Here is an 81,453-nt window from a genome sequence, read left to right on the forward strand (position 1 = left end):
GCGACCTTCTCGTCGCACGAAATTCCCGCTCAGGGGAACTAGGGCAAAGCTGCTCGACCCGTTACGCACTCCTCCTCCCCGCGTGACCCGTCGGCAGCTTTGTTTCCTGTTGCGCACCAGGTTTTTCGTATGGCCGATGGGTATATACGGCCAAATCGACGCACCGCTGTTCAAAATACCCACCACGAGGGTAAGCTGCGCCACATTCTGATCCGCCATCTGTTACCGCGTCCGCGCGCAGCCATTGGCGGCAAGCATAGGGGGAGCCCAAATCCATGACTTACACAGCAGCCGAAGACCGTTACGAGCGCATGGCCTACCGGCATTGCGGGGCCTCTGGCCTGAAACTTCCGGCGGTTTCGCTGGGGCTATGGCACAACTTTGGCGATGACACGCCGCATGAAATCAAGCGCGACATCTGCAAAACGGCCTTTGATCACGGCATCACCCACTTTGATCTGGCCAATAACTACGGGCCGCGCCCCGGTGCGGCCGAGCAGGCCTTTGGTGAGATTTTGCGGACCGATTTTGCCGCGTACCGCGATGAACTGGTGATATCCTCCAAGGCTGGCTACCGCATGTGGCCCGGCCCTTATGGCGAGATGGGCAGCCGCAAATACCTGATAAGTTCCTGCGATGCTTCGCTGAAACGGCTTGGGCTGGATTACGTTGATATCTTCTATTCCCACCGGTTTGACCCTGACACGCCGCTTGAGGAAACCATGGGCGCGCTGGACCATATCGTGCGCTCCGGGCGGGCGCATTATGTTGGGATTTCGTCCTATAATTCTCAGCGAACCCGCGAGGCGGCGGCGATCCTCAAGGAGCTTGGCACGCCCTGCCTGATCCACCAGCCGAGTTACAACATGTTCAACCGCTGGGTTGAAACCGATGGTTTGAAGGACACGCTGCAAGAGCTGGGCATTGGCTCCATCGTTTTCACGCCGCTGGCGCAGGGTCTGCTGACGAACAAGTACCTTAAGGGTATTCCCGAGGGCAGCCGCGCGACACAAGGCAAATCCTTGCGCGATGATATGCTCTCGGATCGGGTGATCGCGAACATACGTAAGCTGGCGGAAATCGCAGACGCTCGGGGCCAGACGCTGGCGCAGATGGCCATTGCCTGGGTGCTGCGCGGCGGTGGGATTACGTCGGCACTGATGGGGGCCTCAAAGCCAAGCCAAGTGGTGGACTGCGCGGGAGCGATCAACAACCTGGAGTTTACGGCTGATGAACTGGCCGCGATCGACCGCTACGCAACCGACGAGCACATCAACCTCTGGGCAAAATCCTCGGAAACTGATGAAAGCTGACGCCTGACGCCCCTAGCCCTTGTCGCGCATGGCGGCGGCAAGGGCGGCGCCGAGCGCATTGTTCCCTGAGTCCGCCTTTTGTGGCTGCGTTTTGGCTCCGCCCTTGGGGCCACCGCCGCGAGAGTGCGATTTGGGGCGCTCGCCCTGTGCCTTGCGTTGTCCGGCATCGCGGGATTCGGCGCTGCCGTCTTTCTTCATGGAAAGGCCAATGCGCTTGCGGGGCACATCAATTTCCATCACCCGCACCTTCACCACATCGCCCGCTTTCACAATGTCATGCGGGTCTTTCACGAAGCGGTCGGCGATTTGGCTGATGTGCACCAAGCCGTCCTGGTGCACGCCGATATCAACGAAAGCGCCAAAGGCGGCGACGTTGGTAACCGTGCCCTCCAGCATCATTCCGGGGCGCAGATCGGTTATTTCCTCAACCCCATCGGCAAAGCTGGCCGTCACAAAGGAAGGGCGCGGATCACGGGCGGGTTTTTCAAGCTCGGCAAGGATGTCACGCACGGTGGGCAGGCCGAAGGACTCGGTGACGAACTGCTCGGCACGCACCCCCTTCAGGGCGGCCCCATCGCCCATGAGCGCGCGAATGTCGCGCCCGCAGGCGGCGACGATCTGGCGGGCCACGCCGTAAGCCTCGGGATGAACAGATGAAGCATCAAGCGGCTCTTTGCCATCGCGGATGCGCAGGAAACCCGCGCATTGCTCAAAGGCCACTGGCCCCAGCCCGGAGACCTTTTTGATCGCGGCGCGGCTGTCGAACGCACCATTGGAATCGCGGTGTTCAACGATGGATTGCGCGAGGGAGGGGCCAAGGCCGGCGACATGAGCCAGCAGCGGGGCGGAGGCGGTGTTGAGATCGACGCCGACAGCGTTCACCGCGTCTTCGACCACAGCTTCAAGCGTGGTGGCAAGGCGGCGCTGGTCAACATCGTGCTGGTATTGCCCGACACCAATGCTTTGCGGTTCGATCTTCACCAGTTCGGCGAGCGGGTCTTGCAGCCGCCGCGCGATGGAGATGGCACCGCGCAAAGACACATCAAGCCCCGGAAATTCCTTGGCCGCCAGTTCTGAGGCCGAATAGACCGAGGCCCCGGCCTCGGAGACAACAACCTTGGTGGGGCGCTTTGCCGTGGCTGGCAGGTGCTTCAGCACATCGCCCACCAAGCGCTCGGTCTCACGGCTGGCGGTGCCATTGCCGATGGCCACAAGATCAACCCCGTGGCGGGTGATCAACTCTATCAGTTTGGCCTCGGAGCCGCGCAGATCATTCCGGGGCTGGAACGGGTAGATCGTGGCGGTATCAAGCAGCTTGCCGGTGGCGTCGATGACGGCAGCCTTCACCCCGGTGCGGATGCCCGGATCAAGGCCCAATGTGGGGCGGTTGCCTGCCGGAGCGGCGAGGAGCAAATCCTTGAGGTTACGAGCAAAAACCGTGATCGCCTCTTCGTGGGAACGGCGGCGCAGCTCACCCATGAGATCGAGGTACATGGTGAGAGACAGCTTGATCCGCCACGTCCATGCGGCTGCGGCTTTGAGCCAAGCGTCGCCCTTGCCTTCGCGCAGATTGCCTATTTCAGCCGCAACCATCGCGGCGGCCCGCGCTGCGCCCTCCTCTGGCTCGGGGGCGATATTGAGCGAAACGATCTCTTCCTTTTGCGCCCGCAAGAGCGCCAGCGCCCGGTGCGCCGGGATGGCGGACCACTTCTCGGAGTGGTCAAAATAGTCGGAAAACTTGGCCCCGGCCTGCTCTTTGCCCTCGATGACCTTGGCGGTGATCAAAGCCTCGCGCTGCATGAACTCGCGCAGCCGCCCGATCAGCCCGGCACTTTCGGCCAGACCCTCGGCCAGAATATCACGCGCGCCGTTTAGCGCGTCTTTCACCGTGGGCACGGCCTCGCCCAGATACTCCGTTGCCATCGCCTCGGGGTCGGCATTGCGATTGGCGAGGATGGCTTTTAGCAGCGGCTCCAGCCCGTTTTCGCGGGCGATCATCGCCTTGGTGCGCCGCTTTGGTTTGTAGGGCAGGTAAATGTCTTCGAGGGTGGCCTTGGTTTCGGCGGTGGTGATCGCCTTTTCAAGCTCCGGGGTCAGCTTGTCTTGATCGCGGATCGAATTGAGGATCGCCTCGCGCCGCGATTCCAGTTCGCGCAGGTATGACAGCCTGTCAGAAAGGGTGCGAAGCTGGGTGTCATCAAGGCCGCCGGTCACTTCCTTGCGGTAGCGAGCCACGAAGGGCACGGTCGCGCCACCGTCCAACAGGTCCACTGCGGCTGTCACCTGCGCGGGGCTGGCGGCGATGTCGGTGGCGATGGTGCGGGCGATGCGGGCGCTGGTGCTCAAGGGGGCCTCCTCAGGGATGTTGGAGACCTGTGATAGCCGCCCCCCGCCGAACCGCCAAGCGGGTTTTGCCGGGCGGGCGCGTTTGGGCGGATGACTTCAGGAGTCGGTTCCCGCCAGCAGGCTGGTGTTGCCGCCCGCTGCGGTTACGTCAACGCAGAGGTGGCGCTCGTGCAGCACATGCGCGGCGTCGGGCATGGTGGTGACGAGCGGCAGGATTGGCCCATCGCGGCGAGCCAAGGCGCGGGCATAGGCGCGCCCTTCATCATCGCCACCCCACCAGAGCGCTGCGCCGAAGGGTGGCAGGTGTTCCAGCGCCTCGGGAGCAAGCGCGCCTGCCGCGATGGCCTGCCCGCCAAGTGCGGTGACGGCCTGCATCTGGGCAGCAACATCGGGTCCGAGGCAGAGCAGCGGCGGGCGGCTGAGTGTGGTGAGGCGATTGAGCTCGCCGGTTGGGCCGGGCAGATCGATGCGAGAAGTAACGACGGGCGGTTTGGCTTGGGTGAGGGCCATGCGCACGGCGGCTTCGTCAACCGATTGGGTGGCGCTCGCTGGGGAGCCCGCCCGGGGCTTGGAGAAACGGGTGATATAGTGCGGGCCGCCTGCTTTTGGGCCGGTGCCGGAAAGGCCTTCGCCGCCAAAGGGTTGCGAGCCGACGATCGCGCCGATCTGGTTGCGATTGGCGTAAATATTGCCTGCTTCCACCTCTTCAGCGATGCGCTGCACCCGGTCATCAATGCGGCTGTGAAGGCCAAAAGTGAGCCCGTAGCCGGTTGCGTTTACGGCGGCAATTACCTCACCGAGCGCCTCGGCTTTGAAGGTTGCAACATGCAGCACAGGGCCAAAAACCTCTTGCTCCAGGTCAGCGATCCCCGCGATCTTGATCAGGACGGGCGGCACGAAATACCCTTCCCTGGGGGCCGCGACCTGATGCAGCACACGCCCCTCGGCCGCAGCGGTGGCCACATGGGCGCTTATCCCGCTTTGCGCCTGGGCCGTGATGACCGGGCCAACATCGGTGGCGATTTGCCATGGGTCGCCCAAGGCCAGCTCGTCCATTGCGCCCTTGAGCATGCGGATCACCCCATCGGCCACGTCTTCCTGCACATAAAGGCAACGCAGAGCAGAGCAGCGTTGCCCTGCCGATTGGAAGGCGGAGGCCACGATGTCGCGCACCGCCTGTTCGGGCAGCGCCGTGCTGTCGACGATCATCGCATTCAGCCCGCCGGTTTCGGCGATGAGCGGCGTACCGGGCGCGAGGTGTTGGGCCATCTCGGCCTGGATCGTCCGCGCGGTGGCGGTGGACCCGGTGAAGGCGACGCCGTTCACCTTGGGGTCGCCGGTGAGGGCAGCGCCGATCTGGCCCCCCTCGCCCGGCAGAAGCTGAAGTGCTGTGGCAGGCACCCCGGCAGCGAGCAGGTGGCGCACCGCCCAATCGGCAATGGCCGGGGTTGTCTCAGCCGGTTTGGCCAGCACCCCATTGCCCGCCGCCGAGGCTGCCGCGATTTGCCCGGTGAAGATTGCCAAAGGAAAGTTCCACGGCGAGATACAGGTGAAGATGCCGCGTGGTTCGAGCGCTGTCCGCTCGGCTTCGTCGGCGTAGTAACGCAGGAAATCAACGGCCTCGCGCAGTTCGGCCACGGCATCGGCGAGCGTTTTTCCGGCCTCGGTGGCGAGCAGCGCGAAGAGACGCCCGTAGTCAGCCTCGTAACGATCAGCAGCGCGGCGCAGCGTGTTGGCGCGATCGCCCACCGGGGCTGACCATGGACGCGCGGCTTCAAGCGCGGTTTTGACATCGGCGGCGCTGGATGCGGCGACTTCCCCGATCAGCGCTCCGGTCGCAGGGTTGTGCACTTTTTCCACCGTTGAGCCCGTGACCACCCCAGCGAGCACTGGGCCGACGCGCCATTGCTCAGGCGGCACCCGCGCCTCAGCGATGCGCCGCAGCATAGTGACATCCTGCAAATCAAAGCCTTGGGAATTTTTACGCCCCGCATAGAGCTTTGGCCCAGTGCGTAATTGTGAAGGCCCTGCGGATTCCAGCGCTGCAAATGGGCAAGCGGCGACCACTTCTGGGGGCACGGACTCATCGACGATCTGATTGACGAAAGACGAGTTTGCGCCGTTTTCAAGCAGCCGGCGCACTAGGTACGCCAGCAAATCGCGGTGAGCGCCAACGGGCGCGTAGATGCGGCAGCGGGTGCCGTGGGCCGCCTTGATCATATCGTGCAGCGCCTCGCCCATGCCGTGCAGGCGCTGGAACTCATAAGCACCGCACGGGACGGATTTCGCCATGTGCAGAACGGCGGCGACGGTGTGGGCATTATGAGTGGCAAATTGCGGATAGATCCAATCGGTCATTGCAAGCAATCGGCGGGCCAGCGCGATGTAGCTGACATCGCTGGCGGGTTTGCGGGTGAACACCGGAAAATCAACCAGCCCTTCGACTTGGGCGCGCTTGATTTCACTGTCCCAGTAAGCGCCCTTCACGAGCCGCAGCATGATGCGTTGGCCGCGACGTTTGGCCAGAGTTTGAATGCCGTCAATCACCTCGCCCGCGCGCCGTCCGTAGGCCTGCACAACCACGCCAAAGCCATCCCACCCGGCGAGAGAGGGATCATCGAGCGCGGCCTCCATTACGGCGAGCGAGAGGCCCAGGCGATCCGCCTCTTCGGCGTCAACGTTGAGCCCCATTCCGGCCTCTGCGGCGCGGCGGCATAACCGGGAGAGCACAGGCACCAGCTCGGCCATGACACGCTCGGTCTTGGCGACTTCATAGCGCGGGTGAAGGGCTGATAACTTTACCGAAATGCCGGGGTTTTCGGCCACATCGGCGCTGTTGCATCCGCTGGCAATTGCACCGATGGCGGCCTCGTAGCTGGCGGCGTAGCGCGCGGCATCTGGCGCTGTCATCGCGGCCTCACCAAGCATATCGTAGCTATAGGTGAAGCCCTCGGTTTCCTTGTTCCTTGCGGCCCGCTCCATGGCCTCCTGAATAGTTTGGCCAAGCACAAACTGGCGACCCATCTCGCGCATCGAGCGGCTGACGGCGGTGCGGATCACTGGCTCGCCCAGCCGCCGCACCAGCCTTTTGAGCGTGCCCGCGACGCCGGTGGCTTCTGGCGCCAGGACCTTGCCGGTGAGCAAAAGGCCCCAAGTAGAGGCATTCACGAGGGGAGAGGCGGAATGGCCAAGGTGGGCGGACCAGTTGGAGGGGGCGATTTTGTCCTCGATCAGTGCGTCCATCGTGGTGGCGTCAGGCACTCGCAGCAGCGCCTCGGCAAGGCACATCAGCGCAACGCCCTCTTCTGTAGAAAGGCCGTATTCACCCAGGAACACATCCATCAAGCTTGGCCGGGCCTCGGTGCGGATACGGCGCACGAGGTCGGCAGCTGTCGCCACGATTTGTGACCGGTCATCGCCCGTAAGCGCTGCCTCGGCCTGCAACGCAGCCAGCAGTTCTGCCTCATCGCGCCGCTTTCCGGCATCCCATTTTGGATCAAGGTTGATCATTTGGCGCGCTCCTGCCTGCCCTTTTGTCAGATTACCCCGGGTGCCTTAGGCCTTTCTCCTGTGCTTGCGTTCGTGCTAGGCGTTAATCCCAAGATAGGCACCAATTATGGGCGTAATCACTTGATGGAACTTGACCGTATAGATCACGCGATTCTTGCCACACTGGCAACGGATGGGCGGGTTTCCATGGTAGATCTGGGGCGGCGCGTTGGACTTTCAAAAACCCCGGTGACGGCGCGGGTGAAACGGCTTGAGACCCTTGGTGTCATCACCGGTTACACTGCGCATTTTTCGGCCGCCAAGCTGGGCCTTGATCATGTTGCCTTTATGGAGGTGCGGCTCACCGATACCCGTGAAGCTGCGTTGCAAGCCTTTAACGCCGCCATCCGCAACATTCCGGAGGTGGAAGAGTGCCATATGATCGCGGGTGGGTTTGACTACTTGGTGAAGGTTCGCACGCGGGACATTTCGGACTATCGGCGCGTGCTGTCTGAGAGCATCTCGCAGTTGCCTCATATTGCCTCCACCTCCACCTTCGTCAGCATGGAGAGCGTACGCGACCGGGGGGCTGCGCCCGTCACCTGAGAAGCCGTTTAACCTTCAGGCCTAACTAAATGAGGCCAGAGCCTAAGGTGGTCGTAGGTCAGGCAGATGAACGACCGGCTGATCCAAGATCTAGTCGCGATGCCTCCGAAGCAGAGCTGCAAAATCCCTGGCGTCCTTGGAAAATTTCGCGGCCGGAAAACTCACGAGCATGCAGCCATGTTCCGGGCAACCCCTTATAGGCGAGAATTTCCACTGAAGGCAGCGCGGAACACGCCAAGACTCCTCCGCTGACAGCTTCTCGTTCCGAAGGCACTCCGGACAGACACGGATGCGAGTGCGATGAAAGCTCTCTAGAGACGCGAATTGCTCCCGCAGACGAAAATGGCCCCTGCCGAGATGACTGAGGGGCACCCGCGCCAATGCAGCTTCATCGCACCCCGCAAGCTGGGCAAATTACTCTATGGTGGCCTTTTCACCACGAAAGAGCGGATTGACCGAAAACGGAGTGTCGCCGCAGAATCTCTGCAAGGAGTTGGCGCAGTTCGTGGGCGCAAGTCGCGACAGCAGGGAGGATGCCGGTTTAAACGCGCCATGCGGGACCGTTAGCGGCAACAATAAAAAGTTCGTTCCAGGAATAGCAGGTAGGCTTTTAGGAAACCGAAGCTTCCAAGATCAGACAAAGGTTGAATTGGCTTGATCTTACGATCAGCCGCTCAACTGAGCAACGCTACTCTGTTTTCTTGAAGTTCTGCCGACTGGGTCAGCTAAGTGACACAAAAGTCGATTTAGCTTGGAATCTAACAAAAGTTGTCGAATGCCGCGCATTTCCGACTCTTGGCGGCAAATTTTCTGAATCTTGTCAGTGGGCCATGCCAAGCAATTCCGACCCAAATGCCAAGCATTTCCGACCCAACCGGACCTTCGGCAGCACGGCGTGAGAAGGTTCGCTATTTACAGGGAAGCGAGCGTGGTTCCCGAGCGGTCTGCGATCACGTCTTCTAACGCTTCCGGCCCACTCCTGCCGTTCATCAAAGACGCCTTTGCTGCGGTGCAGCCTCACCAGACCAGCCCTTCGTCCACAGCGCAGCATTTTCGGACGGTTGAAGTTGGCAGTACCGACCAAGCCGCCGATAGAACTTTCGTGGCTTTGCTCATTCTGTTCGCCAAAAAGGTGCTGGACGCATTGGGAGCGAAACGAATAGAAGCTCTTCATTAGTAATAAACACATTCCGCAACCAGACTTGGGCAATGATATTTGAGCGAGAATAACTTTAGTCCTGAGCAAGAAGTCCGATTGATGGACTTTGTCGGACAAGACAAAGTCAGGGAATGCATTTGCAGTATCGTCTCGAAGCGCGAAAGACTGCGAGAACTCCGTTTCGCGGGGCGCGAGGTTTCCACCCGAGAAAACCTCGAAGAAGAGTTTAGCGGACTTCTCCGCGAAATCGACGATCTGGTCGGCGAAGTGCAAAGCACTATGGAGCAGGATAATCTTGACTTGTGGGCAGGGCAAAAAAACTTCCCAGCCGTTCATGATGATAGCTGGTCATTGGGAGCAGAAGAAATGTGCGGGCCACTCATACCCTTCCTGCGGGGAAACCTTGAGCCTGTGCAACGTGTCGCCGTTGCTCCCGACCTACCCAAAAACGTTTTCGCCCTCTTCCTGACTATCCCTGGCCTAAAGGAATTTCTTAAAAGGGAAATCCACGGACACTGGGGGTATCACTATCACTACCTTGATGCAAAGGAGCGTCGGTCAGACACGCTTCTGACCTTCAACCGACAGCTCAAAATACTACCAAGCGGCCAGCAGGTTAAGGTCGTCACTTGGGAAAGGCATAGCGAGAAGAGCCACTTCGCAGCGCACGCGGCGACTTGGGGTGCCAAGAAAAGAAAAAGCGTCCACGACGCCTGTGTTGGCGACAGCGTCAAACGAAACCTGAACGACTTCAAGAAGCCAGCCAAAGAGGCAGAAGCGCTTTGGCCTGTCTGACATTGCCAAAACCATGCAATGGCCAGAACGGCCCATTGCGATGTTTGAGAGGTCCTAAGGTTGCCAGGAATATAGCGGTTAACTCTTACCAAGAGAATGACGACCGGCAGTCTGTTTCAACATTGAATACACAACATATGGTTGCCGACCTGCCGTTCGCGGTGCAGAATAAGATTGACGACCCATTGAGCGCGGCTTGGGCGAATGCGTGAAAATAGTTCCAGCCAGCCCAAGTTGGCTTGTCCTTTGGGCAAGACGCATCTTTGTACAAGAGTTACGATTTATGAAAAAGATTGATTTACACATTCACACGAAATCCAGCGGCCAAGATCGGGATTTTTCGTTTAGCAAGGAAGTTCTGCAAAAATATGTGAGTGAAGCCGATCTGAGCTGCATAGCTGTAACAAATCACAACCTTTTTGCCAGGAATCAATTCGAAGAAATCAAATCCGCCTTGGAAATACTCGTTCTTCCAGGAATTGAGATTGATGTTGAAAAGTGTCACATGCTCGTCTTGGCGGACGGTCGAGATTTGGATGATTTTTCTCAAAGATGTGAGGAGGTTGAACGAAGGTGGCAAGCGAGTGGGGTACCTCTAGAGTATGCAGGTTTCAATGAAATTTTCGGAGATCTCCGAAAGTACATCCTTATACCTCACTATTTGAAAGAGCCAAAAATTAGCGTTGAGTCCCTGGAAAAATTTGAGGGGCACATCCACTGCGGTGAAGTCAGCAGCCCTAAGAAATTTATCGCGTGCCGCAATGACCCCGAGATGCTCACGCCAGTTTTTTTTAGTGACTGTCGGGTAAGTGATGACCTGACTATCCTGCCAACCAAACATACGTATGTCGATTGTGAAGACTTATCATTCGGTACTCTGCGGCACGTTTTGAAAGATAGGGACAAAGTATCTATCTCCAGGGAGGGAGGAAGTAGCCATTTTCAGATTTTCCCCGATGGGCAAAAGCTCTCAACTGGACTCAATGTAATATTAGGCGATCGATCGTCCGGAAAATCTCATACCCTTCAAAAGATCTGTGATTGGTTCGGTGCGGAAAACACAAGGTACATCCGCCAGTTTGACTTAGTCTCACGAAATGAGGCGGAGGACGAGAAGAATTTCAAAGATTTCCTGAGTGAGAAAACCAGTCTGTTTGCGCGAGATTATCTGGCTGACCTGCAGGATGCTGTAACGCACATGCTTGATATCGACCTTCAAGCAGATATGCTCACTATGGAGCAATACATTTCATCGTTGCTCAATTATGCACGCGAGACGAGTCGGCATGATGCTTTTTCAAAGGCCAATATATACAATGAAGAGCCGTTTTTACGGAAAGACTTAAAAGGTCTACAAAGCCTCATTTCGTCAACTAAACAGCTTGTGAGCAATGTGGAGTATAGAGTTGTTATTGATAAGCATGTAGATCTGGATGCGCTCAAAGCTTTGTACGTGGAGCTCATGAGAATTTACTGCGATCATCAGGAGTTAAACGTCAAAAAGGATTGGGTGAACACTGCAGTTCATGACATCAAAGAAAAACTTCAACGAAAGTCATCAGCACCCAGTGTGGCCGACGTCGATCTCCTCCAGATTGCAAAGAACACAAGGGCAGTTGAAAGGTTTGAAACCCTGGTAAAGGCTGCGCGGAAACCCAAGACTGCACTTCGGAAGAAGAAGGGAAGTTTCGAAATTGTTGCACAAGTAGGACCATTCAAGGGGAGCGGAGAGCTAAAAAACCTATCAAGATCGAGTAGAGCCTTCAGCGCCGCGTTTTAAAAGTATGACAAGCCGTATGAATACCTTCAAGAGCTCCGGAAAATTGGAGCTCCAGTCGAAGCTTCCGATTTTAGCAAGTATCTGACTAAGGTCGAATACAAAATCCTCAATAAGGATGGAATGGAAGCATCAGGAGGAGAGCGATCGGAGTTTTTCTTACTTGACAGGATCCAAGGCGCAAGCTCTGCAGACGTACTTCTCATCGATGAACCAGAATCGTCCTTTGATAACCACTTCCTGAAGGAGGAAGTGAATGAAATAATCAAGGAGATATCGAGAAGGATGCCGGTGGTTGTTGTCACTCACAATAACACAGTCGGCGTTTCAATTCGGCCAGATTTCATTCTTTACACGCAAAAAGAGGTTTCAAATTCGGAGATTAAATGGCGAATTTTTTCCGGCTCACCAACAATTAAAAGGTTGGTGTCCATGGACGGATTGGAAATTCCGACGAGAGACGTACTCCTTGGGAACTTGGAGGCTGGAGTTATGACCTATGAGGAGCGGAGCGCGGCTTATGAAGATCTTAAGGATTGATGGGGGATGCGGATATTTTTTGGCGAACTCCTCAAGTGAATGGCGAAAAATAGACGAAATTGACAAAGGCGAGTTGTTACATCTTCTTAACCGATTTCTGGAAGAAGATGTTGAGATGGACGCTCCTGACGGAGTTAATCTTCAGAATGAGGTTCATAAGATTGTTTATTCACACATTTTTCAAAAACTATCGGCGCTGACAGAAAGTAAATCCTCTTTCAAGGATGATAGCGAAAGGCTCTATTTCGATGAAATAAACAAGTACTCGTCAGTATGATGGGAGGCTAAATTTCGTCATGGTATTCTGAGGTAAACAAGAGCCTCTTGGGTAAATTGTCGCACTCCCAAAACGTTACATACTTAATCGAAGCTGCATTGGACTTTGAATTTCATTTTCAATGCCAATTGTTTCGCCCTCGGTCGTTTTGGCTTGGATAAATGTCCGCTTTGGACGTGGACAGGGTTGCGTTCGCCCTTGCAGCGAACGGCAACTCTCCGCCCATTCTGCGGAACGACACGACCGGCCCGTTGCGGACATTGGCCAGAGAAGCGAGATGTTGCGGTCGCAACCCGCATTCCCGACATCCGCTGCAACCGCGAAAATTGATGCAAGTCGAACTTACAGTCTGTGGAGAGGCCGTGTGTACAGGCCGAGACTACTAGCGTGGTTTACGACAGCCCTCCCCGATAGTTGCGCAGAAAAATCAACGGGAGAAACTAATTACGCTATTATTTCTCTTTTTATCCATGATGGGCGACATCAGGTAGAGCAAAAGGCTTGCATGAACAATTGGTTGAATGGCAACGTAGATCAATCCAATTTGATATGGCGCTTTTTATGAAGATAATTAATGACACCATACAACTCAGCGCCACAGACCTTGTTGGTCATCTCAATTGCGGCCACCTAACAGCACTTGATGTGCAGGTTGCGACGGGTGCGATAAAGAGGCCTGAGAACTACGATCCTCTGCTCGAGATCCTCCGTGAAAGAGGCCAAAGGCATGAAGACGCATATATTCAACATCTTCGAGATGCGGGTCATCAACTGACCAAAATCGAAGGCGTTGATATCACTGACTCTACTGTTGATGCGACCCTCGAAGCCATGCGCAATGGTTCAGAAATTATTATTCAAGCGGCACTCCGACATGGACGATGGAGTGGCCGAGCGGATGTTCTACGGCGAGTGGAGGGCCCGAGTGATGTGGGGGATTTTTCCTATGAGATCATCGACACCAAACTGGCACGAGAAACAAAAGGCCGCACAGTCCTTCAGCTTTGCCTTTATGCTGATCTTCTCGCCAATGCGCAGGGGCGTCCGCCTGAAAAGGTTTTTGTCGTCGCGCCGTGGTCTGACTATCAGCCGCAGGAGTTTCGGTTTGCGGACTATGCTGCGCATTTCAGGCGTGTGAAGGCGGCTGCAGAAAATGCTCTGGAGTTGCCAGAAGACCAAATCGAATATCCTGACCCAAAAAGTCACTGCGATGTGTGTCGATGGGAACAGCAGTGTGACAACAGGCGACGTGCCGATGATCATCTCTGCTTGGTGGCGGGCATATCAAAAAACCAAATCTCCGAGCTCCAAGCCAATGGCTTCGGTACGGCAAAGACGTTGGCAGACATGCCAAGCCCAGTGCCTTTCCAACCTCAACGAGGTGCACCGGCATCATTTGAGAGAGTGCGTGCGCAAGCTGCAATCCAGGTGTTTGCGCGAGAGACAGGTGAGCGGAAGTTTGAGTTTTTGGATGTAGTTTCCGAATTCGGGTTTGCTGCACTGCCCAAACCCTCGACTGGAGACGTCTTCTTTGACATTGAAAGTGATCAGTTTGTTGGCGAGCAAGGGTTAGAATATCTGCTCGGCTACAGCTACTTTGATGATGCCGGTGCTGAGCAATACGAACAAGATTGGGCATTTGATCGCGTGAGCGAGAAAGCTTGCTTTGAACGCTTTGTTGATTTTGTGACAGCGCGGCGCGCGGATCACCCAGACATGCACATCTATCACTTTGGCGGCTATGAAGCCGGGGCTCTGAAACGTCTAATGGGACGCTACGCAACGCGTGAAGATGAAGTGGATAATCTTCTCCGAGGCAAGGTTCTGGTCGATATTTTGACAGTCACAAAACACGCTATTCGTGCCAGCGTTGAAAGCTATTCACTTAAGAAACTTGAGCCATTCTGTGGATATGAACGCAAGGTTTCATTGCGAGATGCCAACATGGCACTGACGAGAGTGACCGCAGGCTTAGAGCTCGACGACATTCCATCCATTGAAGTGGACACAAAGGCGGTCGTCGCGGCTTACAATGCTGATGATTGCTTTGCGACGAAGAGCCTGCGTGATTGGCTCGAAGACTTAAGAGTAACAAGAGTGGCAGAGGGCACAGAAATCCCGCGTCCTGAGCCTGGGCAAGATGGCCCAAGCGAAGAGCTTAGCGAACAGCAACAGCGCGTTCTGGCTCTGATTGAACAGCTTACCAATGACATCCCCGTTGATCCTGAAGAGCGCTCATCAGAACAACAAGCGCGCTGGATATTGGCTTATGTTCTTGATTGGCATCGCCGTGAAAACAAAGCTGTGTGGTGGGAAAAATTCCGACTTCAAGCATTGAGCGGTATCGAACTTCTGGAAGAAAAGGCGGGCATTGGTCGCCTGCAATTGATCGATGTTGTTGAGACATCCAAAACCGGAATTCCCACACATCGCTATAAATTTGACGCGCAGGATACAGACGTCAGAGGCGGCGAAGGCCTGCATAATGTTGGTGGCGATAAAGTTGGTACAGCTGTGGCTGTATCGTCAGAAAATCAAACAGTCGATATCAAGAAGTCAAAAGCGACTGCCGCTGTTCATCCCGAAGCCGTTTTCGCGCACAAGTTCATCGATCCTAAGGAACAAGCGGCCTCGCTGTTTCGCCTGGGTGAATACGTCGCCGAAAACGGCATCGAAGGTGATGGCCTTTATAAAAGCGCGCGCGAATTATTGCTTCGCGCACCGATGGATATTGGTGGCCAACCCTTCCAAGCAGATGGTGAAGGAACCCTTGATGCGGCATTGCGTGTCGCAAGGGAAATGAATGGCGGTGTGCTACCCATTCAGGGACCTCCAGGGACAGGAAAATCTTTCACTGGCGCTCAGATGGTCTGCGAGCTTGTGCGGCAAGGTAAGAAGGTTAGGATAACGGCAAACAGCCACAAAGTGATCCGCAACCTGATTGATAAAGTGATTGAAGCTGCGCCAACAATGGGCGTCGATCTGACCTGCATTCAAAAGCCCGAGCAGGGTAATCAGGAGGCCGACGGACCGAACCTCATCTTCGCAAAAATCAATGATGATGTTTTAGGCAAGCTTGCTAACGGTGAAGCCCAGGTCGCTGGTGCAACCCACTTCTTCTGGGCAAGAGAAGATGCTTTTGAAGCCGTTGATGTGCTTGTTGTTGATGAAGCTGGTCAGATGTCTCTTGCTAATGTTTTGGCCGTTTCCCAAGCGGCACAAACTGTGATCATGCTAGGTGATCCACAGCAACTCGAACAGCCAACGCAAGGGACGCATCCAGATGGAACAGGCGTTTCAGCACTGGATCACTTGCTTGGGGGTCGTCAAACAATCGAGCCGAGCCAAGGCCTTTTCCTTGGAACGACCTATCGCCTACACCCAGAGATTTGCGCGTTTAATTCCGAACTTTTCTACGAAAGCAAACTGCATGCAGTTGAAGGGTGCGAGCAGCAACTCGTTGAAACGGAGAGCGCTGCATCGGGTGCTGGAATGCGCTTCTTACCGGTAGCACATAGCGGCAACACCAGCTCGTCCATTGAAGAGGCCGACATAGTCAAATCCTTGGTGGAAGATATTTTAAACCAAGGCGCAGCATGGACGGATCGGGATGGGGTGACCAAGCCGGTCACACTTGAGGATATTCTGATCATTGCGCCATACAACGCGCAAGTGATTGAAATTCAGAAGTGTCTGCCGACTGCACGTGTTGGAACCGTTGATAAATTCCAAGGTCAGGAAGCACCAATTGCGATCTATTCGATGACAACTTCAAGTCATGCGGAGGCGCCAAGAGGCATGGAATTTCTTTACAGCGGTAATCGCTTCAACGTGGCGATTTCTCGGGCTCAGTGTTTGGCCATTTTGGTCGCGTCGCCTCAGGTTTTTGAGGCTGACTGTCAGACACCGCACCAAATGCAGTTGATCAATGCATTTTGCCGATATCTTGAGGTGTGTGAGAATATCGAGGCTTGAAGCTTTCACAAACTGCAACAACGCGTTGGCATCAGACCAAAGTATGCAGCAGCCCATTTACGCATGCTTCCCGCCATGAATTTAGAACGATACGACCTGCCCATTGAGCATGCCGTGCAACGTTTAAGTTTTCCAAGGCAATTGAGACTTTCCACATTTGCAGGCAATGGCTTTCTCACCGGGAACATCAACATCTTCGAAACCATCGACGAGGTGCAGCAGATTGCCACTGAGTGGCTCTGGTCTTACAACCATGAACGCCCCAACACGGGCAACGGCGGGATGCCCCCCGCCCAGAAACTGAGAATGGCCGCGTAAATTCTACGACCAAGCCCCCGCAAAAATGGGGGGATTACCCCCCCAATATGCCTCTCCGAAAGCCTATGATTGACAGCACGGTGGGTTTGCCGGAAGTTTCGCCACACGGCGCTGTCACATTTGGGCAAAAGCGTTTGTTTCGGTGGCAGGAAAGGGCAGATCCATGGCTGATATCGCAATCGATACGATCCAGACAGAATTATTCGACGAGGCCATCGCATCGCCGCAACTGCTTGCCGATGTCGCTCAGTTGGAAGGTTATATTTCCGAAACCTATTCAAATCGCTCTTTCGTCGAGTTGCTCCAGAACGCCGACGATGCCGGGGCAAAACGGTTTCACGTTAGGCTTCTGGAGGACGGTATTGTTTGCGCCAACGATGGTCGTTTATTCACCGAGGCCGACCTCCGCAGTATTTGCCGATCCGGATCGTCAACCAAGACTCGCGGTCAAACGATCGGCTATCGAGGAATCGGGTTCAAATCGGTCGCCGCCCTGTCCGAGCGGGTTCAGATCCGCAGCGGCGCCATAGCGGTAATCTTTGATCGGGACCGTACGTCGCGGCTAACCGGGCTGGATCGCGAAAAAGTTCCGTTGATTCGGATTCCGCACCACGCAACTCCGGCTGACGTGGTCAAATCGCTGGATATCGCCCTTGATGGCATGCAGACGATCTTTGTTTTCGAGAGGATCGACATGCAGCGTGCTCTCGGCGATCTGCAATCCATTGGTGATGATTGTCTTCTATTCCTGCGCAATATCGAGGACGTGACGCTGGACATACTTGGTCAGAAACGTTCATTTCGCTGCCGACGCTTGACCCGGAACGGGGTACATACACTCGAGATCGACACTCAGGGTGAAACCCGCCAGTGGGAAGTCTACCCGGGGAGTGGCGTCGAATTCGCTTTCTCCAAATCTGGCAGGCAATGCGTGCCGTTACGCAATGAGGAAGCACTGGTTCATGCCTTCCTGCCGTCGACTGAGATCACGGGTCTCGGCATCCGGGTCAACGGCGATTTCAGCACTGATCCGTCGCGCACGCGGATCGTGCTCGACGACAGGACGCTGCGTCTCATCGACGAGGCGGCGGCGAAGGCGCTCGAAATGATGCAACGAGGCCTCACTGGCGATGCCCATAAGGATCTAATGTCCTGTCTTGCGTTGAACGTAGACGCCGCTGCCATCGCCTTTATGAAACCATGCTTTGGCACCGAACTCATCAAGGCGTTGCGAGCACGTGCCGACGGATGCTTCGACCAAGTGGCTCTGCGTCCGACCTGGCTGAATGCAACTGATTTCCGGAAGACTGCCGAAGCGGCGGGACTCGAGGTGCTGCCGAAACAGATCACCGACGAGGAGGACGAGGCCCTCCACCAGACGATGAAGATGCTTGGGGCAAAGCCCGCGGACGATAACCGCCTGATCGAGGTTCTTGACCCGGTCCGACTATCTGAACAAGGTCGTAAAGACGTCATCGACCACGCACGCAAGCTGCAAAGCCTCGGTGCGCCTCAGGCAGATAAACTCTTGTCCCTAAAGGGGTTCGCCGCAAGTGAGGACGGGCATGCCGTGTCTTTGCGAGAGGCTATCCGGTCGGAGAACCGCGCGCGCCCAGCGGCGGAGTTCCAGTCCGACCCGTTAGTTTTTGCCCAAGTCGACGACGTTCTTTTCCATCCGGCCTGGCAGAGCGAAGCACGGCGCGAGAACACGATCTCGGTTTCGCGCTGGCGAAAGGGCGAGAACGTAGTCGCCGAAATATTCCGAAGCCAAGGGTACGAAGTCGAGGATTGCAGTCGGCAGAACCTTGGCTATGATCTGCTGGCTAAAAATCAAGAAGGCGATTATTTCATAGAGGTCAAGACCATCAATCGCGCGGGCGAGCCGTTCATCATGACCTCGAATGAAGAGGCCGTGGCACGTGAAAAAGGTAACCGTTACCTTGTCGCGCTGCAGCGCGAGCTGAATGACTGCGTCGAACTTGCGGTCATACGCGACCCCGCAAACAGTCTCCAGCTCGATCGGCAATGGGTCTGGGAATGTTCGACCTACGACTACAGGCCGCGTAGGTTTCCGACTAAGTGATTTTCGGGATTATCTTCAGCTCAACCGGAAAAGCTTTCGCGTAGACCGTCTCGGAAAGAGTTTCGATGCCAAAAAAGTTATCTGCCTCCAAATAAGCCGAAACGGATCCGCAAAGCTGGCGGTTTGCATTGTAGCAATTGATATTGATCTCGACATCAGCCGAAATGGAACTTCCGCCCGCTGCGGTGATTTCAGCCATAACGCTGACCTTATACTCGCCTTCCGAATCCGGCTCATCATCAACGGTCACCATCAAACCACCGATTTCTATTCCAGCTCTCTCTTCGAGCATTTCGAAGCGTTGCACGCAGTGAGTGACTTCCTTGAAGGGCATTATCGGATCTCCAGATACACTTGAAAAAATAGTACCCTGAGTTAACTTAGTACAGCGGCAATTTAGCTTATGGTACCAAATTAAACAGATACTCGCCGGGGCCTCGACGGCCGCTTTATCGGAAACGGACTTACAGCTCGCAGGCGCGGCGAACTTCTGCTTTCCGCCGCTTTTGTGCCAGCGCCTGGTCCGAAGCTCGAAGGCGGTGGACGGGCTGGGAGCGGTCAACGACTGTTCACTTCATGGACCGCATTTTTGGGCCGAGGTTACATATCTACCGCTGTGCCCGACCGAGAGATCCGTTTTCCTCGCCATTCGGGCGTATGTAGAGAACACCGAAACGGCCTCTCGCCACTACTCCCAACCTTCATCCAAGAAGCGTTTCATATCGAAATCTGGATCTCGTGACCCCATGCGTTCAACCTGCTCCTGAAGCGAACGCACACGATTGCGCAGGTCTTCGTTAGCCTTCAAACGGTCGAGTTCGCGAAGCAACACCGTCCTTAGGTGGTCATTGTACACATCAGAAGACACATCCACCTCGGCCATCCGCGACAGCAGGGACTTCAAGCGCTCGACTTCATCATCCATTACTGATGCTCCTTGCGACAACCTCATACTCCGCAACTTGCGATCGCTCTTAGGCGCGAACGTGTCGGCCACGGCAGGTGACTGTCGGAACCCCTTCCCTATCCAGCCGCCGTGCCAAATGTATCGGAGCAACCCGCGCCGACATGGCAAGCTGTCCAAGCGTGAGGAAACGCGTCTCAAATTCCAGAATGCTGGATTGGGTTATCAGAGAATGAAGATGATTGGTATCTGCGTTGAGGCGTTTCGCGTGACCAAGGTAGCCCGCATCTCGAAGCGCCCGGATGGCGCCGACCCCAATTTTCAGGTAGGCTGCGGCTTCTAGCGGCGTGAGGTCTCGCGTGGCGTTCGGCGTATCGCGCGCACCAACGTCCACATCTTGCGGCACATGGATCGCCTGAAGTCCTATCGCGTCTGCCCCCCGGACAAAACCGCCGACCTTGCCCTCCTGCCAGAGAGTGATCAGACGAACCAGTCCGATGCGCTGATGTCGGCAATGGTCGCGAAGCGGAAGGAAGGCCCCGGCATCGGGCAGTTCAGGCAAGGTAGCCGCTTCTGCCAAAAGCCGGTCCACATCCTCAGCGAGGACATAGCGCAGCGCGGTTCCAAACCGGATCGAGCGCAATATCCCTTTTTCAATCAGCCCCTTCACCTGCGTCGGGTGCACATTCAACGCTATTGCCGTGGATTTGAGATTTCGCAACCCGTTCCAGAATTCGATCGCTCTGGATAGCTGCTCAGGCGTTGTTTCCGTCAGCGCTGCGGACGGTGCCTCAGAGAGATTATCGACGTGACGGATCAGTCGTTTAAGAAACCCCACACTGAGTCCCGACTGTTCACGTGCGGTTTCAAACGACATGCGTTTAACGGCTGGCACCGGCCTGCCCAACACGCGTTTCTTAGGTTTCATCGTGTAGTTCCGGACTGCAAACGCATGGATGCTATCGACGATGGACTGGACCTCCGCTTCACCATGCGCGGCTCTTAGCCAGACATAAAATGCCCCCAGATCTGTCGAGAAATAAGAACGCCGAGCGCCGGATCTGGATTTCAGCCCTTCCATGCAAGCCGTCAGCCCGTCCGGCCCATCGGAGAGAAGCGTAGCCCCTCGACGCAGAGCTCACGTTCAAGATCCGGATCGACATTCGCAGGACTTGGAAGGGATGATCCGCAGATAGCGCCACCAAGGCTCAAGCAAGCGCCGTGCAGTTGACTGAGCTCCAGCTCGCCTAGCCAATCCGCCTGCGGACCATGGTTGATCCTCCTCCTCACGTAAGCCTCGAATACGGTAGGAGCATATATCGGGCTCGCATCTGCAGCCTTTTTCACAACGTCGCTGTACCGGGAGATCTGGGCGACGACGTCGTAGGTTTCGTGCGAAGTTGCAGCACGAGGGAGCTCAACAAGAGGCGCCTTGTGATGCTCGCAGCCGTGCAAACACATGACGCTCCATTCCAGAAGCTGGTGTGCACCATGACGCCCCTCCCCTTCTAGCGCCTCTTCGATACATGCCGGACATACCCGTGTTGCAGTGCGTCGAAAGACGCCGGTACTGCTGCGGGCTTGCCCGACTCGGTAGCGTCCGATCCCGATTTTTTCAGGGTTCCATCGTGTCAAATTCGCTCGATCGAGCCCAGCAACATCGGCAAGCCCGGACAACTGGTCTGGATATACCGAGCGGAGGAACGGCCATCTCAGCCCCAAATCCGAGCATAGGTTCCGGGGAGAGATCGCGTTTCTCGCCGCGATCCGCGAAACGATGCTTGCAGGGGTCTCACCCGCAAAGGGCGTAACGGTCAACCCGAGTTGTCGTTCGTACATTTCAACGTCACGCATCTTCGCCCCCGTCGCCAAAGCACTGCCTCGGGTTAATCCGGATGAAATCCTCAGCAAGAAACGGGTTGAGTCCCGGCATGGCCGCAGTCCGCATGAAGTAGACCTCCGCGAAATGGCGCTTGGAAAGCTCTGCTCCCAAGCCGTCAGCGCGAAGCGCGCGCGTCAGCGCTTCGACGGTGAGCTGCGCCAAAAGTCCAAATTCGTAGTCTGCCGCGTGCATCAGCCGCGACGCGAATTCAGTTGTTCTCACATCTTCATCGCACTGCACCTTTGCCCTGTCACAGTAGCGCGCTACGAGGCCTAAGACCTGATCCTGCCCCGCGTACGGCGAAAGGCGCTCAATTTCGATCGGATACACACGGCGAGCCAGCTGGTCATCCTGATTGATGATCGTTTTGAGGCCGGGCATTCCGGTGAGTAACAGGCCGACCGGCCACTGACTGTTCTCCATCAGGGATTTAAGCGTGTTGACGATTACCTGCCGCTCCTTGTCGGTTTGGTGCTGGGCCAAATCCTGCGCCTCATCCATGTGCATGAAGAGAGTTTTCCGCAACTTGAACTGCTGCTTTACGAGGCCCCAGATAACAGCCGCTGACCGATCGCGAACGAGCGGGTACCCTGCCGCATGGAGGGCCGCCGTCGCAACAAACTTCATCGTGGCCGGCGAAGGCACTTTGAACCCAACCATCTCGTTGATCCCATCTGGATCATCACACACCAATCGATTGTGGTAGCGACGCCTTAGCTCCAGGACCGCCGTTGTTTTACCGGCCCCTGAGCGCCCAACGAGGACGATGCCCCTGAGGTCGGAGACTATGCCCTCTTCGAGATCTGCGCGCCGTTGTTCGAGTAGTTGGTCAAAATAAGTATCAAGACGTTCGTAGGCCAGCGTCGGGACATAGGCGGACCGTATGTCTTGAATGATCTGGCGGACTTCAGGGTTATTCTTGTTCATCTTCATCGCTGAATCTCCATTCAGGTTGGGGGTCGACAGTAAGAGGGGTTTGGGTTGAGGCATCGCTGACGTAAGGCGCACCCTCGCTGGCTGGTGCCTTGGACGCTGTAATGTCGGAAATAGTGCCTGTGAGGCTTGCCGTTCCTATGGACGGATGCACCTCGACCACTTCGTCTGGAACAGCGCCGAAACTCAGGCCGAAGAAGCTCTCGTGCTCCGCCCGTCGAATATCTTTCGCGCAAACGGTCAGAGGGCCGATCTGACGCCATGCGCGTTGGTGATCGTCGATCTGTTTAATACGCTCGAGTGCCGCATCGACGATCTCGATATGGAGGCGTGCCGCGGCCTTTTTTGATCGGCGCAGATCCCGGATAGTCGCTTCCCACACAGAAAGAGAGACACCGCGCGCATTCTGTAGGCCTGCAGGAATCGTATGCCATGCATCGTCAAACCAGGCAGACAGACATCCCATATCCTCAGGGTCTATGCGTAGATCGATCTGTTGCGCACCGCGACGCTGGAAAAAGGCTGCAAGATTGCGACTGGTGTAGGCAATGCCGCAGACCAGTACGCCGTGCCGACCAAGCTGACGTTTCAGAGGAATACCAAGGAAATGGCGCAGGACATGGGCTGATTTGGCAGGGCTATATCCGTAAAGCCCTATCAACCGGTCCCAAGTATCTGCGGGCGTAGCATACTCTAAACCGCGATGCGGGCGGTGATGGTAAGCGTCGACGACGAAGCGGACCATGAGTTCCACAATGCTGTCAGCAGTATGTACCACATACTGATCAGCTGGATAGTCGCCGCGCTCTTGCGGGTTGCCAAACGTTCGACCCGTCAGAAAAGGCATGAGCATCGTGCCCAAAGTTCGGAAGACGCGCTCGATGCGCGACCGCAACTTCGGCACGCCTGCTGGCAGGACTTCATATCCGATCCCGAGGTCCGATAGGGTGGCTTTGAAGTCTGGGTTGACGAAGGAAGACCCGTTATCCACGACCACGTTGAAGATGTGACCGTGCTGACTCCAGGCCTTCTTGCACCCGAGCTGTCTTGAAATCTCGCTCTTGTTTCGCATGGCCAACCACAGGGTTGCCAATGCCGTCTCGACATTGGGCGCCTTTGCGACCTTGATTGCCAGGATCACACGTGTTGCAGCATCGATAGCTACGCACATCCAGAAGCGCCCGGTTCGAAGTTCGTCAAACTTAGGATCGCTCACATCGATACCCGCGTCTTCCAAGAACGTGAGGAGATCGATCTGCCACTCGTCCATTTCGATTCGCTGCATCGGAGCTTCGATTTCGAGCCCCTGACCATAGGGCCCGAACTTGTTCTTTGCTTTTGCGACCCCCTCACGCGCTGCACAGGTTTCGAACTGGTGCAACTCCGCTATGCGACGGTAAACGGTTCTCTTGGACACCTCACGCTCTGGAAGCTGATCATTCAGCGCGAGCGACTTGTTCAACTCGCGAATTTCCCGTTTTGCCTCATCCGCGACGCGAGGAACGTAGACTCGGTTTGGGTGTAAAAATGTCTTGATCGCCGTCTGCAGGATATTCTCGACTTGAGACGAGACCCGCTTGGCGTTGGCGCCGTTGAATCGGCTTCTTTTTACGAAACACATGGGATCATGTGTTTTCTGCCACTCCCGCACCCAGGCCATAAGGGCTGTCCGGCCCGGATGCTTCATGGCGAGGAGCTTTCCAAGCTCTGACCCATCCTGGCCAAGGCGTATCTGCTCCAGAATCTTAGCCTCGACGCGCTTGCCCAACTCAGGGAGAAATGCGACGCAGGGGTCGTTGGAACGGCTTACTTCACCATCTGCTTCCGCGTCGAGAAAGCACTCAACGTAAAGCTGCTTGCGGAAAATCTGAGCCTTCTCGGCGGCGCTCATCCGGCTGACGAGCGCGCTGCCAGCCAAGGCTCGACGAGCAGCATGGCATTAGAAAAATACCCGTATTCAACGGACGCCTTGCTCTCATCAATCATGCGTTTGACATCAGCGTGGCTGAAACAGAGGAGTTCCGAGCTGCCGTCCAAGGGACGCAGCTCCAACGTGCTATCCGAGACGGCGCTGACGACATGTACTGTGCCACCTGCGATCACTGCATCCGATTTGCTGACGCGAAGTCTTACTGCCATCACCGGGCCTCCGGCATCGACAGCATGCTGGCTTCAGTCACCGGAAGTGAAAGGTCCGTCAGGACGATCCCATCGAAGATCGCCTTGAAGCCTGAACGGAAGGCCCGCCCCTGCAGGCCGGCCGCGGCCACGACCTGCCCGAGTGACGTTTCACAGTTCATGCCTCGAAGTATTTGCTGAACTGCCGCGTCTGCTTCTGCATCCTCGCCCTGCCGGAACATGTGAAGCAATTCTGCATTGCGCACTTCCGCCGCAGAGAAGCTACTGTCCGTGACAAGTAGCGCATCGTCCGCGAACTGCTTGGGGGTCTGCGTCTTGATCAACGCGAACTCTCGGTCGAACCCATTTCGCTCGACCAACCCATCTGGTTTGACGGCGATCGCTATCCTTTTCCCATCTTCCAACGTGACTAGAAAATCGAAGGTATGAAACGTGGGTTTCCCTCCCTCGTTTCGATAGGTGATCTGCGGCGGCTGATCCCAGATATTGACGACGGCGATCTGCGACAGCAGCACCAAGAGGCACTTTCGCTCAAGGTCGCTTTCAAAGATGAGCTGCCGCCAGGCCGCACTGGCACGTAGTTGTGCGATCACGAACCCGCGTCCGCTCGCCCGCGATCGTGCCGGAAACATCCGCGTCGCGCGGGTTCGCTCCGGCGGGACATAAGGTCCCCCGAAATCATCATCATACATTGGCTTTTTTGCCCTGCACCGAAGGCATGCCTCTCGGTGCAACGGGTTCCTCTTTCATTGAGACAAGAGGCCCCTGCCCACAGAATCCACTGCACGCTTGACCGGAGCCGAAAGTTGGGTCATGAATGAGGTGTATCGGGCTTCAACTTGATACACCTAAAGGGCCTCTGGAGCTGTAACTCCGAGGCCTTTTGCTTTTCTAGGTCATGATTGCTCCTTCCTCTTGGAAGTCGGGAAACAAATCCTCCGGCGATGTGCCCACGGCCAAAGCCAGTGCTTTTTCAATGCGCTGAGATCGGCACATCCGCTTACCGACCAATGTCAGCGCGGAGTCGCTGACCCCAAGATCGCGCGAGATCTGCGCCAGTGAGGTTCCCCGCATCCTGAGTTCCGCTTTCAGACGCTCATGGGCGTCCAGATCTGCTTTTGTCGGGGTGCGCATTGGGGCGATCTCCAGGTTGTGTGAGTGCAGATGAGCCAAATTCACACCCCAGCTAAGGAACTCCCGCCGAAGCAGTCAACCTCGCAAACCACTGTCACAAAACAAAAACCATCCGGACCGATTGGTCCGCGCGGACCAATCGGTCCACCTACCTTGATTTCTTGACCGCTAAAGCGCTTTCTCAGCTAAGGTTCCTGAGTCGCCTTTTTGAGGCTCATCCATTGGATCAAGGGATTTGGCCAGTTCGGACAAACATTACGAATCGATTGCTCGGCAGATAGGTGCAACCAATCTGTTGGCGCTTCGTATGTCTTCAGGGATGAGCCAGTCACATTTCGCGACGGTCATCGGTTTGTCAGACCGCGCACTGCGTCGCTACGAGCGTGGAGAGCGTGAGCTTCCTCTAACGACACGGCTCGCGATCATCCAAGCGTTCAAGATCGATCCGTTGGCGAGCGATCAGTTAACCGCAGAGCTTGTGGGCTTGAAGCCGCGGACCTCTCGCCCGGTACGACGTGGCGGAAGACAAGGGATGAAGGTGTCTGGAGAACGCTGCGAAGAGAAAGTCAGGGCCGCAGGAAGCGAAACTATTCACCGCTCGGACAGCTTTTTTTAAGGATCCGCGACGATGTCTATTTCTGCGCGACAATTTACTTCATGATGCAGAACATCGCCTTGGCCTTCGATCTCCCCTTCGGATTCGAAGTTCATGGCGTCGACTGGATGTTTTTAGGCTCCTTCGGGGTGATCTTGCTCCTGCTCCCATCCGTCGTTGCAGAGTTGCCCATACTAAAGGCGTCACAATACCTCCTCAGGAATACGAAGGAGCGCTTAACCATGTAGTGCAACGGCATGCATAACGCAGAAGGGGCGTATTGTGTTGAAAAACTCTGATTCAGCGCGTTGGCTCTAAATTTGGCAGAACAAAGTTCTGATTTACTAAAATTTTGACAGCGTCAGTGGGAGAAATCAGGTTTCGAGGGAACGATTTCCCACTTTTTACGAAATTTGCAGATGCAGCAAAGAGTTTTTCGACAGAATCGGCTGTGATCGGCGATCTACTGTGCCTGGTACCAAGGTCCGCTGTGGGCCGAAAGGGTCATTTTTCGGTTGTTAGATAGGCATCTACATCCTCACGCCAGTAGATCCGGCTTAGATCATGAGGCATCGCCAACAGGGCCACATTGGTATTTCTAAGCTTCATCGAAAGTGAGCCTTGTGGGCGCTGCACGACTTCCGCGAACTCGCCCAAGGAAATAAAGGTCTCTCGGAAACGCGTCAGACTGTCAGCGGTAACAACAGTCGCCCCTCGGCGGTAGAGCTCTGAGGTATCCACCCCGCACAACATTCCATGTTGGATCAAATATCCTACTGTTTTGGCCGTCACTCTTAACTGTCCGGCGGCGTCACCGATGGAAAAGCGGCTCTCCCGTGCGAGATCGGTTTCGTCCATAATAGATGTTCCGGATTTTCTACCTTCAGATGAACACTTTGCGTTTCGAAAGGACTTCTTCTCGCGCTCGTAGGCGTCGAGCATTCTTTGGGTAACAAAACTCATCGGTACGATACTGCCGTCAGCGTCACGCGTTGCGAGACCTCGATAAATCAGGTCTTCAGCATTGCGCTTGGCGACCCCTTTTAGTGAGATTGACTTCTGTGGGTTCGACGAAGCCTTGCCCTCCGAAGGCACGCCCAGCACCAGCACCCCTTTTCTGACGGAAAAATTGTTGAAAACGTGTCGCCGCACAACGTCACGCAGGGGCTCGAATTCATCGCCGAGGCTCCGGCTCTTCAGCCACGCCATCCAAGGGCCAAAGAGTCGACCAAAGAACCTGCCGTCCGCGCCGTCCTCATGAGCCATGGCGGCAAGACAGTCGGTAAGGGCTACAGGACCATCTTTCAGTATGTCGTAGCCCAAGGCACCATAGGTCATCCAATCTCGCTCACTGTGCCCCGCCAGCGCAGCATCTGGCCCCTTTGCGATACGCAGCCCCAGCACTTCACATGCCCGTGACGCCACGTTGAGTTCGAGGCGGTCGATCCATCGGTCGCCCCGCCCGCTCAGGATGCGGTTCGTGAGATATGCCTCGAAAGGACTAGGAGTCGCCTTGAGCACCGGCTGATCCAAAATCCAACCGTGGTGTTTTCGCAGCTGCGCCGCGAAATCTCTGGCGTCCTTGTTGTATTTCTCAACTGGAAGGCATGCGAGCATGCTGCCGTGTTCCGGGCAGCTCCTGATTGACGAAAATTTCCACTGGAGGCGACGCGGCACACGCCACGACTCCGCTGCTGATGGCATTTCGGACCGTATACACTCCGGGCAGACGCGGATGCGCGTGCGTTGAAAGCTCTGAAGGGAGGCAAATTCTTCTCTCAGGCGAAAATGCCCCTTGCCGAGATGGCGGATAGAAACCCGCTCCAACGCGCCCACATCACACCCTGCAAGCTGGGCCAATTGTTCTATGGCTACCTTCTCACCACGAAAGAGCGGGCCGATCGGAAAGGCAATGTCCCCGCAGAACCTCTGCATCGATATTGCGCCGTTCCTGGCCGCAAGCCGCGACAGCAAGGAAGTAGCCGGCTCGCACGCGGCATGTGCCACCGTCAGCGGCAACTGCGGGAAATTCGTTCCGGGAGTGGCAGGTAGGCTTTTGACCAAGCGAGGCTTCCGAGATCAGACAAAGGCTGGATTGGCCGGATCTTACGATCACCAGCTCAACTGAGAAACGCTGCTATGATTTCAGGAAATTCCGCCGACTTGGGTCAGTTACCTGTCACAAAAGTCGGTTTTGCTTGGCATCTGGCAAAAGTTAAAATGGCGCGCTGGGGAGGATTCGAACCCCCGACCCCTTGATTCGTAGTCAAGTACTCTATCCAACTGAGCTACCAGCGCGTGGAGCCGTGACTTACCCCCCCCTCTAAGGCATTGCAAGGGGGAAGAGCAGGAAATCTGGTGCCTTTGGGTAGGCTATTCTGCTGCCGCTTCCGATGTGAGAGGGAGTGAAGCATCACTTTCCACTACTTCCCGTGGAAGCATGATGGCAAAAGTGGTGCCTTCCGGGCCGGTTGAGCGCAGATCGAGCGTACCTCCATGGCCGCGTATCAGCTCAGCAGAGATCGCCAGGCCCAACCCAGACCCGCCCTTCCGGAAACCGCCTTGAAACGGCTGAAAGAGATGTTCCTGTGCTTTTGGAGGCAATCCGGGGCCGGTATCAGTCACGGTCACTTCCCAACCGTCATCATCTTCACGGCCGGCGATGCAAATCTCGCCTGGCTCGCCAGTTGCAACAATCGCCTGCCGAGCGTTTCTCACAAGATTTGAGAGCACGCGGAACAGTTGCTCCGAATCCGCCCGCAGGGTCAAACCCGCCGGGATATCCTCAGCATAGGAAATATCGTGATCGCCCGCGGCAAGGCGTTCGCTGTCAATCACATCTCCAACCAGCGGTGCCAGCGGGAAGCGGCTGAGGCTGGGACGCGGCTCTTCGGCGCGCCCGAAAGTCAGGGTGCTTTCACACAGGTTCACCGCGCGGCTGATCGAGTTGATGAGCTTGGGCGCAGCGCGTTTTACCGCCGGATCCTCACTCATTTCCATCCGGTCCGCAAAGAGCTGCGCTGTGGTCAGTATGTTCCGCAAATCATGGCTGATTTTCGCAACAGCGCCGCCTAATTGAGCAAGCCGGTCTTTTTGCTTCAGGGCACCTGTCAGCTCTTTTTGCATTTCGGCCAGGGCCACCTCGGCCTCTCGCAACTCTGTGGCACCGGCAGACGGCACGATAATACGGCGCGCATCTTCGGGTGCGCGCGCGTAACTGGCCATGGCAGCGACCACCCGGTGGATCGGCCTCACGATGAAGGTCCGCACCGCCATAAACAGCAACATCGCTGTCACCACAGAAATCGCCGCCGAAAGCCAAAGAATACGCAGGCCGTAGTCGACCATCGCGGCACGCAATTCCGCTGTACTCATCGTGACCTCAATCAGCAGTCCGGCCTCGCGGACCGGATCGCCGATCACACGAACGATCTGTGGTTCAGTTTTCCAAAACCGGCGCACAGCGTCTCGCATCAACACCCAGGCACCTGGATCACGCAGATCATATGTGTCTTCCACAGGCTGCGGGATCGGCGACGTGAGAATTAACTGGCGCATCTCGTCGCGCCGCAACACCACGTTCATTACCCCCGCATTCTCCAGCAACTCGGTTTCAAGCGCGTCATCGATTATGTCCTCCGTCGCCAACAGAGCCAGCGAGGCGATTTGCGCCCGTTCAAGCCGCGACAGCAGAAAATCCTCGCGAAAGCGCGCAATTGAAGGCACGAAAATCAGCACTTCGGCCAGCATGACGAAAAGGATCGTCAGCATCAGGAAGCGACCGGAGAGTGAATTTCGGAACATTGCCTGTGTGTTATACCATACTTTGGCGGCCTTGCAGCTACGGCAGGAACCTCTGCACAAGCCCGACAGCCGTTTTCACGACAGCACTATCAAAGAGCCTTGGTGAGAAATAGGCACCAGCGGCACGTTTGTTAAGTTCTCCCAACGTCGGATAGGGCAAGACAGCACCGGAAATGGCCGAGAGCTTGAGCTTGCTGGAGATCGCCAAGGCCCACATTCCAATAAGTTCTCCGGCCTGTGGCCCAGCGATCGATGCGCCCACGGGGCGCCCCTTTACGACCATCAGTTTGAGCATCCCCTCAGCGCGCATTGCGCGGGCGCGGTCATTGTCGTCGTAGGTAAGTGAAATCACCTCAAGGGCAGCGCCGTGGGCGTCACGGGCCTGTGCCTCTGTAAGCCCCACCTGGGCCAGTTCTGGATCAGTATAAGTCACCCACGGGATGTGATCTGTTTTAGCCTTGGCATGCAGGCCAAACAGAATTGAGCGGATGACAACCCCGGCGTGATAGCCCGCCACATGGGTAAATTGCAGCCCGCCTGCGGCATCGCCAATCGCGTAAACACGCCGATTGGACGTTGAACGCAAAGCGGCGTCGACAGTGACGGCCCGGTCATGGTCAACATTGGCAACATTCAGATTGAGCCGATCAATATTCACCTTGCGGCCAACAGCGACCAGCAGATGGCTACCAGTCACGTTGCCCTCCGAGGTTTCAACGGTGACACCCCCTTCGGCGCTTACCCGCTTGGCCTCGCAGCCCTCCATGATGGTGATGCCTTCCTCGCGCAGCCGTTTCAGGACAAACCCGGCAAGGTCTGGATCATCTTTACCAAGCGCCTTTTGCGCTTCGATAACCGTCACTTTGCTGCCAAGTCTGCGGTGCGCCTGTGCCATTTCGAGGCCAATCGGCCCGCCACCGATAATGATCAGGTGTTCCGGCTTTTCGCGTAGATCAAAGATCGTTTCGTTGGTGTGGTATGTCACCTCTTCCAGCCCCGGTATCGGTGGAACGAACGGGCCAGATCCCGTTGCTATCACAAACCGGCGTGCGGTGATTTCATGATTTCCTGCCCGCAACTGGGTGGGTGAAATGAAGCTCGCCCATTCCCGGAGCACCCGAACTCCAAAGCCTTCAAAACGCTCTTGGCTGTCATGCGGGGCGATTTTAGCGATTGTCTCAGCGACGTGGTCTTTCGCTGCCGCATAGTCGACGGTTGGCACGGCTGGGTCCACGCCAAACGGAGCGCCCGTTTTAAAAGCATGGGCATGATGTGCAGCCGACAGGAGCGCCTTGGAGGGCACGCAGCCGTAGTTCAGGCAATCACCGCCCATCTTGTGGCCTTCGATCAACACCACATTTGCGCCCATCTGGGCCGCGCCGGACGCCACCGAAAGCCCGCCCGAGCCAGCCCCGATCACACATACATCGCAAGAAATCCTTTCCATCTCAGAGACCTTTCTTGCCGCGCAGGGCTTTTAGAAGAATTGGCAGCGCGGCCAGCGCACAAAGGCCAAGGATGGGAAGCAGGATATGGGATTCGAAGATAATCCCGAGGTTCGGCGTTTCGCCCCGTTCAAATACCTCGCCAAGCCCAGCGCCAACCGATGTGTAAACCACAGCACCGGGGATGATCCCAACAAAGGTTGTCAGCGCGAAACGGGCAAGCGGAACACCCACAAATGCGGGCACCAGATTGGCCACGAAGAACGGCACAGCGGGCACGAGGCGGATCAGAAAGAGCATCTCCCACTGGTTCGCATCAATGCCCCGCTTGATCTTGTTCACCGCGCCTTCCGATGCGTCGAGTTTTTGGCTCAACTTCTCGCCAAACCCCCATCGGGCCGCCTGAAAGATGCAAACGGCACCAATGGTGGCAGCGGTCACGTTGAACAGCGCACCGGGGAATGTCGCGAAGAGAAAGCCGCCTGTCAGCGTGGCCACGGTTGCTCCGGGCAAGGAGAAGGCAACGATTGCGACATATATGGCGATGAAGACGGCCACGGTCACAAGGTAATTGGCGTCTCGAAACGCATTCAGGCTTTCGCGGTGGCGTGCCAGTGTTTCAAAGGTAAAGAAATCCCCAAGCGTAAAAGCCCCGATCAACGCCGCAATCAATATCGCAACAATCGGTAGCCTCCTTAGCCATGGGTTTCGGTGTGCCCCATTGTTCGCAACTTCTGTCATTTGTCGTCCCTTCTGTCCCGAACAGATACATGGCAGAAGATGGCCTCGCATCCCACGACGCGCTGTTCAGATCACGCCTGCTTGATGGCGAGTGAACCCAGTGTGCCATTCTGGGTGCGAAACGCAGCGATTGTTACGGGCTGAGGCGGCAGTCTGCCTCTTTGTTTCAAAAAACCCTAAACGCTCAATTGACTTGAGAAGGTGATCGCCCTATTCACCGGGCTTCGAACACAACTGGCCCTCGAATCCCTACGGTTGGGAGCGGGGCCGCCCGAGACGGAGCACCTGCGATGAAACGCACTTTTCAGCCATCCAATCTCGTCCGTAAGCGGCGTCATGGATTCCGTGCGCGCATGGCCACCAAGGCCGGCCGCAAAATCCTGAACGCCCGCCGCGCCCGTGGCCGGAAGAGCCTGAGCGCTTAAGGTTTGGCGGGGCGATGCAGCCCACGCCAGGCACGGAGCAAGACATGACCGCCGAGGCTGAAAGGCCTGCGGCGGTTTCTGCTTGTCTGGAAGTGCTCAAGAAAAGGGCCGATTTTCTGGCCTGCGCCCGCCCACCGGCTCGTAAGCAGCATACGCCCGGCTTTCTGTTGCAAGGACGTGCGCGTGAGGCTGGTGGCGCCATCCGCATTGGGTACACATGTTCCAAGAAGGTCGGCAATGCCGTGGCCCGTAACCGCGCCAAGCGTCGCCTGCGCGAGATCGCTCGTGCGGTTCTTCTTAAAGAAGGTCGTGCCGGGTGGGACTATGTGCTTGTTGGCCGCAAAGATGAAACCGCCAATCGCGACTTTGCCACACTCAAGGCCGATCTCTCCAACGCCCTCGCCAAGGTGCATGGATGACCCCGCTCGCATATATCGCGTCGTTGCCTGTGCGTGCCTATAGGCTATTGTTTTCGCCATGGGTTGGTCACTCGTGTCGTTTCCAACCAACGTGCTCTGCCTATGCGATGGAAGCCCTTGAAAAGCACGGAGCCTTCAAAGGCTCATGGCTTACGCTGCGCCGCATCGCCCGCTGCCATCCTTGGGGTGGATCGGGCGTAGACAACGTACCAGATTGAGAAAAACGCTCCATATCGTGCCCGGCCTTACGGCCGGCGGGCGGGTGCGTGCTGCGATGAAATCCCGGGGAAGCAATGCGCCCGTGGTCGCGCTGTTTGATCTGTTTGAGGCAGGCCACGTCCCCACGCTGGATGATCCTGTGGCCTTTGTGCTGGCCCGGGCCGAGGATATGGCGCGAAGCTATGATGATGACAGCTTCATCACCCGTGCCGAAGAGGATATCCGCCTGCTGCTGAGGTCAGGCGAGGCGGCAACGCGCATAGAGCTTTGGGCAGGCGGCACACTGCAAGAGCAACTCGCATTGGCCTTCACCATCGCCTTGACGGCTCAGCAAGGATGGGCCGAAAAGCTTGCCCTGCATCAGATGTTGCCGCCAGGTGATCTTCCGGGCCTCCCCCTCTTGTCTAAAGAAGTATACGCCGCCACGCCCGAGGCCGCGCCCCTCTCCCCCCAGCTCTTGCGCCTGTATCAAGCGCTCTGGGATGGCTTTACCGCGCCCTCGCCGGAGCAACTTCTCACGTTGCGCCGTAGCCCGGCGTTACCCTCAATTATGGCGGCCGCACTTGATAGCCATTTCGCCCGGTTCCCCCATGCGGCAACCGGCCTTGGGACCCGTGAAGAGCGGCTGATCGCCGCCATTTCCGCTCACCCCGGTCCTCTCAGCCGCGCCATCGCGCAGGCTCTTGGAGACACGCGGCCCCCGCTTGTTGACGCTTGTGGCGATCTCACCTTTTTGGAAACCGTCAATCGCCTTGCCCGCCTGCCAGAAAAAGCACCCGTTCTCACGTTGGGTGAATCCGGCAAAACCCCAATGTCACGGAACGTCCAACTCACCCCTTATGGCGAGGCGCTCGCCGCAGGTGGCGCAAGCCTTCTGGCTGACGGTGGCGTTGACGACTGGATCGGCGGGACCCGCGTGCGCTCCGGCGACGCGCCGATGTGGGTGCGCACGGGCGGTGCCGGCTTCTTGCACCTTTCTAATCTGTGACAGGCGTTTGGCTCAAAGCGCACGCGCACCGCACCAAACCCTCTTTGCGCGGGGCGTGCGATCTGGCATATCCGGCCCATGCTTGATGAGCCCGACGATATTCACGCGCTGTTTCACGGCGCTCCCGCAACCACCGAATTCAAGAAACTTCGCAAACGGATTGTTCGCGATACCCGGGAAGCTATTGAACAATACGGGATGATCGAGCGCGGGGCCAAGTGGCTGGTTTGCCTGTCAGGCGGGAAAGACAGTTACACCCTGCTCGCCGTTTTGCATGAGTTGCAATGGCGCGGCCTCCTTCCAGTGGAGCTGCTGGCCTGCAATCTGGATCAGGGGCAGCCCGGCTTTCCCGCGACTGTCCTGCCGGAATTTCTTGAAAAAATGGGCGTTCCGCACAGGATCGAGTATCAGGATACTTACTCTATCGTCATGGATAAGGTTCCGGCAGGTCGAACCTTCTGCGCCCTTTGCTCAAGGCTGCGACGCGGCAATCTTTATCGAATCGCCCGCGAGGAAGGCTGCTCTGCCGTCGTCCTCGGGCACCACCGGGACGATATTCTGGAAACGTTCTTCATGAACCTTTTCCACGGTTCCCGACTGGCTACAATGCCACCTAAACTTGTGAACGATGAGGGCGATCTTTTTGTGTATCGCCCGCTCGCACATGTGGCTGAAGTTGATTGCGAAAAATTTGCGCGCGCGATGAAGTATCCGATCATCCCATGTGATCTTTGTGGCAGCCAAGACGGCCTTCAGCGCCAACAGGTCAGGGCTTTGCTCGACCAATGGGAGGCCAACCACCCCGGAAGGCGGCAGAAAATGTTTCGCGCCCTTTCCAATACGCGCCCGTCCCACTTGCTCGACCCCAAGCTGTTCGATTTCGAAGGTCTCCTGCGGGCAGATACCCCTCACGATGAGGAAAATTCGAGCGATTTCTTGGTGCCGGCCTTAAGGAACTGATCATTCGCCTCGCATAGCGTCCTCGTCAGACGCGGCTGTTTATTCAGGCCGCCAGTGATGGAGAGTTTGGCTATGACGAGCCCTACAAGCACTTATATCAAGATGCGGCGCCTGTTGCGTCAGGGCTTTTTCAGGCCGCAAGTGCTTACGTTTCTGCCAGCACTGCTTTTGGGGGGATACTGGTTTGGTGGTGAGGGTGTAATCTTGCTCGCCGCCCTGCTCTTTCCGGTGCTGGCACTCATGGGCGGGCTGTTTGAAGGCGATCATCTGCGCTGCCGTCGCGACGGGACGACCGACCTGCTGTTGCGCAATGACTTTCTCGATCTTCTGGCCGAAGCGCTTCCGCGAGCTGAGGCGCGCAATTGGTCAACAGCCTGCTTCGTGATCGAGATCGACGATTGGGGCGAAATCAGCAAACGGATCGGCACCACCGCATCTGAGACGATTCTGCGCCGCACCGGCGAACGGATCGAAAGCGCCATGCGTGGCGCAGATTTTTGCGGACGGCTGGAAGGCCCGCGCTATGTGGTCGGGCTGGACCCTGTGCGCCGGGTGGACCTTAACACCGCCATAGGAGTTGCAGAGCGCCTGCAATCGGTGACCGGCGAGGCTATTGCCGTTGATCAAACCTCTGTGCACGTTTCGGTATCCATTGGGTTTTGCCTCAATAGCCGAGCCCCCAAGCGCACCGCCGATGGGCTGATGGAGGCCGCCGAAACTGCCGCCGAGGAGGCCCGCTCCAACGGGCCAAGTGCCGTGCGGGCCTACTCCGGCGAAATGCAAGCGGCGATCGCCGCGCGCCATGAACTTACGGATGACTTGCTGGCGGCCTTCTCCGAAGGGCAGATCCGCCCCTACTTTCAGCCGCAGATCTCCACCGACACCGGGCGCATCACCGGCTTTGAGGCTTTGGCCCGCTGGTTACACCCCGAGCGTGGGCTTATCCCCCCGGGGGACTTTCTCCCTACGGTTGAGGAGGCCGGACTGATGGAGCGGCTCGGCGAGGTGATGCTCTATCATAGTTGCTCCGCCCTGCGCGCCTGGGACCGTGCCAACGTTGATGTTCCTACTGTCGGTATCAACTTTTCTGCCGTTGAGTTGCGCAACCCAAAGCTCGCCGACAAGGTGAAGTGGGAGATTGATCGGTTTGATCTGCCTCCAGAGCGTATCACCATAGAGGTGCTGGAATCCGTCGTCGCTGAAACCGATGATGACACAATCTGCCGAAACATCGCGGCGCTCGCCACCATGGGGTGCCCCATTGATCTTGATGATTTTGGTACAGGTCATGCCTCAATCAGTTCTATCCGCCGCTTCGCCGTTAGCCGGCTCAAAATTGACCGCAGCTTCGTGATGCGCGTCCACGAGGACCGCGAACAGCAAAAGCTGGTTTCTGCAATCCTGCTCATGGCAGAGCAGCTCGATCTCGATACGCTTGCGGAGGGCGTCGAAAGCATTGGCGAACATGCAATGCTGTCACAGCTTGGATGCGGCCATATCCAAGGTTTCGGCCTTGCGCGCCCCATGCCCTTTGAAGACACACTTAGCTGGATTGAAAAGCACAACGCCAAGATTGTCGAATCGCCGATGCTCAAGGGCTTCTCCCGCAAGTAGCATTTGGGCCCGAAACACGGCGCAAATGGTAACATTTCGGCCCTTTCGGCTTGACCTTTCGGCCCTCGGGGGATTGAACCACCGCAACCTGAAAACAGTGCGCGGTGCCCTTCATGGACGACCAGAACAAGAACCTCATTCTCGCCTCGGCGCTCAGCTTCGTGGTGATCCTCGTGTGGTTCATCATCTTCCCACCCGAAGAGCCCCCGCTCGATCCGGCTGAGCCACAGGCGACTGAGCAGGCTGCCACTGGTACCGAAGCCGTGCCCGGCGCAGTGGCGGGGGATTCCTCTGTCGCCGCCAATGGCCCTGCCGCGCTTGAAGAAAATACGCCGCGCGTCAGCATCGACACGCCTGAACTTACCGGGTCGATCTCACTGACCGGCGGGCGCATAGATGATATATCCCTCAAGAATTTCACTGTGGACGTAGACAGCGACGAAATTGTGAAGCTGCTCGCACCTATCGGTGAAGCCCACCCATATTTTGCCCTCTACGGATGGCGCAAAGGCGTTGGGCTTGAAGCATCGGAAGTGCCGAACTTCTCCACGGAATGGTCGGTGGAAGAAGGGGATGTTCTCAGCCCCGGCTTCCCCGTTACCCTCCGCTGGGATAGCCCATCAGGCCTGATTTTCCGGCGGTTGATTTCTGTAGATGAGAAATTTCTCTTCACCGTTGACCAATCTGTCGAAAACCCAACGGAACAGTCCCGCAGTGCGCAACCCTACGCCATCATCGCCAGGCAGGGCTTGCCCGAGTTGGAGAACTTCTTTGTGATCCACGAAGGCGTAGTTGGTCAGCACGGAGGGGAGCTGATTCTCGAGGATTACGACAACGTCGCCGATATGGACGTGAACCCTCAACTCAAAGCCCCCGGTGAGGTTTTTCCTGCCGTAACCGATGGCTGGGTCGGCTTTACCGACCACTACTGGATGACCAACCTGATCCCCGAACCGGGCCAGACGGCCGAGTTGTCGGTGACCTACCGCCAATCCGACGACACCTACCAAACGCGCATCTTTCATCCGATGGAAGAGATCGCACCCGGCGCCACAATGACCACCCGATCCTACTTCTTCGCGGGGTCCAAAGAGTGGCAGGTCATCAAGGACTATCAGGACAACAGGAACTTCAAGGATTTCGTTAACACCATTGATTGGGGTTGGTTCTTCTTTCTGACCAAACCGATCTTCCTTGCCCTGCACTTCTTGAACGGCCTCATCGGCAATATGGGCTGGGCGATTATCGCACTGACATTCCTCATCAAGGCAATCCTCTTCCCACTTGCGTATAAATCGCAGGTTTCGATGGCCAAGATGAAGGCTCTCCAGCCGCAGATGGAAAAGCTGAAGGAAAAGGCCGGCGACGATCGCTCGAAACTTCAGCAAGAAACCATGGCGCTCTACAAGAAGGAAAAGGTTAATCCGGCCGCAGGCTGCTTGCCAATTATCCTTCAGATCCCGATCTTCTTTTCGCTCTACAAGGTGATTTTCGTTACCGAGGAACTGCGTCAAGCGGCCTGGTTTGGCCCGTTCCGGGATCTGTCTCGCCCTGATCCAACCTCGCTTTACAACCTGTTTGGCGCTCTGCCTTGGGGCCCGCCGGAACCCGGTTCGATCATGGCCTTGGTCTTCATCGGCATCCTGCCACTGCTGCTGGGTATTTCGATGTGGCTTCAGCAAAAGCTGAACCCCGCGCCAACTGACCCGACTCAGCAGATGATCTTTGCCTGGATGCCTTGGGTGTTCATGTTCATGCTCGGCGGTTTTGCCAGCGGTCTTGTGGTTTACTGGATTACCAACAACACGATCACATTCACCCAGCAGTATATCATCATGCGGATGCAAGGCTTCAAGCCAGACGTGTTTGGCAACATCAAGTCGGGCTTTTCCAAGAAGGCCAAGGCAGAAAACCCCAAGAAATGACCGGTTGCTTGGCTGAAATTTGGCGCCATCCCATCAAGAGCCACGGGCGCGAGCGCGTGGAACAAGTGGCGCTAAAGGCAAGCCAGGCGATGCCCGGTGATCGAGTTTGGGCCGTTGCACATGCTGACAGCGATGCTGACGGCTCCGAATGGGCGTCCTGTTCAAATTTTTCGCGCACGTCACGCACCCCTGCCTTGGCTCCTTTCTGGGCCAGGTTGCAAAGTGGTGGCGAGGTCAATCTCCGCCATACCCAGCTGGGGGAGCAAAGCTTCAATCTTGATGATCCAGCCGATCAGGAGCGCTTTGTCGCGTGGGTCGCGCCGTTGACCCCCGAAAGCCAGCCTGCGCCCAACCGTGTCGTCAAACTTGAGGGCCGAGGCTTTACCGATAGCGATTTCCCTTCCGTGACCCTGTGCAACTGCGCCAGCCATCGCGCCGTTGAAGAACAGTTAGGGCAGGAAATTTCCCCACTGCGCTGGCGTGGAAACCTCTGGGTTGATGGGTTTGCGCCTTGGGCAGAGTGGGATTGGCTCGGCCGCGAAATCCGTATCGGCGAGGCCGTGCTCGTCCCTCGCGAGCGAACAGATCGCTGCCCCACCACAATGGCGAACCCCGAAACAGGCGAGCGTGATGTGCCAACCGTGAAGGCGCTGCTTGATGGGTGGGGCCACAAAGACTTTTCCGTCCGCTGCGTGATTGTGCAAGGTGGAGCCATCCGCGAAGGTGACGAGGTATCCCTGCAATGACCCAAGCGCCCCTGCCCTTCCCCGAGGCCGAGCCCCCCGATGCAGCCTCCGAAGAGGCCGCCCGCAAGCTTTTTGCCGGGCAAATCACCTTTGTCAAAGGTGTCGTCGCAATGGACGGCCTGCCAGAACCTGACCGCTCCGAGGTGTGCTTTGCCGGGCGTTCGAATGTAGGCAAATCAACCCTGATCAACGCGCTCACCGGGCAAAAGGCACTCGCCCGCGCCTCCAACACGCCGGGCCGGACCCAAGAAATCAACTACTTTGATATGTCTGGCGCGGGCTATCTGGTGGACCTTCCGGGCTATGGTTTTGCCAAAGCGCCAATCCCGGTGGTCGAAAAGTGGCAGCGCCTGCTCAAATCATATCTCCAAGGGCGCCAGACCCTGCGTCGCGCCTTTGTGCTGGTTGACTCGCGCCATGGGATCAAAGCGGTCGACGAAGAGATCATGAAGCTCCTCGATACCGCAGCCGTCACCTTTCAGGTTGTGATGACCAAGGCAGACAAGGTGAAGGAAAAGGACCGCGCCGCTGTGCTCAAGCAAGTTCGCGCCGCCCTTCAAAAGCACCCCGCAGCCTTCCCCGCGATAATCGTGACCTCGTCGGAAAAGGGCGATGGCATTGCCACGCTACGCGCGACCATCAAGAGCCTGCTCTAAAGGTTCACCTTGGCAGAGCTTTCACCCACGGCCAGTCCCTCGGCAAACCTCGCAGGCCCCGAAAGGCTGGCGCGGCGGTGCGGTTTTACGTGGGCCAGCTTTTACGCCAAAACCCCGGTCGTCGCTGCCTGCGGAAAGCTTTGAAGGGAATGCCTGCCGAAGATGCGTGCGCTCGCGCGCGCACCCAAGCTGCGACCGCTGGAGAGAAAAGCACCGCCGCCACAACCCATAACAGGGAGAATGCAACCAGCGGGACCAGCGGCCAACAGCACATAAGCGCCTCTCACTTTTGAGTGTTGGGCAAAACCGGAGCCAAGCACGATTGGGTGCAAATTCCACAAAAGGGATTCCGCCCTGCGCGGGGTCGCGCACGGGGCTTGGCACCGCGGGTGGCTGCGCGTAACAAGAGGCCACCCCCTTGTTGAGATCAGCCATGAAGAAGCAAGCCATGAACCGCGACTGGATCGCCACCGCCCGCACCCTCTCGGAGGCACTGCCTTACTTGCAGCGCTACGAAAGCGCGACTGTCGTTATCAAGCTCGGCGGGCATGCCATGGGCTCAGACGAGGCGATGGCCGAGTTCGCGCGTGACGTTGTCCTGATGAACCAAGTTGGGGTGCATCCGGTCATCGTTCATGGCGGTGGCCCGATGATCAATGAAATGCTTGGCAAACTGGGTGTTGAGAGCCAGTTCATCAATGGTAAGCGGGTGACTGACAGTGCCACCGTTGAAGTGGTTGAGATGGTGCTTTCGGGCCGTGTAAACAAGCGGATCGTTCAGGCGATCAACGATCAGGGCGGTCGCGCCGTGGGACTCTCCGGGAAGGATGCAAACATGATCGTTTGTGACCCCTCCGCCCCGGAACTGGGTTTTGTGGGTGACCCCGTTGAGGTGACGCCTGATGTGCTGCGTCGGCTTCATGGTGATGGGTACATTCCCGTTGTCGCGCCGCTTGGGGCTGGTCGCGATGGTGAAACCTTCAACATTAATGGTGACACTGCCGCCGGCGCTATCGCCGCCGCCCTGAAGGCCGATCGCCTCCTCCTGCTCACAGATGTGGCCGGCGTGAAGGATGCCGCAGGCGATGTCATCACTCAGCTAACGCCAGAACATGTAAAAAAGCTCACGGATGAAGGTGTAATTGCGGGCGGCATGATCCCCAAAACCGAAACTGCGCTTTTGGCCATTAGCGGCGGTGTTCGCGCTGTCGTCATCCTTGATGGACGTGCCCCAAACGCCTGCCTATTGGAGCTTTTCACCGACCACGGTGCTGGGTCTCTGATCCGCCGCGAGGTGGCGTGACCCTTCAGCAAATCGAAGACGCCGCACGCGCAGAGCATCTCGCGGTGATGGGCGGGCTTCATGAAGATGGCGAAACTGTCCTGCTCCTTGGCCCCGGCGAACCGGGGTTTTGGGCTTGGGTGCAAACGTCCCCTGAGTTCACCGACGGCGCTCCTGATCGGCTTGATCGTTGGTCAGCGCGGGTCATTGGTGCTCTGGCCGCAACCCTCGGTGCCCGCGCCGTCTTTCCCTATGATGGCCCGCCCTACGCGCCCTTCATCGCTTGGGCTCTCGCTAGCGGCCAAGCTTGGCAAAGCCCGGTCAATCTGCTCATCCACGCCGAGGCCGGGCTTTGGGCCAGTTACCGGGGAGCTCTGATCCTTTCGGGCGAGGTTGGCCTTGGCGCCCCCGCCGCCAATCCCTGCCCTGCTTGCGACGCGCCCTGCACCACAGCCTGCCCGGTGGCGGCGCTTACCCCCGATGGATACGACGCCGACGCTTGCCGGAGCTACGTCGCCAGCCCCGAGGGGACAGCGTGCCGCTATCGGGGCTGCGCCGTGCGAAGGGCTTGCCCCGTGTCCGCCAGCTACCCTAGGGTGGAGGCACAATCTGCATTTCACATGACCCATTTTCTGAAAGATCCCTAGTTTTATGCGCCAGCTTTTGCTTCTCCGTCATGCCAAGTCCGCATGGGACGATCCGCTTGCCGATGATTTTGACCGCGCGCTTAATGACCGTGGGCAGAAGGCCGCGCAATCGCTTGGCGATTGGATTCGCCACAACAATCTTATGCCCGACCAGGTACTCTGTTCAGCGGCAGCGCGCACCGTCGAAACATGGGAGCTGATGCTGCTTGACGCTGAGGTGAAGTTTTCAGAAGGGCTTTATCACGCCGGACCAGACCGGATGCTGAGCGCGCTCCAAAAGGCCAGCGGCGAACGTGTGATGCTGATTGGCCATAACCCCGGTATTGCCGCTCTCGCTGCGATGTTGGTTCGCAGCGCGCCCGTGCACTCACGCTTTGGCGATTACCCGACCGGTGCGCTCACCGTGACTGAATTTGATATTGATGACTGGGCCGATCTTGTCCCACGCCAAGGCCGCGTGCTGCATTTTCTGACCCCGCGCGACATTGAGGCCGATGCCAGCAACGTTTAGGCGAAGATACGTTGCCACAAGCCAAGCGGTACGGCGCGGCCCCATGTGAATAACCAGGCAAATGGCGCCGGGAAACTGACAGAGAACTTCCCAGATCGCATGGCCTTTACAACGCGTTCGCCCGCCTCTTCGGGGTCCATGATCTGCGGCATGTCAAAGTCGTTCTTGTCCGAAAGTTTGGTCTTGATGAAGCCCGGGTTGACCCGCTGTATTTGCACGCCTGTGTCTTTCAGATCGGCCCGCAGGTTCTCTGCCAGATGCATCAACGCGCATTTGGACGCGCCGTACCCAAGCGCGCCGGGCAGGCCACGAAAGCCTGAGAGTGAACCGATCAAGGTGATCCACCCGTCGCCACGCTCGAGCATCCCCGGCAACACCCCACCAAGCACCCGTATAGCGCCGGACAAGTTCACGTCGATCATGGTGAGGATCTGTTTGCTGTTCCATTTGTCCGCCGCCATGGGATGATAGGCACCAGCGCTGTAAATCAGACGGTCGATTTGCCCAAGGTGTTTGACCGCCGCTTCAACTGCGTCCAGATCGGTCACATCCAAAGGCACAATCTCAGCCCCGCCGATCTCATCGGCCAGGTCTTTCAAATCATCCTCGGACCGCGCTGAAAGCACCAGATTGGCACCGTCACGGCTCAAGCGGCGCGCCACCGCTGCCCCCAGCCCCGACGATGCACCGATGATCCAAATGCGTTTGCCCTTGAAGGTCATGCTGCGGCATCCTCGGTTTTGACATCAATCGCAATAGTCTCGGCAGGCAAGGGCCGTAGGGTTGCAACAAGTTCAGCCACTTTGAAGCCGAATTTCCGCATCTCCGATCGGTTGATCATTGTGCCGTTGTCGAGCAGGTACATCCAGTCCGACACATCGAGCACATGCCCACCGACATTTTCAGGCAGCCGCAATTTGTAGTGTAGCACAAGGGCTGAACCACTTATCTCTCCGTGCCCCTGCCCGATAATGTCATCCGCTTCGGCTGTGAGTTGGTCGCCATCACTAAGCGTAATCGCCCATTCGCGCTCTTGCGTGTCGCCATCTGCATAGGTGAACATCTCATGGAAACGCCCCGTTTTCCCACGGAAACTGCCCTCCATCACCGCCGTAAAACGGCTCTGGACTCGCCCAAAGGGGCCATAAATCACGCCGTCGCAGGCCAGTCGCTGCCCAAGGTGCTCGACCGGGTTGAAGACGGGCGTTGTATTCTCATAGTGCGCCGGTCGCTGCGCCCTGAAGCCAAGAAAAGCGCGGGCGGCATAAACCAGGCCCAGCGCAACGGTAACTCCGGCCAGAAAAACGACAAGATCAGGCATGTGCCAACTCCACCTGCAACACGTCTGTGTGGCCTACCTGAAAGGAACCCGCACAGACCGAGAGGTAATACCGCCAGTTGCGCATGAACCGTTCGCCATGACCCAAACGCGCAATCCGGTTGCTCTCGGCGTCAAGGCGTTCCGCCCAAGCCGCACAGGTGCGCCCGTAGTCCTCGCCAAACGCGAAGGTTTCTTTCACCGCAAGCCCGGCAGCCTTTGCCTGTTTGGTGATCTCGCCGGGTGAAAGCAGCATCCCGCCCGGAAAGGTGTATTGGCGGATGTAATCCTGCCCTTTGCAGTAGATCGGGAAGTAGCCATCCTGCACTGTAATCGCCTGCACAACCGCACGCCCATGCTCCGCGAGGCTTTGCTTGATCTGCTGGAAGTAGGTTGGCCAATAACGAGCACCTACAGCCTCGATCATCTCGATCGAGACGATATTATCGAAGGTGCCGCGCTCTTCGCGGTAATCCTGCAACGCAATTTCGGCGCGTCCATCTAGTCTGGCATCTGCATATCCCTTTTGGGCGGGTGAAATCGTTAGGCCCTTCACATGCATCCCACGGTCTGCTGCCCGTTCGGCAAAACCGCCCCAACCGCAGCCAATCTCCAAAACACGCCCTTCACCCTCGGGGGATAGCTTGTTGAGGATGCGGTCATACTTGCGGTGCTGGCCACGGGTCAGATCCATGTCGGTGCCGTCAAACAGGGCGGAGCTGTAGGTCATACTATCGTCCAGCCACAGCTGATAAAATTCGTTACCAACATCGTAATGTGCCCGAATGTTGCGTGCTGCTTGGCGGGGCGAGTTGGCTCGCAGCATCGAGTGCACCAGCCGATACCGCAGGTTTGACCAGAACGACGCATAGGCAAAACCATCAATCGCATCGAGGTTCCTGAGCGCCACCCTGATAAAGGCGGCGATGTCGGGGCTGTCCCACAGGCCATCCACATAGGTCTCGCCAAAACCGATGTCGCCGCGCGACGCCAGTGCTGTCACGACCGACCAATCATGGATAGCAAGCTCCGCCTCCGGCTGGCCACCCTGGCCAAAGCGCAGCACCTCACCCTCGGGCGTGCGTAGTGTGAGCGAGCCGTGTTTGATCTCCTCACAGGTTTCCAGAAAGGCGCGTTTAACGCGGTTGGTTAGGAAGAACATGGGGTGACCTCCGATTTGGGCGGTTCCGGGCGGCGACGGTAGGTTGCGCCCTTGAGCTTGAGTTTGAGCGCCTGCCAATGGATCAACGCCATCGCGCGGGCCGCCCCACAGGGGCGACGCAGGGACGCGGCCATGATACCGCGAGATGTTAGCGGCACACGGGTACCAGCCAGTGTGGCAACCACGCCGTGCTCACCGTTGGTGTGCGTGATCTTGATGTTAACGCGTTCCGGCGAAATGTCGAAATTGAAGGCATATTGCCCCGCCACCTCCTGAAACGGCGAAACATGCAGGGCCTTTTGCGTGGTGATCCGGTCTTCAGCCCGGATCAAAGCAAAGCCTGGGCGGTGACACAGGTATGAGTGGCGGTCACCAAAGGGCGTATCCACCTCGGCAATCACCGCCTTCAGTTCAGTCCCATCAAAGGCCAACCAAAAGGAAACGGGGTTGAAAGTGTAACCCAAAAAGCTTGGCTGTGTCAGCACGCGTAACGCAAGCCCCTCGGGAGCACCGGCGCTTTGCAGGTGCTCTCGCACCCAAGTTGCACCTCGTCCCCGGCCACGCTTTTCACCGCCGCCATGGTGGCTGTCTTGCACAGACCAAAGATTAAAACCATTGCGCGAAAACAGCACCGGAGCGGCTTTTTCTGCAGGGTCAATCAACACATAATCAATGCCGTAGCGGAACCGGTTTTCCACCCCGCCAATCCGCGAATGCACCGTGTGAGCCCGTATATGTTGCGGCGCGGCGCTCATGCCGCAATCCTCGCCGCCATGCCTTCAAGCGAACGCGCGATGCGTACGGCTGAAGCAAAGCCGTCTTCGTGAAAGCCGTGGCGCGTCCAAGCACCGGCATACCAAGTCCGGTTCTGTCCTTGCATCCTGCGCAAAGCGTCCTGCCCGTGCAGAGCGCCTGCGTCAAACACCGGGTGGCGGAAGGTTTTGGTATCATAGATCAGCCGCTCATCTACCGGGCAAACCGGGTTGAGCGATACAAAGAGCGGGTCGTCTTCCGGGATATTTTGCAGCCGGTTCATCCAGTAGGTCACGCCAATCGCCGGCTCTTCCCGCCCGGTTTCGGCTTTATACACCCAAGAAGACCACGCCTTTTTGCGGCGCGGCATCTGCGCAACGTCCGCATGCAAAATCATCTCGTTATCTTGAAAACGCACCGCCCCCAACGCCGCGCGCTCAGCAGTGCTCGGCTGGGTAAGCAGGCGCAGCGCACTGTCGGAATGTGTCGCCATTATCACCTCGTCAAACCGCGCCGCTTCACAACCCTCGGCCGTGATCGTTACGCCCTCGGCATCCCGCTTAACGGCGCTTACCGGGGTGCCGGGACGCAGGTTCACCCCTCGCGTGGTCAACCAAGCTGTCAATCGGCGCACATACTCAGCGCTACCGGTAGAAACAGTCCACCATTGGTGCTGCCCGCTGGCCGAAAGCAAAGCATGGTTGCGAAAGAACGATATCAGCGCCTGAGCCGGAAACGACCGGATTTCTGACGGCGGGGTAGACCAGATCGCACCCGAGATCGGCATCAGATAGTAGCGCTGAAACCAATCGCCCAAGCTCAACTCATCCATAAGCTCGCCAATCGTCGCCTCATTGTCCTGCGCAGCCACCTCCTCGGCGCGAGCATTGAAGCGCAGGATATCGCGCACCATGCCCCAATACCCGGGCCGCATGAGGTTACGAGGCTGTGCCAAAAGCGCGGGCAGATCACGCAGGCCATATTCAATGCGGCCATCGTCAATAGTTGCCCCAAAAGACATGTCCGAAGGCTCTACCGGCACGTTGAGATCGCGGAACATGGCTGTCAGGTGAGGGTAGTTGACGTAGTTGAAAACGATGAAACCAGTATCGACAGGCTGGTCGCCATTCTTACCGGCAATCACCGTCCGCGCATGGCCGCCCAAGCGCGGTGCCGCTTCATAGAGGGTCACATCATGGCTCTCGGCCAGCATGTAGGCAGAGGCCAGACCCGAGATACCGCCACCGACAATAGCGATGCGGCTGCGTGATTGGTGGGGGGTGTCGAAGGACATTTTGGGTTCCGGATTTTGAGCGCTGTCCACAGGTTTACGCGCCGCCACTCTGCCCGGTTCACAATTAGTGCCTCTGACAGAACTATTTTTGATCCAACGCCTGCGAGGCAGCGTTATCGAGGTATGTTGAATGCAGTTGTTGGCCTTGAACCCGCTAGTGAGACTGGCATGATGCCTCCCGAGGTGGTGGCATGTTGCGGCCATGGGGGCGAACGTTTGACTGAGTTTAGTGAAGAAACACAGGCGATGTTGGCGATCCGCGATGAGCGGGACCGGGCAGCTTTTGCCAAGCTGTTCCGGATGTTTGCGCCCCGGATCAAGGGTTTCCTGATCAAGGGCGGGTGCGGAGCGGCACAAGCCGAGGAAATCGCACAGGAGGCGATGCTGCGCGTCTGGCACAAAGCCGCGCTGTATGACCCGCACCGCGCCAACGTATCGGCGTGGATCTTCACGATCGCGCGGAATGCACGGGTAGACATGCTGCGCCGCGAGGCCCGGCCAATGCCCGAGGAGATGAAAGAAGAGCCCGGATCAGAGCCCGACGCAGGGCAAATCGTGGCACTGGAACAAGAGGCCACGCAGCTCCGTGAGGCCATTGCCGGATTGAAACCGGCACAGCGAGAGGTGATCGAACGCGCCTATTTGGGCGAACTAACCCACCAGGAATTGAGTGAAGAGATGGGCATCCCCATGGGCACCATCAAATCACGCATCCGGCTGGGGCTAGAGCGCCTACGCCACGATTTGAAGGGGTTGAGAACCCCATGAGTGAACATGAAATGACCGATGTGAAACACCACCTGACCGACCCAATCATCGCGGCCTATGCTGCGGGAACCCTGCCAGAGCATCTTGCTCTGGTCGTCGCAACGCATGTCTCGCTATGCGATTCCTGCCGCGCGGCCCTTGAGGCGCATGAGGCCATGGGCGGCGCCGTGCTGGATCAAACCGAAGCCGTCGCGCTTGATGATGATCTGCTGCCAGCGACGCTGGCGCAGCTTGATCAACCACGCACGGAAGCTCCCGTCCCTGCACGGCAGGGCATTTTCCCCGGTCCTGTCATGGCGGCTCTCAAAGGCCATCCGCCGCGCTGGAAAGCCGCCGGTATGGGGGTGAAGCAGCAGATTCTATGCGCAACACCTGAAGGCACGGTGCGCCTGCTTTACATCCCCGGTGGCGTAGCTGTGCCGGACCACGGGCACAAGGGGCTGGAGCTTACGCTTGTGTTGCAAGGCAGCTTTTCCGATGAAACCGGCCATTTTGGCCCAGGCGACGTTGAAATTGCCGATGATACGTTGGAGCACACACCTATCGCCGATCCCGGCCCGGCCTGCATTTGCTTGGCAGCAACCGATGCACCGCTGCGGTTCAACTCATGGGTGCCAAGGCTGGCACAGCGTTTCCTGAAAATCTGATAGGATCGGCGGCGCTTTGCGCCCCGCTTGCTACGTTCAGTGCCCGAGGATTTGGCTGAGGAACAGCTTGGTCCGGTCGCTCTTCGGGTTGTTGAAGAACTCTTCCGGCTCGTTCTGCTCTACGATCTGACCTGCATCCATAAAGATCACCCGGTTGGCGACCTGCCGCGCGAAGCCCATTTCGTGGGTCACACAAATCATGGTCATGCCTTCCTCGGCAAGCTCGATCATCGTGTCGAGCACCTCTTTGATCATCTCCGGGTCCAACGCCGATGTTGGCTCGTCAAACAGCATGATGCGGGGCTTCATGCAGAGCGACCGGGCAATCGCCACGCGCTGCTGCTGCCCACCCGAGAGCTGGCCGGGATACTTGTTGGCCTGCTCCGGAATCTTGACCTTCTCAAGGTATTCCATCGCCGTCGCTTCGGCTTCTTTCTTGGGAACCTTGCGCACCCAGATCGGAGCAAGTGTGCAATTCTCAAGGATCGTCAGGTGGGGAAAGAGGTTGAAGTGCTGGAAACACATCCCAACTTCAGAGCGGATCTTATCTATGTTTTTCAGGTCAGAGGTCAGCTCTGTCCCATCTACAATGATCTGCCCTTCCTGATGCTCTTCAAGGCGGTTGATGCATCGAATAAGCGTTGATTTCCCCGAGCCGGAAGGCCCGGCAATCACGATGCGCTCGCCTCGATGCACGGTAAGATCAATGTCGCGCAACACATGAAAGGTGCCATACCACTTGTTCATGTTGTTGATTTCGATGGCGACCTCGTCGCTCACCTGCATCTTTGAGCGGTCGATTTCTCGGGCTGTAGCAACGTCAGACATGGGTGAGCTCCTTAGCGGTGGCCAGTCTGAAGCTTACGCTCCAGATACATGGAATAGCGGGACATGGAGAAACAGCAGATGAAGAACAACAGGGCGATGAAGCCGTAAAGCTCCCAGACAACCCCGTTCCAAGCCTGGTCAGAGCGGATTGAGGTGCTGAGGCCAAGTGGGTCGAGAATCCCGATGACGGAGACCAACGTAGTATCCTTGAACAGCCCGATGAAGGTTGACACGATGCCCGGGATCGAGATCTTCAGCGCTTGTGGCATGATGATCAGCCGTTGCGCCTGCCAATAGTTCAGCCCGAGGGAGTCCGCGCCCTCATATTGGCCCTTGGACAACGCTGCGAGACCACCCCGGATCACCTCGGCCATATAGGCTGAGGCGAACAGCGTCGCCATGATGATGACGCGCAGGATGATATCGAAATTGGTACCCGGCGGCAGGAAGACATTGAGCAGGGTCGAAGCCACGAAAAGAAGGGTGATCAAAGGCACGCCGCGCATGAGCTCGATGAAGCCGACGCAAAGCGATTTGACGATCAGCAGGTCCGATTGCCGCCCTAGCGCAAGAACGATGCCGAGCGGGAGCGAACAGGCAATGGCGACGACCCCGATGGTGATCGACACCAGCATCCCCCCGAAACGGCGAGAGCTGACCGGTTCCAAACCGATACGGGCGACATCATTGTAGGTGCTGCGGATGGCCCGTTCCGTGTCGGCAACGTTCTTTTCTGCCGCAAGGGTCTTTTTCAGAGCATTCAGATCTTCTGTCGGCACGTCGATATCGCCCTGAAGGATCTGCGCTTGCAGGGTGTCCATTGCGACTTCGGAGTGAACGTCCTTTACACTGTCCGGCAGCGCTTGCCGTAGCTCGATGGCTTCTTCTTCTAAATCCGGAAGCATGCTGATCTGTGCTGGCAGGTCGTCGATCTGGCGCTTAAGGGCCCGCAGGCGACCCAATTCGCCGCCGACCACGAATAACTCGTCACGCAGATCTGCCAGAATGGCGCGATCCGGGGCTGCGCGCTGAATCGCATCGAGATACGCACCGTCGCCCGCCCCTTCGGGCTCGGACACCGAGGAGATAATCTCAAGAATGCGGGCCTCGGTCGCGTCTATTTCGGCTTCGAGAGCGACAGACTCAGCCGTCAGCTCGGCGATTTGAGCATCGGTTTCTGCCAAAACGCTCTCGATCCGCGCGCTGCCGACAACCCGGTCTATCGTGGTGGAAATCGCTCCGGTGGCCCAGGTAAACCAGAACACTGCAAAGAGCACCCCGGCGATAATACCGAACAGAGGGGACGAAAACCTGCCCACCAGTTTGTAGACAAAGACCGACAGCATGACGCCGGCTATCACCAGAAGCGGAACCCAAACAGCCCCGCCCCAGAGCAGCCAGGGGAAGACCACCGGGTAGACGGCGGTGAACCAGACAAGCTTGCGCGGGAGCCGGGTAAACAGCACTGGCGCGATGGCCACGCCAAGAAGGGCCAGCGCGAGTAACGGACGCCAGTAGAGGTCTGACGGATAGAAACCGGCCAGGAGCTGGACCCAACGGTCGCGGATCACGCCCCAACAGGCCCCGCCGAAATGCCCGCCGTCACGGCCCAATTCACGCAGTATGCCCTGACACTCATAGAGTGAGGCCGCCTGCCATGTTGGGCTAATAAACCAGGGCAGCAGCATCCACAGCACATAGGCCACGAAAACGGTGCAGAGGATGGTGACGATGGTGTTGAACGGGCCGGTGAAGAGGTTCTTCTTGCCCCAGCCCAGAATTCCCACGGTCGAGAGCGGCGGTTCGCGTTGCTCCAGCATGGTGTCGCGCACATAGGCGACGGTATCAGCGTGCAGATTGCTCATCTTACCTCTCCACCAGTTTGACGCGGTTGTTGTACCAGTTCATCCCCGCAGAGATCGAAAGCGAGATGAGGAGGTAGATCAGCATCCCGATCATCAGCGTCTCCAGCTCTTTGCCGGTCTGGTTGAGGGTGATGCCCATCAGGGTTCCGGTAAGGTCCATGTAGCCAACGGCAATGGCCAGAGAGCTGTTTTTGGTGAGGTTCAGATATTGCGAGATCAGCGGCGGGATGATGACCCGGAGCGCCTGTGGCAGCACCACCAGTGACATGATCCGCTTGGGCCGCAGCCCGAGCGCGCTGGCCGCCTCGGTTTGCCCCGCAGAGATTGCAAGGATGCCTGCGCGCACAATCTCGGCGATAAAGGCGGCCGTGTAGAGCGACAGTGCCAGCCAGAGGGCGAGCAGAGAGTTGCGCAGCACGGTCCCACCCTCGAAACGCGGAATGCCCGTTTCGGTAATACGCGGATACTCGACCCGCACGGCATTGCCCTCGGAAAAGTCGTCGGCAAGCACGGTGAGCTTGGTACCGTCGCGCATCTCCTCGGAGAGCGCTGCGAGGGTGGCACTGGCACTGGATTGATCGACCACCAACACATCACAGCGGCCTCGGATGAAATTGCGCCGCGCGGCGTCTTTGCTGAAGTAGTCCTGCCGGCGGTACTTTATTTCGGCGGCTTCGAGGAACTGGCGCGCGGCAAGGCTGCTCGCAGAGCCAGAAGGATAGCAGAGATCGAACGAGCCGAGTTCTTCTGCAGCCACGGCGGCGGTGACGGGCTGATCAAGGCCAGCGGCGATCATCACCTGAGTGTTGGAGCGGCTGAGCGCGGACAGGCCGAGGAACACAACGCAGACCGGCACCACCAGCGTAACCAGCGAGATCAGCCCGGTCTTGGGCAGCCTACCCGTGTTGGCCTGCACCTTGAGCGCCCGCTTGCGGATGTAGATCACCGCTGCGACGCAGACAAGAAACACCAGCAACAAAAGCCAAGCGTATGGTGTGGCCATCAGGCGCGGAATGAAGATGCCCTGATTGGCGAAGGCGGTGCTGCCAAACAGCGACATCGTAGCCTCGCCTGACTTAAAGTCGCGCGGGCTGGGCAGGGTTTCGATCAGGATGGCCATGGCAAACACGATCCACAACAGCACCGGCACGTTGCGGAACATCTCGACGTAGATCGTCATCAAGCGAGCAACGAGCCAGTTGTTGGAAAGCCTCGCCACGCCGACGATCACGCCGATAATGGTTGCGGTAATGCAGCCCAGAAAGGCCACCAAGAGTGTGTTCAGCAGGCCAATGACAGCGGCACGCAGGTGGCTGTGCTGGTTGTTATAGTCCAACAGCGTTTGGTTGATGTCATAGCCAGCTGGCTCTTCAAGGAAGTCAAAGCTGACGTCCTTGCCCAATTCGTTCAGGTTCTGGATGGTGTTGCTGACGAGAAAGCCGATCAGGATCAGGAACCCGATGAGCGCCACCACCTGAATCGTCATCGATCGGTAGCGGGTGTCGTAGATCAGCATCGACAGGCGGAATCCGGCCTTGGGCGGTTCGCTGACTGTGGTTGCCATATAGGCGCTCCCCCGAGCTATGATGCCGCACCTCTCCCTGCTGCGAGGTTCACCCCGCTAGCCTCCGGTCCGGCTATTATCAGTTGATTTTGTCCCCGAATGGCGAAGGGGCGCAGCCAGCGCCGCGCCCCTTGCAGATGTATTTACCGGAACGGCGGAGCGTAGATCAGGCCACCTTCGGTGTACTGGGCGTTGAGCCCGCGTGCGAGGCCGATCGGCGTGCTCTCACCGATGTTGGCCGCGAAGACTTCGCCGTAGTTACCAACGTTTTCGATGATTTTCTTGGCGAAATCAGCGTCGAGGCCGAGCATCTCACCAAGGTTGCCTTCGGTGCCGAGCAGGCGGTTCACTTCCGGGTTGTCACCGGCAGTGGCCGACATCTCACCAACGTTAGCGGAGGTCACGCCATATTCTTCAGCGGCAACCATCGCGTAGAAGGACCAGCGGACAACATCGCCCCACTCATCGTCGCCATGGCGCACGAGCGGACCAAGCGGCTCTTTCGAGATGATCTCGGGAAGGATCACGTGATCAGCCGCGTTTTCGAAGGTCGAGCGTGTGGCGGCAAGGCCGGAAGCGTCGGTGGTGTAAACGTCGCAAGCGCCAGCAAGATACTGCTGCTGTGCTTCGGAGTTGGTTTCAATCGGAACCGGCTCATAGCTCAGGTTGTTGACCCGGAAGAAATCAGCAAGGTTCAGCTCGGTGGTGGTGCCTGTCTGGATGCAGACAGTCGCGCCATCAAGTTCCTTGGCCGACGAAACGCCCAGCTCTTTGGGAACCATAAAGCCCTGACCGTCATAGTAGTTCACGCCGATAAAGGTGAACTTCAGGTCAACGTCACGCGAGAACGTCCAGGTGGTGTTACGGGCCAGCACGTCGATCTCGCCGGATGCCAGCGCGGTGAAGCGCGTCTTGCCGGTGGTTGGCACGAATTCAACGGCCATAGGGTCGCCCAGAACGGCAGTAGCAACTGCGCGGCACACAGCCACGTCGAAGCCTTCCCATTCGCCCGAGGCGTTGGGCGCGGCAAAGCCGGGCACACCGGTCGCCACGCCGCAGTTCAGCGTGCCGCGCGCCTTCACGTCGTCCAGCGTTGCAGCGGCCGACGCGGTGGCAGCAAGGCCAGCCACGGTCAGCGCGCTAAAGAATACGGATTTTTTCATGTATACCTCTTCCTGATCTTCCCATGCCGTTGTTCACACGGCTCTATGGGGGCCCGGCTAGAATGCCGGAGTGAATGGTGGTGCCCGATTTTTCGTCGCACCGACCGAATAAGCGCAAGTTGGCCAAAATCACGGGAAGAGGTCAAGGGCGGTCACAGGCAATTCCCCAGAGGAAAAGGGTTTTTTGCCCAAATAGTGAGCAACAGCTTCGTCAATTCCCTTATCACGGTCGCAGAAAAGAGAATCACCTCTCCCCGGCGGCCAACCGATTAAAGCGCGCGGCGTGCAGAAAATGCCCCCGTTTACGCTGCGCCACCTTCTCGGCTTCCTCATCATCGCCCCACTGCTCGATCTGCCAAAGCTCGTCCACCCGGCTGGCTTGCCAAAGGGCTTCGGGGTCTGCCTCTCCGCGCAAAGCCGCAAGCCCCATCACCAGGCTGCCGGAAAGTGAGGTCAGATCATGCAGCGCGGTCAGCGTGAACGGGTCAACGGCGGCCACATGCGATCTCAGGGCGGCAACCGAGTTGGCCGGTTGGGCAACATGCATCACGCCGGTTGTGGCCAGCATAGGCGCACTCAGGGTTTCAGCGGCATAGGTCAGCCAAGGATCCCACGCCTCGGCCTGCGCTGCCACCAAGGCTTCCGGAGCCTCGGCGCGATAACAAATCAGATCAGTTTCGCCATAGGCGGCCACGATCTCAGCGACCTCTTCGAATTGGGGAGCAACCCGATCAATTGCCGAATTGACGGAGCGCGTCACTGGCATGGTGACAGGGTTTACCCTGCCGTCCTGCGCATCCCACTCCGCCGCCACGGCTTCGGCCATTTCGCGTGAGGGCGTCACCAATGCAGCCTTGGCCGGGGTTTTTACCGGTTTACCGTCAAGGAGAACGGCATAACCACCGTTGGCCTCGCTGACGCCGGCCTCTTTCCAAAACCGTGTTGGTGCCCATTCTGCCATCGTCTAACCTCCGGTTGCCCGCTGGATGGCCGCTGGCAATGCAGCAGGGCTCGTAACGATCTCGCCAGCGCCCGCAGCCTCAAGCTCTGTCACCGGGTGATAGCCCCAGTTTACCCCAATCGTTCCCACGCCCGCCGCGCGACCCATCTCAATATCATAGCTGGTGTCACCTATGATCACCGCTTGCGCAGCCTCAGCCCCCGTATCGCGCAAAACCCTTGCAATCATTGAGGGATGCGGCTTGGAGGGATGGTCATCTGCCACTTGGGTGGACAGGAAAAACCTCTCCATCCCGGCCGATTCCAGTAGTGCGTCCAGGCCCCGGCGTGATTTCCCGGTGGCGATGCACAGTAGATTTTCCGGCACCTGCGCCAGTTCGTCCAGAAGCTCCCGCATTCCGGGGTAGAAATGTGCATGCCCTGCCCCCGCGGCCTTGCGCCGCGCCACATAGGCCGCCTTGTAACCTTCGACCATCTGCACCAATTCGTTGCCGCTCGCCTCCGGGCAAAGCCGCGCCATGGCCGAATCGAGCGAGAGGCCGACGATTGACAGCACCGCTTCCCGGTGCGGCGCTTCCCGGCCCACCACCGCAAACCCGGCCTCCATGCAGGCCAAGATGTCAGCCTGGCTGTCTACTAGCGTGCCGTCCACGTCAAAGATGATGCAGCGTAATTTGCTCATGTCAGCGCGTCGAATGGATCATCCTTGGCAAGGTCCGGTGACCAACCAAAGGTTTCGAAGGTTTGCGCCATGTGCTCAGGCAGGGGCGCGGTCACGGTGACAGATTTGCGCGTGACCGGGTGCTCAAAGGTGATCGAACGGGCATGCAGGTGCAGCTTCCCCGAGATGATCCCACCCATTTTGGCGCCCCAACCGTCACCCATGTTTTCCTGCGCCGAGCCGCCATATTTACCATCACCCACGATCGGGTGGCCGATCTCGGCCATATGGGCGCGCAACTGGTGGGTGCGCCCGGTGATCGGCTCCATCGCCACCCAAGCAGCGCGCGAGGCCACACGGTACAGTGTGGCATATTGGGTGATCGCTCGTTTCGCATCGGGCGTGGCCTTCATCTCATCAGGGTGAATACAGCGCATTTTCTCGCCCGCTCCCGCACCACCGCCCGGAGCTTTGACCAGCGCATATTTGATCTCACCAAGGTAGGGAACCGGCACGCCTGCAACGACAGCCCAGTAGATCTTGCGCGTTTCACGGTGGCGGATCGCAGCGGTAAGGTCGGCGGCAATTTTGCGGCTCCGGGCAAGAAGCAGCACGCCGGATGTGTCCTTATCGAGCCGGTGTACCAACCGCGGCCTGTCATCCAGACCAAACTTCAGAGCCTCTGCCAACCCATCCACATGGCGGGTTTGCTTGCTGCCCCCTTGCGTTGGCAGGCCAGGTGGTTTGTTGATCGCGATGATGTGGTCATCTTTCCAGATCACAGCATCCTGAATGAGCTTGGTATCGGCGTTTGAAACCGTCGCCGCTTTCGTTGGTTCAGGCGCAGCCCCTTCGGGGAGCGGCGGAATACGCACCTCCTGGCCCTCCTCCAAACGGGTCGAGCCTTTCACACGGCCCCCATCCACCCGAATTTCGCCCTTGCGGCACATCTTTTCGATCCGCCCCTGCGGCACATGCGGAAAGATCCGGCGAAACCACCGATCAAGCCGCTGACCGGCATCATCGGCCCCAACAGGCAACATTTGAACCCGGCTCATGCGAATACCCCGCGAGAAATGAGAAGCCCGGCGAAGAGCGCCAGAACCGAAAGGCACACCGAGCCCAAAACGTAAATCGCGGCCTGCCCCATGGCACCCCGCTCGAACAAGGTGATCGTATCAAGCGAGAAGGCCGAAAAGGTGGTGAACCCGCCCAAAAGCCCGGTCATTACAAAGGGAGCCAAGTGCTGCCCGCCTTTGTTGGCAACGAAGCCGGCAAAGAGCCCCATCGCAAGCGATCCAACGATATTTACCGTAAGCGTCGCCCACGGAAAACCCGGCCCCATAGCGCGGATTGCGGCCACGCCGGAGAGGTAACGCAACGAGGCGCCGATAGCCCCGCCAAGGGCAACTTGTGCAAGCGTTGAAATCATGTGGCCGTGTCGCGCGGGGGCGGCGGAGAGTCAAGCGCAGGCGCGCTTCACCCCTTGTTTCGTTTGGCTCGCAATGCTGCAAACCACTCCACCCGTTTCTTCAACTCGCGTTCGAAACCACGTTCAACCGGTTGGTAAAGAACCGGCCGCTTCATCCCGTCCGGAAAGTAATTCTGGCCGGAAAAGCCGTCTTCTGCGTCATGGTCATAGGCATAGCCAGCGCCATACCCTTGTTCGCCCATCAGCTTGGTGGGTGCGTTGAGGATGTGCTTGGGCGGCGGCTCCGAGCCGGTCTTCTTTGCCGCCCCCTTGGCCGCCTTGTAGGCCACATAAACCGCGTTCGATTTGGGCGCGAGGGCTATGTAGGTCAACGCCTGTGCCAGCGCCAACTCGCCCTCCGGCGAGCCAAGACGTTCGTAAACCTCCCAAGCGTGCAGGCAGTGGGTTTGCGCGTTCGGGTCCGCAAGGCCAATGTCTTCGACCGCCATCCTTGTGATCCGACGGGCCAAAAAGCGTGGATCTTCGCCACCCTCCAGCATCCGTGCAAACCAGTAAAGCGCTGCATCCGGGTCAGAGCCTCGCACCGATTTATGGAGCGCCGAGATCAGATTGTAGTGGCTGTCGCCAGACTTGTCGTATTGCGCCGCCCGCCGTTGCAGCCGTGTGGCCAAATCCTTCGGCCCCAGTTTCTCTGCTGCGTTCCACCCCGCCACCTGCTCAACAAGGTTCAGCAAGGCGCGGCCATCGCCATCAGCCATGCCCAGCAGGCTCTCCCTCGCCTCGCCAGTCAGTGGAAGCGCGCGCTCCAGCTCCTGTTCGGCGCGCTGCAAAAGCCGCTCCAGGGCCCGTCCATCCAACCGGTTGAGCACCAGCACCTGCGAGCGAGACAGGATAGCAGCGTTAAGCTCAAAGCTCGGGTTCTCTGTTGTCGCCCCCACCAGCACGATGGTGCCGTCTTCCATATGCGGCAAGAACCCATCCTGCTGCGCTTTGTTGAAGCGATGAATCTCATCGACAAATAGCAGCGTCCCCTGTCCGTTGGCCCGCCGGTGCTTTGCCGCCTCAAAAACCTTTCGAAGCTCTGGGACACCAGTAAAGATCGCACTGATCTGCACGAAGGCCAGATCGGTCTCATGGGCCAGAAGCCGCGCGATCGTCGTCTTGCCGACCCCCGGCGGCCCCCAAAGAATCAGTGATGAAAGGCTGCCGCCCGCAAGCATCGCTCCCAGTGGAGCCTCCTCGCCAAGCAAGTGCTCTTGCCCAATCACCTCGGCCAGCGTTTGCGGACGAAGTCGGTCTGCCAAAGGGCGGGGCGCATCAGCGGCAGGAACCGCGGCGGCACTGTCAAAAAGGTCAGCCATTACGCAAATCTAGAGCTTGCTTCGGGTATGGGAAATCCCTCACCCGGCATTGAAGCCCGATTTAACGAGCGTATGGCAAAATAATTGTTTGTCCGGGCCAAGGCACACCCCCGCCCCGGACGATTTTAATCAAAGGCGATCAATTCAGGTTGTCCTTAAGGTCGATCGAAACCACTTGGCTTTTTTCGCCCGCGATCTCCATCACCGGGCCTGCAGCCGATGCCTTGAGGCCGCAACGCGGCGCCCAACGCGGCCAGTTGGCCGGGATCAGGCCCAGCACTTCGGACGCGCCCAAATCCCGCGCCGCACGAGTCATCTCCATGATCAGATAGGCATGCACACGGCGACGGATGTTCATTGGCGTCGTGTGGCTCACAAAAACCCGGCTCGATTCCCAGATCGAGTCACTGATCGGGGCCTCGTAGTCGAGCAAATCAGCCGGGATCGAATCGAGCAAATGCCGTTGTGCATCCCGGATCATGTAGGAATAGATACCGCAATGCGCGGTAGTTGGGGTAAGCCGAATGCCGGCGAGTATTTCGCCTTTGTCATGCACGGCAACCCAACGGCTCGCGGGGGTGTCATACTGGTCGTACTCCATTCCCATGGCTTCGGGCAGATTCCAGTTGTTCTGCACAATGAACGACTGGCGACGCGCACGAAACAAATTGGCAAAAAGCTCACCGTGGTTGTGGAGGTTCGCGAAAGAGAGTGTGGTGGTTTGCATGGTCTTTCTCCTGCTTGCTTGGGTGGTGGGTTAAAAAGCAAACCCTGCGCTTAGCAGGAGAACCGGCACTCTAAAGCAGTCTGTATTCCTTGGCGCGTTGAAGCGCCTCAGCCGTGGTTCGGGCACGAAGCCGTTCCCTTGCGGCGGTGAGGCGGGCCTTCAAAGCACTTTCAGAAATATTAAGTTTGGCGGCTGCGGCAGTGTGACGATCCCCTGCCGCAATCAAGCGCAAGGCATCTATCTGTGCCTGGGTGAGACTCTCCGGAGGCTCTGTCAGGTCATGCAGCCTGCGGATGATGGTCGCGATTGCCACGATCTCATCCGCTTCAAATTCTCGGTCTGCTCGTGCTGCGCCTGCAATCGTGCGGGATGAAATCGGACCGCAGGAAACCTGCACCCCGTACTTCAAGCCAAATTCCGCGGCTTCTTCAAGAATACCGAACGGATCCGGCAACTCGATTTCACTCCACCGCGTTTCCCCTTCTGTAGAGAAGCCCCAGGCGATCATCGGGTCACGCAGGGCATATGCCTGCGCGGTGTAATGATCAGTCCATGCCGTGTCATACGTCTGGAACACCTGAAGCGGAGAGGCGAAACGGATGTGGAATCCCCCGAAATACCCACGGGGGGCCAGCTTCCCTAGCGCATCAAGCTCCTTGGCGATCCTCTGTTTGTCAGACATGTCTTTTTAGACAAGTTGCTTACAGGGCAGTCAACCTTAAATTGAGCTAAACCGAGCAGCCTGCAAGGGAGCGTTTTCTGTGCTTAAGATTAAACCCGAGACATTTGCCCAACTGATGCAGCTACCTGTGGTGCAGCGGTCGGATCTCCTTGAATTCATAGGCTCAACGCCAGTCGCAGATCGTGTTGTTTTGCAGATCATCGAGAAGATGGCAGCAGGGGAAATGCCCGGCGTCTCCCGCGCCGCCTAAAACGTGCCTGTGACGTTGCGGCAGTTGCCGCGTCTAACGGCGCGTGAAGGAAAAAGGCCCGCTCCATAACGGAGCGGGCCTTTTTGATTCTCACATCTGAAGCAACGATCAGCTTTCGGCTGCGTCTTCCTCTGCAACGCGCGTTTTATCGGCAGCGCCTTTCGCGTCTACGTCGCGATCAACCAGTTCGATGATGGCCATTGGGGCCATGTCACCGTAGCGGAAGCCAGCTTTCAGCACACGGGTGTAACCCCCCGAACGCTCGGCGTAGCGCGGGCCGAGAACTTCGAAAAGTTTAGCAACGTGTTGGTCCTGCTTGAGGCGTGAAGCGGCCTGACGGCGCGCGTGCAGGTCGCCGCGCTTACCGAGGGTGACCATCTTGTCCATGATCCGCTTCAGCTCTTTGGCCTTGGGCAGAGTCGTTTTGATTTGTTCGTGCTCAATGAGCGAGCCGGCCATGTTGGCAAAGAGCGCTTTACGGTGCTCATGTGTGCGATTCAGGCGGCGGTATCCGCGGGCGTGACGCATGTATCTTCTCCAATTTGGGTGCCCTCTACGGGCGGTTTTTGCTTTGTCTGGCCCGCGTGCGTAGCGCAGGCTCTCCTTGGGGCATCATGCCCAGTCGTATGCGGGGCGCGCCAAGGCGCACCCCACTGTTCTTAGAACTGGTCTTCGAACTTCTTGGCCAGATCTTCGATGTTCTCTGGCGGCCATTCTTCGACATCCATGCCGAGATGCAGACCCATGCCCGAAAGCACTTCCTTGATCTCGTTCAGCGACTTGCGGCCAAAGTTCGGCGTGCGGAGCATTTCGGCTTCGGTCTTCTGGATCAAATCGCCAATGTAGACGATGTTGTCGTTCTTCAGGCAGTTTGCAGAGCGCACCGAAAGCTCCAACTCATCCACTTTCTTCAGCAGAAGCGGGTTGAACTCTAGGCCATCGTCTTCTTCCTGACGGCCAGCAGCTTCCGGCTCATCGAAGTTCACAAAGATGGACAACTGGTCCTGAAGGATGCGGGCGGCATAGGCCACCGCATCATCGGGAGTGACGGACCCATCGGTTTCTAGCTTCAGCGTCAGCTTGTCATAGTCCAGCACCTGGCCCTCACGGGTCGGCTGCACATCGTAAGACACCTTTTTGACCGGCGAGTAGATCGCATCAATCGGCATCAGGCCAATCGGGGCATCTTCCGGGCGGTTCTTTTCAGCCGAGACATAGCCCTTGCCGGTGTTGACCGTCAGCTCCACGTAAAGATCGGCACCATCGTCAAGATGGCAGATCACGTGGTCCTTGTTGAGGATCTCGATGCCAGCGCTTTCCGAGATGTCACCAGCGGTGACAACGCCTGGGCCTTTGGCCGAGATGGACAGGCGCTTCGGCCCATCAACTTCCATGCGAATCGCGACGCCTTTGAGGTTCAGCACCACGTCGGTCACGTCCTCACGGACACCGGCAATGGAGGAAAACTCGTGCAGGACGTTGTCGATCTGAACGCTGGTGATTGCGGCGCCTTGCAGCGACGACATCAGCACGCGGCGTAGCGCGTTGCCAAGCGTCAGGCCAAAGCCCCGCTCCAGTGGTTCTGCCACAACAGTGGCTTGACGTGCTGGGTCATTGCCCGGCTTCACGTCAAGCTGCGTGGGTTTGATCAGTTCCTGCCAGTTCTTGTGGATCATGTTCTTGTCGCCTCCATACCAGTTCGCGGCTCATGTCCAAGGCTGCGAACGCCCGAGGATAAAATGACCAACCGGGGGGCCTTGGAGGGCACCCCGGTGAATTTCGTGAAATTTAAACCCGGCGGCGCTTCGGCGGGCGGCAACCGTTGTGGGCCATCGGCGTCACATCACGGATCGAGGTGATGTTGAAACCAACGGCAGCCAAGGCGCGCAACGCGCTTTCACGGCCGGAGCCGGGGCCTTGCACTTCCACTTCCAGAGTCTTCACACCGTGGTCCTGCGCCTTGCGGCCTGCGTCCTCTGCAGCCATCTGGGCGGCGTAGGGCGTGGATTTCCGCGAGCCCTTGAAGCCCATGGTGCCAGCCGACGACCATGCAATGGCGTTGCCCTGCACGTCGGAAATCAGGATTTTGGTGTTGTTGAACGAAGAGTTCACATGAGCAACGCCGGCGGCGATGTTCTTGGAGACCTTCTTCTTGGTGCGTTTGGTATCGCGTGCCATCTGATCAGCCCTCCCTTACTTCTTCTTGCCGGCAATGGCCTTTGCGGGGCCTTTGCGGGTGCGTGCGTTGGTGTGGGTGCGCTGCCCGCGCACCGGGAGGTTGCGACGGTGGCGCAAGCCACGGTAGCAGCCAAGGTCCATCAAACGCTTGACGTTCATCTGAACTTCGCGGCGCAGGTCGCCCTCAACGGTGAAGTTGGCGTCGATGTGCTCACGAACGGCGAGAACTTCGGCGTCGGAAAGCTCATTTACACGGCGGGTCAGGTCAATGCCGACGGCCTCGCAGATTTTGCGGGCGCTATCGTCGCCAATGCCGTGGATATAGGTCAGCGCAATCGGAACGCGCTTTGCGGTCGGGATGTTAACCCCAGCGATACGGGCCAAAATGGTAGTCCTTCTACGTTGCGGGTCCGTGGTTCCAGACCCTTTTTTCACAACGGAAGCCCGGACCTATTGGCGCCGGGCTGCGTCATTTCGAGGTTGTTTGCGGCGTTCCGGGGGCGACCCGTTAACCACAAATTGATTCCCTTTCAGGATGGGCCTGTTTAGGGGGGGATTTGGAGGGCGTCAAGAGCAGTTCGTTCCCTCTTTTTCTCCAAAATGATCCCTCTGAATAAAGATCTCGCCGCTGCCCCGATACCCATTGCCGCGACCAATGCGCGGAACGATAATATGCTTAGGTCTGCGTCTATACTCTCGCAACGAATTTGGAGATAGCACGCCGTTTTCATACCTTTCCGAATTGCGCGAGTGCGGCGAACCGAAGAACCAACCTGAAGCGAGGAACACAAGAATGCCAACCACTCCGCTTGCAGAACGGCAGCGGCGTTGTCGTTTCTACTCAGTCAGTGGTGTCCTAGATCCTACCCCAAAGCGTCTTTGATCTCACCCGCAACAGCCTCTACGGAGCCAAGCCCGTTGACCGTTTTAAGGTCGCCCTTCGCATAGTAGTAACCGATCAGCGGGCTGGTCTGTTTGTAATAGGCCAGCAAACGGGTTTTCAGGCTTTCTTCGTTGTCGTCAGCACGGCGGGTCTGATTGGTGCTGCCACAGTTGCCGCATTTGCCGTCGGCGGGCCAAGGCTTGGTTTGATCATTGTAGACCTCGCCACAATCGCCACACGTCGAACGAGCGGTTATACGGGCAACAAGCGCTTCGTCGTCCACCTGCATTTCGATCACACAATCCAACGTCTGATTCATGTTATCCAGCAACGCGCCCAGCGCGTCGGCCTGAGCCAGCGTGCGCGGGAAGCCGTCAAAGATGAACCCGCCCGTGTGGGAAGTGTCTAGTAGCCGTTCGCGGATCAGACCGATCACGATTTCATCGGTCACAAGCTCACCACGCGCCATCACCTCGGCAACGCGCTTGCCCATTTCCGTGCCACTGTCCTTTGCCTCGCGCAGCATGTCGCCAGTCGATAGCTGGGTCATGCCCCGATCTTCGACCAACAAGCGGGCTTGCGTGCCTTTGCCCGCGCCTGGTGGTCCGAGAAGAATAATGTTCATCGGCGTGCTGCCCCCCTCCGGCTGCGGCCTCCACGCTTTTTGCCGCGCAGCTGTGACCGCTCAATAAGATTCTCGTATTGATGTGCCAACAAGTGTGACTGAACCTGCTGGATAAAGTCCATACCGACCGACACAACGATCAGGATCGAGGTGCCGCCAAAAAACGCCGTTACGCCTAGTCCGCTGCGCACCATCTCGGGCAGCAGGCAAACAAAGGCAAGATAGGCAGAGCCAAGCACAAGAACACGATTCACAACGTATTCCATGTATTCAGCGGTACGTTTGCCGGGGCGAATGCCGGGCACAAAGCCGTTCTGGTTTTTCAGGTTGTCGGCGACATCATCCACCTTGAAGCTCACGTTGTGCGTGTAGAAATAGGTGAAGAAGATGATCATTCCGGCGAATAGCGCAAAGTAGAGCGGTTGGCCGGGGCCCACATAGGCCAAAATCGTGCTCATCACACCGCCGGTTTGATTGCCCGAGAAAGTGCTGATCGTCGTCGGAAGCAGCAGCAGTGACGAGGCAAAGATCGCCGGGATCACGCCCGCCGGGTTCACCTTGATCGGCAAGTGGCTGGAGCCGCCGTCGTAAACCTTCATACCAACCTGACGGCGCGGGTATTGGATGTGTATCTTGCGCAGGCTGCGCTCCATGAACACAACAAACGTTAGCACTGCTAGCAGCATCACGATCATACCGAGCACGAGGCCCCAGTTCTGGGTGGCCTGACCTTGAGCAAAGAACTGCGCCAGCGCTGCGGGGGCTTCGGCAAGAATGCCCACGAAGATGATCAGCGAAATGCCGTTGCCGATACCGCGCGCTGTGATCTGCTCACCAAGCCACATCAGGAACATCGTGCCGCCTACAAGCGTCACAACGCAGGACGCAATGAAGAAAACGCCCGGATCGTTGACGAAGGGAACGCCATTCGCATCCCCATTCTGAAGCGACAGCGCTAGGCCATAGGCCTGGAACGTCGCCAACGCCACGGTGCCGTAGCGCGTGTATTGGTTGATCTTCTTGCGGCCTTGCTCGCCTTCTTTCTTCAGCTGCTCAAGCGCGGGCACCATGGCCGTCAACAGCTGCACGATGATCGAAGCCGAGATATAGGGCATGATGCCCAGAGCAAAAATCCCCATCCGGCTGATCGCGCCGCCGGTGAACATGTTGAGCATCCCACCAATGCCCGAGGCCGCATCGTCCATGAAAGACCGCAGCGCCGTGCCGTCGATCCCCGGAACCGGGATATAAGTGCCCAGCCGGTAAACGATCAAAAGCCCTATGGTGAAAAAAATCCGCTGCCGCAGTTCCGGGGCTTTGCCGATTGCGCCCCAGCTGAGGTTGGCGGCCATTTGCTCTGCTGCTGATGCCATTGGGTGATGCTCTTTTCTTTATGTCACTGCGCCGCCAGACCCAGCGGGCCGGCGGCGCTTGAAGTCATAGACCATGTAGGCGGGCACGCGGCCCGCCGCAAGCCGCTTACTCGGCCGCCTTCGCAGACGTGACCGTCAGCGAGCCGCCAGCTTTCTCCACGGCTTCGATCGCCGATTTGGAAGCGCCGGTTACGGCAAGTGCCACTTTCGAGGTCAACTCACCCTTGGCAAGGATGCGCACACCGTCGAGCTTCCTGCGCACCAAACCCGAGGCGACCAAGGCGTCCTCATCGATGTCGCTCTTCGCGTCGAGCTTCTTGGCGTCGATGAATTTCTGGATCAGGCCGAGGTTCACAACAGCAAACTGCTTGCGGTTCGGCTTGTTGAAGCCCCGCTTGGGCAGTCGCTGGTAAATCGGCATCTGGCCGCCCTCGTAGCCGTTGATAGCCACACCCGAGCGGGACTTTTGGCCCTTGATACCACGACCGGCGGTTTTACCCTTGCCAGAGCCAACGCCACGGCCAACGCGCTTTTTGTTGTGGGTCGAGCCGTCGGCTGGACGGAGTTCATTGAGTTTCATGTCGCTTCTCCTTGGCCGGACGCGCCCCCGAAGCGATATGGGCGGCCACGGCATGTCTTAGTTGATGAGCCGTCATCGACTCAGGGCCCATTTGGGCCACCGGGGGCGTATAAACGCGAGGGGGCTGGGGATCAAGAGGAATGCCAGCAACGCGAGCGGTCGCATTGCGATAGGGTTGGCACGGCGCTGGCCACGAAAGCGCATGGACGTGAAGTACAATCGGTCACGATATGGCAGCCAGCCTTCACGCACCGAAGCAGCCCATATCCACGCGCCAAATTCTGCCCTCCCGGCTCAGACGACGGCGGCGCATGGAAATCGGAACGGCTTTACTTGGGGCGCACCTGAACATTTCCGCGCCTAATTTTTGCCCAAATACCGCACAATCAGCCTATTTTTGGTGCAGTTCGCATATTGCTGTCGTTTTGGTCACTTTGGCTCATAGTCGCCTCTTTTCACCCCGCGCGACACCCTGTCTCTCACACCAGATCATAACGCGAGGGGGAGAAATACCGATGAATGGAGCAGATACCGCATGGATCATCGTCGCAACGGCGCTGGTCCTGTTGATGACGTTGCCGGGGCTGGCGCTGTTCTACGGCGGCCTCGTTCGGGCGCGCAACGTGCTCAGCGTCTTCATGCATTGCTTTTCCATCGCCTGCCTGATGAGCGTGCTGTGGCTCGTCGCTGGCTATTCCATAGCTTTTGGGGAAGCCACGAGCTGGTGGGGCGGCTTTGACAAGATGTTCTTGCTCGGGGTCACCGGTGAAACCCCCTCCTCTGTTGCCCCCAACTTACCCGAAGTGCTTTTCTTTGCCTTCCAGATGACCTTCGCCATCATCACCCCTGCGCTGATCGTCGGGGCCTATGTGGAGCGGATCGGTTTTGGCTTTGTCATGCTTTTTTCGGGCCTGTGGATGCTGCTCTGCTACGCACCCGTTGTGCATTGGGTCTGGGGCGGCGGTTTCTTGGCTGATGGTGGCATCTTCGGAGATACCGGGGTGAGGGATTTCGCCGGTGGCATCGTGGTGCATGAAACAGCCGGGATTGCCGCGCTGCTCGTTGCCGTGGTGCTGGGGCGTCGAAAGGACAACTCCAAGCCACCGCACAACCCCGGCTATGTGGTGATCGGAGCCTCGCTGCTTTGGGTTGGCTGGTTTGGCTTCAACGGCGGCTCCCAGCTTGCCGCCGATGGTGGGGCCGCCATGGCGCTTACCGTCACCCACCTTTCCGCCGCCACCGCCACCCTCACATGGGCCATGTGGGAAAAAATAAAATACGGCCGCGCCAGTGTGGTTGGCGCAGTCACCGGCACAATTGCCGGCCTTGCGTCCATCACCCCTGCGTCGGGCTACGTTGGCCCCATCGAGGCGCTGATTATCGGCGGCGTCGCGGGCATCATCTGCCAAGAAATGGTAAACCTGATCCGCAACAAGGCCCACATCGACGACACGCTTGATGTTATGGCCGTTCATGGGGTTGGGGGTGTCTTTGGCACCATTATGATCGCCGTATTCGGCGCGGGTACCTGGGTGGCCCAACTCGGCTCCCTAGTCATTGTGGGCGTGTTTACCACCGTTGTCACATTGGTTCTGATCTATGCCGTCCGCCTTGTCACGCCGCTGCGGGTTGACGAAGAAATAGAGTTCAATGGGCTTGATCTCGCGGTCCACGGAGAAAGCGCTTACGACCACAACTCCTGAACCAGTCAACCGATCAAACAGGAGTGCCCCGGCCATCAGGTTCGGGGCACTTTTTACACCACCCTCAGAGAATGAGGCGGTCATCCCTGTTGAGCCAGTGCCAGCCCAGTTAGCCCCCATATCGCCGGTTTTGGAGGCCGATCCCTCAGCACTGCGCCTCCATCTTATGGCTGTGCATTTCTTTTACCAATAGTTCCGCACGAGGATCACCTCGCGCGGAGCACTGGGTCGTTTTCAGCTTTTCGGCGGCTCGTCGTACCAAGCACTCATCTTCACTTCAGCGGCACCGCCCACCATATTGGCAAACTCAGCCGGATCCTGGCTGCCACCATCGCGCCCGCGGTAATGGTAGGGATAAACGTAGCTCGGGCCAATTTCTTTCACAGCGGAAGCGGCGGCTGAAGCATCCATTGTGAAGGGCAGGTTCATGCACAAGAACGCAAGGTCAATGTCCCTAAGCGCCCGCATCTCCGGCGTGTCTTCGGTATCGCCCGAGATATAGGTGCGGAAACCGTCGAGGCTCAGCACATAGCCATTGTCGCGCCCCTCGGGGTGAAACTGCTTGCGCTCTTCCGTGATGTTATAGGCCGGGATGGCGTCAATGGCGACGCCGTTCCATGTTGTGCTCTCGCCGTTGGCCAGTGCCTCGTCGGGCTTCATGTCATCAGGCAGCTTTTCGGCCACCGCCGGATTGGTGATGAGATGCGCTTCGCCTTTCAATGCCGCCAGCGTTTCTACGTTGAAGTGATCGCCGTGCTCATGGGTCACGAGGATCAGATCCGCCTTGGGGAAGCCGGAATAGATCGCCGGGTCGCCCACCGGGTCGACATAGATAACGCCTGCGGGCGTTTCCATTACAAAGGAAGCGTGTGCAACCGGATGTACGGTGATCGGCCCTCCCTCAGCCTCGAATACATCCGAGGCATGGCCCTCCGCTCGGGCCGCATAGGGTAGGATGGTGATCGCGCCTGCGGCGGCGGCTGTGGCTAGGAAGGTGCGTCGTGTATGGGCCATGGTTGTCATCTCTCCTGCTGCTGTTTCAGGGGAGATAGGGCGGAAAAGTGCCCCGCCAATAGCTCACGGCGCTTTACGGCTTGGGTGCGGTCTGGCGCATGTAATCGGCCCGAGGCGGGCAAACTTGGTCATCGCGTTCTCTCATGAGGGAGTGGCGAGCGCCCGGATAGGCTGTTGCCCACCCCATCACCACAGTTGAAAGCACATTTCCGCAACGCAGTTAACGCCCGGCTAGAACAAATCGTTGTCCGCTACAACCGTGCCTTCGTGGCAGGAAATCCCCCGGCGCTCCAACTCGTTCACGACAGCACGCTGCTCGGCGGCATTGTCGGTTTGCTCGATCCCCGCCTCGAGTCGGCAAAGATACTGTGCAGGATAGTCCTGCACGGCCCCGGCACCCCGGTCGGTACAGGCAGCGGTGGCAAGCAAAACAGTGGTGATGACAAGTTGACGTTTCATGACTGTATTTGCCCCAATGCTTCGGCAGACCACAATAGCAAATTACCGGGAGATGAGACCCTAAAGAACACGATCAAAAAACCGATGGCCATTCACAAGGTCCTCCAACACCCTCTCAGCATTCCTATTGATTTAACCAGCGAAGCCATTAACCTTGGTTAATGTTTCGTTAACGTTTCGTTGGTCGCATTAAGGAATTACCATGAACCCTCTCGCCGTCACCGCACTTATCGCTCTTGCGCTCGCCCCGATTTCACTAGGTGCACTGCCGACACCTCAATTCGTGGTGATAACCGTCACTGCTGAAACTCAACATGGTGGCGGCTGCCGAAAAGACTCTCCTCGCGGCCAGTGCTGTCATGCAGGATCGAAACCCTATCATTGCCACTGACATCCAAACGCTCTGGGTGAGTTCGAACGAAGAACACCCCGGCCATCTCTGACCGGGGTGATCCATTTTTCTACCTGGTGGGCTTACCCCACCAATGCCTTAGCCGCGCTCTTCGACAATCTCGACGAGGTGCGAGATCTTGGCGACCATGCCGCGGATCGAGGGAGTGTCCTCAAGTTCGCGGGTCTTGTGCATCTTGTTCAGGCCCAGGCCGATCAGCGTCTGGCGCTGTTTGGCGGGGCGGCGGATCGGAGAGCCGATCTGCTTGACGACGATGGTTTTTGCCATTGGTCCAGTTCCTTACGCTTCTGCCGCTTCGGTAGCGGGTGCCTCTGCGGCGGCGGGGGCGTCATCCTTTTTGAGGATATCGGCCACCTTCTTACCACGACGCTGCGCCACCATGCGGGGGCTCGACTCTTTGGTCAGACCGTTCAGCGTGGCGCGGATCATGTTGTAGGGGTTCTGCGAGCCAATCGACTTGGCAACCACGTCCTGAATGCCGAGCATCTCAAACACAGCACGCATCGGACCACCGGCAATGATACCAGTACCCGTGGGGGCAGTGCGCATCACCACACGGCCAGCGCCGTGACGGCCTTCCATGTCGTGGTGCAATGTGCGGCCTTCGCGAAGCGGCACGCGGATCATCTGACGCTTGGCTTGCTCGGTGGCCTTGCGGATGGCCTCGGGGACCTCCTTTGCCTTACCCTTGCCAAAGCCAACACGGCCCTTTTGGTCGCCAACGACGACAAGTGCGGCGAAGCCAAAGCGCTTACCGCCCTTAACAGTCTTCGAAACGCGGTTGATCGCAACCAGGCGATCGGCAAATTCCGGGGTCTCATCACGGTCGCGGCGCGGGCCACGGCGGTTTTTGTCACGTTCAGCCATTCACAGGCATCCTTTTGTCGGGCGGCGCAGTGCTCGGCGCCTTGTTTGTTGCGATCCAAGTGAGGCCCGTTTGGCCTCCCGGATCATCGAGAGGGCCACGCTTGGCGCGTGGCCCCCTGCACGATCAGATCTTCAGGCCACCTTCACGAGCGGCGTCGGCCAGGGCCTTCACCTTCCCGTGGAACAGGAAGCCACCACGGTCGAAGTATGCTTCTTCGACACCGGCTTTCTTGGCGCGTTCGGCAATCGCGGTGCCCACCTTAGCGGCGGCCTCCACGTTGTTTTTGCCCGTGATGCCAAGGTCCTTCTCCAGAGAGGAGGCCGAGGCGAGGGTCACGCCGTTCACATCGTCGATCAGCTGAGCGCTGATGTTTTTGTTGCTGCGGTGGATCGACAGCCGCATGCGGCCGGCGTTCACCTTGCGAAGCTTGTTCCGGACGCGCAAGCGGCGCTTCTGGAACAGTTGCAGTTTGCTGTTTGCCATCTGTCCGGTCCTTACTTCTTCTTGCCTTCCTTGCGGAAGATGAACTCGTCTTTGTACTTGATGCCTTTGCCCTTATAGGGTTCCGGCTTGCGCCATTCGCGGATGTTAGCCGCAACCTGGCCGACGAGTTGTGAATCAGAACCCTCAACGATGATCTCGGTCTGCTTGGGGCAGGTAACGGTCACACCCTGAGGGACTTCAAAGTTGACATCATGCGAGTAACCAAGCGCCAGCTTCAGGGTGTTGCCCTGCATCTGCGCCCGATAACCCACGCCGTTGATCTCCAGCTCCTTCTTGAAGCCGTCGGTGACGCCTTGCACGAGGTTGGCCACAACGGTGCGGCTCATGCCCCACTGCTGCCGCGCGCGCTTTGACGAACCGCGAGGAGAGATGGTGACGGCATTGTCTTCAACAACGAGCGTCACATCATCGGTGGCGGTGAAGCTCTGGGACCCTTTGGGGCCTTTCACTTCGATGGTCTGGCCGGAGATCGAAGCGGAGACACCGCTGGGAAGATCAACCGGACGTTTACCAATACGAGACATGTGTTTGGCCTCCTTAGAACACGGTGCAGAGGACCTCACCGCCAACATTGGCGGATCGGGCTGCTGCATCGGACATGACGCCACGGGAGGTAGACACGATCGACACGCCAAGGCCCTGACGGACCGAGGGAATGTCGTCCACGCCCATGTAAACCCGGCGGCCGGGTTTGGACACGCGTTTCAGATCGCGGATAACCGGGGTGCCTTCGTAGTACTTGAGGCTGATCTCGATTTCCGGGTGCTGAGTGCCTTCCACGGGCTCATAGCCGCGGATGTAGCCTTCATTGGTCAGCACATCGAGCACCCAAGCACGCAGCTTGGACGCCGGAGTGCGGACGGTGGACTTGCCACGCATCTGCGCATTGCGGATGCGGGTCAGCATATCGCCGAGAGGGTCGTTCATCACTCAGATCTCCCTTACCAGCTCGACTTGACCATGCCGGGAATCTGGCCCTGAGAGGCCAGATCCCGCAGCTTGATCCGCGACATTTTGAGTTTGCGATAATACGCACGAGGACGACCCGTGATCTGGCACCGGTTGTGCAGGCGCGTTGCCGACGAGTTGCGCGGCAGTTTTGCAAGCTTCAGGCGCGCCTTGAAGCGCTCTTCCATCGGCTGGCTCTCATCGTTTGCGATCTCTTTCAGAGCGGCGCGTTTGGCGGCATACTTCTCCACCAGCTTCTGGCGCTTACGCTCGCGTTCGATCATTGCTTTTTTAGCCATGTCTCTCCGCCTTTCTCAGCTGTTGAAGGGCATGTTGAAATGCTTCAACAGCGCCTTGGCTTCCGCGTCGTTCTTCGCGGTGGTGCAGATGATGATATCCATGCCCCAAACCTCATCGACCTTGTCGAACTCGATCTCGGGGAACACGATATGCTCTTTCAGGCCCATGGCGTAGTTGCCACGGCCGTCAAAGCTTTTGCCGGACACGCCGCGGAAGTCACGAACACGTGGCATTGCAACGGTGATCAGGCGGTCAAGGAATTCATACATCCGGTCGCCGCGCAGGGTCACCTTGGTGCCCAAAGGCATCTCTTCACGAACGCGGAAACCAGCGATCGATTTCTTCGCCGTGGTCACCATGGCCTGCTGACCGGAGATCCTGGTGAGGTCTTCCTGAGCCGATTTGGCTTTCTTGGAGTCTCGCACAGCCTCCGCACCACAACCGATGTTGAGCACGATCTTGTCCAGCCGAGGGATCTGCATGTCGTTGGAGTATTCAAACTCCTCCTTCATGGCAGCCTTGATGGTGTCGGCGAACAGCGCTTTCAGGCGCGGGGTGTAGTTTGCGGTATCAAGCATCGATCACATCCCCCGTGGACTTGGCGAAGCGAACTTTCTTGCCGTCCTGCTCCTTGAATCCAACCCGCGTGGCTTTGCCATTGGCATCCACAAACGACAGGTTGGAAAGGTCGATCGGCATCGCGGTCGGCACGCGGCCACCCTGGCTCGTCTGGGATTGGCGCTGGTGACGAACGGCTACGTTAAGCCCCTCGACCACAGCCTTCCCGGCCTTGGGGTCAACCGACTGGATCTCGCCAGTCTTGCCCTTGTCTTTACCGGCAAGCACGATAACCGTGTCACCCTTTTTCAGCTTCGCAGCCATCTTACAGCACCTCCGGGGCGAGCGAGATGATCTTCATGAAGTTCTTCGAGCGAAGCTCGCGAACGACTGGGCCGAAGATACGGGTCCCGACAGGCTCGTTGTTGTTGTTGAGAATGACGGCGGCGTTGCGATCAAAGCGGATCGCGGTGCCGTCTTCGCGGCGCACTTCCTTGGCGGTGCGAACGACCACGGCCTTGCGGACGTCGCCTTTCTTCACGCGGCCGCGCGGGATGGCTTCCTTAACGGAGACAACAATAACGTCGCCCACGCTTGCGTACTTACGCTTGGAACCACCCAGGACCTTGATGCACTGAACCCGGCGAGCGCCGGAGTTGTCAGCTACATCCAGATTGGTCTGCATCTGGATCATTTAGGTTTCTCCCGACCTATGGGGGCTGTTCTCGTTAGCTCCCCCAGGGTTTCGATAAAACCGAAAGGCCTTTTGGCTTACGCCTCCAGAACCTCCCAGCGTTTCGTCTTGGATTTCGGCGCACATTCCTGAATGCGAACCTGATCGCCCACCTTGAACGTATCGTTCTGGTCGTGGGCGCGGTACTTCTTCGATTTCCGAACCGTCTTGTGCAGCAGCGGGTGCTTGAAGCGACGCTCAACGCTAACGGTTACGGTCTGGCTGTTCTGGTCGCTGGTTACGACACCTGTAAGAATACGCTTGGGCATGTCTTACGCCTCCGCCTTGGCTTTTTCGTTGAGAATCGTCTTCACACGGGCAACGTCACGACGGACGACCCGCATGCGCGCGGTGTTTTCGATCTGGCCGCCAGCTTGCTGGAAGCGCAGGTTGAAAGCTTCTTTCTTGAGGTCAACAAGAGCATCGCGGAGCTGGTCCGGCGTCTTGTCACGCAGTTCCTGGGCGTTCATCGCCTATTCCTTCTTACAACAATCACCGGAGGGCCCCTTGTGGGTGACCCCTCGTCCGATGGAGTTCACATGGTGAAGTGCTGCCCTATAGGGGGGAATCAGAAGCGTGGCAAGGAGTTTGTTGCCCTACAAGGCCGCGCCGCTGCTCGCCTCTCGGTCCGGCGGTTTCGGTGACACCCGGTTTCCGCCCATCTGAGGCTGTAACACAGCCACTTGCGCCCCTCAAACACGCAGCCCCAACAGGCAGGTTCAAGGCCGGCGCAGCGGCGAGGGTATCGCTCTCGTCGCCAATACCGTCGACCATGCAGAAACTCTCAGCGTTGAAGATTTCACACCGGGCGAAGGCACCCTGATCGTTGAGATCAACCGCGATATCGTCAAGGGGAACCGCGATATGCTCTCCGCCGAAATCGTTTCCAGCGTGAAGTCCGTCGATGCCATTCCAACAGATATCTACAGCCTCGTGATGACCTTCGCCGCGACCGACGTGCAGCCCAATGTCACCGTTTCCGTTGGCCTTGGCACCCAGACTGGCGTCACGGCGGATGGTATCACCTTCATTCAATCCTGACGGCCTGAGAGCTCGCTCTTCCTTTGCCGCTGGCAGCACGGTATCACTCGGGCATGGCTGATATCTCCTCCCTCTTCGTGACCCGCCTCTACCGCGCCGCCCTCTCTGAGCACGGCCCCAAAGTTGACCCCGATGAGCTGGAAGCCTCCTGCTTCACCATCGCCGAAGATGACGAAGCGGGTCAGGACTGGTGCGAGCAAAACGGCTATCCCGGTTACACTTCCTATGCCTCACTGACTGACCTGCCATGGCGCTTCCCGATCTTTGCTGATCTGGTGAAGGCGCTTGATGCCCACGTCACCGCCTTCACCAAAGACCTTGAGTTCGATCTCGACGGGCGGGAGCTCAAGCTGGAAGACCTCTGGATCAACATCCTCCCCGAAGGCGGCACCCACGGTTCCCATATTCATCCCCACTCGGTGATCTCCGGCACCACCTACGTATCCATGCCCGCAGGCACCTCCGCGCTAAAACTGGAAGACCCCCGCTCCGCCCGCATGATGGCCGCCCCGGTCCGCGTCAAGGACTGCCGCGAAGAGATGAAACGCTTCGTCTCTGTCGCCCCCGCCGTGGGCGATGTGCTGCTCTGGGAAAGCTGGCTGCGCCACGAGGTTCCGATGAACATGGCCGAGGAAGAACGGGTTTCGGTGAGTTTCAACTATCGGTGGGAGTGAGGGCTGGTCCGCGCCTCGCGCGGCTTGATGGAGCGCGAGATGCGGACGTTGAGGTGAGTGAAATTCCCTAGAGCGGGGCTTGTCACGCCGCCCGAGGCATCATGCGTTTCTACCCATAGCGATCAGCCGAATGGGTCGTCGGTCATTCCGACGCCATCGTCTCGCTGGAACAAACCATAATAGCAGTCGGCCCCGACGATACGATCATCGTTCCAGACCGTGGACAGTGTGGCCTCGCAGAACAACGTCCCTTCGCGCGCACGATAAAAACGTTTGATGTAATCGCGCGGATACATCTCGATAAAGTCGCTCGCGGGCGCGAGCCGTGAGAAGCAACGGCCTAGTTCGGCCTTGTGGCCGCTCGCTAGATTCCCGGAATGCTCGGAGGCATAGCACCAGCGCGCCGGGCCTTCGATCCGGCGCAGGATTTCTGCCATTTCCTCGATTCTCGCTTCCGCCGATTGAGGCCAAGCGAACCGGTCGCTCAATAGGAGAGCTTGACCGCGTTCGATGAGCACGATGGCTCCTATTGTGACGATCCCGATGTGCCACCAACGCATAACCAAATCCGTACTGTATTCTGTTCGCTGTACTCGATGATACACGATCGCCTAAAGAGCAAAAACCCCCGCTCGATCTCTCGAACGGGGATTCCCATTTCTGCACCGGTATGCGGCCGACAATTGGCTTTGCCAATCGCTACACCGCACGGGTCGCGATATGCGCGATCTTTACCAGTCTTCGCGGACGATCGTGCGGGTCTTGACCGGCAGTTTCATCGCGGCGAGGCGCAGGGCCTCACGGGCGATGTCTTCTGAAACACCGTCGATCTCGAACATCACGCGACCGGGCTTCACCTTGGCAGCCCAGAAGTCGACCGAGCCTTTACCTTTACCCATCCGGACTTCAACCGGCTTGGAGGTTACGGGCAGATCGGGGAAGATCCGGATCCAAACCCGGCCCTGACGCTTCATGTGGCGCGTCATGGCCCGGCGGGCGGCTTCGATCTGACGGGCGGTGATGCGCTCGGGCTCCACTGCCTTGAGGCCAAAGGTGCCAAAGTTCAGGTCAGACCCGCCCTTGGCTTCGCCGCGGATGCGGCCCTTGTGCATCTTGCGGAATTTCGTGCGTTTTGGTTGCAGCATTCTTCCGTCTCCTTACCGGTCACGGCGGGGGCGAGGGCCTCCGCCTTCCTGGAGTTCCTGAGCCTTGCGATCACGGGCCGAAGGATCGTGCTCCATGATCTCGCCTTTAAAGATCCACACCTTGATGCCGATGATGCCATAGGCGGTCAGGGCTTCCTTGTGGGCGTAGTCGATGTCGGCACGAAGGGTGTGCAGGGGCACACGGCCCTCGCGGTACCATTCGGTTCGGGCGATCTCGGCGCCGCCGAGGCGGCCCGCAACGTTCACCCGGATACCCTGGGCACCCATGCGCATGGCGTTCTGAACCGAGCGCTTCATGGCCCGGCGGAACGACACGCGGCGCTCAAGCTGCTGTGCGATGGATTCGGCTACCAGCGGCGCGTCCAGCTCGGGCTTGCGCACTTCAACGATGTTGAGGTGCAGCTCGCTGTCGGTCATGGCCGCCAGCTTGCGACGCAGGCCTTCGATATCGGCGCCTTTTTTGCCGATAATCACGCCGGGGCGTGCAGTGTGAACGGTCACGCGGCACTTCTTGTGCGGGCGCTCGATGATCACACGGCTCACACCAGCCTGCTTGCACTCTTCCTCGATAAACTCGCGGATGGCGATGTCTTCGAGCAGCAGGTTGCCGTAGTCTTTGGTGTCGGCATACCAGCGGCTGTCCCAGGTACGGTTGACCTGAAGGCGCATGCCGATCGGATTGACTTTATGTCCCATTAGGCTTGCTCCTCGATCTGGCGGACCTTGATGGTGAGTTCGGCAAACGGTTTTACGATCTTGCCGAACCGGCCACGGGCACGCGGGCGACCGCGCTTCATGGTCAGGTTCTTGCCAACCCACGCCTCGGCGACGACCAGTTCGTCAACGTCAAGGTTGTGGTTGTTCTCGGCGTTGGCGATGGCGGACTGAAGGCACTTCTTCACGTCCACTGCGATCCGCTTCTTCGAGAAAGTGAGGTCCGTCAGGGCCTTGTCCACTTTCTTGCCACGGATCATCGCGGCGACCAGGTTCAGCTTCTGCGGCGAGGTGCGAAGCATGCGGCTCTTGGCCATTGCCTCGTTCTCTGCCACGCGGCGGGGATTTTTATCCTTACCCATGGCTTATTTCCTCTTCGCTTTCTTGTCGGCGGCGTGGCCGTAGTAGGTGCGGCTTGGCGAGTATTCACCAAACTTTTGACCAATCATATCTTCGGATACGTTCACCGGGATATGTTTGCGGCCGTTATACACGCCAAATGTGAGGCCCACGAACTGGGGCAGGATGGTGGAGCGGCGCGACCAGATCTTTATGACCTCTTTGCGACCGGACTCACGCGATTTTTCCGCCTTCTTCAGCACATAGCTGTCAACGAAGGGGCCTTTCCATACAGAACGAGACATGTCTTAGCGACCCTTCTTCTTGGCGTGACGCGAGCGGATGATCAGCTTCTGCGACGCCTTGTTCTTGTTGCGGGTACGGGCACCCTTGGTGGGTTTGCCCCAAGGCGTGACAGGGTGACGACCACCCGACGTCCGGCCTTCACCACCACCATGGGGGTGATCAACCGGGTTCATCACGACACCACGCACAGACGGGCGAACGCCCTTGTGGCGGATACGACCGGCCTTACCGAAGTTCTGGTTGGAGTTGTCGGGGTTCGACACGGCACCAACGGTCGCCATGCATTCCTGACGAACCATGCGAAGCTCGCCCGAGCTGAGGCGGATCTGCGCGTAGCCACCGTCACGACCAACGAACTGGGCATAGGTGCCAGCGGCGCGGGCGATCTGGCCACCCTTGCCGGGCTTCAACTCGATGTTGTGAATGATTGTGCCGATCGGCATGCTGATAAACTGCATTGCGTTGCCGGGCTTCACGTCGGCCTTGGCCGCGCTGACAACCTTATCACCAATGGCAAGGCGCTGCGGGGCCAGAATATAGGCCTGCTCGCCATCCTCGTAGCGGATGAGGGCGATAAACGCGGTGCGGTTCGGGTCATATTCGATCCGTTCCACAGTCGCGGGGATATCCATCTTGCGACGCTTGAAATCAACGATGCGGTAAAGACGCTTTGCGCCCCCGCCACGACGACGCGAGGTGATCCGTCCGGTGTTGTTCCGGCCGCCCGATTTGCTCAAACCCTCGGTGAGAGATTTGACCGGACGTCCTTTCCACAGCTCCGAACGGTCGATCAGTACCAGCCCACGCTGGCCCGGCGTCGTCGGCTTATACGACTTGAGTGCCATGTTAACTGTCTTCCGTTTTCTGTGTGGGCGGCTTGCGCTGCCCTGATGTTATAGGCCCCCGTAGGTGCCCTCTTGCATCCGCTTTGTTCACCGTCGGCATGAGAAACCCAAGGCTGCACGGTCAATAACGAAGCCCCGGACGAATCCGGGGCTTTTGCGGATGTTGGCTTTTAGGCGAGCGCGGCACACGGGTCAAGCGGCTGGGCCAAGAAAACTCCATCTTCCCCCTTTTCCTACGGGCGCCCAAGCATATTGGCCGGGCACCCGGTCTTGGGGCAAGCCGCAGTTCACTCAGACGCCGAAAAGTCGCTTCAGAAACGAGCCCTTTTCCGGCTTTGGGTCTACCATACGGAACGATTCGGGCCTGGCAGACCCAGGCTCAACAGCCTCCTGCGTTGGCTGCTGCAGTTCGGCTGCCATTGGCGCTGCATCGGATTCAACGGGGGCATGGGAACTCGCGCTCGATGTCGCCGTCTGCTCGGCCTCCTTTTCACGCAGTTCCTGAGTGGCTTTCATGCTGGCTGCAGTGGCCTTGGCCTTGGCTTCTTCGAGCAAAAGCTCCTGAATGGACTTGTTGGTAACCGCAGTGGCAACCACACTCGGCTTCCCTTTAATCGGTTCTCGACGATTGTATTCCATTGTCGGTAACTCCGGTGACTTCGGCAAAATTTAACAAACTTCGGCGTTTCGTCCGGAACGCTTCCGTAACGTTGGAAGCAAACCTTGGCGGAAATGGGGGGATTTTAGGGAATTTTACTCGAAATGGGGCGACAAAAATTAGCCTGGCCCAATTTACACGCCCAAACGGAAAAGGCCCCCGCCAGTGGCAAGGACCTTTCCCAGTTCGTTAAACCGCGCCTTACAGGCCGGTCGATACGTCGATCGTGTTGCCCTCTTCGAGCGTCACATAGGCCTTTTTGACGTCTTTGCGCTTGCCGGGTTGGCCCCGGAACCGCTTGACCTTACCTTTGGTGATGGTCGTGTTCACGGCCTTCACCTTCACACCAAATAGCGCCTCAACGGCCTCTTTGATCTGCGGCTTGTTGCTGTCAATGGCGACCTCAAAAACCACGGCATTCGCCTCGGAGGCCATGGTGGCCTTCTCGGTGATGACGGGCTTCACGATCACGTCGTAATGTTCTGCCTTGGCACTCATTTCAGCCGAGCCTCCAGAGCTTCGACACCCGCCTTCGTCAGAACGAGGGTATCACGCTTGAGAATGTCATACACGTTGGCACCCATCGAGGGCAGCACGTCCAGACCGTCGATGTTGGCGGAAGCGCGAAGGAAGTTGTCATTCACTTCGGAACCGTCGATCACCAGAACCTTCTTCCAGCCCAGCTCTTTGAACTGCTTGGCCAGCGCACCGGTCTTGGGCTCAGCCATCACGGCCTCGTCCAGAACGATAAGTTTGCCCTCAGCCGCCTTGGCCGAAAGCGCGTGCTTCAGGCCCAGCTTGCGGATCTTCTTGGGAAGATCGTGCTCGTGGCTGCGTGGGGTCGGTCCTTTGTAGATACCACCCTTGCGGAAGATCGGAGCGTTCCGGTCACCGTGGCGTGCGCCGCCGGTGCCCTTCTGACGATAGATCTTCTTGGTTGAGTAGCTGGTCTCGGAACGGGTCTTTACCTTGTGGGTGCCAGCCTGCGCCTTGTTGCGCTGCCAGCGAACCACACGGTGCAAGATGTCCGCACGCGGGTCCAGCCCGAAGATCTCGTCGCCGAGATCGACCGAGCCGGCCTTGCCGCCGTCCAGTTTGATCACGTCGAGTTTCATTCTTCACCGTCCTTCTTCTCGGAGGCCTCGGGGGCAGCGTCGCCACCCTCGTTGGCCTTGTCGGCTTCGATCGAGGCTTCCGCCTCTTTCAGCGCAGCAGCTTCCTGCGCGGCAGCTTCTGCGGCGGCGGCCTCTTCGGCGGCCTTGGCTTCAGCTTCGGCAGCAGCAGCAGCTTCTTCAGCGGCCTTTGCAGCAGCTTCCCCGGCAGATTTCAGCGCGGCAGGGAGAATGGCGTTCTCGGGGAACGGCTTCTTAACCGCATCCTTGATCGTCACCCAGCCACCTTTGGAGCCCGGAACAGCGCCTTTGACCATGATAAGGCCACGGTCGGTGTCGGTGCGGACAACCTGAAGGTTTTGCGTGGTCACGCGAGCGGCGCCCATATGTCCAGCCATCTTCTTGCCTTTGAAGACCCGGCCCGGATCTTGGCACTGACCCGTCGAGCCATGGGAACGGTGAGAGATCGACACACCGTGAGTAGCACGAAGGCCCCCAAAGTTGTGCCGCTTCATCGCGCCTTGAAAGCCCTTACCAATCGAGGTGCCGGAGACGTCCACGAACTGACCTTCAAAGTAGTGGTCGGCGGTGATTTCCTCGCCCACTTCGATCAGGTTCTCGGGGTCTACGCGGAACTCAGCCAGCTTGCGCTTGGGGGCCACCTTGGCCGCCGCGAACACACCGCGCATCGGCGCAGACGTCCGCTTGGCCTTGGCCGTGCCCGTGCCGAGCTGAACGGCCGAGTAGCCATCCGTCTCGGCGGTGCGCTTGGCCACCACCTGCAATGCATCCAGCTGCAAAACCGTCACCGGGATCTGCTTGCCATCTTCCATGAAAAGCCGGGTCATGCCGACCTTCTTTGCGATCACTCCAGAGCGCAACATACCAATGCCCTCCCTTAGACCGAAATCTGAACATCCACGCCCGCGGCGAGGTCGAGCTTCATGAGCGCGTCCACGGTCTGCGGGGTGGGGTCAATGATGTCGAGCAGGCGCTTGTGGGTACGAATTTCCCACTGGTCGCGACTCTTCTTGTCTACGTGGGGACCACGCAGAACGGTGAACTTCTCGATCTTGTTCGGCAGCGGGATGGGCCCGCGCACCTGAGCACCGGTCCGCTTGGCGGTGTTGACGATTTCCTGGGTGCTGGCGTCCAGCACCCGGTAGTCAAACGCCTTCAGGCGGATGCGGATGTTTTGGCTTTGAATGGCCATTGTCACGTTCCTTTACGATTGAGAGGAGGGGCGATTGAGGCCGCCCCTCTTCGAACCGGTTTCAGTTTGTGGCCAGCCCCTAAGGCCCAGCCAAGTGCGTTTCGCGTCGCGAAAGCGCCCTTACTCGATGATCTTGCTGACCACGCCGGAGCCAACGGTGCGGCC

At 58.0% G+C, this 81,453-nt stretch carries 89 protein-coding genes, 1 tRNA gene and 3 pseudogenes; 27 read left to right on the forward strand and 66 right to left on the reverse strand.

The window, feature by feature from the left end; all coding sequences use genetic code 11:
* A partial coding sequence (locus P1U55_RS04115) for a hypothetical protein (RefSeq protein WP_301046239.1) occupies positions 1–219 on the reverse strand: 219 nt, incomplete at its 3' end.
* Between the two features lie 56 nt (positions 220–275).
* Between P1U55_RS04115 and mgrA the strand changes: the two genes are divergently transcribed.
* A complete protein-coding gene (gene mgrA, locus P1U55_RS04120; RefSeq protein WP_301046240.1) occupies positions 276–1,313 on the forward strand; it encodes an L-glyceraldehyde 3-phosphate reductase in 1,038 nt (345 codons plus the stop codon).
* 12 nt (positions 1,314–1,325) lie between these two features.
* Here mgrA and P1U55_RS04125 read toward each other — a convergent pair whose 3' ends face one another.
* Positions 1,326–3,659, reverse strand: coding sequence for a Tex family protein (locus P1U55_RS04125; protein ID WP_301046241.1), 2,334 nt, complete (start codon positions 3,657–3,659; stop codon positions 1,326–1,328).
* A gap of 96 nt (positions 3,660–3,755) precedes the next feature.
* On the reverse strand, positions 3,756–7,169 hold the full coding sequence (gene putA, locus P1U55_RS04130; protein WP_301046242.1) for a bifunctional proline dehydrogenase/L-glutamate gamma-semialdehyde dehydrogenase PutA: 3,414 nt from the start codon (positions 7,167–7,169) through the stop codon (positions 3,756–3,758).
* Between the two features lie 123 nt (positions 7,170–7,292).
* Between putA and P1U55_RS04135 the strand changes: the two genes are divergently transcribed.
* Entirely contained in the window at positions 7,293–7,754 is a 462-nt protein-coding gene (locus P1U55_RS04135; protein WP_301046243.1) for an Lrp/AsnC ligand binding domain-containing protein, read from the forward strand.
* A 90-nt stretch (positions 7,755–7,844) separates the two neighbouring features.
* Here P1U55_RS04135 and P1U55_RS04140 read toward each other — a convergent pair.
* Together P1U55_RS04140 and P1U55_RS04145 are read right to left on the reverse strand one after the other, a co-directional pair.
* Positions 7,845–8,153, reverse strand: a pseudogene (locus tag P1U55_RS04140) (TniQ family protein); the annotation flags it as partial.
* Between the two features lie 421 nt (positions 8,154–8,574).
* Positions 8,575–8,928, reverse strand: a complete 354-nt coding sequence (locus tag P1U55_RS04145; RefSeq protein ID WP_301046244.1) for a hypothetical protein — start codon at positions 8,926–8,928, stop codon at positions 8,575–8,577.
* Between the two features lie 84 nt (positions 8,929–9,012).
* Between P1U55_RS04145 and P1U55_RS04150 the strand changes: the two genes are divergently transcribed.
* From P1U55_RS04150 to P1U55_RS04175, 6 genes and pseudogenes are all read left to right on the forward strand, one after another.
* Positions 9,013–9,708: a hypothetical protein gene (locus tag P1U55_RS04150; RefSeq protein WP_301046245.1), complete on the forward strand. Its 696-nt coding sequence runs from the start codon at positions 9,013–9,015 to the stop codon at positions 9,706–9,708.
* Between the two features lie 283 nt (positions 9,709–9,991).
* Positions 9,992–11,488, forward strand: coding sequence for a hypothetical protein (locus P1U55_RS04155; protein ID WP_301046246.1), 1,497 nt, complete (start codon positions 9,992–9,994; stop codon positions 11,486–11,488).
* A gap of 120 nt (positions 11,489–11,608) precedes the next feature.
* A complete protein-coding gene (locus P1U55_RS04160) occupies positions 11,609–12,025 on the forward strand; it encodes a hypothetical protein (RefSeq protein WP_301046247.1) in 417 nt (138 codons plus the stop codon).
* Positions 12,026–12,863: 838 nt separating this feature from the next.
* On the forward strand, positions 12,864–16,277 hold the full coding sequence (locus tag P1U55_RS04165; RefSeq protein ID WP_301046248.1) for a TM0106 family RecB-like putative nuclease: 3,414 nt from the start codon (positions 12,864–12,866) through the stop codon (positions 16,275–16,277).
* A gap of 192 nt (positions 16,278–16,469) precedes the next feature.
* A pseudogene (locus P1U55_RS04170) lies at positions 16,470–16,595 on the forward strand (integrase core domain-containing protein); the annotation flags it as partial.
* A 163-nt stretch (positions 16,596–16,758) separates the two neighbouring features.
* A complete protein-coding gene (locus P1U55_RS04175; protein WP_301046249.1) occupies positions 16,759–18,678 on the forward strand; it encodes a DUF3883 domain-containing protein in 1,920 nt (639 codons plus the stop codon).
* Here the strand turns inward: P1U55_RS04175 and P1U55_RS04180 are convergent.
* The 9 genes from P1U55_RS04180 to P1U55_RS04215 form a co-directional block, all read right to left on the reverse strand.
* Positions 18,671–19,012: a hypothetical protein gene (locus P1U55_RS04180; protein WP_301046250.1), complete on the reverse strand. Its 342-nt coding sequence runs from the start codon at positions 19,010–19,012 to the stop codon at positions 18,671–18,673. The genes P1U55_RS04175 and P1U55_RS04180 overlap by 8 nt on opposite strands.
* 354 nt (positions 19,013–19,366) lie before the next feature.
* On the reverse strand, positions 19,367–19,603 hold the full coding sequence (locus P1U55_RS04185) for a hypothetical protein (protein ID WP_301046251.1): 237 nt from the start codon (positions 19,601–19,603) through the stop codon (positions 19,367–19,369).
* Positions 19,604–19,652: 49 nt separating this feature from the next.
* Entirely contained in the window at positions 19,653–20,663 is a 1,011-nt protein-coding gene (locus P1U55_RS04190) for a hypothetical protein (RefSeq protein WP_301046252.1), read from the reverse strand.
* Between the two features lie 8 nt (positions 20,664–20,671).
* Entirely contained in the window at positions 20,672–21,436 is a 765-nt protein-coding gene (locus tag P1U55_RS15850) for a TniQ family protein (protein WP_366943014.1), read from the reverse strand.
* The gene (locus tag P1U55_RS04195; RefSeq protein ID WP_301046253.1) at positions 21,429–22,397 is read right to left on the reverse strand and encodes an ATP-binding protein; all 969 of its coding nucleotides are present in this window, start codon (positions 22,395–22,397) and stop codon (positions 21,429–21,431) included. The genes P1U55_RS15850 and P1U55_RS04195 overlap by 8 nt, the downstream gene beginning before the upstream one ends.
* Entirely contained in the window at positions 22,378–24,288 is a 1,911-nt protein-coding gene (locus P1U55_RS04200; protein WP_301046254.1) for a DDE-type integrase/transposase/recombinase, read from the reverse strand. The genes P1U55_RS04195 and P1U55_RS04200 overlap by 20 nt, the downstream gene beginning before the upstream one ends.
* On the reverse strand, positions 24,285–24,536 hold the full coding sequence (locus tag P1U55_RS04205) for a hypothetical protein (RefSeq protein WP_301046255.1): 252 nt from the start codon (positions 24,534–24,536) through the stop codon (positions 24,285–24,287). The genes P1U55_RS04200 and P1U55_RS04205 overlap by 4 nt, the downstream gene beginning before the upstream one ends.
* Complete coding sequence (locus tag P1U55_RS04210; RefSeq protein WP_301046256.1) at positions 24,536–25,228, reverse strand: TnsA endonuclease N-terminal domain-containing protein; 693 nt, start codon at positions 25,226–25,228, stop codon at positions 24,536–24,538. The genes P1U55_RS04205 and P1U55_RS04210 overlap by 1 nt, the downstream gene beginning before the upstream one ends.
* 199 nt (positions 25,229–25,427) lie before the next feature.
* A complete protein-coding gene (locus P1U55_RS04215) occupies positions 25,428–25,670 on the reverse strand; it encodes a helix-turn-helix domain-containing protein (protein ID WP_301046257.1) in 243 nt (80 codons plus the stop codon).
* A gap of 235 nt (positions 25,671–25,905) precedes the next feature.
* Between P1U55_RS04215 and P1U55_RS04220 the strand changes: the two genes are divergently transcribed.
* On the forward strand, positions 25,906–26,286 hold the full coding sequence (locus P1U55_RS04220) for a helix-turn-helix transcriptional regulator (protein WP_301046258.1): 381 nt from the start codon (positions 25,906–25,908) through the stop codon (positions 26,284–26,286).
* 483 nt (positions 26,287–26,769) lie between these two features.
* Here the strand turns inward: P1U55_RS04220 and P1U55_RS04225 are convergent, their stop codons facing one another.
* From P1U55_RS04225 to P1U55_RS04245, 5 genes are all read right to left on the reverse strand, one after another.
* A complete protein-coding gene (locus P1U55_RS04225) occupies positions 26,770–28,272 on the reverse strand; it encodes a TniQ family protein (protein WP_301046324.1) in 1,503 nt (500 codons plus the stop codon).
* A gap of 214 nt (positions 28,273–28,486) precedes the next feature.
* Positions 28,487–28,563: transfer RNA gene (locus tag P1U55_RS04230), tRNA-Arg, on the reverse strand.
* A 75-nt stretch (positions 28,564–28,638) separates the two neighbouring features.
* Positions 28,639–30,069, reverse strand: a complete 1,431-nt coding sequence (locus P1U55_RS04235; protein ID WP_301046325.1) for a HAMP domain-containing sensor histidine kinase — start codon at positions 30,067–30,069, stop codon at positions 28,639–28,641.
* Between the two features lie 37 nt (positions 30,070–30,106).
* Positions 30,107–31,516: an FAD-dependent oxidoreductase gene (locus P1U55_RS04240; RefSeq protein WP_301046259.1), complete on the reverse strand. Its 1,410-nt coding sequence runs from the start codon at positions 31,514–31,516 to the stop codon at positions 30,107–30,109.
* Position 31,517: 1 nt separating this feature from the next.
* Positions 31,518–32,255, reverse strand: coding sequence for a VTT domain-containing protein (locus P1U55_RS04245; RefSeq protein WP_301046260.1), 738 nt, complete (start codon positions 32,253–32,255; stop codon positions 31,518–31,520).
* A 290-nt stretch (positions 32,256–32,545) separates the two neighbouring features.
* Between P1U55_RS04245 and rpmH the strand changes: the two genes are divergently transcribed.
* From rpmH to P1U55_RS04305, 12 genes are all read left to right on the forward strand, one after another.
* Entirely contained in the window at positions 32,546–32,680 is a 135-nt protein-coding gene (gene rpmH, locus P1U55_RS04250; RefSeq protein WP_012177012.1) for a 50S ribosomal protein L34, read from the forward strand.
* Between the two features lie 44 nt (positions 32,681–32,724).
* A complete protein-coding gene (gene rnpA / locus P1U55_RS04255) occupies positions 32,725–33,099 on the forward strand; it encodes a ribonuclease P protein component (protein ID WP_301046261.1) in 375 nt (124 codons plus the stop codon).
* The gene (gene yidD, locus P1U55_RS04260) at positions 33,096–33,317 is read left to right on the forward strand and encodes a membrane protein insertion efficiency factor YidD (RefSeq protein ID WP_301046262.1); all 222 of its coding nucleotides are present in this window, start codon (positions 33,096–33,098) and stop codon (positions 33,315–33,317) included. Before rnpA ends, yidD begins: the two co-directional genes overlap by 4 nt.
* On the forward strand, positions 33,245–34,306 hold the full coding sequence (locus P1U55_RS04265; protein ID WP_301046263.1) for a DUF1835 domain-containing protein: 1,062 nt from the start codon (positions 33,245–33,247) through the stop codon (positions 34,304–34,306). The genes yidD and P1U55_RS04265 overlap by 73 nt, the downstream gene beginning before the upstream one ends.
* A gap of 78 nt (positions 34,307–34,384) precedes the next feature.
* Complete coding sequence (gene ttcA, locus P1U55_RS04270; protein ID WP_301046264.1) at positions 34,385–35,266, forward strand: tRNA 2-thiocytidine(32) synthetase TtcA; 882 nt, start codon at positions 34,385–34,387, stop codon at positions 35,264–35,266.
* A 72-nt stretch (positions 35,267–35,338) separates the two neighbouring features.
* Positions 35,339–36,880 carry a bifunctional diguanylate cyclase/phosphodiesterase gene (locus tag P1U55_RS04275; RefSeq protein ID WP_301046265.1) on the forward strand — a complete coding sequence of 514 codons (1,542 nt, stop codon included), beginning with the start codon at positions 35,339–35,341 and terminating at the stop codon, positions 36,878–36,880.
* 113 nt (positions 36,881–36,993) lie between these two features.
* A complete protein-coding gene (gene yidC, locus P1U55_RS04280; protein ID WP_301046266.1) occupies positions 36,994–38,805 on the forward strand; it encodes a membrane protein insertase YidC in 1,812 nt (603 codons plus the stop codon).
* Positions 38,802–39,551: an MOSC N-terminal beta barrel domain-containing protein gene (locus P1U55_RS04285; RefSeq protein WP_301046267.1), complete on the forward strand. Its 750-nt coding sequence runs from the start codon at positions 38,802–38,804 to the stop codon at positions 39,549–39,551. Before yidC ends, P1U55_RS04285 begins: the two co-directional genes overlap by 4 nt.
* Positions 39,548–40,207, forward strand: a complete 660-nt coding sequence (gene yihA, locus P1U55_RS04290) for a ribosome biogenesis GTP-binding protein YihA/YsxC (protein WP_301046268.1) — start codon at positions 39,548–39,550, stop codon at positions 40,205–40,207. Before P1U55_RS04285 ends, yihA begins: the two co-directional genes overlap by 4 nt.
* Before the next feature lie 433 nt (positions 40,208–40,640).
* Positions 40,641–41,510: an acetylglutamate kinase gene (gene argB, locus P1U55_RS04295; RefSeq protein ID WP_301046269.1), complete on the forward strand. Its 870-nt coding sequence runs from the start codon at positions 40,641–40,643 to the stop codon at positions 41,508–41,510.
* Positions 41,507–42,136 carry a ferredoxin gene (locus P1U55_RS04300; protein ID WP_301046270.1) on the forward strand — a complete coding sequence of 210 codons (630 nt, stop codon included), beginning with the start codon at positions 41,507–41,509 and terminating at the stop codon, positions 42,134–42,136. Before argB ends, P1U55_RS04300 begins: the two co-directional genes overlap by 4 nt.
* 4 nt (positions 42,137–42,140) lie before the next feature.
* Positions 42,141–42,647, forward strand: coding sequence for a histidine phosphatase family protein (locus P1U55_RS04305; protein WP_301046271.1), 507 nt, complete (start codon positions 42,141–42,143; stop codon positions 42,645–42,647).
* Here the strand turns inward: P1U55_RS04305 and P1U55_RS04310 are convergent.
* From P1U55_RS04310 to P1U55_RS04330, 5 genes are read right to left on the reverse strand one after another with little or no spacing between them, the layout of a single operon-like run.
* On the reverse strand, positions 42,644–43,369 hold the full coding sequence (locus P1U55_RS04310) for an SDR family NAD(P)-dependent oxidoreductase (RefSeq protein ID WP_301046272.1): 726 nt from the start codon (positions 43,367–43,369) through the stop codon (positions 42,644–42,646). The two genes, P1U55_RS04305 and P1U55_RS04310, sit on opposite strands and share 4 nt — an antisense overlap.
* Positions 43,366–43,968, reverse strand: a complete 603-nt coding sequence (locus P1U55_RS04315) for a DUF3833 family protein (protein WP_301046273.1) — start codon at positions 43,966–43,968, stop codon at positions 43,366–43,368. Before P1U55_RS04315 ends, P1U55_RS04310 begins: the two co-directional genes overlap by 4 nt.
* Positions 43,961–45,127: a cyclopropane-fatty-acyl-phospholipid synthase family protein gene (locus P1U55_RS04320; RefSeq protein WP_301046274.1), complete on the reverse strand. Its 1,167-nt coding sequence runs from the start codon at positions 45,125–45,127 to the stop codon at positions 43,961–43,963. Before P1U55_RS04320 ends, P1U55_RS04315 begins: the two co-directional genes overlap by 8 nt.
* Complete coding sequence (locus P1U55_RS04325; RefSeq protein ID WP_301046275.1) at positions 45,115–45,882, reverse strand: DUF1365 domain-containing protein; 768 nt, start codon at positions 45,880–45,882, stop codon at positions 45,115–45,117. The genes P1U55_RS04320 and P1U55_RS04325 overlap by 13 nt, the downstream gene beginning before the upstream one ends.
* Positions 45,879–47,174 carry an FAD-dependent oxidoreductase gene (locus P1U55_RS04330; protein ID WP_301046276.1) on the reverse strand — a complete coding sequence of 432 codons (1,296 nt, stop codon included), beginning with the start codon at positions 47,172–47,174 and terminating at the stop codon, positions 45,879–45,881. Before P1U55_RS04330 ends, P1U55_RS04325 begins: the two co-directional genes overlap by 4 nt.
* Before the next feature lie 216 nt (positions 47,175–47,390).
* On the opposite strand from P1U55_RS04330, the gene P1U55_RS04335 reads away from it, so the two are divergent.
* Together P1U55_RS04335 and P1U55_RS04340 are read left to right on the forward strand one after the other, a co-directional pair.
* Entirely contained in the window at positions 47,391–47,942 is a 552-nt protein-coding gene (locus P1U55_RS04335; protein ID WP_301046277.1) for a sigma-70 family RNA polymerase sigma factor, read from the forward strand.
* Positions 47,943–47,953: 11 nt separating this feature from the next.
* Positions 47,954–48,589, forward strand: a complete 636-nt coding sequence (locus tag P1U55_RS04340) for a ChrR family anti-sigma-E factor (RefSeq protein ID WP_301046327.1) — start codon at positions 47,954–47,956, stop codon at positions 48,587–48,589.
* 36 nt (positions 48,590–48,625) lie between these two features.
* Here the strand turns inward: P1U55_RS04340 and P1U55_RS04345 are convergent, their stop codons facing one another.
* The 11 genes and pseudogenes from P1U55_RS04345 to P1U55_RS04395 all read right to left on the reverse strand — a co-directional run bounded on the left by P1U55_RS04345 (position 48,626) and on the right by P1U55_RS04395 (position 59,832).
* Positions 48,626–49,417, reverse strand: a complete 792-nt coding sequence (locus P1U55_RS04345; RefSeq protein WP_301046278.1) for an amino acid ABC transporter ATP-binding protein — start codon at positions 49,415–49,417, stop codon at positions 48,626–48,628.
* Between the two features lie 11 nt (positions 49,418–49,428).
* Positions 49,429–50,091 (reverse strand): annotated as a pseudogene (locus P1U55_RS04350) (amino acid ABC transporter permease); the annotation flags it as partial.
* Positions 50,092–51,283: 1,192 nt separating this feature from the next.
* Positions 51,284–52,846 (reverse strand): ABC transporter permease subunit, encoded by a 1,563-nt coding sequence (locus P1U55_RS04355; RefSeq protein ID WP_301046279.1) that lies wholly within the window; start codon positions 52,844–52,846, stop codon positions 51,284–51,286.
* Between the two features lie 143 nt (positions 52,847–52,989).
* On the reverse strand, positions 52,990–54,009 hold the full coding sequence (locus P1U55_RS04360; RefSeq protein ID WP_301046280.1) for an amino acid ABC transporter substrate-binding protein: 1,020 nt from the start codon (positions 54,007–54,009) through the stop codon (positions 52,990–52,992).
* 244 nt (positions 54,010–54,253) lie between these two features.
* The gene (locus tag P1U55_RS04365) at positions 54,254–54,970 is read right to left on the reverse strand and encodes an ATP12 family chaperone protein (RefSeq protein ID WP_301046281.1); all 717 of its coding nucleotides are present in this window, start codon (positions 54,968–54,970) and stop codon (positions 54,254–54,256) included.
* Between the two features lie 3 nt (positions 54,971–54,973).
* On the reverse strand, positions 54,974–55,651 hold the full coding sequence (locus P1U55_RS04370; RefSeq protein WP_301046282.1) for an HAD-IA family hydrolase: 678 nt from the start codon (positions 55,649–55,651) through the stop codon (positions 54,974–54,976).
* Positions 55,648–56,688 (reverse strand): RluA family pseudouridine synthase, encoded by a 1,041-nt coding sequence (locus tag P1U55_RS04375; protein ID WP_301046283.1) that lies wholly within the window; start codon positions 56,686–56,688, stop codon positions 55,648–55,650. Before P1U55_RS04375 ends, P1U55_RS04370 begins: the two co-directional genes overlap by 4 nt.
* The gene (gene crcB, locus P1U55_RS04380) at positions 56,685–57,062 is read right to left on the reverse strand and encodes a fluoride efflux transporter CrcB (protein WP_301046284.1); all 378 of its coding nucleotides are present in this window, start codon (positions 57,060–57,062) and stop codon (positions 56,685–56,687) included. The genes P1U55_RS04375 and crcB overlap by 4 nt, the downstream gene beginning before the upstream one ends.
* Positions 57,063–57,109: 47 nt before the next feature.
* Positions 57,110–58,423 (reverse strand): replication-associated recombination protein A, encoded by a 1,314-nt coding sequence (locus P1U55_RS04385; RefSeq protein ID WP_301046285.1) that lies wholly within the window; start codon positions 58,421–58,423, stop codon positions 57,110–57,112.
* A gap of 139 nt (positions 58,424–58,562) precedes the next feature.
* Complete coding sequence (locus P1U55_RS04390; RefSeq protein ID WP_301046286.1) at positions 58,563–59,150, reverse strand: acyl-homoserine-lactone synthase; 588 nt, start codon at positions 59,148–59,150, stop codon at positions 58,563–58,565.
* A 70-nt stretch (positions 59,151–59,220) separates the two neighbouring features.
* A complete protein-coding gene (locus tag P1U55_RS04395; protein WP_301046287.1) occupies positions 59,221–59,832 on the reverse strand; it encodes an autoinducer binding domain-containing protein in 612 nt (203 codons plus the stop codon).
* Between the two features lie 79 nt (positions 59,833–59,911).
* On the opposite strand from P1U55_RS04395, the gene P1U55_RS04400 reads away from it, so the two are divergent.
* Positions 59,912–60,082: a hypothetical protein gene (locus P1U55_RS04400; RefSeq protein ID WP_301046288.1), complete on the forward strand. Its 171-nt coding sequence runs from the start codon at positions 59,912–59,914 to the stop codon at positions 60,080–60,082.
* A gap of 108 nt (positions 60,083–60,190) precedes the next feature.
* Here P1U55_RS04400 and rplQ read toward each other — a convergent pair whose 3' ends face one another.
* From rplQ to rplO, 7 genes are all read right to left on the reverse strand, one after another.
* Positions 60,191–60,610, reverse strand: a complete 420-nt coding sequence (gene rplQ, locus P1U55_RS04405; protein WP_301046289.1) for a 50S ribosomal protein L17 — start codon at positions 60,608–60,610, stop codon at positions 60,191–60,193.
* A gap of 131 nt (positions 60,611–60,741) precedes the next feature.
* On the reverse strand, positions 60,742–61,758 hold the full coding sequence (locus P1U55_RS04410; protein ID WP_301046290.1) for a DNA-directed RNA polymerase subunit alpha: 1,017 nt from the start codon (positions 61,756–61,758) through the stop codon (positions 60,742–60,744).
* 112 nt (positions 61,759–61,870) lie between these two features.
* Positions 61,871–62,260 carry a 30S ribosomal protein S11 gene (rpsK, locus tag P1U55_RS04415; protein ID WP_301046291.1) on the reverse strand — a complete coding sequence of 130 codons (390 nt, stop codon included), beginning with the start codon at positions 62,258–62,260 and terminating at the stop codon, positions 61,871–61,873.
* A gap of 15 nt (positions 62,261–62,275) precedes the next feature.
* Complete coding sequence (gene rpsM / locus P1U55_RS04420) at positions 62,276–62,644, reverse strand: 30S ribosomal protein S13 (RefSeq protein WP_301046292.1); 369 nt, start codon at positions 62,642–62,644, stop codon at positions 62,276–62,278.
* Between the two features lie 479 nt (positions 62,645–63,123).
* Positions 63,124–63,768: an adenylate kinase gene (locus P1U55_RS04425; protein ID WP_301046293.1), complete on the reverse strand. Its 645-nt coding sequence runs from the start codon at positions 63,766–63,768 to the stop codon at positions 63,124–63,126.
* The gene (secY, locus tag P1U55_RS04430) at positions 63,765–65,141 is read right to left on the reverse strand and encodes a preprotein translocase subunit SecY (protein ID WP_301046294.1); all 1,377 of its coding nucleotides are present in this window, start codon (positions 65,139–65,141) and stop codon (positions 63,765–63,767) included. Before secY ends, P1U55_RS04425 begins: the two co-directional genes overlap by 4 nt.
* 106 nt (positions 65,142–65,247) lie before the next feature.
* The gene (rplO, locus tag P1U55_RS04435; RefSeq protein ID WP_301046295.1) at positions 65,248–65,721 is read right to left on the reverse strand and encodes a 50S ribosomal protein L15; all 474 of its coding nucleotides are present in this window, start codon (positions 65,719–65,721) and stop codon (positions 65,248–65,250) included.
* A gap of 515 nt (positions 65,722–66,236) precedes the next feature.
* On the opposite strand from rplO, the gene P1U55_RS04440 reads away from it, so the two are divergent.
* The gene (locus tag P1U55_RS04440) at positions 66,237–67,424 is read left to right on the forward strand and encodes an ammonium transporter (protein WP_301046296.1); all 1,188 of its coding nucleotides are present in this window, start codon (positions 66,237–66,239) and stop codon (positions 67,422–67,424) included.
* A 234-nt stretch (positions 67,425–67,658) separates the two neighbouring features.
* Here P1U55_RS04440 and P1U55_RS04445 read toward each other — a convergent pair whose 3' ends face one another.
* From P1U55_RS04445 to rpmC, 13 genes are all read right to left on the reverse strand, one after another.
* Entirely contained in the window at positions 67,659–68,438 is a 780-nt protein-coding gene (locus P1U55_RS04445) for an MBL fold metallo-hydrolase (protein WP_301046297.1), read from the reverse strand.
* 231 nt (positions 68,439–68,669) lie between these two features.
* Positions 68,670–68,897, reverse strand: a complete 228-nt coding sequence (locus P1U55_RS04450) for a hypothetical protein (protein ID WP_301046298.1) — start codon at positions 68,895–68,897, stop codon at positions 68,670–68,672.
* A gap of 490 nt (positions 68,898–69,387) precedes the next feature.
* Positions 69,388–69,576 (reverse strand): 50S ribosomal protein L30, encoded by a 189-nt coding sequence (gene rpmD, locus P1U55_RS04455; RefSeq protein ID WP_301046299.1) that lies wholly within the window; start codon positions 69,574–69,576, stop codon positions 69,388–69,390.
* 12 nt (positions 69,577–69,588) lie between these two features.
* Entirely contained in the window at positions 69,589–70,176 is a 588-nt protein-coding gene (gene rpsE, locus P1U55_RS04460; protein WP_301046300.1) for a 30S ribosomal protein S5, read from the reverse strand.
* A 124-nt stretch (positions 70,177–70,300) separates the two neighbouring features.
* A complete protein-coding gene (rplR, locus tag P1U55_RS04465) occupies positions 70,301–70,660 on the reverse strand; it encodes a 50S ribosomal protein L18 (RefSeq protein ID WP_301046301.1) in 360 nt (119 codons plus the stop codon).
* Between the two features lie 11 nt (positions 70,661–70,671).
* A complete protein-coding gene (rplF, locus tag P1U55_RS04470; RefSeq protein ID WP_301046303.1) occupies positions 70,672–71,205 on the reverse strand; it encodes a 50S ribosomal protein L6 in 534 nt (177 codons plus the stop codon).
* Between the two features lie 13 nt (positions 71,206–71,218).
* A complete protein-coding gene (gene rpsH / locus P1U55_RS04475; RefSeq protein ID WP_301046304.1) occupies positions 71,219–71,608 on the reverse strand; it encodes a 30S ribosomal protein S8 in 390 nt (129 codons plus the stop codon).
* 14 nt (positions 71,609–71,622) lie between these two features.
* Complete coding sequence (gene rpsN / locus P1U55_RS04480; protein WP_301046305.1) at positions 71,623–71,928, reverse strand: 30S ribosomal protein S14; 306 nt, start codon at positions 71,926–71,928, stop codon at positions 71,623–71,625.
* A 15-nt stretch (positions 71,929–71,943) separates the two neighbouring features.
* The gene (gene rplE, locus P1U55_RS04485) at positions 71,944–72,507 is read right to left on the reverse strand and encodes a 50S ribosomal protein L5 (RefSeq protein ID WP_301046307.1); all 564 of its coding nucleotides are present in this window, start codon (positions 72,505–72,507) and stop codon (positions 71,944–71,946) included.
* Positions 72,500–72,811 carry a 50S ribosomal protein L24 gene (gene rplX, locus P1U55_RS04490; protein ID WP_301046308.1) on the reverse strand — a complete coding sequence of 104 codons (312 nt, stop codon included), beginning with the start codon at positions 72,809–72,811 and terminating at the stop codon, positions 72,500–72,502. Before rplX ends, rplE begins: the two co-directional genes overlap by 8 nt.
* Before the next feature lies 1 nt (position 72,812).
* The gene (gene rplN, locus P1U55_RS04495; RefSeq protein WP_301046309.1) at positions 72,813–73,181 is read right to left on the reverse strand and encodes a 50S ribosomal protein L14; all 369 of its coding nucleotides are present in this window, start codon (positions 73,179–73,181) and stop codon (positions 72,813–72,815) included.
* 77 nt (positions 73,182–73,258) lie between these two features.
* Positions 73,259–73,489 carry a 30S ribosomal protein S17 gene (rpsQ, locus tag P1U55_RS04500; protein ID WP_301046310.1) on the reverse strand — a complete coding sequence of 77 codons (231 nt, stop codon included), beginning with the start codon at positions 73,487–73,489 and terminating at the stop codon, positions 73,259–73,261.
* A gap of 3 nt (positions 73,490–73,492) precedes the next feature.
* Positions 73,493–73,690 (reverse strand): 50S ribosomal protein L29, encoded by a 198-nt coding sequence (rpmC, locus tag P1U55_RS04505; RefSeq protein ID WP_301046311.1) that lies wholly within the window; start codon positions 73,688–73,690, stop codon positions 73,493–73,495.
* A gap of 394 nt (positions 73,691–74,084) precedes the next feature.
* On the opposite strand from rpmC, the gene P1U55_RS04510 reads away from it, so the two are divergent.
* Both P1U55_RS04510 and P1U55_RS04515 read left to right on the forward strand, forming a co-directional pair.
* Entirely contained in the window at positions 74,085–74,261 is a 177-nt protein-coding gene (locus tag P1U55_RS04510) for a hypothetical protein (RefSeq protein WP_301046312.1), read from the forward strand.
* Positions 74,262–74,314: 53 nt separating this feature from the next.
* The gene (locus P1U55_RS04515; protein WP_301046313.1) at positions 74,315–74,935 is read left to right on the forward strand and encodes a 2OG-Fe(II) oxygenase family protein; all 621 of its coding nucleotides are present in this window, start codon (positions 74,315–74,317) and stop codon (positions 74,933–74,935) included.
* A gap of 122 nt (positions 74,936–75,057) precedes the next feature.
* On the opposite strand, the gene P1U55_RS04520 is transcribed toward P1U55_RS04515, so the two are convergent.
* From P1U55_RS04520 to rpsJ, 11 genes are all read right to left on the reverse strand, one after another.
* Entirely contained in the window at positions 75,058–75,453 is a 396-nt protein-coding gene (locus P1U55_RS04520; protein ID WP_301046314.1) for a hypothetical protein, read from the reverse strand.
* Positions 75,454–75,666: 213 nt separating this feature from the next.
* A complete protein-coding gene (gene rplP / locus P1U55_RS04525) occupies positions 75,667–76,080 on the reverse strand; it encodes a 50S ribosomal protein L16 (protein ID WP_301046315.1) in 414 nt (137 codons plus the stop codon).
* Between the two features lie 12 nt (positions 76,081–76,092).
* Complete coding sequence (rpsC, locus tag P1U55_RS04530; RefSeq protein WP_301046316.1) at positions 76,093–76,797, reverse strand: 30S ribosomal protein S3; 705 nt, start codon at positions 76,795–76,797, stop codon at positions 76,093–76,095.
* Positions 76,797–77,177 carry a 50S ribosomal protein L22 gene (rplV, locus tag P1U55_RS04535; protein WP_301046317.1) on the reverse strand — a complete coding sequence of 127 codons (381 nt, stop codon included), beginning with the start codon at positions 77,175–77,177 and terminating at the stop codon, positions 76,797–76,799. Before rplV ends, rpsC begins: the two co-directional genes overlap by 1 nt.
* Before the next feature lie 3 nt (positions 77,178–77,180).
* A complete protein-coding gene (rpsS, locus tag P1U55_RS04540) occupies positions 77,181–77,459 on the reverse strand; it encodes a 30S ribosomal protein S19 (RefSeq protein ID WP_301046318.1) in 279 nt (92 codons plus the stop codon).
* A 3-nt stretch (positions 77,460–77,462) separates the two neighbouring features.
* Positions 77,463–78,305, reverse strand: coding sequence for a 50S ribosomal protein L2 (gene rplB / locus P1U55_RS04545; RefSeq protein ID WP_301046319.1), 843 nt, complete (start codon positions 78,303–78,305; stop codon positions 77,463–77,465).
* A 291-nt stretch (positions 78,306–78,596) separates the two neighbouring features.
* Entirely contained in the window at positions 78,597–78,944 is a 348-nt protein-coding gene (locus P1U55_RS04550) for a hypothetical protein (protein WP_301046320.1), read from the reverse strand.
* A gap of 220 nt (positions 78,945–79,164) precedes the next feature.
* Positions 79,165–79,461 (reverse strand): 50S ribosomal protein L23, encoded by a 297-nt coding sequence (locus P1U55_RS04555; RefSeq protein ID WP_301046321.1) that lies wholly within the window; start codon positions 79,459–79,461, stop codon positions 79,165–79,167.
* The gene (gene rplD, locus P1U55_RS04560) at positions 79,458–80,078 is read right to left on the reverse strand and encodes a 50S ribosomal protein L4 (protein WP_301046322.1); all 621 of its coding nucleotides are present in this window, start codon (positions 80,076–80,078) and stop codon (positions 79,458–79,460) included. The genes P1U55_RS04555 and rplD overlap by 4 nt, the downstream gene beginning before the upstream one ends.
* Positions 80,075–80,959: a 50S ribosomal protein L3 gene (rplC, locus tag P1U55_RS04565; protein ID WP_301046323.1), complete on the reverse strand. Its 885-nt coding sequence runs from the start codon at positions 80,957–80,959 to the stop codon at positions 80,075–80,077. Before rplC ends, rplD begins: the two co-directional genes overlap by 4 nt.
* 14 nt (positions 80,960–80,973) lie before the next feature.
* Positions 80,974–81,282 carry a 30S ribosomal protein S10 gene (gene rpsJ / locus P1U55_RS04570; RefSeq protein WP_301046328.1) on the reverse strand — a complete coding sequence of 103 codons (309 nt, stop codon included), beginning with the start codon at positions 81,280–81,282 and terminating at the stop codon, positions 80,974–80,976.
* Positions 81,283–81,453: the final 171 nt, after the last annotated feature.

It is taken from the genome of Vannielia sp. (genome assembly GCF_029212645.1).
Taxonomy (GTDB): domain Bacteria; phylum Pseudomonadota; class Alphaproteobacteria; order Rhodobacterales; family Rhodobacteraceae; genus Vannielia.

Coding starts and splice junctions, on each gene's coding strand:
- rplX (WP_301046308.1), bottom strand. CDS start 72,811: ATGGCTGCGAAGCTGAAAAAGGGTGACACGGTTATCGTGCTTGCCGGT.
- rplR (WP_301046301.1), bottom strand. CDS start 70,660: ATGGCAAACAGCAAACTGCAACTGTTCCAGAAGCGCCGCTTGCGCGTC.
- P1U55_RS04515 (WP_301046313.1), top strand. CDS start 74,315: ATGGCTGATATCTCCTCCCTCTTCGTGACCCGCCTCTACCGCGCCGCC.
- P1U55_RS04345 (WP_301046278.1), bottom strand. CDS start 49,417: ATGTCTGACGTTGCTACAGCCCGAGAAATCGACCGCTCAAAGATGCAG.
- rnpA (WP_301046261.1), top strand. CDS start 32,725: ATGACCGCCGAGGCTGAAAGGCCTGCGGCGGTTTCTGCTTGTCTGGAA.
- crcB (WP_301046284.1), bottom strand. CDS start 57,062: ATGATTTCAACGCTTGCACAAGTTGCCCTTGGCGGGGCTATCGGCGCC.
- rpsK (WP_301046291.1), bottom strand. CDS start 62,260: ATGGCACGCGATACCAAACGCACCAAGAAGAAGGTCTCCAAGAACATC.
- P1U55_RS04305 (WP_301046271.1), top strand. CDS start 42,141: ATGCGCCAGCTTTTGCTTCTCCGTCATGCCAAGTCCGCATGGGACGAT.
- P1U55_RS04235 (WP_301046325.1), bottom strand. CDS start 30,069: ATGTTCCGAAATTCACTCTCCGGTCGCTTCCTGATGCTGACGATCCTT.
- rplD (WP_301046322.1), bottom strand. CDS start 80,078: ATGAAACTCGACGTGATCAAACTGGACGGCGGCAAGGCCGGCTCGGTC.
- P1U55_RS04450 (WP_301046298.1), bottom strand. CDS start 68,897: ATGAAACGTCAACTTGTCATCACCACTGTTTTGCTTGCCACCGCTGCC.
- P1U55_RS04330 (WP_301046276.1), bottom strand. CDS start 47,174: ATGTCCTTCGACACCCCCCACCAATCACGCAGCCGCATCGCTATTGTC.
- P1U55_RS04360 (WP_301046280.1), bottom strand. CDS start 54,009: ATGAAAAAATCCGTATTCTTTAGCGCGCTGACCGTGGCTGGCCTTGCT.
- P1U55_RS04385 (WP_301046285.1), bottom strand. CDS start 58,423: ATGGCTGACCTTTTTGACAGTGCCGCCGCGGTTCCTGCCGCTGATGCG.
- mgrA (WP_301046240.1), top strand. CDS start 276: ATGACTTACACAGCAGCCGAAGACCGTTACGAGCGCATGGCCTACCGG.
- rpmC (WP_301046311.1), bottom strand. CDS start 73,690: ATGAACGCCCAGGAACTGCGTGACAAGACGCCGGACCAGCTCCGCGAT.
- P1U55_RS04315 (WP_301046273.1), bottom strand. CDS start 43,968: ATGCCTGATCTTGTCGTTTTTCTGGCCGGAGTTACCGTTGCGCTGGGC.
- rpmD (WP_301046299.1), bottom strand. CDS start 69,576: ATGGCAAAAACCATCGTCGTCAAGCAGATCGGCTCTCCGATCCGCCGC.
- P1U55_RS04205 (WP_301046255.1), bottom strand. CDS start 24,536: ATGGCAGTAAGACTTCGCGTCAGCAAATCGGATGCAGTGATCGCAGGT.
- rplE (WP_301046307.1), bottom strand. CDS start 72,507: ATGCTTGATACCGCAAACTACACCCCGCGCCTGAAAGCGCTGTTCGCC.
- rplF (WP_301046303.1), bottom strand. CDS start 71,205: ATGTCTCGTATTGGTAAACGTCCGGTTGATCTTCCCAGCGGTGTCTCC.
- P1U55_RS04175 (WP_301046249.1), top strand. CDS start 16,759: ATGGCTGATATCGCAATCGATACGATCCAGACAGAATTATTCGACGAG.
- P1U55_RS04510 (WP_301046312.1), top strand. CDS start 74,085: ATGCTCTCCGCCGAAATCGTTTCCAGCGTGAAGTCCGTCGATGCCATT.
- P1U55_RS04155 (WP_301046246.1), top strand. CDS start 9,992: ATGAAAAAGATTGATTTACACATTCACACGAAATCCAGCGGCCAAGAT.
- P1U55_RS04210 (WP_301046256.1), bottom strand. CDS start 25,228: ATGTATGATGATGATTTCGGGGGACCTTATGTCCCGCCGGAGCGAACC.
- rplV (WP_301046317.1), bottom strand. CDS start 77,177: ATGGGTAAGGATAAAAATCCCCGCCGCGTGGCAGAGAACGAGGCAATG.
- P1U55_RS04150 (WP_301046245.1), top strand. CDS start 9,013: ATGGACTTTGTCGGACAAGACAAAGTCAGGGAATGCATTTGCAGTATC.
- rplO (WP_301046295.1), bottom strand. CDS start 65,721: ATGAAACTCAATGAACTCCGTCCAGCCGACGGCTCGACCCACAACAAA.
- P1U55_RS04390 (WP_301046286.1), bottom strand. CDS start 59,150: ATGCAAACCACCACACTCTCTTTCGCGAACCTCCACAACCACGGTGAG.
- argB (WP_301046269.1), top strand. CDS start 40,641: ATGAAGAAGCAAGCCATGAACCGCGACTGGATCGCCACCGCCCGCACC.
- P1U55_RS04215 (WP_301046257.1), bottom strand. CDS start 25,670: ATGCGCACCCCGACAAAAGCAGATCTGGACGCCCATGAGCGTCTGAAA.
- P1U55_RS04240 (WP_301046259.1), bottom strand. CDS start 31,516: ATGGAAAGGATTTCTTGCGATGTATGTGTGATCGGGGCTGGCTCGGGC.
- P1U55_RS04135 (WP_301046243.1), top strand. CDS start 7,293: ATGGAACTTGACCGTATAGATCACGCGATTCTTGCCACACTGGCAACG.
- P1U55_RS04440 (WP_301046296.1), top strand. CDS start 66,237: ATGAATGGAGCAGATACCGCATGGATCATCGTCGCAACGGCGCTGGTC.
- yidD (WP_301046262.1), top strand. CDS start 33,096: ATGACCCCGCTCGCATATATCGCGTCGTTGCCTGTGCGTGCCTATAGG.
- P1U55_RS04185 (WP_301046251.1), bottom strand. CDS start 19,603: ATGGATGATGAAGTCGAGCGCTTGAAGTCCCTGCTGTCGCGGATGGCC.
- rplB (WP_301046319.1), bottom strand. CDS start 78,305: ATGGCACTCAAGTCGTATAAGCCGACGACGCCGGGCCAGCGTGGGCTG.
- rplQ (WP_301046289.1), bottom strand. CDS start 60,610: ATGCGTCACGCCCGCGGATACCGCCGCCTGAATCGCACACATGAGCAC.
- P1U55_RS04310 (WP_301046272.1), bottom strand. CDS start 43,369: ATGACCTTCAAGGGCAAACGCATTTGGATCATCGGTGCATCGTCGGGG.
- rpsE (WP_301046300.1), bottom strand. CDS start 70,176: ATGGCTGAACGTGACAAAAACCGCCGTGGCCCGCGCCGCGACCGTGAT.
- P1U55_RS04200 (WP_301046254.1), bottom strand. CDS start 24,288: ATGAGCGCCGCCGAGAAGGCTCAGATTTTCCGCAAGCAGCTTTACGTT.
- P1U55_RS04245 (WP_301046260.1), bottom strand. CDS start 32,255: ATGACAGAAGTTGCGAACAATGGGGCACACCGAAACCCATGGCTAAGG.
- P1U55_RS04285 (WP_301046267.1), top strand. CDS start 38,802: ATGACCGGTTGCTTGGCTGAAATTTGGCGCCATCCCATCAAGAGCCAC.
- P1U55_RS04265 (WP_301046263.1), top strand. CDS start 33,245: ATGGCTTACGCTGCGCCGCATCGCCCGCTGCCATCCTTGGGGTGGATC.
- P1U55_RS04395 (WP_301046287.1), bottom strand. CDS start 59,832: ATGTCTGACAAACAGAGGATCGCCAAGGAGCTTGATGCGCTAGGGAAG.
- P1U55_RS04190 (WP_301046252.1), bottom strand. CDS start 20,663: ATGGAAGGGCTGAAATCCAGATCCGGCGCTCGGCGTTCTTATTTCTCG.
- P1U55_RS04145 (WP_301046244.1), bottom strand. CDS start 8,928: ATGAAGAGCTTCTATTCGTTTCGCTCCCAATGCGTCCAGCACCTTTTT.
- putA (WP_301046242.1), bottom strand. CDS start 7,169: ATGATCAACCTTGATCCAAAATGGGATGCCGGAAAGCGGCGCGATGAG.
- secY (WP_301046294.1), bottom strand. CDS start 65,141: ATGGCATCAGCAGCAGAGCAAATGGCCGCCAACCTCAGCTGGGGCGCA.
- ttcA (WP_301046264.1), top strand. CDS start 34,385: ATGCTTGATGAGCCCGACGATATTCACGCGCTGTTTCACGGCGCTCCC.
- P1U55_RS04180 (WP_301046250.1), bottom strand. CDS start 19,012: ATGCCCTTCAAGGAAGTCACTCACTGCGTGCAACGCTTCGAAATGCTC.
- rplC (WP_301046323.1), bottom strand. CDS start 80,959: ATGTTGCGCTCTGGAGTGATCGCAAAGAAGGTCGGCATGACCCGGCTT.
- P1U55_RS04445 (WP_301046297.1), bottom strand. CDS start 68,438: ATGGCCCATACACGACGCACCTTCCTAGCCACAGCCGCCGCCGCAGGC.
- rpsS (WP_301046318.1), bottom strand. CDS start 77,459: ATGTCTCGTTCTGTATGGAAAGGCCCCTTCGTTGACAGCTATGTGCTG.
- P1U55_RS04165 (WP_301046248.1), top strand. CDS start 12,864: ATGAAGATAATTAATGACACCATACAACTCAGCGCCACAGACCTTGTT.
- rplN (WP_301046309.1), bottom strand. CDS start 73,181: ATGATCCAGATGCAGACCAATCTGGATGTAGCTGACAACTCCGGCGCT.
- rpmH (WP_012177012.1), top strand. CDS start 32,546: ATGAAACGCACTTTTCAGCCATCCAATCTCGTCCGTAAGCGGCGTCAT.
- P1U55_RS04355 (WP_301046279.1), bottom strand. CDS start 52,846: ATGGCAACCACAGTCAGCGAACCGCCCAAGGCCGGATTCCGCCTGTCG.
- P1U55_RS15850 (WP_366943014.1), bottom strand. CDS start 21,436: ATGCGTGACGTTGAAATGTACGAACGACAACTCGGGTTGACCGTTACG.
- P1U55_RS04555 (WP_301046321.1), bottom strand. CDS start 79,461: ATGAGTGCCAAGGCAGAACATTACGACGTGATCGTGAAGCCCGTCATC.
- rpsQ (WP_301046310.1), bottom strand. CDS start 73,489: ATGCCCAAGCGTATTCTTACAGGTGTCGTAACCAGCGACCAGAACAGC.
- yidC (WP_301046266.1), top strand. CDS start 36,994: ATGGACGACCAGAACAAGAACCTCATTCTCGCCTCGGCGCTCAGCTTC.
- P1U55_RS04365 (WP_301046281.1), bottom strand. CDS start 54,970: ATGGCAGAATGGGCACCAACACGGTTTTGGAAAGAGGCCGGCGTCAGC.
- P1U55_RS04425 (WP_301046293.1), bottom strand. CDS start 63,768: ATGAACATTATTCTTCTCGGACCACCAGGCGCGGGCAAAGGCACGCAA.
- P1U55_RS04550 (WP_301046320.1), bottom strand. CDS start 78,944: ATGGAATACAATCGTCGAGAACCGATTAAAGGGAAGCCGAGTGTGGTT.
- P1U55_RS04370 (WP_301046282.1), bottom strand. CDS start 55,651: ATGAGCAAATTACGCTGCATCATCTTTGACGTGGACGGCACGCTAGTA.
- rplP (WP_301046315.1), bottom strand. CDS start 76,080: ATGCTGCAACCAAAACGCACGAAATTCCGCAAGATGCACAAGGGCCGC.
- rpsC (WP_301046316.1), bottom strand. CDS start 76,797: ATGGGACATAAAGTCAATCCGATCGGCATGCGCCTTCAGGTCAACCGT.
- P1U55_RS04325 (WP_301046275.1), bottom strand. CDS start 45,882: ATGAGCGCCGCGCCGCAACATATACGGGCTCACACGGTGCATTCGCGG.
- P1U55_RS04275 (WP_301046265.1), top strand. CDS start 35,339: ATGACGAGCCCTACAAGCACTTATATCAAGATGCGGCGCCTGTTGCGT.
- yihA (WP_301046268.1), top strand. CDS start 39,548: ATGACCCAAGCGCCCCTGCCCTTCCCCGAGGCCGAGCCCCCCGATGCA.
- P1U55_RS04195 (WP_301046253.1), bottom strand. CDS start 22,397: ATGAAGATGAACAAGAATAACCCTGAAGTCCGCCAGATCATTCAAGAC.
- P1U55_RS04320 (WP_301046274.1), bottom strand. CDS start 45,127: ATGTTCTTCCTAACCAACCGCGTTAAACGCGCCTTTCTGGAAACCTGT.
- P1U55_RS04375 (WP_301046283.1), bottom strand. CDS start 56,688: ATGAGCCGGGTTCAAATGTTGCCTGTTGGGGCCGATGATGCCGGTCAG.
- P1U55_RS04340 (WP_301046327.1), top strand. CDS start 47,954: ATGACCGATGTGAAACACCACCTGACCGACCCAATCATCGCGGCCTAT.
- P1U55_RS04160 (WP_301046247.1), top strand. CDS start 11,609: ATGGAAGCATCAGGAGGAGAGCGATCGGAGTTTTTCTTACTTGACAGG.
- P1U55_RS04410 (WP_301046290.1), bottom strand. CDS start 61,758: ATGATCCACAAGAACTGGCAGGAACTGATCAAACCCACGCAGCTTGAC.
- rpsN (WP_301046305.1), bottom strand. CDS start 71,928: ATGGCTAAAAAAGCAATGATCGAACGCGAGCGTAAGCGCCAGAAGCTG.
- rpsH (WP_301046304.1), bottom strand. CDS start 71,608: ATGAACGACCCTCTCGGCGATATGCTGACCCGCATCCGCAATGCGCAG.